Annotated in this window: 93 protein-coding genes and 5 pseudogenes (1 of these 98 running past the window's edge); 41 read left to right on the top strand and 57 right to left on the bottom strand. The window is 64.0% G+C overall.

What is annotated here, in order from left to right; all coding sequences use genetic code 11:
- The 3 genes from CO664_RS21550 to CO664_RS21540 all read right to left on the bottom strand — a co-directional run.
- Positions 1 to 969, bottom strand: partial view of a sugar ABC transporter ATP-binding protein gene (locus CO664_RS21550; protein WP_097539849.1) — the 5' portion only. Its footprint begins 528 nt before the window's first position; the window shows 969 of its 1497 coding nt (coding positions 1–969); the start codon lies at positions 967 to 969; its stop codon lies beyond the left edge, outside the window.
- 100 nt (positions 970 to 1069) lie between these two features.
- Positions 1070 to 1663 carry a BON domain-containing protein gene (locus CO664_RS21545; RefSeq protein WP_097539848.1) on the bottom strand — a complete coding sequence of 198 codons (594 nt, stop codon included), beginning with the start codon at positions 1661 to 1663 and terminating at the stop codon, positions 1070 to 1072.
- Between the two features lie 72 nt (positions 1664 to 1735).
- Positions 1736 to 2470 (bottom strand): DUF1236 domain-containing protein, encoded by a 735-nt coding sequence (locus tag CO664_RS21540; protein WP_097539847.1) that lies wholly within the window; start codon positions 2468 to 2470, stop codon positions 1736 to 1738.
- Positions 2471 to 2738: 268 nt separating this feature from the next.
- On the opposite strand from CO664_RS21540, the pseudogene CO664_RS21535 reads away from it, so the two are divergent.
- Positions 2739 to 3564: pseudogene (locus tag CO664_RS21535) on the top strand (SIR2 family protein).
- A 111-nt stretch (positions 3565 to 3675) separates the two neighbouring features.
- Here CO664_RS21535 and CO664_RS21530 read toward each other — a convergent pair.
- On the bottom strand, positions 3676 to 4074 hold the full coding sequence (locus CO664_RS21530) for a GFA family protein (protein WP_158254930.1): 399 nt from the start codon (positions 4072 to 4074) through the stop codon (positions 3676 to 3678).
- Positions 4075 to 4151: 77 nt separating this feature from the next.
- Positions 4152 to 4856, bottom strand: a complete 705-nt coding sequence (locus CO664_RS21525; protein ID WP_097526918.1) for an SDR family oxidoreductase — start codon at positions 4854 to 4856, stop codon at positions 4152 to 4154.
- A 395-nt stretch (positions 4857 to 5251) separates the two neighbouring features.
- Here CO664_RS21525 and CO664_RS21520 point away from each other — a divergent pair, with 395 nt between their 5' ends.
- From CO664_RS21520 to CO664_RS21505, 4 genes are all read left to right on the top strand, one after another.
- Positions 5252 to 7630 carry a bifunctional diguanylate cyclase/phosphodiesterase gene (locus CO664_RS21520; protein ID WP_097539923.1) on the top strand — a complete coding sequence of 793 codons (2379 nt, stop codon included), beginning with the start codon at positions 5252 to 5254 and terminating at the stop codon, positions 7628 to 7630.
- A 2-nt stretch (positions 7631 to 7632) separates the two neighbouring features.
- Entirely contained in the window at positions 7633 to 8355 is a 723-nt protein-coding gene (locus CO664_RS21515; protein ID WP_097539845.1) for a transporter substrate-binding domain-containing protein, read from the top strand.
- A 248-nt stretch (positions 8356 to 8603) separates the two neighbouring features.
- Positions 8604 to 8804: a DUF2905 domain-containing protein gene (locus CO664_RS21510; RefSeq protein WP_037421311.1), complete on the top strand. Its 201-nt coding sequence runs from the start codon at positions 8604 to 8606 to the stop codon at positions 8802 to 8804.
- Between the two features lie 100 nt (positions 8805 to 8904).
- Entirely contained in the window at positions 8905 to 9795 is an 891-nt protein-coding gene (locus tag CO664_RS21505; protein ID WP_037421234.1) for a hypothetical protein, read from the top strand.
- 329 nt (positions 9796 to 10124) lie between these two features.
- Here CO664_RS21505 and CO664_RS21500 read toward each other — a convergent pair whose 3' ends face one another.
- Positions 10125 to 12668 carry an NAD-dependent epimerase/dehydratase family protein gene (locus tag CO664_RS21500; RefSeq protein ID WP_097539844.1) on the bottom strand — a complete coding sequence of 848 codons (2544 nt, stop codon included), beginning with the start codon at positions 12666 to 12668 and terminating at the stop codon, positions 10125 to 10127.
- 313 nt (positions 12669 to 12981) lie between these two features.
- Between CO664_RS21500 and CO664_RS21495 the strand changes: the two genes are divergently transcribed.
- A complete protein-coding gene (locus CO664_RS21495) occupies positions 12982 to 14205 on the top strand; it encodes a glycosyltransferase family 4 protein (protein WP_037421240.1) in 1224 nt (407 codons plus the stop codon).
- Here CO664_RS21495 and CO664_RS21490 read toward each other — a convergent pair.
- From CO664_RS21490 to CO664_RS21475, 4 genes are all read right to left on the bottom strand, one after another.
- Positions 14199 to 15026: an aldolase/citrate lyase family protein gene (locus CO664_RS21490; protein ID WP_097539843.1), complete on the bottom strand. Its 828-nt coding sequence runs from the start codon at positions 15024 to 15026 to the stop codon at positions 14199 to 14201. The genes CO664_RS21495 and CO664_RS21490 overlap by 7 nt on opposite strands.
- Positions 15027 to 15099: 73 nt before the next feature.
- On the bottom strand, positions 15100 to 16113 hold the full coding sequence (locus CO664_RS21485; RefSeq protein WP_037421246.1) for a TRAP transporter substrate-binding protein: 1014 nt from the start codon (positions 16111 to 16113) through the stop codon (positions 15100 to 15102).
- Between the two features lie 37 nt (positions 16114 to 16150).
- Positions 16151 to 17431: a TRAP transporter large permease subunit gene (locus CO664_RS21480; RefSeq protein WP_037421249.1), complete on the bottom strand. Its 1281-nt coding sequence runs from the start codon at positions 17429 to 17431 to the stop codon at positions 16151 to 16153.
- A gap of 110 nt (positions 17432 to 17541) precedes the next feature.
- Entirely contained in the window at positions 17542 to 18093 is a 552-nt protein-coding gene (locus tag CO664_RS21475; protein WP_176536638.1) for a TRAP transporter small permease, read from the bottom strand.
- 188 nt (positions 18094 to 18281) lie between these two features.
- Between CO664_RS21475 and CO664_RS21470 the strand changes: the two genes are divergently transcribed.
- Both CO664_RS21470 and CO664_RS21465 read left to right on the top strand, forming a co-directional pair.
- The gene (locus tag CO664_RS21470; RefSeq protein WP_097539842.1) at positions 18282 to 19331 is read left to right on the top strand and encodes a substrate-binding domain-containing protein; all 1050 of its coding nucleotides are present in this window, start codon (positions 18282 to 18284) and stop codon (positions 19329 to 19331) included.
- 26 nt (positions 19332 to 19357) lie between these two features.
- Positions 19358 to 20116, top strand: a complete 759-nt coding sequence (locus tag CO664_RS21465) for a hydratase (RefSeq protein WP_097539841.1) — start codon at positions 19358 to 19360, stop codon at positions 20114 to 20116.
- 254 nt (positions 20117 to 20370) lie between these two features.
- On the opposite strand, the gene CO664_RS21460 is transcribed toward CO664_RS21465, so the two are convergent.
- Together CO664_RS21460 and crcB are read right to left on the bottom strand one after the other, a co-directional pair.
- A complete protein-coding gene (locus CO664_RS21460; protein ID WP_097539840.1) occupies positions 20371 to 22308 on the bottom strand; it encodes a methyl-accepting chemotaxis protein in 1938 nt (645 codons plus the stop codon).
- 307 nt (positions 22309 to 22615) lie between these two features.
- Complete coding sequence (crcB, locus tag CO664_RS21455; RefSeq protein ID WP_037421265.1) at positions 22616 to 23005, bottom strand: fluoride efflux transporter CrcB; 390 nt, start codon at positions 23003 to 23005, stop codon at positions 22616 to 22618.
- Between the two features lie 566 nt (positions 23006 to 23571).
- Here crcB and CO664_RS21450 point away from each other — a divergent pair.
- The 11 genes and pseudogenes from CO664_RS21450 to CO664_RS21400 all read left to right on the top strand — a co-directional run.
- Positions 23572 to 25214: pseudogene (locus tag CO664_RS21450) on the top strand (HAMP domain-containing methyl-accepting chemotaxis protein); the annotation flags it as partial.
- Positions 25215 to 25422: 208 nt separating this feature from the next.
- Positions 25423 to 27525 (top strand): EAL domain-containing protein, encoded by a 2103-nt coding sequence (locus tag CO664_RS21445; protein WP_097539839.1) that lies wholly within the window; start codon positions 25423 to 25425, stop codon positions 27523 to 27525.
- A gap of 22 nt (positions 27526 to 27547) precedes the next feature.
- Positions 27548 to 28794: pseudogene (locus CO664_RS21440) on the top strand (ABC transporter substrate-binding protein).
- A 79-nt stretch (positions 28795 to 28873) separates the two neighbouring features.
- Positions 28874 to 29767, top strand: coding sequence for a LysR family transcriptional regulator (locus CO664_RS21435; protein WP_097539838.1), 894 nt, complete (start codon positions 28874 to 28876; stop codon positions 29765 to 29767).
- 118 nt (positions 29768 to 29885) lie between these two features.
- Complete coding sequence (locus tag CO664_RS21430; protein WP_037421275.1) at positions 29886 to 31025, top strand: ABC transporter substrate-binding protein; 1140 nt, start codon at positions 29886 to 29888, stop codon at positions 31023 to 31025.
- Positions 31026 to 31083: 58 nt separating this feature from the next.
- Complete coding sequence (locus CO664_RS21425; RefSeq protein ID WP_097526930.1) at positions 31084 to 31962, top strand: branched-chain amino acid ABC transporter permease; 879 nt, start codon at positions 31084 to 31086, stop codon at positions 31960 to 31962.
- Entirely contained in the window at positions 31959 to 32930 is a 972-nt protein-coding gene (locus CO664_RS21420; RefSeq protein WP_097526931.1) for a branched-chain amino acid ABC transporter permease, read from the top strand. The genes CO664_RS21425 and CO664_RS21420 overlap by 4 nt, the downstream gene beginning before the upstream one ends.
- On the top strand, positions 32927 to 33670 hold the full coding sequence (locus CO664_RS21415; protein WP_095678101.1) for an ABC transporter ATP-binding protein: 744 nt from the start codon (positions 32927 to 32929) through the stop codon (positions 33668 to 33670). The genes CO664_RS21420 and CO664_RS21415 overlap by 4 nt, the downstream gene beginning before the upstream one ends.
- A gap of 3 nt (positions 33671 to 33673) precedes the next feature.
- Positions 33674 to 34393: an ABC transporter ATP-binding protein gene (locus CO664_RS21410; RefSeq protein WP_037421287.1), complete on the top strand. Its 720-nt coding sequence runs from the start codon at positions 33674 to 33676 to the stop codon at positions 34391 to 34393.
- Positions 34394 to 35227 (top strand): shikimate dehydrogenase, encoded by an 834-nt coding sequence (locus CO664_RS21405; protein WP_037421290.1) that lies wholly within the window; start codon positions 34394 to 34396, stop codon positions 35225 to 35227. It begins immediately after the preceding gene.
- Positions 35224 to 37113 carry a sugar phosphate isomerase/epimerase and 4-hydroxyphenylpyruvate domain-containing protein gene (locus CO664_RS21400; protein WP_097539837.1) on the top strand — a complete coding sequence of 630 codons (1890 nt, stop codon included), beginning with the start codon at positions 35224 to 35226 and terminating at the stop codon, positions 37111 to 37113. The genes CO664_RS21405 and CO664_RS21400 overlap by 4 nt, the downstream gene beginning before the upstream one ends.
- 37 nt (positions 37114 to 37150) lie before the next feature.
- Here the strand turns inward: CO664_RS21400 and CO664_RS21395 are convergent, their stop codons facing one another.
- The 4 genes from CO664_RS21395 to CO664_RS21380 all read right to left on the bottom strand — a co-directional run bounded on the left by CO664_RS21395 (position 37151) and on the right by CO664_RS21380 (position 43232).
- Positions 37151 to 37801: a response regulator transcription factor gene (locus CO664_RS21395; protein ID WP_097539836.1), complete on the bottom strand. Its 651-nt coding sequence runs from the start codon at positions 37799 to 37801 to the stop codon at positions 37151 to 37153.
- A gap of 43 nt (positions 37802 to 37844) precedes the next feature.
- Positions 37845 to 41375, bottom strand: a complete 3531-nt coding sequence (locus CO664_RS21390) for a PAS domain-containing hybrid sensor histidine kinase/response regulator (protein ID WP_097539835.1) — start codon at positions 41373 to 41375, stop codon at positions 37845 to 37847.
- A gap of 182 nt (positions 41376 to 41557) precedes the next feature.
- A complete protein-coding gene (locus CO664_RS21385; protein WP_097539834.1) occupies positions 41558 to 43066 on the bottom strand; it encodes a sodium:solute symporter family protein in 1509 nt (502 codons plus the stop codon).
- Positions 43056 to 43232, bottom strand: a complete 177-nt coding sequence (locus CO664_RS21380; RefSeq protein WP_037381825.1) for a DUF3311 domain-containing protein — start codon at positions 43230 to 43232, stop codon at positions 43056 to 43058. Before CO664_RS21380 ends, CO664_RS21385 begins: the two co-directional genes overlap by 11 nt.
- A 292-nt stretch (positions 43233 to 43524) precedes the next feature.
- On the opposite strand from CO664_RS21380, the gene CO664_RS21375 reads away from it, so the two are divergent.
- Positions 43525 to 43965: a DUF2000 domain-containing protein gene (locus tag CO664_RS21375; RefSeq protein WP_097526936.1), complete on the top strand. Its 441-nt coding sequence runs from the start codon at positions 43525 to 43527 to the stop codon at positions 43963 to 43965.
- A 120-nt stretch (positions 43966 to 44085) separates the two neighbouring features.
- Here the strand turns inward: CO664_RS21375 and CO664_RS21370 are convergent, their stop codons facing one another.
- On the bottom strand, positions 44086 to 44898 hold the full coding sequence (locus CO664_RS21370; protein WP_097526937.1) for an AraC family transcriptional regulator: 813 nt from the start codon (positions 44896 to 44898) through the stop codon (positions 44086 to 44088).
- A 340-nt stretch (positions 44899 to 45238) separates the two neighbouring features.
- On the opposite strand from CO664_RS21370, the gene CO664_RS21365 reads away from it, so the two are divergent.
- Positions 45239 to 45595 carry an SPW repeat protein gene (locus CO664_RS21365; protein ID WP_037381884.1) on the top strand — a complete coding sequence of 119 codons (357 nt, stop codon included), beginning with the start codon at positions 45239 to 45241 and terminating at the stop codon, positions 45593 to 45595.
- A 124-nt stretch (positions 45596 to 45719) separates the two neighbouring features.
- Here the strand turns inward: CO664_RS21365 and CO664_RS21360 are convergent, their stop codons facing one another.
- The 6 genes from CO664_RS21360 to CO664_RS21335 form a co-directional block, all read right to left on the bottom strand.
- Positions 45720 to 46808, bottom strand: coding sequence for a Gfo/Idh/MocA family oxidoreductase (locus tag CO664_RS21360; protein WP_176536637.1), 1089 nt, complete (start codon positions 46806 to 46808; stop codon positions 45720 to 45722).
- An 11-nt stretch (positions 46809 to 46819) separates the two neighbouring features.
- Complete coding sequence (locus tag CO664_RS21355) at positions 46820 to 47605, bottom strand: ThuA domain-containing protein (protein WP_097539832.1); 786 nt, start codon at positions 47603 to 47605, stop codon at positions 46820 to 46822.
- A 145-nt stretch (positions 47606 to 47750) separates the two neighbouring features.
- A complete protein-coding gene (locus CO664_RS21350) occupies positions 47751 to 48776 on the bottom strand; it encodes an ABC transporter ATP-binding protein (RefSeq protein WP_097539831.1) in 1026 nt (341 codons plus the stop codon).
- A 67-nt stretch (positions 48777 to 48843) separates the two neighbouring features.
- Positions 48844 to 49674, bottom strand: a complete 831-nt coding sequence (locus tag CO664_RS21345) for a carbohydrate ABC transporter permease (protein ID WP_097539830.1) — start codon at positions 49672 to 49674, stop codon at positions 48844 to 48846.
- Positions 49674 to 50660, bottom strand: a complete 987-nt coding sequence (locus CO664_RS21340) for a sugar ABC transporter permease (RefSeq protein ID WP_097539829.1) — start codon at positions 50658 to 50660, stop codon at positions 49674 to 49676. The genes CO664_RS21345 and CO664_RS21340 overlap by 1 nt, the downstream gene beginning before the upstream one ends.
- A gap of 239 nt (positions 50661 to 50899) precedes the next feature.
- Positions 50900 to 52162, bottom strand: a complete 1263-nt coding sequence (locus CO664_RS21335) for an ABC transporter substrate-binding protein (RefSeq protein ID WP_097539828.1) — start codon at positions 52160 to 52162, stop codon at positions 50900 to 50902.
- Between the two features lie 362 nt (positions 52163 to 52524).
- On the opposite strand from CO664_RS21335, the gene CO664_RS21330 reads away from it, so the two are divergent.
- The 3 genes from CO664_RS21330 to CO664_RS21315 all read left to right on the top strand — a co-directional run bounded on the left by CO664_RS21330 (position 52525) and on the right by CO664_RS21315 (position 56417).
- A complete protein-coding gene (locus CO664_RS21330; protein ID WP_037421333.1) occupies positions 52525 to 53556 on the top strand; it encodes a substrate-binding domain-containing protein in 1032 nt (343 codons plus the stop codon).
- A 26-nt stretch (positions 53557 to 53582) separates the two neighbouring features.
- Positions 53583 to 54794 carry a TIGR03862 family flavoprotein gene (locus tag CO664_RS21325; RefSeq protein ID WP_097539827.1) on the top strand — a complete coding sequence of 404 codons (1212 nt, stop codon included), beginning with the start codon at positions 53583 to 53585 and terminating at the stop codon, positions 54792 to 54794.
- 441 nt (positions 54795 to 55235) lie between these two features.
- Positions 55236 to 56417 (top strand): MFS transporter, encoded by a 1182-nt coding sequence (locus CO664_RS21315; protein ID WP_037421339.1) that lies wholly within the window; start codon positions 55236 to 55238, stop codon positions 56415 to 56417.
- Between the two features lie 73 nt (positions 56418 to 56490).
- On the opposite strand, the gene CO664_RS21310 is transcribed toward CO664_RS21315, so the two are convergent.
- Complete coding sequence (locus tag CO664_RS21310; RefSeq protein WP_037421425.1) at positions 56491 to 56700, bottom strand: dodecin; 210 nt, start codon at positions 56698 to 56700, stop codon at positions 56491 to 56493.
- A gap of 231 nt (positions 56701 to 56931) precedes the next feature.
- Between CO664_RS21310 and pepT the strand changes: the two genes are divergently transcribed.
- On the top strand, positions 56932 to 58164 hold the full coding sequence (gene pepT / locus CO664_RS21305; RefSeq protein WP_097539826.1) for a peptidase T: 1233 nt from the start codon (positions 56932 to 56934) through the stop codon (positions 58162 to 58164).
- A gap of 31 nt (positions 58165 to 58195) precedes the next feature.
- Here the strand turns inward: pepT and CO664_RS21300 are convergent, their stop codons facing one another.
- The 7 genes from CO664_RS21300 to hutC all read right to left on the bottom strand — a co-directional run bounded on the left by CO664_RS21300 (position 58196) and on the right by hutC (position 65383).
- On the bottom strand, positions 58196 to 58747 hold the full coding sequence (locus tag CO664_RS21300) for a hypothetical protein (RefSeq protein WP_097539825.1): 552 nt from the start codon (positions 58745 to 58747) through the stop codon (positions 58196 to 58198).
- Between the two features lie 129 nt (positions 58748 to 58876).
- Complete coding sequence (locus CO664_RS21295; RefSeq protein WP_097539824.1) at positions 58877 to 59524, bottom strand: glutathione S-transferase family protein; 648 nt, start codon at positions 59522 to 59524, stop codon at positions 58877 to 58879.
- Positions 59525 to 59790: 266 nt separating this feature from the next.
- Positions 59791 to 60411, bottom strand: coding sequence for a hypothetical protein (locus tag CO664_RS21290; RefSeq protein WP_097539921.1), 621 nt, complete (start codon positions 60409 to 60411; stop codon positions 59791 to 59793).
- Positions 60412 to 60578: 167 nt separating this feature from the next.
- Positions 60579 to 61655, bottom strand: coding sequence for an endonuclease/exonuclease/phosphatase family protein (locus tag CO664_RS21285; RefSeq protein WP_097539823.1), 1077 nt, complete (start codon positions 61653 to 61655; stop codon positions 60579 to 60581).
- Positions 61656 to 61932: 277 nt separating this feature from the next.
- Positions 61933 to 62169: an AbrB/MazE/SpoVT family DNA-binding domain-containing protein gene (locus CO664_RS21280; protein WP_097539822.1), complete on the bottom strand. Its 237-nt coding sequence runs from the start codon at positions 62167 to 62169 to the stop codon at positions 61933 to 61935.
- Between the two features lie 74 nt (positions 62170 to 62243).
- Positions 62244 to 64205 (bottom strand): elongation factor G, encoded by a 1962-nt coding sequence (locus tag CO664_RS21275; protein WP_097539821.1) that lies wholly within the window; start codon positions 64203 to 64205, stop codon positions 62244 to 62246.
- 470 nt (positions 64206 to 64675) lie between these two features.
- Entirely contained in the window at positions 64676 to 65383 is a 708-nt protein-coding gene (gene hutC / locus CO664_RS21270) for a histidine utilization repressor (protein ID WP_037421356.1), read from the bottom strand.
- Between the two features lie 340 nt (positions 65384 to 65723).
- On the opposite strand from hutC, the gene repA reads away from it, so the two are divergent.
- The 3 genes from repA to repC all read left to right on the top strand — a co-directional run bounded on the left by repA (position 65724) and on the right by repC (position 69392).
- On the top strand, positions 65724 to 66917 hold the full coding sequence (repA, locus tag CO664_RS21265; protein WP_037421435.1) for a plasmid partitioning protein RepA: 1194 nt from the start codon (positions 65724 to 65726) through the stop codon (positions 66915 to 66917).
- A 3-nt stretch (positions 66918 to 66920) separates the two neighbouring features.
- Positions 66921 to 67925, top strand: a complete 1005-nt coding sequence (gene repB, locus CO664_RS21260) for a plasmid partitioning protein RepB (protein ID WP_097539820.1) — start codon at positions 66921 to 66923, stop codon at positions 67923 to 67925.
- 156 nt (positions 67926 to 68081) lie between these two features.
- The gene (gene repC / locus CO664_RS21255; protein WP_097539819.1) at positions 68082 to 69392 is read left to right on the top strand and encodes a plasmid replication protein RepC; all 1311 of its coding nucleotides are present in this window, start codon (positions 68082 to 68084) and stop codon (positions 69390 to 69392) included.
- Positions 69393 to 69656: 264 nt separating this feature from the next.
- Here the strand turns inward: repC and CO664_RS21250 are convergent.
- Positions 69657 to 70065 (bottom strand): annotated as a pseudogene (locus CO664_RS21250) (VOC family protein).
- Between the two features lie 76 nt (positions 70066 to 70141).
- On the bottom strand, positions 70142 to 70978 hold the full coding sequence (locus CO664_RS21245) for a glycosyl transferase (RefSeq protein WP_097539818.1): 837 nt from the start codon (positions 70976 to 70978) through the stop codon (positions 70142 to 70144).
- 468 nt (positions 70979 to 71446) lie between these two features.
- On the opposite strand from CO664_RS21245, the gene CO664_RS21240 reads away from it, so the two are divergent.
- Positions 71447 to 72589, top strand: coding sequence for an RHE_PE00001 family protein (locus CO664_RS21240; RefSeq protein ID WP_097539817.1), 1143 nt, complete (start codon positions 71447 to 71449; stop codon positions 72587 to 72589).
- Positions 72590 to 72609: 20 nt separating this feature from the next.
- On the opposite strand, the gene CO664_RS21235 is transcribed toward CO664_RS21240, so the two are convergent.
- Together CO664_RS21235 and CO664_RS21230 are read right to left on the bottom strand one after the other, a co-directional pair.
- A complete protein-coding gene (locus CO664_RS21235) occupies positions 72610 to 73110 on the bottom strand; it encodes a hypothetical protein (protein WP_097526952.1) in 501 nt (166 codons plus the stop codon).
- Between the two features lie 164 nt (positions 73111 to 73274).
- Complete coding sequence (locus tag CO664_RS21230; RefSeq protein ID WP_097539816.1) at positions 73275 to 74138, bottom strand: DMT family transporter; 864 nt, start codon at positions 74136 to 74138, stop codon at positions 73275 to 73277.
- Positions 74139 to 74231: 93 nt separating this feature from the next.
- Between CO664_RS21230 and CO664_RS21225 the strand changes: the two genes are divergently transcribed.
- Entirely contained in the window at positions 74232 to 75653 is a 1422-nt protein-coding gene (locus tag CO664_RS21225) for a PLP-dependent aminotransferase family protein (protein WP_097539815.1), read from the top strand.
- On the opposite strand, the gene CO664_RS21220 is transcribed toward CO664_RS21225, so the two are convergent.
- Positions 75589 to 76926: a mechanosensitive ion channel domain-containing protein gene (locus CO664_RS21220; RefSeq protein WP_037421378.1), complete on the bottom strand. Its 1338-nt coding sequence runs from the start codon at positions 76924 to 76926 to the stop codon at positions 75589 to 75591. The genes CO664_RS21225 and CO664_RS21220 overlap by 65 nt on opposite strands.
- Positions 76927 to 77378: 452 nt before the next feature.
- On the opposite strand from CO664_RS21220, the gene CO664_RS21215 reads away from it, so the two are divergent.
- Positions 77379 to 78536, top strand: coding sequence for a ceramide glucosyltransferase (locus CO664_RS21215; RefSeq protein WP_037421381.1), 1158 nt, complete (start codon positions 77379 to 77381; stop codon positions 78534 to 78536).
- Positions 78537 to 78926: 390 nt separating this feature from the next.
- Entirely contained in the window at positions 78927 to 80696 is a 1770-nt protein-coding gene (locus CO664_RS21210) for an adenylate/guanylate cyclase domain-containing protein (RefSeq protein WP_097539814.1), read from the top strand.
- 125 nt (positions 80697 to 80821) lie between these two features.
- On the opposite strand, the gene CO664_RS21205 is transcribed toward CO664_RS21210, so the two are convergent.
- The 5 genes from CO664_RS21205 to CO664_RS21180 form a co-directional block, all read right to left on the bottom strand.
- Positions 80822 to 82711, bottom strand: a complete 1890-nt coding sequence (locus tag CO664_RS21205; protein ID WP_097539813.1) for a sugar phosphate isomerase/epimerase and 4-hydroxyphenylpyruvate domain-containing protein — start codon at positions 82709 to 82711, stop codon at positions 80822 to 80824.
- 278 nt (positions 82712 to 82989) lie between these two features.
- Complete coding sequence (locus tag CO664_RS21195; RefSeq protein ID WP_097526957.1) at positions 82990 to 83850, bottom strand: shikimate dehydrogenase; 861 nt, start codon at positions 83848 to 83850, stop codon at positions 82990 to 82992.
- A gap of 87 nt (positions 83851 to 83937) precedes the next feature.
- Entirely contained in the window at positions 83938 to 84954 is a 1017-nt protein-coding gene (locus CO664_RS21190) for a TRAP transporter substrate-binding protein (RefSeq protein WP_097539812.1), read from the bottom strand.
- Positions 84955 to 85016: 62 nt separating this feature from the next.
- On the bottom strand, positions 85017 to 86297 hold the full coding sequence (locus CO664_RS21185; protein WP_097539811.1) for a TRAP transporter large permease subunit: 1281 nt from the start codon (positions 86295 to 86297) through the stop codon (positions 85017 to 85019).
- A 10-nt stretch (positions 86298 to 86307) separates the two neighbouring features.
- Positions 86308 to 86871 carry a TRAP transporter small permease gene (locus tag CO664_RS21180; RefSeq protein WP_097539810.1) on the bottom strand — a complete coding sequence of 188 codons (564 nt, stop codon included), beginning with the start codon at positions 86869 to 86871 and terminating at the stop codon, positions 86308 to 86310.
- 293 nt (positions 86872 to 87164) lie between these two features.
- Here CO664_RS21180 and CO664_RS21175 point away from each other — a divergent pair, with 293 nt between their 5' ends.
- Positions 87165 to 87830 carry a TetR family transcriptional regulator gene (locus CO664_RS21175; RefSeq protein WP_097526961.1) on the top strand — a complete coding sequence of 222 codons (666 nt, stop codon included), beginning with the start codon at positions 87165 to 87167 and terminating at the stop codon, positions 87828 to 87830.
- A 75-nt stretch (positions 87831 to 87905) separates the two neighbouring features.
- On the opposite strand, the gene CO664_RS21170 is transcribed toward CO664_RS21175, so the two are convergent.
- The 6 genes from CO664_RS21170 to CO664_RS21145 form a co-directional block, all read right to left on the bottom strand.
- Positions 87906 to 88292, bottom strand: coding sequence for an SgcJ/EcaC family oxidoreductase (locus tag CO664_RS21170; RefSeq protein WP_097539809.1), 387 nt, complete (start codon positions 88290 to 88292; stop codon positions 87906 to 87908).
- A gap of 23 nt (positions 88293 to 88315) precedes the next feature.
- Positions 88316 to 91720 carry an adenylate/guanylate cyclase domain-containing protein gene (locus tag CO664_RS21165; RefSeq protein WP_097539808.1) on the bottom strand — a complete coding sequence of 1135 codons (3405 nt, stop codon included), beginning with the start codon at positions 91718 to 91720 and terminating at the stop codon, positions 88316 to 88318.
- Between the two features lie 394 nt (positions 91721 to 92114).
- Positions 92115 to 92933 carry an isocitrate lyase/phosphoenolpyruvate mutase family protein gene (locus CO664_RS21160; protein WP_097526964.1) on the bottom strand — a complete coding sequence of 273 codons (819 nt, stop codon included), beginning with the start codon at positions 92931 to 92933 and terminating at the stop codon, positions 92115 to 92117.
- A 183-nt stretch (positions 92934 to 93116) separates the two neighbouring features.
- On the bottom strand, positions 93117 to 94007 hold the full coding sequence (locus CO664_RS21155) for a dihydrodipicolinate synthase family protein (protein ID WP_097539807.1): 891 nt from the start codon (positions 94005 to 94007) through the stop codon (positions 93117 to 93119).
- 14 nt (positions 94008 to 94021) lie between these two features.
- On the bottom strand, positions 94022 to 94654 hold the full coding sequence (locus CO664_RS21150; RefSeq protein ID WP_097539806.1) for a LysE family translocator: 633 nt from the start codon (positions 94652 to 94654) through the stop codon (positions 94022 to 94024).
- A gap of 47 nt (positions 94655 to 94701) precedes the next feature.
- Positions 94702 to 95310, bottom strand: a complete 609-nt coding sequence (locus CO664_RS21145) for a LysE/ArgO family amino acid transporter (RefSeq protein ID WP_097539805.1) — start codon at positions 95308 to 95310, stop codon at positions 94702 to 94704.
- A gap of 101 nt (positions 95311 to 95411) precedes the next feature.
- Between CO664_RS21145 and CO664_RS21140 the strand changes: the two genes are divergently transcribed.
- Positions 95412 to 96311, top strand: a complete 900-nt coding sequence (locus CO664_RS21140; protein WP_097526968.1) for a LysR family transcriptional regulator ArgP — start codon at positions 95412 to 95414, stop codon at positions 96309 to 96311.
- Here CO664_RS21140 and CO664_RS21135 read toward each other — a convergent pair.
- Positions 96300 to 97484: an MFS transporter gene (locus tag CO664_RS21135; protein ID WP_097539804.1), complete on the bottom strand. Its 1185-nt coding sequence runs from the start codon at positions 97482 to 97484 to the stop codon at positions 96300 to 96302. The genes CO664_RS21140 and CO664_RS21135 overlap by 12 nt on opposite strands.
- A gap of 48 nt (positions 97485 to 97532) precedes the next feature.
- On the opposite strand from CO664_RS21135, the gene CO664_RS21130 reads away from it, so the two are divergent.
- Positions 97533 to 98057, top strand: coding sequence for an Lrp/AsnC family transcriptional regulator (locus CO664_RS21130; protein WP_037421450.1), 525 nt, complete (start codon positions 97533 to 97535; stop codon positions 98055 to 98057).
- A gap of 118 nt (positions 98058 to 98175) precedes the next feature.
- Here CO664_RS21130 and CO664_RS21125 read toward each other — a convergent pair whose 3' ends face one another.
- The 3 genes from CO664_RS21125 to CO664_RS21115 all read right to left on the bottom strand — a co-directional run bounded on the left by CO664_RS21125 (position 98176) and on the right by CO664_RS21115 (position 101798).
- Positions 98176 to 99129: a substrate-binding domain-containing protein gene (locus tag CO664_RS21125; protein ID WP_097539803.1), complete on the bottom strand. Its 954-nt coding sequence runs from the start codon at positions 99127 to 99129 to the stop codon at positions 98176 to 98178.
- A 62-nt stretch (positions 99130 to 99191) separates the two neighbouring features.
- Positions 99192 to 100202, bottom strand: a complete 1011-nt coding sequence (locus tag CO664_RS21120) for an ABC transporter permease (RefSeq protein ID WP_037421456.1) — start codon at positions 100200 to 100202, stop codon at positions 99192 to 99194.
- Between the two features lie 69 nt (positions 100203 to 100271).
- A complete protein-coding gene (locus CO664_RS21115; protein ID WP_097539802.1) occupies positions 100272 to 101798 on the bottom strand; it encodes a sugar ABC transporter ATP-binding protein in 1527 nt (508 codons plus the stop codon).
- A gap of 165 nt (positions 101799 to 101963) precedes the next feature.
- Between CO664_RS21115 and CO664_RS21110 the strand changes: the two genes are divergently transcribed.
- The 3 genes from CO664_RS21110 (at position 101964) to CO664_RS21100 (ending at position 104127) form a co-directional block, all read left to right on the top strand.
- Positions 101964 to 102986, top strand: a complete 1023-nt coding sequence (locus CO664_RS21110) for a LacI family DNA-binding transcriptional regulator (RefSeq protein ID WP_037421461.1) — start codon at positions 101964 to 101966, stop codon at positions 102984 to 102986.
- Positions 102987 to 103315: 329 nt separating this feature from the next.
- On the top strand, positions 103316 to 103531 hold the full coding sequence (locus CO664_RS21105) for a hypothetical protein (RefSeq protein WP_037421478.1): 216 nt from the start codon (positions 103316 to 103318) through the stop codon (positions 103529 to 103531).
- 122 nt (positions 103532 to 103653) lie between these two features.
- Entirely contained in the window at positions 103654 to 104127 is a 474-nt protein-coding gene (locus CO664_RS21100; protein ID WP_037421463.1) for a VOC family protein, read from the top strand.
- A gap of 118 nt (positions 104128 to 104245) precedes the next feature.
- On the opposite strand, the gene CO664_RS21095 is transcribed toward CO664_RS21100, so the two are convergent.
- The 4 genes from CO664_RS21095 to CO664_RS21080 form a co-directional block, all read right to left on the bottom strand.
- Positions 104246 to 105751 (bottom strand): tripartite tricarboxylate transporter permease, encoded by a 1506-nt coding sequence (locus CO664_RS21095; protein WP_037421464.1) that lies wholly within the window; start codon positions 105749 to 105751, stop codon positions 104246 to 104248.
- A 9-nt stretch (positions 105752 to 105760) separates the two neighbouring features.
- On the bottom strand, positions 105761 to 106222 hold the full coding sequence (locus CO664_RS21090; RefSeq protein WP_037381923.1) for a tripartite tricarboxylate transporter TctB family protein: 462 nt from the start codon (positions 106220 to 106222) through the stop codon (positions 105761 to 105763).
- A 235-nt stretch (positions 106223 to 106457) separates the two neighbouring features.
- On the bottom strand, positions 106458 to 107435 hold the full coding sequence (locus CO664_RS21085) for a tripartite tricarboxylate transporter substrate-binding protein (protein WP_097526970.1): 978 nt from the start codon (positions 107433 to 107435) through the stop codon (positions 106458 to 106460).
- A gap of 205 nt (positions 107436 to 107640) precedes the next feature.
- Positions 107641 to 108426, bottom strand: coding sequence for a pseudouridine synthase (locus CO664_RS21080; RefSeq protein WP_097539801.1), 786 nt, complete (start codon positions 108424 to 108426; stop codon positions 107641 to 107643).
- 206 nt (positions 108427 to 108632) lie between these two features.
- Here CO664_RS21080 and cax point away from each other — a divergent pair, with 206 nt between their 5' ends.
- A complete protein-coding gene (cax, locus tag CO664_RS21075) occupies positions 108633 to 109769 on the top strand; it encodes a calcium/proton exchanger (protein WP_097539800.1) in 1137 nt (378 codons plus the stop codon).
- 15 nt (positions 109770 to 109784) lie between these two features.
- Here the strand turns inward: cax and CO664_RS21070 are convergent, their stop codons facing one another.
- A complete protein-coding gene (locus CO664_RS21070; protein WP_097539920.1) occupies positions 109785 to 110234 on the bottom strand; it encodes a potassium channel family protein in 450 nt (149 codons plus the stop codon).
- 128 nt (positions 110235 to 110362) lie between these two features.
- On the bottom strand, positions 110363 to 110935 hold the full coding sequence (locus CO664_RS21065) for a winged helix DNA-binding protein (RefSeq protein ID WP_097539799.1): 573 nt from the start codon (positions 110933 to 110935) through the stop codon (positions 110363 to 110365).
- A 107-nt stretch (positions 110936 to 111042) separates the two neighbouring features.
- Here CO664_RS21065 and CO664_RS21060 point away from each other — a divergent pair, with 107 nt between their 5' ends.
- Together CO664_RS21060 and CO664_RS21055 are read left to right on the top strand one after the other, a co-directional pair.
- Positions 111043 to 114657: a hydantoinase B/oxoprolinase family protein gene (locus CO664_RS21060; RefSeq protein ID WP_097539798.1), complete on the top strand. Its 3615-nt coding sequence runs from the start codon at positions 111043 to 111045 to the stop codon at positions 114655 to 114657.
- A 358-nt stretch (positions 114658 to 115015) separates the two neighbouring features.
- Positions 115016 to 115343 (top strand): annotated as a pseudogene (locus tag CO664_RS21055) (polysaccharide biosynthesis protein); the annotation flags it as partial.

Raw genomic sequence — 115343 nt, 5'->3', positions numbered from 1 at the left:
CACCGGGCTCGTCAGATCGGGGGTCTCGCCGCCGATCGTCACCGTTCCCGAAAAGGGCTGGCAGCCGAACAGCGCGCGGCCGACCAGTTCCTGGCCCGCGCCGCGCAGGCCGACGAGGCCGATGAGTTCGCCCTTCAACACATCGAAGGAGACCGGCCCGACGCCCTGGCAGGCGAGCTGCCGGACGCTGACCACCGCTTCGCCCGGCCGGCTCTCCGCCTTGACGAAGAGCTGGTCGGCCTTGCGTCCGACGATCATCTCGATGAGCTCGTCCGGCGTCGTCTGGGCAACCGGCTTCTGGCCGACGAGGCGGCCGTCGCGCAGCACCGCGACCCGGTCGGCGATGCGGAAGATCTCGTCGAGCCGATGCGAGACGTAGATCATCGCGACGCCGCGCTCCTTCAGGGGCCGGATGGCATCGAAGAGCCGCTCCACTTCGTCGGCCGGAAGGCTCGCCGTCGGTTCGTCGAGCACCAGCACGTCCGCCTCCACAGCCAAGGCGCGGGCGATCGCCACCAGCGATTTTTCCGTGCGGGTCAGGGATTGGATGCGCGTCGAGGGATCGAAATCGCAGCCGACGAGACGCAGCGCCTCGCGTGCCCGCTCCTCCGTTCGGCGCCAGTCGATCAGCCGCGTCCGCATCGAGAAGCCCTGCGCCAGACCGACATTCTCGGCGACCGTCATCCATTCGATGAGGCCGAGGTCCTGATGGATGAAGGCTACTGGCTGGCGCTTGTTCGGCTTCGGCGGCTGGTTGACATAGGGCTCGCCGCGGAACCGGATTTCGCCGCCATCCGGCCGGTAGATGCCGGCGAGCGTCTTGATCAGCGTCGACTTGCCGGCGCCGTTCTCTCCGAGAAGCGCGAGGATTTCGCCAGCTTCGAGATCGAGCGAGACCTGGGTGAGCGCCTTGGTGCCGCCGAACTCCTTGGTGATGGAGCGGAACTCCAGCAGCTTTTGCCCATCCATGCGCTCCTCCCAAAGCCAATTGAGGCGGAGCTTATGTTATCGATAACATGATGGTCAAGAGGGATATTGAGGGAACGCGACATGCGGTGCGGGCCGGAGATCATGACACGCCGGCGCGTCTCACCCTTATGTTGTTCTGCACATAAGAAACGCCGGAAACGGCTTCGGCGCAGTCCTCCGCCTGCCATTTGTCTTTTCGGCTGGAAACGAACCCGCCGAGGGTCACCTCGCCGCTCGAAACCGAGACTTCGATGTCGGAAGGGTCGAGCCATGGATCTTCGGTCAGCCGGTCGTTGACGTCTTCCGCGATCCGCGCATCTGGTCGCTTGTAGCCGCGGGGGCCCTTTCCCCGGAAGCTCCCCACTTCATAGTGGGTCCTGCGGCCGCCGGGCCAGCCCTCCTGACCGGAACGGTCCCGGAAGGGCGGCACGTTCTCATAGGGGTCGAAGGAACCGAGTTCCTCGATGCGGTGCGCCAGATCTCGACCCGAGAGGCCATAGGGATCGCCTCCGCCGCGGTCCGAGCGTCGCAACGCGTCCGCGAACCATTCGCCGTTGTAGCGCCGGTCGCCGCGGCGACCCCGCCGCTCCTCGTCAGATCCCCTCTCGCGGAACGATCCGCCATGCCATGCATAGTCGCGCCGCGGCTCGGGGCGGGCCGGAATTCGTCTCTGGTCCTGCCAATTGTCTTTCATCCACCCTCCTCCATCCTTCCCTGGAAGGGATGCCCGCTGGTCGATCCGGCGAGCATCGATATGTGCCGATTGCTACGCCAGGATGATGACGATCTTCAGCGACGAGGGTTCGACGATGACGATCCGGCCGTCCGCCAGGACGAAGAACAGATAGCCCTCGTATCTCGGCACAATCTTGACGATGCGCGCCGGAACCGGCTTCAGCTTGACCTTGACGGTTTCCGGAACGGCGACGCCGACGGATACGTCGAAGTCGAGGTCGATGGGCTCGACCTTTTCTTCCTTGATGATCTGGGTGATCTCGGTCTTCTGCTCCACCGTCACGTTGACATCCGTGGACGAGCCGGAGGCCTGACCCTCCTGGGTTTTCTGCTGCTCACCTCCGCCGGACTGCTGCTGCTGCTCGGTCTCGCCCTCGGCCGGCTTCTGCTCGGTGCCGGACTGGGAGGCGCCGCCCTCGGTCTCTTGCTGCTGATCGGAGCTGTCCTGGCCTTGCTGCTGCTGTTGTTGCTGCTGCGTGTCGGTTTCCGTTTGCTGCTGCTGGTCGGTGCCGCCCTGCTCGGGCTGCGCCTGCTGCTCGCCCGACTGGCCCTGCTGGCCCTCGCCGGTCGCTTCGCCGCCCTGTTGGGTCGCTCCACCCTCAGCATCGGGTTGCTGGCCCTGTTCGGCGCCGCCCTGCGGACATTCCGTGCCCTCCGGGCACGTGGTCGTTTGCCCCTGCGCCGGCTGCTCTGTCTGCGCGAGCGCCGGCCCGTATGCGACGCCCAGGCTCAAGGCAAGAGCGCTCTTGATAAGAATGCCTTTCATCGACTGTTCTCCAGATTCACAGTCCCTTCCGCTGGCCAACCGCGAGGCGAAAAGTTTGTTCCCTGGAGGTTCTTGCCCGGCCGGCGTTTGCCCTAATCCATAAGGAGTAAGCCATGACACTTCGTTCCCGAACCGTTGCTCTGCTGTTCGTACTTACTTCAGCCATTGATTGTGGAGGCGACGGGCGGCGTAGAAGCGCGGCTTCGCCCGATGGAACAACTTGCCGCGGACCGGGTTGAAGGCTGCCGGACGGAAGGCGGGAGTGAAAATGAAGGAGCATCTGGAGGCCATTGCCTCGGCGTTGAACGGGCGGCATGCGGTGTTGTTCGTGGGCGCCGGCGTGTCGATGAGCGTCGGCTTGCCATCCTGGAGACGCTGATCGAACATATGCTGGATGACCTCCATCTCGACTGCTCCGTGATGAACGATCAGGACGTCACCTATCAAACGATTGCCGAGTGTTACCGGCTGGACCATGGGAATATAGATGCACTCTGCACATGGATGCGTGAGAATTGGCACGTCTCTCCAGAAAGCATCAGGAAATCCGACTTGCATCGGCTGATTGTCAGCCTCGATTTCCCGATCATCTACACCACCAACTACGACAGCAATCTCGAGGTGGCCTACGAGGTCCACGGCAAGCCCATCCTAAGGTCAGCCACGCGAGAGACATGGCCACCGCTCCTGCGGGGGTGACTCAGATCATCAAATATCACGGCGACTTCGACGATGTCGAAACGCTCGTCCTGACCGAGACCGACTATTTCGACCGGCTGTCCTTCGACTCGCCGCTCGATGTGCGCTTCCGCAGTGATGCCCTCGGGGCGACGGTGCTCTTCATCGGATACAGCATGTCGGATCTCAATATCAGGCTGCTCCTGCACCGAATCTGGAGCACCTGGCGGGGATCCGGCTATGAGAGAGATCGGCCGCGATCGTACGTCTTCATGTATAAGCCCAATCCGGTGCAGAAGGCGGTCCTGAGCCATTGGGGCGTAACGGTGCTCGACGGAGAAGGGTCAAACCCGCAGGAGGCGCTGCTTGCTTTCATTCGCGCCCTTTGCTCGGAGGCGGGCTGTCGTGAAGACTAGGCGCTCGACCTTGTGGATGGAGCCAATGTTTGGGCATGATTACGGGCGTGCCGACGCCGTTGGCAGACAAAGGCCAAAAACTCGGCGCGCGTTAGACTCGCGAGCGCACTGTCAGGTGGGACCCGGTAGCTCTGGCAAGGCGTCCGGCACCCGATCCCAAGGAGCATGGCTGTGCGGAAAGAATGACCAGGTCGGCTTGAACACCGAGGGATCGTCGAGCGTGCCCGCGTAGATGTTTACGAAGTCGGGAATTACCTCGGGCGTGCTGAAGAGAAGACTACCACAGGTGGGGCAAAAGTGGCGGACCGTCATCTTTCCGCTCCCTCCGGGAGCCGCGTAGCCTCTTGTCTCGCCGCTAATCGTTACCCTCTCGCGTGGCATGCTCATCGCCGGGACATGGCCCGAACCGGAAGCCCTTTGGCAATCCCGACAATAGCAGACCAATGAACAATCCGGATCACCCTCGCACTCGTAGCGCACGGCACCGCACAAACAGCCACCTGCTATCATCACCATCTCCTGGATCGCGCCGGACTCCCTCGAGAGCCGAAATCCCAATTCTGGCTCTTACGTCAGGATCACTCGATCTACACCGAGCGGGTAAGCCCGCCATCCACCCGGATATTCTGGCCTGTGATATAGCTGGCGCCCTCGGAAGCAAGGAAGGCGACGGTGGCGGCGATCTCTTCGCTCGTGCCGTAGCGCTTCATCGGCACGCTGTCGCGGCGGGCATCGGTCGCCGGCAGGCTGTCGATCCACCCCGGCAGAATGTTGTTCATGCGGATATTGTCCTTGGCATAGCTGTCCGCATAGATCTTCGTATAGGCGGCGAGCCCGGCGCGGAAGACCGCGGAGGTCGGAAACATCTCCGAGGGCTCAAAGGCCCAAGCCGTCGAGATGTTAATGATCGAGCCGCAGCCCTGGCCCTGCATGATCGGCGTCACCAGCCGCACGGCGCGGATGACGTTCATCAGGTACGTGTCGAGGCCCCTGTGCCAATCCTCGTCGCTGATTTCGATAATCGGCGCGCGCGGCCCGTGACCGGCGCTGTTGACGAGCACATCGATACGCCCCCAGGTCGAGAAGGCAAGATCAACGAGCGTCTTCAGGTCCTCGTTCGACTGGTTCGAGCCGGTTACCCCGACGCCGCCAAGTTCATTGGCGAGCGCCTCACCCTTGCCGGAGGAGGACAGAACTGCGACCTTATAGCCGTCCGCAGCCAGTCGCCGCGCCGCCGCCGCCCCCATGCCGCTGCCGCCTGCCGTTACAAGCGCCACTTTTTCCTGTGCCATGTGCTGTCCTTTCGCCTGTCGATTCGGCTGAGTTTGACATGGCGCGCGGTGCGCGCAAAGCCGAGCATGTCCAGTCGATGCTGGGCCGGACGCCGCACAAAGCCGCCCCGGCCGCCATCCGGCGTCGAGAATCCAGCACGATTTCGATAATACGCCCCCGACATCTGCGCAATTCGGATATTCCAGCGCGATTGGGCTAGCGGCGAGGCGCATTATTTACGGAAGTCTAATGTTTTCAATGGACCATGGGCCCGGTTCGTTCTCGGTTGCAGGGCTGACGGGTCGGCGACGGAGCGCTTCGGCGCCTGCCGCAGAGCGGAGATCGGACCGGGAATGGGCAAGGCCGCGGTGCACCTCGCGTCGGCCTTCGATGCGGTGTGGTCCTGGGCATTGAGATGAATACGCATTCGGTAGAGAGCCGCTTCATACTGATCGTTTCCAGCGCTCTCCTGCTGTTGATCGCCCCGCTATTCGCGCTTTTCTTCTATCTCTCGAACGAGCGCGCCTATCGCGACGTCATTGACCATGGCCAGGTCCTGCTCAAGGCCAACTCGCTGGCGCTCGGCAAGCCGCTCTGGGATTTCGACGAGGAAAGCGTCCGGCAGATCGCCGGCACGATCCTCGCGGACCGTTCCGTGGTCTCGGTCCGGGTCCACGAGGTCGCCGGCGGGCTCGACGTCAGGCTGCCGGAGCGCTCCCGCGACAGGGATCCGCCCGGTGAGATCCTGTCCACCGCCGTCCATTACCGCTCGGTCGATGGCACCAAGACGGTCGGCAGCCTGGAAATCGCGCTGCGCCAGCGCGACCTGCGCTCCGATTTCGAGTTCGACGATGCCGTCTATGTCGGCATCTTTCTATTTGCGATCGTGATCATCACCGCGGCGGCCATCCTGGGCAACCGTCTGATGGTGACGCGGCCGCTGCTCCGCCTGACGCACGCCATCGAGGCGACGCGCCGGCTCGGGTCCCGCCATATGGTCGACTGGGTATCGGCGGACGAAATGGGCATGCTGGCCGCCAACTTCAACGAGATGCAGGCGCGCCTCGCCCAGGAGGAAAACGATCTCAAACGCGCCCATCAGAAGACGACACGCCTCTACAACCTCACGCCGGCGAAGCTCTATTCCATCGACGACGACGATCGCCTGACGGCGGTCAGCGACTATTGGCTGCTCGCCACCGGCTACGATCGCGAAAGTGTCATCGGCCAAACCTTCGCCGATTTTCTCGACCCGGCGACGCGGCCCGCCTACGAAAACCGCAAACGCCAGGCGAGTGAAGACGTGCAAGGCGCCTCAGTCACCGTCAAGTTCAGATGCGCCGACGGACGGCTGATCGACGTGCTGATCAAGGAGGTGCAGGCCCTTGAGGCGGGCGACACGCTGTCGCTGGCCGTCATGACCGATGTCACGGAATTGAAAACCGCCGAACAGCGCAACCATGTGCAGGCGATCACCGATCATCTGACCGGCCTCCTCAACCGCCCCGGCTTCGAGACGGCGCTCGACGCGGCGATCCGCCAGGCGGCCGCGGACGGCGGAGAACTCGCCTGCCTGCTGATCGACCTCGACCGCTTCAAGCCGATCAACGACAATCTCGGCCATGCCGCCGGCGACGAGGTGCTGCGCCAGATCGCCTGCCGCATCCGCGCGCAACTGCGCGGCAAGGACAAGGTCGGGCGCCTCGGCGGCGACGAATTCGTCGTGCTGATCTCCGCACCGAAGGCTGAGAACGCCGCGCTGCAGATCTCCGAGCGCATCGCCGCCGCCTGCGCTGAGCCGGTCGTCGTCGACGGCAAGGCGCTATCGCTGAGTGCCAGCATCGGCATCGCGCTCTATCCGGCTCAGGCGAAGCGCGCCGCCGAGCTGCTGCAGAAGTCGGACATGGCTATGTATGCCCGCAAGCACAATGGCAAGAACGGCGCGAAACTCTTCGATCCGCTGATCGCGAGCCTTGCGCAGGAAAGACTGAAGATCGAGACCTATATCGAGGACGGGCTCAGGCAGGACTGGTTCGACGTCCATCTGCAGCCGATCGTCGACCTCAAACTCGGGAAGGTCGCCGGCTTCGAAGCGCTGATGCGCCTCAACCATCCGGAACACGGCGTCCTGCCGCCGGCGGACATCATTCGGGTCGCCGAAGAAACCGGCGCGATTCTGCGGATCGGCGAGCGCATATTCGAAAAGGCCGTGGCCCATCTCGCCCGCCTTTCCTCCATTCCGGGCCTGGAAACCAGCTATCTGGCGGTCAATTTCTCGCCGCTGCAATTCTCCCCGAGACTGCCGGCCGCCGCAGGTTCCATACTGATGAAATGGGGGATTCCGCCCACCCGCATCGTCGTCGAGATCACCGAAGCGGTGCTGATGCATCACAGCCCCGACATTCGCGACGTCCTCGGCGCGCTGAGCGGCGCCGGGATGAGAATCGCTCTCGACGATTTCGGTACCGGCTATTCCTCGCTCAGCTATCTCGTCCATTTCCCGGTCAGCATCATCAAGATCGACCAGGCCTTCACCCGCTCGCTGACCGATGACAGTGACACCGTCCGCCGGCGGGTGCGAAAGCTCATTGCCGGCATTCAAATGGTCGCCAAGGAACTGAATTGCCAGGTCGTCGCCGAAGGCATCGAGACCGACGAGCAGCTGAACACGCTCCTTTCCATGGACGTGAACTGCGGGCAAGGATATTTCCTCGGGCGTCCCCAGCCCGTCGCCGACATTCTTTCCGGACACCAAACAGGGCACCGGCTGCTGCTCGCCGTGCCAGGGAACTGACGATGAAACAGATCTTTTTCCTGATGACCCTTCTCTTTCCGCTCGCCGCCCAGTCGGCGGACGTGAAATTCGTCACCGAATCCTACCCACCCTTTAATTTCCGCGAAGGCGAGGTCTACAAGGGCGCTTCGGTCGAGCAGGTCCGTCTTCTCATGGACGATGCAGGCCTGAAATACACGATGGAGATGATGCCCTGGGCCCGGGCGCTCTTCCTGGCCGAGAGCCAGGAGATGCATTGCGTCTTCACCACCGTCCACAACAAGGAGCGCCACGGCCGCTTCAAATGGGTCGAGCCTCTCCTGAAAAGCCGCACGGTGCTGATCCGCAAGGCCGGCTCGCCCGTCGATCCGAAGACGCTCGACGAGGCGAAAGCCTTCAAGGTCGGCACCCAACGCGACGACTTCACCCAGACGATCCTCGAGGAAAACGGCTTCCCGCGCATCGATCTCGCCACCGACCTGGAACTAACGCTCAAGAAGCTGCTCACCGGACGCATCGACCTGATGCCGATCTCGGAGAAATATTTCGACAAGCTGAAGCGCGACGGAGCGCCCATCGAATCGACGGTCGTCCTTGCCGAGGACATCTACTCGATCGCCTGCAATCCTTCCGTACCGGACGAGCTGATCGGCCGCATGCAGAAGAGCCTCGACAAGGTCATCGCCGACGGCACCCAGTCGCGCCTGTTCGAGAAATACGGGCTGGCGAGCGAAGAGCAGAAGTAGACCGCTATTGCACGTCCACTGACACAGGCGCGTGGGTTGCAGTAAGGCAGGGCTCTCCTCTCCCATCATTCCTGTGCTCGTCACAGGAATCCCAGCCCATGCCTTTGGGCTGAAAGACTCTTCCGCGTCGCGGACGCGGCACTGCTGGATCCCTGTGACAAGCAGGGATGACGGCAAAAACGTGGTCCGCCGGCGGCTAGCCTTGTATGATCCGCGAAGGCTACACACTCGGAAAGAGGCAGGGACAGATGTCCCGTGTCCTGATCATCATCGGCCTCGTCATCGTGGCCGTCGGCATCCTCTGGCCCTGGCTGACGCGCATCGGCTTCGGCAGGTTGCCGGGCGACATTCTGATCGTGCGCGAAAATTTCTCGATCTATATCCCGATCACGAGCGGCCTCATCGTCAGCATCCTGCTCACCGCTATCCTCTGGCTGGCTAACCGCTAGACGCTTGCCGGCAATCGGCTGTGAACGGAAGGGAACGAATTGGGTTTCGACAGGTTAGTTGCTGGAGTGATAACACCCTGAAACACAAGGGAGCTTTTTCATGAGCGACCCACTCTACACGAGTCCCGCAACGGCGCCTGCCGAGTCCTTGGTTGCCATAGCGCCCAGCAAGCTCGATTGGGCGGCAATATTCGCCGGCGTCGCCCTGGCACTGGCAGTCCAGCTTCTCCTCAACCTGCTCGGCGTCGGCCTCGGCGCGGCGGCCTTCGATCCCGGCAGCGGCGACAATCCCGGTCCCGGCACCTTCTCGATCGCGAGCGGCATCTGGTTCGCTCTTTCCGGCATCATTTCGGCCTTTGCCGGCGGCTATCTGGCCAGCCGGCTGTCGGGGCGGTCCGGCACGACGACCGGGGCCTATCACGGGCTGACGACCTGGGCGGTGACCACCCTGATCGTCGTCTATCTGCTGACGACCTCGGTCGGCGCGCTGCTTGGGGGCGCACTGAGCGGCCTCTCCTCGGTGGTCGGCGGCGCCGGGCGCACCGTTGCGACGGTTGCCACGACGGCGGCACCAGCGCTTTCAGGGGCGGACGATCCCTTCGCCGACATCGAGGGGCAGATCCGCGAGACGATCGGCGGCGATGATCCGGCTGCCATGCGCGATGCGGCCGTTGCGTCGATCCGCGCCCTCGTCACCGGCGACGAGACACAGGCGGAGGAAGCCCGCAACCGTGCTGCCGATGCCCTTGCGCGGGCCCAGAACATCCCGCCGGATCAGGCCCGCGCCCGCGTCCAGGAATACGAGCAGACCTACCGTTCGGCCGTCGAGGATGCGCGGAGGAAGGCCTCCGATGCGGCGGACACGGCCGCGACCGTCGTCTCCAGCGGGGCATTTCTCGGCTTCTTCTCGCTGCTGCTCGGCGCCGCCGCCGCCTGGCTCGGTGGCTGGTACGGCACGCGTCGCCTGGACGGGCTGACGGACGTCTCATGATCGGGGTAAGCCGGTCCTCAGCTTGCCCCCCGCATCGATCCGAGGGGCGGGCTGAAGCAAGGCCCGATACGCTAACCAGCTGCGGCGGTCGCAGGCACCCCCTCTGCCCTGCCGGACATCTCCCCCACAGGTGGGGAGATCAGCAAGTGGGAACCTCCCGCCATCGATAGCCAATGCATGCGCTTGCAGGTGCCTTGAGTTCGGCATAGGCGCGCTGGCTTGGGGCAGAGCGGCGTTTCCAGCCAATCTCCCTCCTTGTGGGGGAGATGCCCCGTCACACCTTCCCCCCAGATCTCCCGTTCCCACCAGATTCCGCTTTAACAGGCCATTCAGACGATCGCTCGATCCCAGCCTCCGTAATGTTCCTCGCTGCGCGTTCCGCGCGGCAGGCTGAGGGCGATCAGGCCAAGGCCGAGCAAGAAATCCGCGACGCTTGCAACCATGCCGCCGCCCGAAAGCACGAACGGCGAGGCGGCCACCCAGGCGCCGAGCGCGACATTGAGGAAACGTACCGGACGCGCCACCTCGGCCATTGCCGTGACGGCGACCAGGATGACGAGGCAGCCGACCACATGATCGCTGTAATAGAGCGGCGGAGAGCTGCCGAAGATCAGCGGCGTTGTCATCAGCATCGCGCCGAGACCCACGCCTGCTACCAGCGTCCACGGGAAGTTCACCCCGCCGGTAATGAACTCCTTGATGAGCTCGGAGGCCGGTCGGTCGAGATCGGGCGCCGGCGACTGGTTTTCTGACAGGGCGGGGCCGCCCATCCAGAAGGTGCGCCAGAACGGCTCGCCAGACTTTGTCGCCCGCCAGAGATATTGAACGGCCGCCAGCACCTCGTCGATCGAATAAGGGATCAGCACCACGGTGACCGCCGCTTGGACGATGCAGAGCGTGCAGAGCGCGCCGATCAGCGGCGGCTGGATGATGATGAAAGAGACGCTGACCACGCCAAGCGGGATAATCAGCAGGCCGAAGAGCAGCACCATCCATGGCATCGTGCGCCAGCGGCGCCGGTCGCCGATCGCGCCGGCGAGGATGTCGAGCCCATAGGCAAAGGCGCCGAAGCCGGCGTCGGCGATCGGGAAGCCCTTCGAGACCCAGGACGTCACCACCGCTTCGCTGCCGTTGCGGACGGGAGCTCCGCCCGCGCCGAAAAACGGGTCCCAAAGGCCATCGATATGCCCCATCTGATAGGCGGCGAGGTAGCGTGAGACGAACAGGCCGACGAAGGCAAGCGCGACGATGGGAATGCGCTGCGTGAAGGCGGAAGGCGAATAGCTCCAGCCGAGCGGTCGGTCGTCATCCGCCGCCAGCGCCCGGCTGCTGATGCCGGGCGTTGGCGGGATCATCACGGCGAGGACCGGGATCAGCAGCCCGACCAGCGTGTCGATGCCATAGGCGGCAGCGCTGGTGGTCCAGAAGACGAGTGGCGCCAGCATGATCCAGACGCCGAGTGCGGCGGTGATCCATTGTGTCCAGGACCAGCGGCGATACATCCCGAGTAGCGCAAAGAAAACGACCAGCAGTCCTGACATTATCTCGCTGATGCCAAGCCGCGCATTGCGGATAGCTGCCGCCGCGATCTCGTGCCCGAGGGCGGGCGGTGACGGAACGGTGACGGGATCGAAAAGGCCGAGCGTCATCGGCGAGGCGACGAGCCACAGACCCAGCGCGACATTCGCCATCGGCGCCCAGAGGGTGAAAAGCCGCTGCCGCTCGACGGCGGCCTCGACCTCAGCGTGACTGCGCTCCAGCGGCCTATCGAGCCTTCGTTTCGCCTGCTCGATCTCTGGCTCCGACGCGGCGACGGTGGAGGGCTCGAGCTTGTTTTTCTTGTACCAGTCAGTCGGGTCACGCTTGAGCCGCCGGATCATCTCCGGCAGCGTGCGGGAGAGGCGGTGTTTCGGCTCCCAGCCGATGAGGTTGCGGGCGCGGGATATGTCGATCTCGAAATGGTCGTCGGAGTTCTCGATCATCCACGGCCTGATGTCGCTCTCCTGATCGAGCACCTCCGTCTGCACCCATGACCCGGTCTTGGCGAGCCCCTTGGGGAGCACGAAGGTGCGCCAGTCCTCGCCGTGGAGAAGCCGGCCGATGCTCTTCTGCAATTCCCCATAGGAAAGCGTTTCCTCCTCGCCGATCAGCATCACGCTTTCGGCGGGCAATTCGCAGCGCCGGTCGACGGTGCGCACGACGGCCTCGACCAAGTCGTCCTTGTGGAGATAGGGCTGCCCCGCCCGAAGATCGCCGGTGAACAGATAGGCGGTCGGCAGCCGCTCGAAGATGCGGGCGATCTGCTGGGCGATGAAGGTGGCCCTGCAATCCTCGTCATAAACGCCGGCAAGCCTGAGGATCACCGTCTTGATCTGCCCGCGCTCCCCAGCGATCACAGCTTCCGTCTCGGCCTTCGACTGTGGATAGGCCCAGGAAGGCTCGAGAGGCGCATCCTCGTTGATCCTTGCGCCCTTCGCCGGGCTCGGCGCGTGTACCAGCAGCGTGCTGGAAAAGACGAACTGCTCGGTCTCCAGTTCCTTCAGCGCCGCAAGCAGCCGGCGCGTCCCCTGGACGTTGACCGCGTCATATTTCGGGTCGGTCTTGCCGGTCGTATCGTAATAGGCGGCGAGGTGGATCACCGAGGCGACGCGGCCGCCGCTCCGCTTACCGATTTCCTGTACGGCCTTCCTGATGCTGACGTCGGAGGTGAGGTCTATCTCGATCGTCTCGAGACGGTCCGCCGCGCCTTTCGGGGCTGCCACGTCCAGGCCGATGACGCGGTAGCGATCCTTGAGGCCGTGAGCGATCGCCTGTCCGAGAAAGCCACTCGAGCCAGTGATGAGAACGGTCGGTCGATCTGTCTCGTTCGGCATTCTTGAAACCTTCGCGGGAGTTTCGTTGCAAACGTCCCTTCGATGGGGAAGGTTCCGATTGCGGCGGTCCGGGCCGCTCGACGTACCTCACATGCCTGAAGCCGATCGCCGATCGCCCGCGGGCGGCGCGCAGTCCTCTGGGCGCTCGGCACAACTCACCTGCGAGGCGAAGGCGGCGTCTGCAGCCGCAGGCAGCCGGCGGCTGCCCTTCGGGAACAAGAGCCGCTTTCGGCAATTGTTGCAGGAGATTGACCTTGCCCTTTTCGAGCGAACGCCCCCACCCCCGCCTTCGCTCCGTTACAGGAGTTCAGCAATGAGAATTGCCCAGATCGCCCCGCTTGCAGAACGTGTTCCGCCGAAGCTTTACGGCGGAACGGAGCGGATTGTTCATTGCCTTACCGAAGAACTCGTCAGGCTTGGCCACGACGTCACGCTCTTTGCGAGCGGCGACTCGCTCACCTCCGCCGAGTTGGTGCCCTGCTCGGAGGTCGCCCTCAGGCTCAACCCGGACGTGACCGATTTCCTTCCCCATCACGTCGTCATGCTCGAGGAGGTGCGCCGCCGCGCGCAGGAGTTCGACGTCCTGCACTTCCATATCGATTTGCTGCATTTTCCCCTTGTCAGGGATTTCGCCGACCGCACCGTGACGACGCTGCACACGCGCCTCGACTTATCCGATCTCCAGCCCTTCTATCGGCTGTTCACTGATATACCCCTCGTCTCCATATCCGACGACCAACGCCGGCCCATCCCGCCGGTGAACTGGAGGGGCACCGTCTATCATGGCCTCGACGCCGCGGTGCTGCCGTTCACCGAGAAGCCGGCCGGCAACTACCTGGCTTTTTTGGGCAGGATCTCACCCGAGAAGGGCCCGGAGAGGGCCATCGAGATCGCCACCCGGGCCGGCATGCCGCTGAAGATCGCGGCAAAGGTCGACAAGGCGGATCGCGCCTACTGGGAACGTGTGGTCGAGCCGATGGTGGCAAGCCATGCCAATGTCGAGTTCATCGGCGAGATCGACGAACGCCGGAAGCCGGAGTTCCTGGGCAATGCCGCGGCCCTTCTCTTCCCGATCAACTGGCCGGAGCCCTTCGGCTTGGTGATGATTGAGGCCATGGCCTGCGGCACGCCGGTGCTCGGCTTCCGCTACGGCTCCGCCCCGGAAGTCATCGAAGACGGCCTGTCGGGAATTCTCGTCGACTGGGTGGAGGACGCCGTCGCGAGGATGGACGAGGTCCTGAGCCTCGACCGGCGGAGGGTGCGGGGAGCGTTCGAGCGCCGCTTCACGGCGGAGCGGATGACGCGCGACTATCTGGAAATCTACCGCAATCTTCCCGGCGTCCGGAGCGACGCGCCGCGCGCGGCGGCGGGCGATCGGATCGGCCTCGAGGTCGCCCACCAACCCTGGCGAAGCGCGGTCGAAAGCGCTTTGCCGCTCGCCGAGGCCGGCACGAGCCGAGGGGCGATCCCGGTGGTCCTCGATGGCCCCAAGACCCTTGGAACGGAAGAGCCCCGCGGCGGGCGGCCCGGTCAGTAAGATTTCTTGAGGTGCGAGGATGCGGCCGCCTGTTGGCCGCCCTTCTCCGCCTGCCGCAACGCTTGGTACTCGGCAACCGCCGCCAGACCGGCATCGCGCAGCAGCGCCACGTCGTGGGGCCCGGCGATGATGCGATAGCCGCGGTCGATCAGTTCGCCGACGGAGGCACCGGCGTTCGGCACCGTGCCCATGATCTTGCCTGAGGCGAGGATCGCCCTCTCGGCTCGGGCAACCAGTTCGCGCACCTCCGGATGGCCGGTCTGCTCGAGGCGGCCGATCGAGCCAGCGAGATCGTTGACGCCGATGAAGATGATGTCGGCGCCCTCGGTCGCCGCGATCGCCTCGGCGTTGTCGACCGCCGTGAAGGACTCGATCTGCACGGCGATCAGCATGTTGTCGTTGGCCTTGTGGATATAGCCGGGCTCCAGCCCGAAGGTTGAGGCGCGCACCACACCGGCCGCATAGCCGCGGATCCCTTGCGGCGGATAGCGGCAAGCGCGGACCGCCGCAAGTGCGGCTTCCGCCGTGTCGACCGAGGGGATCATCACCGACTGCACGCCGGCGTCGAGCACCCGCTTCAAAAAGACATGATCGTTCCAGGGGACCCGCACCAGCGCCGGCGAGGGCGTCGTCTCGATGGCGCGGAGCGTGTCGATGATCTCGCTGGTCTCGCCGACGCCATGCTCATGATCGACGAGAAGGAAGTCGAAGCCGGCATGGCCGAGGATTTCAGCATTGGTCGGCGAGCCGCCGCCGACCCAGCATCCGAACGCGACGTGACCGGCGGAAAGGTGGGCCTTCAGGCGGTTTTGTGTGTACATGGACAGAGAGCCTCGAATTATTCGGAAGGGACAGCATGGGGCGCGCCTTCACGCCCCATGCGATGGCAGGAGTTCAATTGGCGGAGCGCACCCGCTCGATCGTCTCGTTGAGCGCCTTGACGAGGTCCGGATTGGCGGAGGCGGCGAATTTCTCCGCGACCGGCTTGGTCTTCTCGCGGAAGCGGGCGATTTCCTCGGGCGGCAGCTTGGTGACCGTCATGCCCGAGGCGGCAAGCGCGTCGACCGCCTTCTGGTCGGCATTGCGGGAGAGCTGGCGCTGGAAGGCGGCAGCCTCGGTGGCGGCGGCCTGCAACAAATCCTTCTCCTCCTGGTCGAGCTTTTCCCACAGCGGCTTCGAGAACAGCAGCACCATCGGATTATAGGTGTGGCGCGTCAGCGTGATGTACTTCTGCACCTCGTTGAGCTTGGCCGTCAGAATGCTCGGCGCCGGGTTTTCCTGGCCGTCCACCGTGCCGGTCTCGAGCGCCGTATAGACTTCCGGGAACGGCATCGGCACCGCATTGGCGCCGAGCGCCTGGAACATTTCCAGGTAGATCGGCGACTGCACGACGCGGATCTTCAGTCCCTCGATGTCGTCGACCTTCTCGACGGGGCGGCGGCTGTTGGTGAGGTTGCGGAAGCCGAGCTCCCAATAGGCGAGCACGACGAGGTTCTTGTCGTCGAGTTCCTTGGCGAAGGTCTTGCCGACCTCGCCGTCCATCACCGCGTCGGCTTCCTTGGTCGATTCGAACAGGAAGGGCAGGTCGAGGATGGCGAAGTCGGGCGCAAGGCTTGCCATCAGGCCGGCATTCATCACGGACATCTGCAGGAGCCCGCCTTGCAGCGCCGTCACCGACTGGAGGTCGCCGCCGAGCATGCCGGCCGGGAAGACCTTGACGTCGATCTTGCCGCCGCTTTTTTCCTTGACGATCTCGGCGAACTTGCGCTGGCCGATGACGAGCGGCGAGCCTTCGGCGCCGGCGCTGGCGAAGCGGATGGTCTGCTCGTTGATCTCGGCGCTTGCCGAGAGCGGCGCTACGGATGCCAGCATCAGGCCGGTCATCAAGGCCATCAAAGTCTTACGCATGTCGTTTCCTCCTTGATACAATGCGATTTTCTGGAATTCAGCGTCCCAGCCAGGCGGCGGGCCAAGTGACGAGTTCGGGGAAGGCGATCATCAGCCCCAGCACGACGAGCTGGGCGACCATGAAGGGCGTGACGCCGCGGATCACCGTTTCCATGTTGAGACGGGAGACGCCGGCGACGACGTTCAGCACCGTGCCGACCGGCGGGGTGACGAGGCCGATGGAATTGTTGATGATGAACAGCACGCCGAAATAGATCGGGTCGATGCCGGCTGCCTGCACCACCGGCACCAGCACCGGCGCGAGGATCAGGATGGTCGGAGCCATGTCCATCGCCGTGCCGACGATGACGACGAGGATCATGATCGCCAGCATCAGCAGCTTCGGGCTGTCCATCAGCGGCGACAGGAGCTCGATTACCTGCCCCGGCAGGTCGGCGATGGTGATGAGCCAGGCCGAGACGAGGGCGGCCGCTACGAGGAAGATGACAACGCTCGTGACCTTGGCGGAGGAGACGAAAACGGCATAGAGCTGGGAGAGGCTGAGCTCGCGGTAGATGCAGGTGGCGACCAGGATCGAATAGACGGCAGCGACGACGGCGGCCTCGGTCGGGGTGAAGAGGCCGAATTTCAGGCCGAAGATGATGATCACCGGCAAGCCCAGCGCCCAGAGGCTTTCGCGCAGCGCCTTCAGCCGCTCCGCACCGCTGGCGCGCGGCCGGAGTTCGATCTCCTCCTTGCGCACCATAAGCCACCAGGCGACCGCAAGCCCGACGCCGATCATCAGGCCCGGCGCGATGCCGGCCATGAAGAGCTTCGAGATCGACAGGTTGGCGGTGACGCCGAACAGGATGAAGGCGATCGACGGGGGGATGATCGGTCCGATGACTGAGGCCGAGGCGACAAGGCCGGCGGAGCGCGCCTTGTCGTGGCCGGCCTTGACCATCATCGGCACGAGCAGCGCGCCGAGCGCAGCCGCATCGGCGACCGCCGAGCCGGAGAGCGCCGAGAGCACGCAAGCGGCGATGATCGCCACATAGCCGAGCCCGCCGCGCACATGCCCGACCAGCGCCAGCGCCAGCGCCACGATTCGCTTCGACAGCCCGCCGGCATTCATCACCTCTCCCGCCAGCATGAAGAAGGGCACGGCGAGCAGCGTGAAGCTGTCCGTGCCGCCGACGAGGTTCTGCGCGAGGATCTGCGGATCGAACATGGCGAGCTGCACCATCAGCGCCACGCCGCAGATCAGTAGCGCATAGGCAATCGGCATCCCGATCGCCATGGCGGCGAGAAGGGCGGTGATGAAGACCAGAATTGTCATCGCGGACCAACCTTTACCGCCTATTGCTCGGGGATCACGTCCCTCCGATTCAGGCTGCAGACCTTCGGAAGCGCCAGCGCCGGCGCGTTGAAACGGCTACCGGCGAACCCTCAGCGCGGCGGCGCGCTGCCGGGCGGCAATTGCGCGATGTCGAAATCCTCTTCCGATTCCTTGACGCCGATCAGTTCCTCGTCGCTGATCCGGCCGGTGAGCGAACGCAGCAGCGAGAGGCAGAACCAGGCGGCCGCAAAACCCGTGAAGATCAGCACCGGCACGAAGAACCAGGCTTGCGAGATGCCCATGACGGGCGTCGTCATGCCGAGATTGATGCCGAACTGCTGCCAGGTGCCGGAGAAGACCAGCCAGGTCGTATAGAGCATCAGCAGGTTGGAGAGGACGAAGCAGACGAGCCGGCCCTTGCGGGAGAGCCGGCGGATGAGCGTATCGACGCCGAGATGCGCCTGCTCGAACAGCGTCACCGCGGCGCCGAGAAAGACCACCCAGACAAACAGCAGGCGCGACAGCTCTTCCGACACGGAAATGCCGGTGTTGAAGGCATAGCGCAGCACGACATTGCCGAAGACGAGAACCAGCATCGCCGCCAGGCAAAGGGCGAGCAGGAACTCCACGGGATTCAGCAGGAATTTGCGGATCGCGAACAAGATGGCCCCTCCTCCGATGAAGTCTCTCCCGGTTATGCGCCTCCGCACATCACCGCCTCCGAACAGCCGATCAGAATGTAAGCGCTTACATAGCAGTTTTAGACGACCTGTCAAATGGAAAGTAAATGGGTTGGAAAAGGGCATGTAACCGTATACATAGCTAATCGATTGAGGAGAGACCGATTCCCATGGGACGTGGAGGAAGAGAGCGGAACGGACAGACGGGCGCCCGGGCTCTCGACGTTGCGGCGCGGGCGGGCGTTTCTACCGCCACGGTGTCCCGCGCCTTCAATGCGCCGGAAAAGGTCGCGCCGGACATCCGCGAAAAGGTGCTGAAGGCCGCGGCCGAGCTTGGCTGGATGCCGCATCCGGCCGGCGCGGCGCTCGCCAGCCGCCGCACCTGGCTCGCCGGGGTGCTTATTCCGACCCTCGACAACGACGTCTTTGCTTCGCAGGTGGGCGCCCTGCAGACGCGCCTGTCCGCAGACGGCGTCACGGTGCTGATCGGCTGTTCGAACTACGACGCCGACCAGGCCGCCAACCAGGTCCGCACCATGCTGGCGCGCGGTGTGGAGGCGCTGGCCGTCGTCGGCGAGTCCCACCGCCCCGGCCTGTTCGAAACGATCGCGGCGCGCGGCATCCCCTATGTGGTCACCTATTCACATCGGCCCGGCTCCCCTCACCCGAGCGTCGGCTTCGACAACGCCGCCGCCTTCCGGCGGATCGCCCGCCACCTGCTCGAGCTCGGCCATCGCGATTTCGCGCTGATCCATCAGCCGTCGATCGACAACGACCGGGTCGTGGCGCGCGTCGAAGGCCTGCGCGCGGCGCTCGCCGAGGAAGGCGTGGCGCTCAGGCCGCAGCATGTGCGCGAGGGGCCGGCGAGCATCGCCTTCGGCCGCGAGAGCCTGCGCTCGATTATGGAAGCGGCGGGTCCACGGCCGACGGCGGTCGTCTGCGGCAACGACGCGCTGGCGATCGGCGCGCTCATAGAGGCGCGCGCGCTCGGCATGAGCGTGCCGGAAGAGCTCTCCATCACGGGGTTCGACGACGTGGCGATGGCAGAACAGACCGATCCGCCGCTCACGACGATGCGCGTCGACAATGCCGAAATCGGCCGGCGGGCTGCGGACTATCTGCTCGCCTGCCTTGCCGGCCGGCAGCCGCCGCCGCCGCCGCCGCTCGAAAGCCGCCTGATTCTCCGGGCATCGACCGGCGTCCCTGCCCGTTCCGCCTGACCATTCCCCCCAAAACGGATGCCCGCATGACCCACGCTACACTTTTCGATGCCGCCGATCTCGCCCACCGCTTTGCGACCGCAAAGGACCGCATCGCGGCCGCAGAGTTACCGGTGCCCGCGACCATTGCCGAGGCTATCGCCGTCCAGGCCGCGTTCGCCGCGCCCGAGGACGTCGCCGTCGCGGGATACAAGGTGGCCCGCTCGCCGGAAGACAAAGGCGTTGCCGGCCGCCTCTCGCCGATTGCGGTCGCCGTGCCCGAGGCTCAGCCGGGTACCTTTCGCTGGCGCAACGGCCTGCGCGTCGAGGCGGAGATCGCCTTCCGCCTTGCCGCGAGCCTGCCGCCCCGGGAAGGCGGCTATAGCCGGGACGCGGTGATCGCCGCCATCGGCTCCATCCATCTCGGCGTCGAGGTGCTCGACAGCCGCATCGAGGAGGGCGGCAAGGCGCCATTCCTGCTCTTCCTCGCCGACCGGCTCGGCAATGCGGGCTATGCGATCGGGCCCGAGCTGCCGCGCGAATTTCTCGACGGCGCGGAGGGGCGGCCGCTGGAAGTGAGCCTCGACGGAGCCCCGCTGTTCGCAGGCGAGGCCCACCACCCGGCAAGCGATGTGCTCGCCTGGCTGGTCGGCTGGGCAAATGAGACAGAAAGGGCGGAAGACACGCTTTCCGCCGGGGAGATCGTCACCACCGGCAGTCTCTGCGGCGCCCTCGATGTCGCAGCACCCGGCCGCATCGACGTGAGGCTCGACGGCAGATGGAGCCTGCCGGTTAGGGTCGCATAGCGAAAAGGGCTGGCTCGCGAACGCCGAAATAGCACCCCCTCTGCCCTGCCGGGCATCTCTCCCCACAAGGGGCCCACAAAGGGAGAGATCGGCGACTGGCAACGCCTCGCTCAAACCAATTCGGTGACTTCAGCGTTCACGAGCTTAGTGCCGGGCAGGGCCTCGCCTTTGTCCAATTCCCTCCTTGTGGGGGAGATGCCCGGCAGGGCAGAGGGGTGTACCGCTTGGGGCAGTTCGGCGCCGCTCCCTCCCTCTCAGAACTCCTGCCATTCCTCCGCCACGGCGGCGTTTCCGCGGAAGGACTGCGCCACCTTGGCGACCATCTGGCGCGCCGGTGAAGCAGCCGTGCCTCCGCTTGCAGCCGGCGCTGGGCGCTTTGATGCGGCGCCGGCGCCGATGTCGAACTGGCGCAAGAGCTGGAACAGCGCGTCCGCCTCCTTGGCAAGACCATGGGCGGCGGCTGTCGCTTCCTCGACCATCGCGGCGTTCTTCTGCGTCCCCTGGTCCATGGTGTTGACCGCCGTGCTGATCTCCTTCAAGCCTGTTGCCTGTTCCCTGGAGGCCTCGACGATCGCCCCGACATTGCCGTCGACCTGCTGGACCTGCTCGACGATTTCCTCGAGCGCCTTGCCGGTTTCGCCGACGAGGGCGACGCCGTTCTTGACGTGGTCATTCGAGGTGTTGATCAGTTCCTTGATCTCCTTGGCGGCCTTGGCGGAACGCTGCGCCAATTCGCGCACTTCCTGGGCGACGACGGCAAAGCCCTTGCCGGCCTCGCCGGCCCGCGCCGCCTCGACGCCGGCATTCAGCGCGAGAAGGTTGGTCTGGAAGGCGATCTCGTCGATGACGCCGATGATATTGCCGATCTCGACTGCCGAGGTTTCGATCTTGCCCATGGCGCCGACCGCGTCGCGCACGACGCGTCCGGAGCGCTCCGCATTGTCCTTCGTCTTGCGAACGAGCTGGCCCGCCACCTGGGCACGATTGCTGGAGTCGGCGACCGTTGTGGTGATCTCGTCGAGCGCCGCCGCCGTCTCCTCGACGGAAGCCGCCTGCTGTTCTGTCCGCTTGGCGAGATCGTCGGAGGCCGAGCGTATCTCCTGGGCGCCGGCTGCGATCGCGCTTGCATTCTCGGCAACCGCCTGCATCGCCTGGCGCAGCTTTTCGACCGCTCCGTTGAAGTCGAGCCTCAGCTTGTCGAGCGACGGAATGAACGGCGTGTCGATGCGCTGGGTGAGGTCGCCCGAGGCGAGATTCTGCAGTGCGGCGGCGAGCTGATGGACGGCCTGGCCGGTCTGCTCCGCCAAGGCATTGCGCTGCTTTGCATCCTCTTCAAGCCGCTGGCGCTCCGTCATCGTGCGCGTCGTCTCCGCATTCGCCTCGCGTTCCGCCTTTGCGGAGATCGCATCCCTGAGCGCCGCAACGGCACGCGCCAGCATGCCGATCTCGTCGCGGCGTGCTTCGAGGCGACGATCCCCCGTCAGGTCGCCCTCGGCCATCGCCTTCAACGACAGCTGCAGCCTGGACAGCGGTGCGATGATCGAGCGCGCCGACAGCGCCGCAGCGATGATCGAAAGCAGGGCAGCGATACCCAGCGCCGTGAATGCCAGTGATTCGAACCCGCTCACGGCATCGCGCACGTGGCTGCCGATCGATTTGTTCAGCGCCTCCTGATAGTCGATGAACTTGTTGATGGCGCCGAGCCAGGCGTCGAACAGGGGGCGGGCCTGCTCCAGCAGGATCCTGCGCGCGCCGTCGCCATTTCCCTTCTCCTGGAAGGCGATGATGTCGGCGACGAGCGGATTGGTCTTCGCTTGAATGTCGGCGATTTCGGCCAGAATGGTTTTTTCCTGATCGCTCGCGCCGGCAGCGATCATCTCGGCCATCCGCTTCTCGTTCTCGGCATAGGTGGCGGCGAGCTTTTCGATCAGCGCCACCGCTTTCCTGCGCTCCTCTTGGGAGGTCACCAGAGTGACGTCGCGGATGGCGATTGCCCGATCATGAACGCTACCGCGATAGTTGATCGCAAAGCGTTGCTTGGCACTGTTCACGTCGTTGATGGTAGCGAGATTGCCATTGATCTCTTCGACCTGAACGGCCGAATAGATGGTCAAGCCGACCATCATGAGAAGCAGGAAGCCGAAGCCGATGGCGAGGCGCGCGCCAATCCCGAAGCTCTTGAAATAGCTCATCGATGTTTCCTTGTCCCTTTGACGCATTGCCGCGCCTCGACCGCTCTCTGGCCGGACCGTCGCTTGCGTCCTTCAGAATCAACGTATCAAGGAGGCGCGAGCGGGCGCATGCCGCAGCCCGCGTCAAAACCGTCCCAATGCAGTGAAAACCAGTCCCAGCGGCGGCTTGCGCCGCGAAGGCCACCCGCCCTCATGGCGGTTGAGACGAGCGTACATCGCTTCGCTTTGCCTCAAGAAATGGCACCTGTTGGTTGCGAAATGGTGAATAATTAGCTTTGCTATAAAAGTAATTTCTAAAATTTGATAATCAGGCCGCCTGGCCGGCCGCGAGCAGGCGGACGAGCATCATCCCGGCGAGCAAGCCGAGAAGTGAAAAGATCACGGAAGAAGCGGCGTAGATTGCCGCGGCGGCCCACTCGCCGCGCTCATAAAGGCCGATCGTGTCGAGCGAGAAGCTTGAAAAGGTGGTGAATCCGCCGAGCACGCCGGTCGCCAGGAACAGCCGCACATCCTGAGGCAGATGGACGCGCAATGCGAAATACTCGGCGATGAGCCCCATCGCGAAAGAACCGGCGATGTTGACTGCCAGGGTACCAAAGGGAAAGGCAGCCCCCAAGAGCTGCGCGGCAAACTGATTGACGCCATGGCGCATGGCGCCGCCCAATCCGGCACCAAGGAATACCAACAGATAGGCCATTACCGTCCTTTTTTCCTCTCGCGGCCGAAGTTCGGGACAATAGGACGGAGAGCCGCCGCCGGCAATCGCCGAAGCGGCGATGTCCGCTGTGGCATCGGAGGCCGCCTCTAAGCGCAGCCCATCCGTTTCAGATCGGAGCACTGGACCTATCCACTTTCTGCATCGGCCTGTCCACTTTCCGCTGCCAACTGCCCGAGCCGCACCCTATTTAAGCGTTTGTTTACTCAGGAACGCTTGGGTGGTGATTGCGATAGTAATCGCCTCCACAACCGCCGGGCGGTGTCCGACAGGTTCCTGGGTGGCGATTCATAGGGGCGACCGGTGTATCCGTTCGCTCCAGCGGGATGAGCCCGCGGGATTTCCAAGACGCATGATTTTCGAGGAGAGGCTGGCCGCGCTCGGCACGGAGCGCGGAAGGAAAGTCGCGTGCTCGTTCCCCGCCGCCAACGTCACCGGACGATCCTCCCCATCGTCCGGCCGGCGAACCGGGAGCAAGCAGGCGATCGCGGCCAAATCTCGACCAACGGAGACCTCGGTCTCTCGAATACAGTTCCGAGGTAGTGATAGTGAAACGACCAAGCGTGAAATTGTCCCTGATCGGCTCGATTGCCGGCATGGTGCTGACAACCGCCGCCATCTCCTGGGTATCGATCAGTTGCCTCTCCGACATTGACGCCAAGAGCGACCAGATCGTCGACAACTGGCTGCCGAGCGTCGAGCGATCCAAGGAGATCGATACCGCTCTCTCCGACCTGAGGGTAGCCTTTAATCGCCATGTCCTGGCGACCACGGAGGATGAAGAACATGCGGCCGAAACCGCGATCGAGGCGGAAAAGACTCGATTTTTCAGGTCGATAGACGACTACGCGGCGCTCGTGACCGAGGCAGACGAACAGACCGAACTCGCGAAGATCAAGAATACGGCCAGCCAGCTGTTCGACGCGAGCCGCCGGATGATCGTTGCCTCGGCCGCAGCCAAGGACGATGAGGCCAAGCAGATCATTTCCAAGGAAAAGGCGCCGCGCTTCAGCGATGTTGCCAAGTCGATCGACGTGATCGTCGGCCTCAACAAGGAGGGTGCCGCCCGGTCCGGTGCGGAAATCCAGGGGCTCCTCGAAAATACGCTGAAGCTTATCTCCATCCTCTGCGCGATTGCGGTCGCTGCTGGCGCCGGCGTCATCGTCTTTGCCGTTGCCGGTATCGCCAACCCGATCACCCGCATTACCGGCGCGATGCGCAATCTCGCCTCCGGCGACGCAAAGTCGCCGATACCCTTTGCCGGCCGCGCCGACGAGATCAGCGCGATGGCCGAGGCCGTCGAAGTGTTCCGTCAGAATGCATTTGCCAATGCGCGTCTCGAAGAGGAGGCCGCCGACACCCGCAGCCGTCAGGAGGCCGAACGGGCCGAGGTGCAGCGCCGAACGACGCGCGAAGCGGAAGCGCTGCGCTTCGCCTCGGACAATCTCGCCGCCGGCCTGAAGCGGCTTGCGGCAGGCGACCTCGCCTTCCAGCTCAACGAAGCCTTCGCGGCGGACTTCGAGCCGCTCCGGCAGGATTTCAACCAGTCGGTCCGCCAGCTCGGCGCGGCGCTCGCGTCGATCTCCGAAAGCATCGGCACGATGGACAACGGCACCCGCGAGATCGCGTCGGGCGCCCAGGACCTCGCCAAGCGCACCGAACAGCAGGCGGCTTCGCTGGAAGAGACCGCCGCCGCCCTCGACGAGATCACTGCCAATGTCGGCTCCTCGACGAAGCTCACCGAGGAAGCCCGCACGGTCGCCACCCAGGCCAATCACAGCGCCGCCAAGTCCGCCGAGGTCGTGTCGCGTGCCGAAGAAGCGATGCGCCGCATCGAGGGGAGCTCGCAGCAGATCTCCAACATCATCGGCGTGATCGACGAGATCGCCTTCCAGACCAACCTGCTGGCGCGAGGCGGCGCGCGCCGGTGACGCCGGCAAGGGCTTCGCGGTCGTTGCCCAGGAGGTGCGCGAGCTCGCCCAGCGCTCGGCGCAAGCCGCCAAGGAGATCAAGGCACTGATCCAGAACTCGACGACCGAGGTCGAAAGCGGCGTCAGACTGGTGCGCGATACCGGCGAGGCGCTGAACGTGATCGGCGGCTTCATCGGCCGGATCAACAGCCACATGAAACGCGATCGCCGTCTCCGCCAAGGAGCAGTCCACCGGGCTTGCCGAGATCAACACCGCGGTCCTGTTTTCCCCCGCAGCAATCCCGAGGACCGCCTCCGCTGGAAAGCGCCAGGGACCGCCTGTTCGGGGTCGCCGCCCAGCTTGACCGCGTCCTGGCGGAATTGTCGCGCGAAGGCTTACGGCCTGCCGGCGAACAACTGCCAAATACCGGAACCTGATCGCGGTAAAGGCGGAGGAGGAACAAGGTGCGAGCGGAGCGGGCTGACGAGATGACTGGACGATCGAAACCGCTGAGCAGGCCTCGGCAATCGGTGGAGACATACATTCGGTCGATCGGCCGGCACTACGTGAATGCCGTCATTGTGATGACGCTGCTGATCGCCGCCACCTATCTGACCATGCTTGTCGCCCTTGACCGTCATTCGCTGCAGCAGAAGATCAGCTTCCTGACCAGCAACCAGTTCATCCGCTTCCAGCAGCTCGCCAACCAGACGCGGGCGCTGATGCGGGCTTCGGCCGACCCCAACCTGCCGGAATACATCATCAGTCCGATGCGCGACGACATCCATCGGGCGATAGGCGATATCCGGGCAATGAGCGGAGAATTGCACGCGCTGGACCAAAGCATCGGCGGCAATCTCCTTGAGCGCTTCAATCCGCGCGACGAGATTGCGGTGCAATTGCGTCGCGATCTCAATGGCCGGCTCGAGGACTTTCTCGAGCGGGCGGTGCGCATTGCCGATACCAGCAACGAGGACCGGCGGCAGCGCTACTCCTTCTGGGGCCCGATCGACTTCGCCGTAGCCTCCGACAGCATGCTGATGCACCAGTTTTCCGACCTGATCCGCCACGCCCATGACCGCAGCGGCGTCAGCATCGACAACGCCAAGCTGATCGGCACGGGGCTGCTGGCGCTGATCGCGGCCACCGTCATTCTGGCAAGCGTCCTTCTGTTCAGCCCGCTCCTCAAGAAGCTGCGCAACGAGCATCGCCTGACAATGGCTTTCGAGCAGCGGCTGACGCTTCTGGCCCACACCGACGCTCTCACCGGTCTCAACAACCGCTCGTCCTTCAATACCGCTCTCAGCAATCTCTTTGGCGAGCTGGAAAGGACAGGGGCCGGCTTCTCCATGCTGCTTCTCGATCTCGACCGGTTTAAAGCCATCAATGACGGCCTCGGCCATCCCGCGGGCGATGCGGTGCTGCGTCACGTCGCCCGCACCCTGCAGAAGACCTTGCGCGCAAGCGATGTGATCGCCCGGCTCGGCGGCGACGAATTCGCCGTGCTGCTGCCAGGGATCGGCGAGGCTGCCGCACTCGAAGCGGTCGCCGAACGGGCGATCGAGGCGATCGCCGCAGACTTTGCCTTCGAAGGACGCAACCTGCAGGTATCGGCCAGCATCGGCGGCGCCATCGTGCCCGATCACGCCTCGGACGAGGCCGGATTGATGCGCATCGTCGACCTCGCTCTCTATACGGCGAAGGCCGGGCGCAACACCACGGTCATATTCGACGAAGCGGCGCTGGCCCGGCGGCTAGAGCAGAACCAGCTCTCTCTCGCCCTTGTGCTTGCCGCCGACCGCAATGAATTCGTCGTGCACTACCAGCCGAAGGTCGACCTCATGACCGGTGCCCATCTGGGCTTCGAGGCGCTGGTGCGCTGGCAGCATCCGGAGCTGGGGCTTTTGCCGCCCGGCCGTTTCATGCCCCTGATGGAAGGAACGCAGCTCATCCGCGGCATGACCCGCGCAGTTGTCGCCGCCGTCGGCCGCGACCTCAAGGCCTGGAGGGCGTCCGGGCTCGCTCCCGGTCCCGTGTCGATCAACCTGCCCGAGGTCCTGCTCGTCGGCGAGGAAGGTTACGCGTTCTTCGCCGCCGCGGTTCGTGAGAACGGCCTGGAATGGCAGGATTTCGCGGTGGAGATCACCGAGGACGTCTTCCTCAATCGCTCGGCCGACCAGATTCTTGCAACGGTGGCGCGCTTCCGTCAGCACGGCCTGTCGATCTCGCTCGACGACTTCGGCACCGGTTTCGCCTCGCTCGTGCACTTACGCGATTTTCCCTTCGACGAGTTGAAGATCGACCGAAGCTTCGTCGACGGCATAGGCAAGGACGCCCGCAGCGAGCAGATCATCCGCGCCATGATCCAACTTGCCCGGAACCTCGGCAAGCGCTGCGTCGCCGAGGGGATCGAGACGGAAGCGCAACGACGCTTCCTGATCGAGGCCGGCTGCGACATCGGCCAGGGATACCATTTCGCCCGGCCCGAGCCAGCCGCCCTCGCCGGCGCGCGGCTGCCGCAACGGGCCGCCGACGACCGGCGCCCGGCGTCGAAGGCTTCGGCAGCGCTGCGGCGGATCGCCCGGCGGTGACTATCGTAAGTTGGAGGAGATGATGAGACGAAAAATCAAAAGGGCCTGCCTGGCCGCGGCGCTGCTGCTGGCAAGCTCCCAGCCACCTGCAGCCGCCGATCAGCGCGGCGCAGTCGATGTCGTGCATTTCTGGATTTCGCAGAGCGAGGCGGCGGCACTGGACGTGTTGCGCAAGGCATGGGCCGATGCCGGCCACCAATGGATCGACCTGCCGGCGGAAAACAAGGTGGCCGTCCAGAGGATCGTCAGCGATCGCATCGCCAACGGCTATGCGCCCGCCGTCATGGAATGGAATGCGAACGAGGGTTCACGCGAGCTGCCGGAAATGGGTATCGTGCTTGACATCGACGAGGTCGCCAGGGCGGAGGACTGGCGCCGCGTCCTGCCGGCAACCGTGCTCGAGCGCATCACCTACAAGGACAAGGTGTTCTTTGCGCCGACCAACGTCCACGCGGAAAACTGGCTCTGGACCAGCGAGCCCATCTTCCGCCAACTCGGCCTGAAGGCTCCCGAGACATGGGACGAAATCTTCGCCGCCGCCGAGAAGATCAAGGCGGCGGGCCACCTGCCCGTCGCGCTGGGCGACGGTCCCTGGGAAATCTCCCTCGTCTTCAACGGCATCATGTATTCCAAGCTCGGCGCCGAGGGCTATGCCCGGATCATCCGCGGCGACCCGGCGCTGGTTAGCGATCCGCGCATGACCGAGTCGCTCGACATGCTGCGGCGCCTCTCCCGCTATGCGGAACCGGCCGCAGCGCGCCGGCGCAAGACCTGGGCCGACGCCACCGCCGCAGTCGGTGGCGGCAAGGCGGGCATGCAGTTCATGGGCGACTGGGCGAAGGGCGAGCTGGTGGCCCGTGGCTACTCTGTCGACAAGGATTTCGGCTGCAGCCTGATGCCCGGCACGGAGATCGCCTATTTCATGGTCATCGACGCTTTCGCCTTTCCGCTGACCAACCGCGAAGACGCCGCCGACGCGCAGCGCGCCTTCGCGCGCATGGTGCTGGATCGCGACAACCAAGTGGCCTTCAGCCGTCTCAAGGGCTCCCTGCCGGTGCGCACCGACGTCGATCCCAGCGGGCTCGACGCTGCGGCCGGCTCGGCCTCGAGAAGATCGTCCAGAACAGCGGCGTCAGCGCCCAGTCGATGGCCATGCCGACGCAGATGTCGGAGGGCTGGATCGGCGTGCTGGCGGAATTCTTCAACGACGAAAGAATGTCGACCAAAACTGCCCAGCGCCGCCTCTACGACATCGTCAAGCGGCAGTGAGTAGCACCAAACTTAATCGCTTGTGTCCACGGCGCCTGAAAATTACCAATAGGTGCCGTTGGAGGCGTTGGGAGGCGTCATGCTGACTTTGCGACAGATCGAGGTGATCCGCGCGATCATGGTCACCGGCACGATCGCCGGCGCCGCGAAGCTCCTCGGCGTCGCGGCGCCCGGCGTCAGCCGGCTGATGAAGTATACGGAAGACAGCCTTCGGGTCCGTCTCTTCAACCGCAGCCATGGGCGCTATGTGCCGACACCGGAGGCCCGGCACATCTTCGGATTGCTCGACACCGTCTACCGGCAGGTCGAGGACCTGCAGTTTGCCGTGCAGCGGCTGGAAAAGGGTGACGGGCTGGAACTCAGCGTCGGCTCGGTTCCCAGCATCGCCAATGTGATGGTGCCGCGGGCGATCGCCAAGCTGCGCCAGCAGTATCCGTCGCTTTATATCGACATCAACATTCTGAAGATCGAGGAGGCGATCGACTATCTGCTCGTCGGTCGCGGCGAGGTGGTGGCGATCAGCTCCTATCTCGAACACTCGATCATCCATTTCGAGCCGCTCGCCACCGGGCGGCTGCTCTGCATCGTGCCGCAGGACAGCGAGCTCGCCGGCAAGGACGCCATCGCGCCGGACGAAATCGTCCGCCATACCTTGATCGGCATCGATCCGAACGATCCCTACGGGCGGGTGATGACCGAGATTTTCCGTCGTCAGAACCTCGCCTATGATATGAAAATCAAGGCGCGTTTCGGCACGACCGTCTGCGCCCTCGTCGCCGCCGAGCTCGGCATTGCCATCATCGACGAGTTCACCGTCGCCGCCGGCCGGGTGCCGGGAATCAAATGCCTGGAAATCGAAGCGGACACGACCTTCCCGACCTTCGTCGCCTATCGGCGCGACGTTCCGCTGTCGATCTTTTCGGAGCGCTTCATCGACACGCTGAGAATCGAAATGAACCGCGCCAAAAGATAACATCAAGTTATTGACTCTGCATATCTTGGTATTTGCCGTTACGTAGGAGATGGGACAGTATCACGCAGCTGGGCGGAGGAGGATCGCCGCCCATGGAAGAACGACATAGGAGGAGAACATGACGAAGAGAGCACTTGCGTCGATCGCAATTGCCGTGGCGCTATCGGCCGGCCTGCCGAACATATCCTGGGCGGACACGATAAAGATCGCCAACGTGATCGAGCTTTCGGGCGCCGGCGCCACCGTGGGAAGCAACTGGCGCGACGCGCTGAAGCTCGCCTTCGAGGAGATCAATGCTGCCGGCGGCATTCTCGGCGAACAGGTCGAGGTGACGGATTACGACACGCAGACCGACCCGACGACCTCGCGCGCCATGGTGCAGAAGGCGATCGACGACGGCGCCTATGTCATCATGGGGCCGATCTATTCCGGCTCGGTCAAGGTCAACATGATGGTCGCCCAGCAGAACGGCGTGCCGCAGCTGACCGGCGCCGAAGCGCCGTTCATCACCGACATGGGCAATCCCTACATCTTCCGCACCTCTTTCGGCGCACAACAGTCGATGCCGAAACTGGTCAAGTACCTCACCGAGGAAATGAAGGTGAAGTCGGTCGCCGTCGCCTGGGTCAATGACGACTTCGGTAAGGGTGGACGCGATTCCTTCGTGGCCGAGCTGGAGAAGAACGGCATCGCCGTCAACGCCGACGTGTCGAGCGAAGTGGGCCAGGCCGATTTCGCAGCCGACGTCATCAAGCTGAAGTCGAGCAATGCGGACGCGATCTTCGCCTATCTGCATGAAGAGGAAAGCGCGCGGCTGCTCAAGGAAATCCGCAAGCAGGGCGTCACCCAGCCGATCTTCGGCGAAACGACGCTGATGAACCAGAAGGTCGTCGACCTTGCCGGCGAAGCGGTCAACGGCGTGCGCGGGCATGTCGGCCTCAGCGCCAATGCGCCGATCCCCGGCATCGAGGAATTCGCCAAGAAGTTCGAGGCGAAGTACAGCTACAAGCCCGACCACAACGCCATCAAGGCCTATATGGGCGCCTATGTGGTGAAATACGTCACCACCAAGAACGGCAAGGTCGACCGCCAGGCCTTCGCGGATGCGCTGCATGGCCTGACCATCACGCCTGCCGACGAACCCGGCATCCTGATGGAGACCAGCTGGGACGACAAGGGCGAGGTCAACCGCGAAAGCTTCCTCGTCGAGGTCAAGGACGGCAAGCAGACCGTCGTGACCACGCTGCCGAAACTCTAAAAACGGTGAGGCTTCCGGCCCGCCGGGCCTGAAGCCCCCTTTCTTGGGGACATCTTCCATGAATACGTTTTTCCAGTTGTTCGTCTCCGGACTGGCAACGGGGTCGATCTATGCGCTCGCGGCGATCGGCTTCACCCTGCTCTGGCAGGCGTCGCAGACGATCAATTTCGCCCAGGGCGAGTTCATCATGCTGCCCGCCTTCTTCGTTCTGGCCGGAACACAGTTCCTCGGTCTGAGCTTTCCGGTGGCGATGGCGATCGCGGTGGTGCTCTCGCTGCTGCTGCTCGGCCTCGGTTTCAAGCGCATCATCATCGATCCGCTGCTGCCGCACGGCGTCCTACCGATCGTCATCGCCACGATCGCCCTCGGCATCCTGATGAAGGAAGGCGTCAAGCAGTTCTACACGGCCGAGGCGCTGCCGTTCCCGGCCCTGTTCTCCGACCGCACCCTCAACGTGCTGGGCGCCGCCATCTCGGTGCAGGACATAGCCGTTCTGCTGATCGCGCTCGGCGCCGTAGCGCTGCTGCAGCTCTTCCTGAACGGCACGAAGATCGGCCGCTGCATGCAGGCGACCGCGCAGAATCCGAACGTGGCCGAAATCCTCGGCGTGCCGGTGCGCCGTATGATCCTCTACACGTTCCTGATCAATGCCGGCCTCGCTTTTCTCGCCTCCATCCTGATCTCGCCGATCTACCTGGCGAAGTTCTCGAACGGCGAGACGCTCGGCCTGATCGCCTTCATCGCGGCGATCGTCGGCGGCTTCAACCAGATCCGCGGCGCGCTGGCCGGCGGTCTCCTGCTCGGCGTTATCGACAATCTCTCGGCAGCCTACGTTTCCGCGTCGTATCGCTCCGCGGTGCCGCTGATCCTGCTCATCATCATCATTCTCGTGCGGCCGCAGGGCCTGCTCGGAAAGGCGGAAGGACGCACCGTATGAGCAAGCACATTCTCGCTACACTGGTCGCGGGTCTCGCGATCCTGATCCTGCTCCCCTTCACGCAGTCGAATTACGGCGTGTTCGTGCTGTGCTCATGGCTGGTCTATTCGATCTCCGCCATGGGGCTCAACCTGACGCTCGGCTATGCCGGCCAGGTGTCGCTCGCCCAGGCCTCCTTCATGGGCATCGGCGCCTACACGACGGCGCTCATGACCATGGCGGGCGTGCCGTGGCCGGCGGCAATGATCGCCGCGATGGTTCTCTGCTTCGTCATCGGATTTCTGCTCGGCTACCCGGCGCTCCGCGTCCAGCATCACTTCCTGGCCTTCATCACGCTCGCCTTCAACGCGCTGGTGGTGCTGATGCTGCGCAACGAGGAATGGCTGACCGGCGGCACGTATGGCATTGTGGGCATCCCGCGGCCGGAACTCTTCGGCTTGCAGACGCAGAAGCCGCTCGCCTTCTATTTCTTCGTGCTGGCGCTGTTCGTGCTGATGGCTGTCGCCCTCTACGCCATCATCCGTTCGCCCTGGGGCCGCGCCTTCAAGGCGCTCCGGGAAAATCCGATCCGCGCCAACAGCCTCGGCGTCGACATCCGTAAGACGACGCTGCTCGCCTTCGCCATTGGCTCTTCCTATGGCGGGCTTGCCGGCAGCCTGCTGGCCCAGCTCACCCAGTTCATCGATCCGCATTCCTTCGGCCTGACCATCTCGCTCAAGGTCCTGCTGATGGTCATCGTCGGCGGCGCCGGCTTCTTCTTCGGCCCGATACTGGGCGCGCTGCTGATCGTTCTGGCGCCGGAATTCCTGCGCTTCACCGAGGGATATTACCTGATGATCTATGCCACGCTGGTCATCGTGCTGATGGTCTTCTGCCCGACCGGCCTGCTCGGCCTCGTCGAGCGTGGCCGCACGGCGCTGAAGCTCAGGCAGAACCCCAATGCCACGACCTGGGAGGCAGGACGATGACGCCGGTCCTTTCCGTACGCAATGTCAGCAAATCCTTCGGCGGACTCAGGGCGGTGGACAATGTCTCCTTCGATGTCCACCAGGGTGAGATCCTGGGCCTGATCGGCCCGAACGGCAGCGGCAAGTCGACGCTCTTCAACTGCGTCCTCGGGCAGCTGCCGGCCTCGACTGGCACCGTGCTGGTCGACGGCAAGGAGGTCGCGGGCAAGCGCCCCTGCGATCTCAACAAGCTCGGCGTCGGCCGCACCTTCCAGATGCTGCAGGTCTTCCCCGAGATGACCGTGCTCGACAACATCATTTTGGCCGGTCAGGAGCACAAAGGCACGATGCTGTCGCGTCTCTTCGGCAAACCGGATGCGGGCCTCACCGAAGAGGCCCTGCGGATGATCGACTTCTTCCGGCTCGGGCACCAGACCCACGAGAAGGCGGGATCGCTTTCCTACGGCCAGCAGAAGCTGCTCGACGCCGCGATGGCCTTCATGGCGGGACCGAAGCTGGTGATGCTCGACGAGCCGGCCGGCGGCGTCAACCTCACCATGCTCGCCGACCTCAAGGAGCGGCTGAAGGCCTTCAACCAGGAACGCGGCGCCACCTTCGTGGTCATCGAGCACAACATGGAATTCGTGATGTCGCTCTGCACGCGCATCATCGTTCTGGCGAACGGCAGGATCATTGCCGAAGGCGACCCGGAGACGGTGCGCAACGATCCCACCGTCATCGAAGCCTATCTCGGAGGTTGAGCCATGCTGGAACTCAAGCAGGTCTATGGCGGCTACGGCAAAATGACGATCCTGAACGGCACGTCCTTCAAGATCGACAAGGGCACGATCACCACGGTGATCGGCCCGAACGGGGCAGGCAAGTCGACGGTCTTCAAGGCGATCTTCGGGCTCCTGAAAATCCGTTCGGGAAACGTGATCCTCAACGGCGAGGACGTGACCTCGCTGGCGCCGGCGAAGATGCTCGGCAAGGGCGTCACCTATGTGCCGCAGGGCCGCAACCTCTTCCCGATGCTCTCGGTGCGCCACAATCTCGAGATCGGCGGCATCTCCTCCGGCGATCAGGCGAAGATCGCCAAGCGCATCGACGAGGTGATGGAGCAGTTCCCGATCCTCAAGGAGAAGGCGAAGGAACAGGCGATCACCCTTTCGGGCGGTCAGCAGAAGCAGCTCGAGATCGCGCGCGCCTTGCTGCTCGATCCGTCGCTGATCCTCATCGACGAACCGTCTATCGGCCTTTCGCCGCAGATGATCAACGAGACCTTCCGCACGCTGATCCGGCTGCGCGACCAGGGCGTCACCATTCTGATGGTCGAGCAGAACGCCAAGGCGGCGCTCGCCATGTCCGATTTCGGCCTGGTGCTCGAACAGGGCCGCAGCCGGATGTACGACAGGGCCGACAAGCTGCTTGCCGATCCGCGCGTCGGCCAGCTCTTCCTCGGTGCCCATCTCGAGGAGGCATGAATGCAGCCCGTCCCGGAGATCACCGGAAAGACCGTCTTCATTCCGCTCATCGGTCATCCGGTCGAGCAGGTGAAATCGCCGGGACCGGTGAACGCGTGGTTCTCCGACAATGATGTCGGGGCCGTCCTCATCCCGGTGGATATCTTCCCCGAGAAGGTGGCGGCGTTCCTCGATGCCATTCGAGGAACACCCAATTGCCCCGGCGTTTCGGTGACGATGCCGCACAAGCAGGCGGCATGTGCCGGGGTCGACGACCTGACGGATCGCGCTCGCCGGGCCGGTGCCGTCAACATCATCCGCCGAAGGCCGGACGGCACGCTCCTCGGTGACATGGTCGACGGCGACGCCATGGTGGCGGCGCTCGCCAAGAACGGCGTGACCGTCACGGGCAAGACCGCCTTGGTCGTCGGTGCCGGCGGCGCCGGAACGGCGATCATCTATGCGCTTGCCGAGGCGGGTGCGGCGACCATCGTCGTCATCGAACGTGACCGGGCGAAGGCGGACCGCCTGACCGGCCAGTTGCGCCGCGACTATCCTGAGCTTCACGCCCATGACGTTCTGCCGGACGGCATCGATGTCGACATCGCCGTCAATGCCTCGCCGGCCGGCATGAATCCTGCCGACCCCTATCCCTTTCCGCTGGAGCGGCTGACAAGGGCGGAAATCATCGCCGACGCGGTGACGAAGCCGCCGGTGACACCCTGGCTCGAGGAAGCCCGGCGCCGCGGCATCGCCATCCAGGCCGGCGCCGAGATGACGCTCGCGCAGCTGCCGACGCAGATCGCCTTCTGGGGCCTCGACAAGGGCGATCGCGACGAAGGTGAGCGGCGATGAAGACTTCGATCGCAACGGTTTCGATCAGCGGCGCGTTGCCGGACAAGCTCGCGGCGATCGCCGCCGCCGGCTTCGACGGCGTGGAAATCTTCGAGAACGACTTCCTCGCCTTCGACGGCAGCCCTGCGGATGTCGGGCGGATGGTGCGCGACCATGGTCTCGAAATCACGCTTTTCCAGCCGTTCCGCGACTTCGAGGGCATGCCGGAGCCGCACCGCAGCCGCACCTTCGACCGGGCCGAGCGCAAGTTCGACGTCATGCAGCAGCTCGGTACCGACCTCCTGCTGGTCTGCTCCAACGCCTCGCCGATCTCGCTCGGCGGCATCGATCGGGCGGCGGCCGATTTTCGCGAGCTCGGCGAGCGCGCCGCCAGGCGCGGATTGAAGGTGGGCTTCGAGGCCCTCGCCTGGGGCCGGCACATCAATGACCATCGCGATGCCTGGGAGATCGTCCGGCGCGCCGATCATCCTAATATCGGCCTCATCCTCGACAGCTTCCACACGCTGTCGCGCAGGATCGAGGTCAACTCGATCCGCTCGATCCCGAAGGAGAAGATCTTCATCGTCCAGCTGGCCGACGCACCGCTGATCGACATGGACCTGCTCTATTGGAGCCGGCACTTCCGCAACATGCCCGGCGAAGGCGACCTGCCGGTGGCCGAGTTCACCCGGGCGATCGCCGAAACCGGCTATGACGGCTACTTCTCGCTGGAAATCTTCAACGACCAGTTCCGCGGCGGCGCGGCCAAGCCGCTCGCCGCCGACGGACATCGCTCACTGATCTATCTCGGTGACCAGGTGCGGCGGCATCCGAACGGCGGCTCTCTCACCGTGGCGCCGATGCCGGAGCGTGCGCCGGTCCAGCGGGTCGGCTTCGTCGAGTTCACGGCCGCCCCCGAGGACGCCGCCGAGCTGACCGCCATCCTAAGGACGCTGGGCTTCCGCAAGGCAGCCGGCCACCGCTCGAAAAAAGTCGACCTCTACCAACAGGGCGACATCCGTGTTCTGGTCAATACCGACGAGAGCGGATTTGCGAGCTCCTCCTATGCCGTTCACGGCAGCTCCGCCTATGCCGTCGCACTTGTCGTCGACGACGCGACACAAGCCATGAAGCGGGCGCTGGCGCTCGATGCCGAGCCCTTCAGCCAGCCGGTCGCCGCCGGGGAAGTCGAGCTGCCCGCGATCCGCGGCGTCGGCGGCGGGCTCCTCTATCTGCTCGACGACAAGAGCGATCTCGGCCGCATCTGGGACATCGACTTCGAGCCGTCCGACGAGGGTGGCGAGGTGGAAGAGGCCGGGCTCCGCTGCGTCGACCATATCGCCCAGACGGTCGCCTACGAGGAAATGCCGAGCTGGCTGCTGTTCTATACGTCGATCTTTGCGGCCGGGAAGACGCCGATGGTCGATATCATCGACCCGGCCGGGGTGGTGCGCAGCCAGGTGGTCGAAAATGCCACCGGGTCGTTGCGCCTGACGCTCAACGGTGCGGAGAACCGCCGGACGCTCGCCGGCCACTTCATCGCCGAGACTTTCGGCTCCGGCATCCAGCATCTCGCCTTCCACACCGACGACATTTTCGCAACCGCGGCCGCACTCCGCCGCAACGGCTTCCGCCCGCTGCAGATTTCGCCCAACTACTACGACGACGTCGAGGCGCGCTTCGGCCTCGAGCCGGCTTTGACGGAGCGGCTGCGGGCTGCGAACATCCTCTACGACCGCGACGAGCACGGCGAATACTTCCAGCTCTACAGCCCCACCTACGGGGAAGGCTTCTTCTTCGAGATCGTCGAGCGGCGCGGCTATCGCGGCTATGGCGCCGCCAACGCCATCTTCCGCATCGCCGCGCTGAAGAAGCACCTCAGGCCGGAAGGATTGCCGAAACTGTAGAGGTTGGAGGATTTAGTCCAACACGGCTGAGAACGGCCTAACCCGCATCGCGGGGGCTCGCCGACAGCAACCGTTCGCACAGCACCGCCGCCTGGGTGCGGCTGACGACGCCGAGCTTCTTGAGGATCGCCGAAACGTGCACTTTGACGGTCTGCTCGGCAATGTCCATCTCGCCGGCGATCTGCTTGTTGAGCTTGCCTTCGATGACCTTCGTCAGGATGCGCAATTGCTGCGACGACAGCGAAGCGAGGCGGGCGCTCATTGCCGCATCCGGATCGGAGGCTTCGCTGTCGAAACGCGGCGGCGTCCAGATTTCGCCCTCGAGAATGGCGCGTATCGCACTCGCCATCTCCGGCAGGTCCAGCGACTTCGGAATATAGCCGGAAGCGCCGAAGGTGATCGCCTTGCGGATCGTCGCCGCATCCTGCCGGGCCGAGACGATCGCCACCGGCAGGGTCGGGTAATGCGCATGCAGCAGGAACAGGCCAGCAAACCCGTCCGTGCCGGGCATGCTCAGGTCGAGCAGCACGAGGTCCACCTCCTGCCGATCGCCCGCCAGCACCTCCAGGACCTCGTCGACCGAGCGGCAGGCGATCAGATCGAGATCCGGCAGCACCGCGACGAGAGCGCTGCGCAGAGCTGCCTGGACCATCGGATGGTCATCCGCGATGACGATGCGCGTGCTCATGGTCTTCCTCCCCCTTTAAAGTTCTACAGCGACCTTTGCGTTTCTAATGAGACGCGCCGCGCTGCAGCCCGGCGCCCTTTTCGAGGGCGACGGCATCCAGATATCGTCTCAAGGCCGCCGGCTTCACCGGCTTCGCCATGACTTCGCAGCCGAGCGCCTTCGCCTCGGCGCCGACCGCCTCGCCGCGGTCCGCGGTGATCACCAGGCCCCTGACCTCCCGGCCCCAGTGTTTGCGCAGCCGGCCGAGCACCTCGACGCCGGTCGTGCCGTCGAGATGATAATCGACGAGCGCCAGATCTGGCACTTGCCCGTTGCAATTGGCAAGCGCCGTCCTCTCGTCGCTGGCCACAATCGGCCTATGTCCCCAGCGCGATAGCAAGGCGGCGAGGCCATCCCGTATCGCCCCGTCATTGTCGACGCAGAGCACAGACAGCGCGCGCTGGCTCGCCGCCGAGGCCGCCGGAGTCTTTTCCGCAGCCGCGACCGCGGCACCTGCCGCCGCGCGGGGCACGGTGACGGCGAAGCAGGTTCCCTGGCCGGGCCGCGAGCGCATCTCCAGCGGAAGGTCGAGCAGCCGGCAGATGCGCTCGACGATCGCCAGGCCGAGGCCGCTCCCCTTCTCCCGCTCCTCGCCCGTATCGAGCCGGCGAAACTCCTCGAAAATCTCCTTCTGCCGCTCCGGCGCGATGCCGATGCCGGTGTCGCGGACCTCGATCCTCAGGCCATCCTTCCGCCGCCGGCATCCCAGCAGAACCTTTCCCTTGGGCGTGTAGCGGATGGCGTTCGAGAGCAGGTTCTGCAGCACGCGACGCAGGAGCTGCGGGTCGGTCCGGACCGAAAGCCTCGAGGCCACGACCTTCAGCGTCAATCCGCGCTGGCGCGCCATGGCGGAGAATTCCAGCTCGAGCTGTGCCAGGAGCGAGCCGATGGAAAAATCGACCGGCTGTGCCCGCACCGCACCGGAATCGTAGGACGAAATGTCGAGCAGCTCGTCGAGCAGACGCTCCGTCGAGGAAAGTGCCGCCGCCGCGTTCCTCGCAAGCGCCCGCTCCTCGGTCAGCAGGCCCTTTCCCGCTTCGTCGGGTTTCAGGCTTTCGTCGAGCGCCGCCAGATAGAGCCGCGCCGCGTTCAGCGGCTGCAGCAGATCGTGGCTTGCCGCGGCCAGAAAGCGCGTCTTGCCCATATTGGCCCGCTCGGCCTCGGCCTTGGCCTGCTCGAGCGCCTGGGTGCGCTCCTGGACGCGCCGCTCCAGCTCCTCGTTGGCGCGCCGCAGGCCGGCCGCGGCCCGGTGCCGCTCGGTCACGTCGGTATAGGTCGAGATATAGCCGCCCTCGGCCATCCGGTCATAAGCAATCTCCAGCACCATCCCGTCCGGCCGCTGGCGCTCGTAGACATAGGGCCAGGATTGCGTCGCGAGATCCCGGTTGACGAGCAGCGCCTTGAGGTCCTCGGCGTCGTATTCGCCGCGCTCGCGGTTGAAGTCGACGAGTTCGGCGAGCGGCAGGCCGACGCGGATCAGGTCCCTCGGCAGGTCGAGCAGGGTCAGGAAGCGGGCGTTCCACGCCTCGATGGCGAGGTTCGCGTCGAAAACACAGATCCCCTGCGGCACGCTTTCGAGCGCGCCTTGCAGGAGCTTCCGGTTGAAATGCAGCGCCTGCGACGCCTCGTCGAGCATCACCACGGCGGCCTTGCGTGACAGCGAGCGGCTTTCGAGCGCCGCGGCCATCACCACGCGAGCCGAGGCCGCACCGAGCGCCCCGGCGATCAGGTTCTCGGTGAAACGCATCGCCTCCATGTCGGCGAGCCCGTCCTGCCGCGAGCGGCGCTGTTCGACGAAGTCGTCGAAGGCGGATGCGCTGCGCTCGGCTCCGACGAAACGCGCCGCAAGCGTCTTCAGGTCGTCGAGCCGCGTGACGAGCGGCAGGGAGGCAAGCGGCGGCGACTGCGCCGGCACTCCCTCGGCAAAGGCCTCCGCCTGGAGCCGCTCGAGCGGCGAGCGATCCGCCAGCAGCGACACGGCTGCAAAGACGGCGAGATTGGCGCCGAGGCTCCAGAGCGTCGCATGCGAAATCGGATCCAGGCCGGCAACGCCGAAGAGCGCTTGCGGCTTCAGCCAGGCGAACCCGAACGGCCCGTTGGCGACGAGGGCGTCGACGGCGGGGACGAGCGGCGCGATCGAGGGAACGAGCAGCGTGTAGATCCAGAGGGCGAAGCCGACGACGATGCCGGCCACCGCTCCCGCTCCCTTGGCGCGCCGCCACAGCAGGCCGCCCAGGAGGGCCGGGCCGAACTGGGCGATCGCCACGAAGGAGAGCAGCCCGATGACAGTCAGCGGATAGGCCTGGTCCACCAGACGGTTCATCATGTAAGCGAGCAGCAGGATGCCTGCGACGGAGACCCGCCGCACCAGAAGCAACGCCGCAGGCGACGGCCAGATCGCGCCGCTGCGGCCGACGAGGCGCGAGCGCAGGAGAAGCGGGACGATGACGTCGTTGCAGAGCATCGTGCTCAGTGCCACCGAGGCGACGATCACCATGCCGGTCGCCGCCGAGAAGCCGCCGAGAAAGGCGACCAGCGCCATCACGGGCGCATCGGCGGCGAGCGGCAGCGAGATCACGAAGGTGTCGGGGTTCACCGTATCGGCGAAGGTCGCGAGCCCGGCAATGGCGATCGGCACCATCAGCACGCTGAAGACGAGGAGATAGGCGGGGTAGAGCCAGGCGGCGGCGCGCGCCTGCGACAGCGACTGGTTCTCGACCACCGCGACATGGAACATGTGCGGCAGGCAGAGGAAGGAGATCGCCGCGATGATGGTGTTCGAGATCCAGGTCGGATCGGAAAAGTCCGGCGCCAGCAGGGACGCCATGCGCGGATCAGCCTGCGTGCGGGCGGCGAGGTCGCCGAGACCGTCGAACATCCCGAAGACGATGAACAGCGCGACGACGACGAAGGCGGAAAGCTTGACCAGGCTCTCGAAGGCGATCGCCGCCATCAGCCCGCGGTGATGCTCGCTCGCATGGATGTGCCTGACGCCGAACATGATGGCGAAGAGCGCCATCGACGCGGCGACGGCAAAGGTGCTGTCGCCGCGGATCGGCCGGGCGCCGTCCGCAGCGACGGCCGGCGAGGTCAGGATGTCGAAGCTGGTGCCGACCGCCTTCAGCTGCAGCGCGATATAGGGCAGGACGGCAAGCAGCGCCGCCATGGTGACGAGCGCGGCAAGCATCTGGCTCTTGCCGTAGCGGGCGGCGATGAAGTCGGCGATCGAGGTGATGTTCTGGCTTTTGGCGACCGTGACGATCCTGGCGATAAGCCGCTGCCCAAAGACGAGCACCAGGGTCGGGCCGATATAGATCGCCAGGTAGTCGAAGCCGCTCAAGGCCCGGCCGACCGAGCCGTAGAAGCTCCAGGAAGTATTGTAGACGGCAAGCGTCAGTGCGTAGCCGAGCGCCGCCATCCACGCGGTGGGCACCGACAAACGGCGGCCTGCACCTTGCCGATCCGTCCACCAGGCGATCAGGAACAGGATGACGACATAGGCTGTGGAAACGGAGAGGACGACCCAACCGGGCATGGCACCTCGCTGCCCAACTGCAGCAATTTCAAAGTGCTATAGCGACCTTGCAAATCTCGTCGGACGCGGCGCCGTAGCAGCGGCATTTCCAGGAGGCCGCCATCGGTTCATTGCCATATCGGCCGGCGAATGGCAACGCGCGCGGCGCGGAGGGCCGGCCTGAGGCGGCCGGCCCTCTGAACTTAGCTGCGCGATTCCGCCTCGGCGACAGTCAGGTCATCGTCGGCGATCTCTTTGGCCGGCGCCACGAGGTTGACGACCACCGCCACGGTGACGTTGAGCGCCAGCGCCAGCAGGCCGGTATAGACCGAGACGGTGATGCCGTCGAAGGCGAGCGCGTGCAGCGGTTTCAGTCCGTCCGACCAGACGAGAGCCGAGCCGCCGATGAAGCCGGCCGCCCAGCCGGCGAGCAGCGCCGGTGCCCGGAACCAGCGGGTATAGAGACCGAAGACGAGGGCCGGCAGCGTCTGCAGGATCCACAGGCCGCCGAGCAGCTGCAGGTCGAGCGCGAACTGGGTCGGCAGCATGAGGATGGCGAGTAGCGCCCCCACCTTGACCAGCATCGAGGTGATCTTGGCGACCTGCGCCTCGCCGGCGGGGGTGACCTCAGGGTTGATCCAGACCTTCCAGAAGTTGCGGGTGAAGAGGTTCGCAGCGCCGATGCTCATGACCGCCGCCGGAACGAGCGCGCCGATGGCGATCGCCGAGAAGGCGAAGCCCGCGAACCAGCCCGGGAACAGCGTCTTGAACAGCGTCGGGACGACGTCGTTGTTGCTTTCGAGCTGCAGGCCGGCGGCGTGGCCCATGTAGCCGAGCAAAGCCAGAAGACCGAGCAGCAGCGTATAGGCGGGCAAAAGCACCGCATTCTTGCGGATCGTGTTGGCGCCGGACGAGGCGAAAATGCCGGTCAGCGTATGCGGATACATGAAGGCGGCGAGCGCCGAGCCGAGAGCGAGCGTCACATAGGGGACGAGCTGCGCCGGATCGAGCAGGATGCCGCCCTTGCCCTTCGCCTCGAAGGCAGCGTCGGCCGCCGAGAAGACGGCGCTGTAGCCGCCGAGCTTGGAGGGGACGACGATGATCGCCGCGAGCACCACGATATAGATCATGATGTCCTTTACGAAGGCGATCAGGGCCGGCGCGCGAAGGCCGGACGAATAGGTGTAGAGGGCCAGCACCAGGAAGGCGAGGATAATCGGCATTTCGCCGGTCAAGCCCAGTGCCTTGATCGCCACTTCCATGCCGATAAGTTGCAGGGCGATGTAAGGCATCGTCGCGATCACGCCGGTGGAGGCGACCGCAAGCTCCAAAGCACGCGAGCCGTAGGTGCCGCGCACCACGTCCCCGGCGGTCACATAGCCGCGCTCCTTTGCCGCCTTCCACAAGAGCGGCATGATGGCGAAGACCAGCGGATAGACGATGATCGTGTAAGGCAGCGCGAAGAAGCCGTAGGCGCCGATCGCATAGACCAGCGCCGGCACGGCGATGACCGTATAGGCCGTGTAGAAATCGCCGCCGACCAGAAACCAGGTGATCCAGGTACCGAACTTGCGGCCGCCGAGGCCCCATTCGTCCAGATGATCGAGCGATTCCGCCCGGCGCCAGCGCGATGCGAAAAAGCCCATCGCAGTGACGAGCACGAAGAAGAAGATGAAGACGGCGAGCGCCGACATGTCGATATTAGCCGTCATGACGCACGCTCCTGTAGACGAAATATGTGATGAGCGAGGTCAGCGGTACCCAGGCGAGCTGGTACCAGTAGAAGAAGGGGAAGCCGAAGAGCTTCGGCTCCTCGAAATTATAGAAGGGAACCCAGAGCAGCCCAATATAGGGCGCCAGCAGCAACAGGCGTATCACGTTTTCCTCCCGCGATGTCTGGACTTGAACGGGATGAGGAAAATATGCGCGGCTCTCCGCCCGCCTCCCGCTCTTGACTGATCGATGGCACGTGATCCTCGGCACGTGTGCTCATCGAATAGCCCCAAAAGCCGCGCCGCGGCCTCCCTACTTTCGCTCCGGCGTCCCCCTACTTTCGCTCATTCCCTGACCATTCCCTGACCGCAGAGCGGAGCCAGGGCAATTTCTTTCAATAACGCCGGCCGGCCGGTGCTTACCTTCCGGGCGTCTGAACCCACGCTTGAGGAAACCCGTGACACGCTGCGCATTCGTCATCGACCACGGCTTGCCGCGAGGCCTGATCGCCAACACCGCCGCCGTGCTAGCCATGACTCTCGGCAAGGAGCGCCCGGATCTGGTCGGCCATCCAGTTCACGACGCGGACGGCAATCGTCATCAAGGCATCACCACTATCGTCATGCCCATGCTGATGTCGGATGCCGCCGGGCTGATGGAACTGAAGCTGCGGGCTGCGGCGCGGGAAGCATCCGGGCTCAGCGTGATCGGCGTCACCGAGTCGGCGCAGCGCGCCAAGAGCTACGAGGCCTACGAGCTCGGTATCGGCGAGACGCGGCATGACGATCTGCGCTATCTCGGCCTTTGTCTCCATGGCCCCGCCAAGCTGGTCCGCTCGCTGACCGGCGACCTGCCGCTGATGAAAGAGGCACCCATGTCGCTGGCACTCTTTCGATGAGTTCCTTCACCTTTGCCGCATCGCACCTTGGAGGAACGGTCAACATCGACGGCCTCACCACCGGCCTGCGCCGCAGCTTCCGTGCCAGCATGAGTCACGCGGCCGCCGCAACGGTCGATTTCACGGGGCAGGCCTTGCATATTGGCGCGGCGTCGCCGCCACATGCCGCTTGAACACCCGCTGGAAATGGGCCTGATCGGCAAAACCGGCCGAGAGCGCCACATCAACGATCGGCCGGCCGCGACGCAGCTCGCTTTGCCCGAACTGGATGCGGCGGTTCAGCTGGTAGGCGTGCGGCGTCAAGCCGTAGCGCGCCCGGAAGGCCCGCACCAGATAGGAGGGCGACAACCCCGAGACGTCGGCGATCTCATGGAGCCGCAGGCGGCGCGTGCAATACTCGGTGATGAAATCCGCGGCCCGGTTGAGGCTGGGCGCGGCCGGCGCAGCCGGCGCCTCGATCCTTTCGAGGCGACGGTCGAGTTCGCCGAAGAAGGCGGCCGCCGCGCATTCCTTGGCAAGCGACTCGATTTTCGTGTCGAACAGCATGTCGAACAATCGCTCGAGGCGGCGATAGAGATTGGGATCTGCGCTCACCACGGCGGCATAGGGTCTGAAGTCGGCCGCGTCTTGCATCTCATGCAACCACGCCAGATCCACGTAGAGCATGCGGTAGCTCCAGGGGACGTTTTGAAGCGGATTGCAGGCATGCGCCTCTTCCGGGTTCATCAGCACGACTGAACCGGCCGACACGTCGTGCCGGTGGCGGCCGTTGCGGTAGCTGCTGCGGCCGCCGGTGACCGTGCCGATCGAAAAGGTCGGGTGGCTGTGAAGCCCGTAGCAGACGTCGCGCCCGTCGGCGACCTGGCGCCCCTCAAGAAAGGGGAGCGCCGGATCGCGCCAGAAGGAGTGGGCGTCGACGGGGCGGTGAGCCATGCGGGCCTCGCAAAAACTGTTTCGGTCGCCACTGTCATAGGACGGTTTGCCGACCGAAACAAATGCCGCTGGAACGATGAATCGCAGGCCAGGACCGGCAGTGCCGGGACCGAAAGCAACCTCGGCGCGGCCGCCTTACGGCGCTCCGCGCAGATCATGCGCAACGGGAATAATCTGCAAAAACCGCTAATTGCAGGATTTCTTGAATTCGGTACGATTTCAGGATAAAATTACGCCAGCAATTCAAGGCGTTACGGCAACCGTGCAAACGGCCTGCGCTGGGACGTGTGTTGCACGAGAGTGGTGACGCTTTGATCAAGCTTCATACGTGGAGGTTGTCATGCCCAACACTCTCATGGCAGGAAGAAGAAGCCAGGATTGGGCCAATCTGGTCCTGGCAGTCTGCCTGTTCCTCTCTCCCTGGGTCATCGGCTTCGCCTCGGATACGACGGCGACCTGGAACGCCTGGATCGCCGCGATCGTGCTCGGCGCCCTGGCGGTCGCGACCCTTTCGGCCTTCGCCGAGTGGGAGGAATGGGCCAATATGGTGATCGGCCTGTGGTTGATCGTTTCTCCCTGGTTGCTCGGCTTCATGGCGAATGTGAACGCGATGTGGACTCACGTCATCCTCGGCGTGCTCGTCGCGGCAATCGCCGCCTGGGCGGTCTGGGATTATCGTCACCATTCGCACGCCTGAAACGCGACGGCTTCGGTTCAAACCGAAGCCGTCATCGTTTCAATGGAGCGGCGTTCCTGTGAACGCCGATCGCGATGCCTGTCTCCCGCCTTTGGAATGACCTGAAGGCGGGAGCAGTTTTGTGTCACCCGCCGACGGCGAGCCGCCCGTCCTGGACCCATTCCATCTCGGCGACGCCGAGTTCCCGCCGTTCGCGCTCGGTTTCGATCGCCAGATCAAGCACCTTCTGCAGGTCGGCGGCATGGCGGAAGCCGGGCTCGGCCATCTGCCCCGTCCGAACCGCGGCGACGAAACGCTCATAATTGGTCGGCACCGTCCCCGCATCGACCTCGCGCCAGATGGCCTTTTCGACGTCGGCACCGAGGCACGCCCGCAGGCTCGAGCCGTCCGGCGTGTGGATCACCTCCAGCGCACCTCTGTCGCCATGCAGCCTCAGCCGCAGCTCGTTCAAGTGTCCGGTCGCCCAGCGGCTCGCATGGATGACGCCCATGGCGCCGCTGTCGAACTCCACCGTCATCGCGAAACTGTCATTGGCATCGAGGTCATATTCGCCGATGCGGTTGCCGGGTGCCTTGTCGAAGGCCTTCAGTCGGGCGAACACCCGCTCGACCGAAATCCCGGCGCCGTAGCCGGCGAAATCCAGAATGTGGATGCCGACGTCGCCGAGCACGCCGTTCGAGCCGTGCTTGGTCGAGAGCCGCCACAGCCATTTCGATTCGCTTGCCCAGTCGCCCCACGCCTTCGAGACCAGCCAACTCTGCAGGTAGGAGGCCTCCAGATGCCTGACTTCGCCGATCGCGCCGGAAAGCACCAGTTCGCGCGCCTTCTGCAGCGGCGCCACATTGCGGTAGGTGAGGTTGACCATGGCGACGAGACCGGAGCGTTCCGCCGCCGCGGCCATTTCCGCGGCCTTCTCGTAATTCTCCGCCAGCGGTTTCTCGCAAAGCACGTGCTTGCCGGCGGCAATCAGCGCCAGCGTTGTCGGATGGTGCGCCTTATCTGGCGTGACATTCGTCGCGGCGTCGAACTCACCCCAAGCGATCGCCTCCTCCAGCGATGTGAAGGTGTGCTCGATGCCGTGCTGCTCGGCAAAGGCCTTGGCGCGGTTCGGGTCGACATCGACGGCGCCGACCATCTCGACGCCGTCTATCTTGGCGAAGGCGTTTGCATGGCTGTTCGCCATGCCGCCGGTTCCAACGATCAAGAGACGCATAGGCCCCCTCCTCATCTGTAACCGGCTTCGCCGGCGCGGTGCAACTTCGGGCCGCGCTCGACGATTGGCTCCAGCGCCTTTTCCACCGGCACGTTCGGCGCCTCGTGGATCGCCTTGTAGGTGCCTTGCGGGTTGTAGGCCCATTTCACCGAATTGCGCAACACGTGCTGAACCGTCTCATCATGATAGGTCGGGTAGGTCTCGTGACCTGGGCGGAAATAGAAGATACTGCCGGCGCCGCGCCGCCAGGTCAGCCCCGAGCGGAACACCTCGCCGCCGGCGAACCAGGAGATGAACACCGTCTCCAGCGGCTCTGGCACGGAGAACTGCTCGCCATACATCTCCTCGTGCTCGATGACGAAATTGTCGCCGAGGCCTTCGGCAATCGGATGGCGCGGGTTGACCACCCAAACGCGCTCGCGCTCGCCCGCTTCGCGCCATTTCAGCGCGCAGGGCGTGCCCATCAGCCGCTTGAAGACCTTCGAGAAATGACCGGAATGCAGCACGATCAGCCCCATCCCCTCCCAGACCCGCTTGGCGACCCGATCGACGATCCTGTCGTCGACGGCGCCGTGATCCTTGTGGCCCCACCACAGAAGCACGTCGGCCGATGCCAGCCGCTCTTCGCTCAGCCCGTGCTCCGGCTCCTGCAGCGTCGCCGTCGTCGCCTTGATCGCCGGATCGCTGTTGAGCGCCTTAGCGATCGTGTTGTGCATGCCGTCCGGATAGATTTCCCTGACGACGGCATTCGTCTGCTCATGGATGTTCTCACCCCATACAATGGCGTTGATAGACAAGGTCGTTCTCCTGCTGGTTGGGGCATCCGCCGCGGGTGCCCGCTGTCCGTGAATTGAATCAGTCGACCGAGGTCGGGCTGGGATTTCGCCCTACCGGGTCTAACGTCTGGCTTTTGGAAATGATCCGAAATCGATGCGATCTAAATCAGGCGGCACCTCGCATGATCTGCCGGCCGATCGACCGCCCCGCCGCATCGAAGCGGTGGATCTGTCCGGCCTGCGGCGAGATCGGCAGCGTCTCCCCGGGCTGATGCCGGGACGTGCCGTTCTCGCGGACGATCACCGGTTCGCCGGTGCCGATGTCGAGATAGATATAGCTGTCCGATCCGAGCATTTCGGAGTGGACGACGGTTCCTGTCCATTGCCCGTCCTCGGCGATCTCAAGGTGCTCGGCCCGAATGCCGATCGTCGCAGCCTGGTAGAGCTCGGCAAAGGCGCCCGAGAGGAAGTTCATCTTCGGCGAGCCGATGAAGCCGGCGACAAACACCGAGTTCGGGTTTTCATAAAGCTCGAGCGGCGTGCCGATCTGCTCGACGCGCCCGTCGCGCATCACGCAGATGCGATCGGCGAGCGTCATCGCCTCGACCTGGTCGTGGGTGACATAGATCATCGTCGTCTTGTGCATGCTGCGATGTAGCTTGGCGATCTCGATGCGGGTCGCAACCCGCAGAGCCGCATCGAGGTTGGAAAGCGGCTCGTCGAACAGGAAGACCTTCGGATCGCGCACGATCGCCCGGCCAATGGCGACGCGCTGCCGCTGGCCGCCGGAGAGCTGGCGCGGCAGGCGCTGGAGGTAGGGGGCGAGCTGAAGCATCTCCGCCGCCGCCTCAACCCGCTTTCGGCACTGCTCCTTGTCCTTGCCGGCAAGCTGCATGCCGAAGGCCATGTTCTCGAAGACCGTCATGTGCGGATAGAGCGCATAGGACTGGAACACCATGGCGATGCCGCGTTTCGACGGGACGAGATGATTGACCACCTTCCCGTCGAAGGCGAGTGTGCCGGAGGTGATCTCCTCCAGACCGGCGATCAATCTTAGCAGAGTCGATTTCCCGCAGCCGGAAGGGCCGACGAAAACCATGAACTCCCCTGCCCTTATGTCCATGCTGACGCCCTTGATCACCTCATAGGCGCCGAAGGCCTTGCGAATGTTGCGCAATTGCAGCTCTGCCATCTCTCTTAACTCCCTAAATCACGCGGGATGCGGGCGGAAAACCGCGCACACTTTTCCTCATCCCGCGCTAGCCTTTGACGCCACCGGCCGTCAGGCCGGAAATGATCCGCCGCTGGAAGATCAGCACCAGCACCACGAGCGGTACCGTGACGATCACCGATGCGGCCATGATGTTGCCCCAGGGGATTTCGAAGTTGCTGCTGCCCGAAAGCAGCGCGATCGCTACCGGCACGGTGCGCTGCACGTCCGACGAAGTAAACGTCAGGGCGAACAGGAATTCGTTCCAGGCGGCGATGAAGGCGAGCAGGCCGGTGGTGACCAAGGCTGGCCACATTAGCGGCATGAACACCCGCGTGATGATCACCCAGGGCGAAGCGCCGTCGACGATCGCCGCCTCCTCGATCTCCACCGGCAGGTCGCGCATGAAGGTGGTCAGCACCCAGACGGTGAAGGGCAGGGTGAAGATCATGTAGGAAAAGATCAGCGCCAGCGGCGTGTTGAAGATGCCGATGCCACGGATGAGCTCGAAGAGACCGGCAAGAACGGCGATCTGCGGGAACATCGACACCGACAGAATGGTCAAGAGCAGCAGCCACCGGCCGCGGAAGCGCACCCGGCCGAGCGCGTAAGCGGCGGTGACCGCGAACAGCAGCGAGATGGCGACGACCAAGGTCGCGACGAGCAGCGAATTCCCGAGATTGCGGATGAAACTGCCGCTCGAGATGACGCTGGTGTAATTCGCCAGCGACAGTTCGCTCGGCCAGTAATCGACGCGGAACAGGGCGGTGCCGGATTTGAGGCTGGTCAGGATCGCGTAATAGAAGGGAAAGACTGCGATCAGGATGATCGTGGCGACGAGCAGGTAGAATGCGGTGCGCTTTGCGAGCGTGGCGGTCATCAGCGTTCCCCTCCATCGAAATTGACGCGCCCGAACCACATATAGAGGACGGTGATTGAGGCGATGATCAAAAACAGCATCGTCGAGGCGGCCGCCCCATAGGCGAACTTGTCGAAGTCGAAGAGGTTCTCGCGGGCGAGCACCGACATGGTCTTGGTCTGCGCATTGTTGGGCGTCAGGACATAGATCAGGTCGAAGATGCGCAGCGCGTCGAGCATGCGGAAGATCACCGCCACCATCAGCGCCGGCCGGATAAGCGGCAATGTTATCCGCCAGAAGACACGGAACGGATGCACCCCGTCGATCTTCGCCGCCTCATATATGTCGATCGGCACCATCTGCAGGCCGGCGAGGATCAGCAGTGCCATGAACGGCGTCGTCTTCCAGACGTCGACGATGAGCACCGCCACCATCGCGGTGTCGGGACTGGCGGTCCAGGCGATCTTCTGGCTGATCAGGCCGAGCCCGAGCAATATCTCGTTCAGGATGCCGAACTGGTCGTTGAGCATCCAGGCCCACATCTTGGCCGAGACGATCGTCGGGATCGCCCAGGGAATGAGGATCGCCGCGCGAACGAGGCCGCGGCCGGGGAAATGGGCGTTCAGCACCAGCGCCACGACGAGCCCCAGCGCCGTCTCGATGCTGACCGAGACGACGGTGAATTTCAGCGTGTTCCAGACCGCGTTCCACCAGGCCGGATCGGCGAGCAGGCCCTTGTAGATTGTGCGGCCGCTCTTCAGCGTGATCCAGGAAAGATAGTTCTGCAGGCCGACGAACTCGGCGCCGGAAAGGTTGGTCAGCGACGCATTGGTGAAGCTGAAATAGATGGTCCTGACGAGCGGCCAGCCGGCGACCAGCGCCAAGACCAGGAGCGTCGGCGCCAGGAACACCCAGGCGGAGCGGACCCGCTGGGCCTTCAGGTCCGACTTGATATGTCTCGCATGCGCAAGCGCGGCCGGCGGGTCCGCGACAGTGAGATCGGTCATGGATTGGCTCCCCTTTGCCGTTCGGCTTTCGCCAGAGCATTTTGCAGTCAGGTGAAGTCACCCGACCTCGCACAAATGCGGCAAAAACAGACAGATAGAGCGGCGGCGCGATTTTAGGTGAGCGCATCTCGCTCCAGGTTCTAAGGGGATGGCGGCCGGAGTGGCCGCCATCCCCGGCGACGGCTGCAAGGCGGGGAGAGAGGTACAGAGTTTTACAGTGCCTCCCCGCCCGGGGAGGTTTACCAGCTGTCGCCTTTGAGCTCGGTCAGCTCTACCTCCAAGAGTTCGAGATTTTCGGCGGCGGTTCCGTCGCCGGAGAGCGTGTTGTGGACGGCGCTCCAGAGCTTCGAGGACACCTCGTTATACTTGACCTTGGTCACTGCGGAGGGACGCGGCACGGCGCTCTGGAAGATCGGCTTCCAGTTCGGCATGAAGGGCTGGGTGGCGGCAATTTCCGGATCGTCGTAAAGGGCGGCGATCGTCGGCAGCTGTGACAGCTGGAGCGCCCGCGCCTTCTGCACTTCCTTGGACGAGAGGAACTTGACGAGCTCGATCGCGGCTTGCTGCTCGTCGGAATATTTCGACACCGCGAGGTTCCAGCCGCCAAGCGTCGAGGAGGGCTTTTCGCCATCGGTCGCGGTCGGCAGCGGCATGACGTCGAACTTGCCCTTGACGGCACTGTCATCGCCGTTGCCGAGCGCATAGGCATAGGGCCAGTTGCGCATGAAGACGGCATTGCCGGTCTGCCAGACGCCGCGCGACTCTTCTTCCTGATAGGCAAGCACGCCCTCAGGCGAGATCGTGCCGATCCATGCCTTGGCGCGCTCGATGGCCGCGGCCGCCTTCTCGTTGTTGACGGAAATCGTCCCGTCGGGCTCGACGATCTGGCCGCCGCCGGAGGACTTGATCCATTCGAGCGCATTGCAGGTCAGCCCCTCATAGGCGTTGCCCTGGAATACGAAGCCCCAGATGTCCGCCTTTCCGGCGGCACGCTCCTTCTCCTGGATCTCCTTGGCGGTCGACGCCAATTCGTCCCAGGTCTTCGGCGGCGCCTTGCCGTATTGCTCCAGCAGATCCTTGCGGTAGTAGAGCGCCGGCGCGTCGGTGAAAATCGGCAGCGCCACCAGCTTGCCGTTGACGGTCTGCGACTGGATGATCGACGGGAAATGTTCACCGGCGACGTCTTTCGCGGCCTTGGTCAGATCGACGAATTGATCGGCGAGCTGCGGCGCCCAGATGAAGTCCGTCTGATAGACGTCGACATCCTTGTTCCCGGCGGCCAGCCACAGCCGGTACTGGCTGAACTGCTCGCTGCTCGATGGCGGCATGGTGACGAGACTGACCTTGTGGCCGGTCTTCTTCTCGAAGGCGTCGAGCTGCTCGCGCATGAAATTCACGTTCTTGCCGGTGGTGTTGGCAGCGAGCGAGAGCTCGGCGGCGGCGGCAAGATCAGCGGCGCCGAGAGCGGCGCAGAAAGTCAAGGTCCTCAGAAGCAGTGTCATGGTCGATGGCTCCTCCAAATCCCCCACCGCTCGAAAGCTCCTCAGCAAATTCGAAAACGGTTTGGCTGGAAAAAACTGTCAGAAGGCCAGATTGTTGTCAATACGCCGCTGCACATACCGGCATTCGCCAGATGCGAAGGAACTTAACGCCGTTGTTTCAGCGCCTTACGCTGTTTACAACTCCTCTTTGAAAATCCTGCCCCGAAAATTTATCGGTCGTGCAACACGCACAATTTTAAAACGATTTGGCTAAATGTCACGCCATCGGGTGGGCAAGTACGAGGAGCGCCGATCGGTTGTCCCTGGTGTAAAAGGCGTATATTCCTCATCGAGGCAAAGGGGTTAAGGAATAGATCGGCCGCATGAAGCTCAAGGAGTTCGCCCGCCAACTGGGGCTTTCGCCGACGACGGTCAGCCGCGCGCTCAGCGGCTATCCGGAGGTCAGCGAGAAGACCCGTAAACGCGTCGCGGAAGAGGCCGTGCGGCTCGGCTATCGCCCGAATATCAACGCTGTGCGCCTGGTTACTGGACGCGCCGGGGCGATCGGCGTCGTCATGGGCCGCACAGGGGAATTTCAGTTTGCCGAATTCATGAGCGGTATGGCCGAGAGGCTCGACGGAGAGGACATCGACATTCTCGTCAGCCCGACGGCGGACCGGGGTTTGACCGACGAGATTCCGCTCTTCAGCCGGCTCGTCACCAGCGGCCGGGTTGATGCGGTGATCGTCCATTCGCCGGAGCCGAACGACGAGCGCATCGCCTTTCTTCGTGAGCTCGGCTTTCCTTTCCTGGTGCACGGCCGCTCCGAGACTGACGTGCCGCACGCGTGGCTCGACATCGACAACGAAGGTGCGATCCGGCGGGCGACATCGCATCTCATCGATCTCGGTCACCGGCGCATCGCGATGATCAATGGCCGTGCCGGCCGAACCTTTTCCCTGCACCGCGACAAGGGCTATCGCGACGCCCTCGAGGAGCGGGGCCTTCCCTTCGATCCGCGCCTCGTCGCCCACGGCCATTTCACCGACGAACTCGGCTTCCGCTTCGCCCGGTCCTTTCTCGAGCAATCGCCGCGGCCGACGGCATTCGTCGCCGGCTCGATGATGACGGCACTTGGGATCTACCGCGCCGTGCGTTCCCGCGGGCTGGTCGTCGGACGGGACATATCGGTGATCGCCCATGACGACGTCTTTCCCTATCTGACGGCCGACAACATGGTGCCGTCGCTGTCGGCGACCCGCTCCTCGATCCGCGCGGCTGGGGCACGAGCGGCGGACCTCGTGCTGCAACTCCTCGGCGGGCGGACGGCGGAAGAGATCCATGAGCTCTGGCCCGTCGAACTCATCCTGCGCGAGTCGACCGCTCCGCCGCCGCAGACCGAACCACGCTCCTGACTGCAGCTCGAATGGACGGAGTATTGATGGAAGGGAGAGAAATCGCGATCATCGGCGGCGGGCCGGCCGGCCTGATGGCCGCCGAGGTGCTATCCACGGCCGATTATGCGGTGACGATCTACGAGGCGATGCCGACCGCCGCCCGCAAGTTCCTGCTCGCCGGCAAGTCCGGCCTCAACATCACCCATGGCGAAGACTATCGCCGTTTCGCCACCCGCTTCGGCGCCGCCTCCGATCGCCTGCGCCCGGCCCTCGACGCCTTCACTCCGGACGACGTGCGGGCCTGGGCGGAAGGTCTCGGCACCGAGACCTTCGTCGGCTCCTCCGGCCGCGTCTTTCCGAAGGCGATGAAGGCCTCGCCGCTCTTGCGCGCCTGGCTGCGCCGGCTGGAGGGCCAGGGGGTCACGCTGCTGACCCGCCATCGCTGGCTGGGCTTTGCCGAAGACGGCTATCTCTTCGAGGCGCCGGAAGGGCGCAAGATCGTCCGCTGCGATGCCGCCCTGCTGGCGCTCGGCGGCGCAAGCTGGCCACGGCTCGGCTCGGATGCCGCCTGGGTGCCGTGGCTCAGCGAAAGAGGCGTGGACGTCCGCACCTTTCGCCCCGCCAATTGCGGCTTCGACGTCGCCTGGAGCGCGGCCTTCCGCGAGCGCTTTGCCGGCGAACCGCTGAAATCCGTCGTCGCCTCGTCCGAGGCCGGCGCCCTTCAGGGCGAATTCGTGGTCAGCCGCCACGGCATCGAAGGCAGCCTCGTCTATGCCCATGCCGCAAGCCTGCGCGACCGGCTCGAACGAGATGGTAAGAGTTTCCTTACGCTGGATCTGGCGCCGGGCCGGACCGCGGAGCGCCTGACGCGCGACCTCGCTCGGCAGGACGGCAAGGCAAGCTTTTCCAATCGCCTCAGAAAGGCCGCCGGACTCGAAGGTGTCAAGGCGGCGCTCCTGCGCGAACTCATGCCGGAGGCGCCCAAGGCCGACCCGACGTGGCTTGCGGCCGCGATCAAGGCTGTGCCCATCCCCCTCCTGCGGCCGCGGCCGATCGCCGAGGCAATTTCCTCGGCGGGCGGCATCGGCCTCGATCAGATCCACGACCACTACATGCTGAAGGCGCTTCCCGGCCTCTTCGCCGCCGGCGAGATGCTCGACTGGGAGGCCCCGACCGGCGGCTATCTGCTGACCGCCTGCCTTGCGACCGGACGCGCCGCAGCCCGCGGCATCGAGAGGTGGCTGGCAGGCGGTTAGTGCATCGGAGGCACCCCCCTCTGCCCTGCCGGGCATCTCCCCCACAAGGGGGGAGATTGGCTGGAAGCGCCGCTCTGCCCCACGCCAACCTGTCCATGCCGAAAGGCACATCCATGTATTGGATATTTGATGGGGCGGGACATTGCCACTCGCCGATCTCCACCCTTGTGGGGGAGATGCCCGGCAGGGCAGAGGGGGGTATCAAGCGCTCCCGACTGACACCGTTTCCCATCCGATCGAAATCCGCTCCAAGCCCGGCCGGCCCATGATCCGCAAGCCCATCTGACCTTCATTCGTGAATCTCATTCACAGGCATTTCGACCCGCCAGCGCCTTATCGAAGCGGCGCCCCGCCCGCATATTGCACTGCGAAAGACTCATCGCGTCAACGCCCCTCGAGCCTCCCTTCCCTTTCCGAACGGGAGGCGGAAACGGACTTGCCATGCCTTTAGCCATCTTCGCCCTGACGATCGCGGCCTACGCGATCGGCACCACAGAATTCGTCATTGTCGGCCTGCTGCCAACGGTCGCGGCCGACCTCGGCATCACCCTGCCGCTCGCCGGCCTGATCGTCAGCGTCTATGCGCTCGGCGTCACCTTCGGCGCACCGGTCCTCACGGCCCTCACCGGCCGGATCGGGCGCAAGCCGCTGCTTCTCGGCCTGATGGCGCTGTTCATCGCCGGCAACACGGCCGCGGCGCTATCGCCAAACTATGAAATGCTGCTTGCCGCGCGCGTGCTCTCGGCCTTCGCCCACGGCGTCTTCTTCTCCGTCGGCTCGACGATCGCCGCCGATCTCGTGCCGGAAAACCGCCGCGCCTCGGCGATCGCCATGATGTTCATGGGGCTCACCGTGGCGATCGTCACCGGCGTGCCGATCGGCACCCATATTGGCCAGATCTTCGGCTGGCGCACCACCTTCTGGGCGGTCGCGGCGCTCGGCGTTATCGCCTTTATCGGCATCGCGGCGCTGTTGCCGAAGAGGCTCTCCAAGGCCACCCCGGCAAGGCTTGCCGACCAGCTCCGCGTGCTTTCTTCCGGCCGCCTGCTGATCGTCTTCGCCATGACCGCACTCGGCTATGGCGGCACCTTCGTCGCTTTCACCTATCTGGCGCCGATCCTTGAACAGATCACCGGCTTTTCTGCCGAAAGCGTCAGCCTGATCCTAGTGCTCTACGGCATAGCCATTGCCGTCGGCAATCTCGCCGGCGGGCGGATCGCCAATGCCAATCCGGTGAAGGCGCTTGCTGGCCTGTTTCTCCTCCAGGCGCTGGTGCTCTTCACCTTCTCCTTCACGGCGGCTTCGCCAGTGCCGACGCTCGCCACGCTGGCTGCCCTCGGCTTCCTCTCCTTCGCCAATGTCCCGGGGCTGCAGCTCTATGTCGTCCAGCTCGCCAAGGAGCACCGCCCCCGCGCCGTCGACGTCGCCTCGGCACTCAACATCGCCGCCTTCAACCTCGGCATCGCCCTCGGCGCCTGGCTCGGCGGGCGGGTGGTCGATTCCGCCCTTGGGCTCGGCGCAACGCCCTGGGTCGGTGCCGTCCTCGTCTCCTTCGCCTTGCTGCTGACGCTCTGGAGCGGGGCACTGGATCGGCGTTCTACCGCCGCCCTGCAGGGCGCCTGAGCCTTAGCGTCAGAACACCGGTGGGCCGAACGAAACGGCCGGCCCACCGGCAAACTTCCCTCTCCCGCGCCGTTCAGTCGTCGATCCGGAAGCCTACCTTCATCACCACCTGATAATGGGCCACCTCGCCATTGACGATCTGCCCGCGGACCTGGTCCACCTCGAACCAGTCGAGGTTCCGCATGGTTTTCGAAGCCCGCGAAATCGCCGTTTCGATGGCTTCGTCGATCGAGTTCGGAGAACTTCCGATCAGTTCGACTTTCTTGTAGACGTGCCCGCTCACCGTATCCTCCTCAAGGGGTTTTCCGATCTGGCATCTTGGCATGGTCGTGCGGAGCGGCATGCGTCGCCGCTACCTTGACGATCATGCCCCCGTTATGTCCCGGCCGCCAGCAAAAGCTCGGAACTTCCGGTCGGCCGGCCGGCAAAGCGCACCGACAAGGCGAAAATCAATTCACCCCGGCAGCCGGAAAGGCTATAGCGGTTGCCATTCGATGCCTCCCTGGAGCTCGCCATGGCCGACACTGTCACCGACCGTTTCCTGCGCTACGTCGTCATCGATACCCAGTCGGACCCGAAGTCGCCGACGCAGCCCTCCACCGAAAAACAGAAGAACCTCGGCCGCCTGCTGGTCGAGGAGCTGCTGGCGATCGGGCTTGCCGACGCCCATCTCGACGAGCACGGCTACGTCTACGCGACCATCCCGTCCAATATGGACAAGCCGGTGCCGGTGATCTGCTTCTGCTCGCATATGGATACGGCGCCGGATTTCACCGGCACCAACGTCAAGCCGCAGATCGTCCGCAACTATGGCGGCGGCGATATCAGGCTTCCGGGCGATCCGCAGCAGGTGATCCGCGCCAGCGACAATCCCGCACTTGCCGACCAGATCGGCAACGACATCATCACCACCGACGGCACGACGCTGCTCGGCGCTGACGACAAGGCCGGCCTCGCCGAGATCGTCACGGCCGCCCAGCAGCTCATCGACAATCCGAACATCCGCCACGGAACGATCAAGCTCCTGTTCACGACCGACGAGGAGATCGGCCGCGGCGTCGACAAGGTCAACCTTGAAAAACTCGGTGCCGAGTTCGCCTATACTGTCGACGGCGAGACCGCCGGCCATATCGAGGACGAAACCTTTTCGGCCGACAGCGTCGACATCACCATCCACGGCGTCGCCATCCATCCGGGATTCGCCAAGGGCAAGATGGAAAACGCCATTAAGATCGCGTCGGCTATCGTCGCGGGGCTGCCGAAGGACGTGGCGCCGGAAACGACGGCCGGCCGCGAGGGCTTCGTCCATCCGACCGGGCTCACCGGTTCGATGGAAAGGGCAACCTTGAGCTTCATCGTCCGGGACTTCGAAGAGGCCGGCCTCGCCGCCAAGGAAGCGATGCTCGATCAGCTGGTCCGGTGCGTCCTCGAGGATTATCCCGGCTCCGGCTACAGATTCGAGGTCAAGGAGCAGTATCGCAACATGAAGGCGATCCTCGACCGCCACCCAGAGATCGTCGAGAATGCACTGGAAGCGATCCGCCGCGCCGGCATGACCCCGGTGCGCGGCAGCATCCGCGGCGGCACCGACGGGTCGCGCCTGTCCTTCATGGGCTTGCCTTCCGCCAACCTCTTCGCCGGCGGCCACGCCTTCCACTCGCCGCTGGAATGGGTGAGCCGCCAGGACATGGAACGGGCGGTGAAGACGATCGTCGAACTGGCGAAGGTCTGGGCAGAGCGGAGCTAGCGCATATTGACGTCAGGTGGAATTGGCGCGCTCAGTTCACAACAGGCGCGGCCGGCTTGCCCCAGCTGGAAATGGGCTGGCCGGCCTTGGTCCTCACCCGCAGGTCGTAGAGCGCGAGCGAGGCCTGCAGCTGCCGCATGTCGTTGCAGCGGTTGACGATGCCGCCGATATATTGGACGCAGTCGCTGGCGCTGCCCTGAACCGGACCTGTCGCCCAGTCCTTGACGATGCCGTCGGTGCCGACCAGGAAGTAGGAAAGCCGATTGTTCTGCGAAACCGCGGAGCTGCCAACCAGGCCGGCGAAATTCCTGCCCGTCTGGGTCTCGGCGCCGGGCGCCATATGCCGGTAGATCGTCATGCCGTCCGCAAGCCGCGTTTCACCGATCAGGGGCCCGAAGGTCGCATCCGAGCCGGAAAGCTGCGCCATCGGCGATTGGCCGAGATTGACGACTTCCGCATAAGGCTTGCCCAGTGCAAAGCTGGTGAACGACCGGTTGGCGGCGTTCTCCGCCTTTTCCGCCACCTGAGAGCACCCCGCCAAAGCGATGGCGAAACCAATCGAAAGAACTGCCGTGAAGCGCATGCAGACCCCTTGCCGGCAGCCGTACGCTTCGGAAGCCCAAGGCTTGCCGATAGCAGTGCGTCCCGCCGTCTGTCCCTCTAACCCGCCCTCTTCCTAGCAGATTCTCGGGCATTGCGAAGCGGGCCTTTGTCAGCCGGCCCATGCGGTGAAAACCGCCAACTGAGCGGCGAAAGCCCGCTTGTATGCGGGCCGCGCTTCGCCTCGGGCGACATAGGCGGAGAGGTCCGGATATTCCTCAAGTAATTCCGATCCCTTCAACCTGAGCAGCACCGACACCATCAAGAGGTCACCGGCGCTGAACGCGCCGTCGAGCCAGTCGGCATTGCTAAGGTGCCTGGAAAGGTCGCCGAGCCGCTTCCGGATGCTTCCCTCGAGGGCACGCAGGCGCTCTTCGTACCAGGGCTCATCGCGCTCGAGGATCTTGGCGAGGGCACGGTCGAAGATCGGCGGCTCCACCGTGTTGAGCGCGGCAAACATCCAGGTGATCGCGCGCGCCCGGGCGTTCGCATCGTCCGGCAGCAGGCCGGCATGGCCCTCGGCGATATGGAACACGATCGCCCCTGACTCGAACAGGACGAGATCGCCTTCCTCATAGGTCGGAATTTGTCCGAAAGGCTGAAGTGCCCGATGCGCGGGTTCCTTCATCGCCTTAAACGAAAGCAGACGAACCTCGTAAGGCTCACCCACTTCTTCAAGCGCCCAGCGAACGCGCATGTCGCGCGCCAGACCCTGGCCGCGATCGGGCGAGCGTTCAAAGGCGGTAATGGTGATAGCCATTGTTGTTCTCCATAGCTTGTCCGTATTGAAGACGACCGGCCAAACGAGAATCCGACATTGCATGCTCGACATAGTCCTAAATTAGGTCGGCATGCGCCGCTTGTGGGCGTGAGTTTGCGCTCATCAAGTCGGTTTACTCAAAGCGACGTGCCAACGCTCGACCAAAATACCTTTTTAAAGATGGGAACGCGCCAAGCGTGGAAGTTTGCGGCTGACCGGTGAATTTCGGCCTTCGGCCCAATGCGGACATCACGTGCAACGAGGCGCTATGTTGCTTTTGTCTCCAACGAAGAAACGAAGCGATCAAATACGTTGATGTCGTAGCGGAGTTCACTGGCCAAAGTAGCGTCGGCCGGCAGCCCATCGTCTGGCAACCTCCAAAGCACTCGGCCTCCCAAAGCCTTTTCCAGAAGTTCGTACCAGCGGATGAGGAATGGCTGTAAGCGAAAGTGCAGTTCGAAGCGATCCCGCACGCGAGAGGTGTCTCCCTGACATTGTTGTTTAGCTGTCAGGTAGTCGATGACCTTGACGAAATATGCATCGGCGAATCCCAGCCGTTCCTCCTGCAGCGCGGTTCTAGTTGTCTGAAGTTGAAGTTCCCACTGGCGTTTCGGGAGTGCGTCGATTTGGCAAAGGCACCAGGAATAGTGCAGCTTCAAAGGGTCAGTGTCGCATATAGCACGACCCTTCTCCCGTTCTATCTGGAGCGCATCGCCCCATCTTCTGGCATTCCAGTCGGTCCAGTATTGAGCGGTTGCTATGCCAGTAAGGGGTTGAGCTTTTCGATCAGCCGGGAACGTCTCGGGGATCAGGTATGATCGGCCGTGAGATCTGCACCAGGTAGTCTTACCAGCCGCACTGATGCCTTCCACAACAACAATCATCATGTACCTCCAGGGCGCCGCCCCAACCATATCGTCTTCAACCGCAACGCCGCGATGTCCGGTGTTGGGCGCAAACCAGGCCTCACCGAGGCCCCCCAAACTTCCGCTTTCCATTTCAGACGGTCGGCCGATGCCCTTCCAGACTCCTGCCACAGCCAGGTCGCAGCGGCCTACCCCCCGCCGCCTGTCGGCTGCCCCTCCACGATATCGCTGGCTTCGGCTCTGATGGGCTTGTACTTGAAGGCGGCAACGATCACGCCGTGGTCGTTGGTGCCGCTCTCCGCGTGGTCGTCGAAGTTGAGGTGGTCATTGTTGACGGTCATGCCGTCGAACATCCATAGGCGCCGTCGGCTGTTGTCATAGAATTCCTCGCTGACGAGAATGTGGTCGAGCGACTCCATGATGTCCTGGTGGATGTGGGTGTAGTAAACGTCCCGCGTGCTGCGGTATTCCTGTAGCGTCTGCGCCGTATAGAGGCTGATGTCGCCGCCGCCGGTCGAATCGCCGACGAGATAGCGCGGTTGCGCAGTCAGGATATTGGCGGTGTTGCTGTGCTGGCCGTCATTGATGTCGCCGAGGACAATGACCGGTGTGCGGTTGCCCTTCATCTGTTCGGTCAGCATGAAGCGCAATGCCGCCGCTTCGGCTGTGCGGCGCACGGTGGAGATCGCGGCGCCGAGGCTCGCCGCATGTTTGCCGTAGGTCTCTTCCTCGGCCCTGAACCAGCCCTCCCGAAAGACCTGGGTGGGCGCCTTCGACTTGAAGTGACAGACATAGACATGCACGGGCTCGTGGTCCTCGCGCGGCCGGACCCTGAAATGCAGCACTGGCCTCGAGAAGCTCGGGATGTCGACGCGGATGGCGGGCGTCTGAGGATCGTCGCCGGAACTGCGCAGCACGAACTTGTCGGGAAACTCGACGATCCATTCGGGGTCGCCGACCAGCAGGCCCTTGCGGACGATCGCCGCGCAGACGATGCCGGAGCCGTTGGCGTCCTGTGGAGCCAACAGGTCGTAGTCCTGGTCAAGTCCGGACGCGGCAAGCGCGCGCCACAGCGAATTCGCGTGCCAAAGCTCCTGGAAGCCGAAGATGTCGGGGTGGAGCAGCCGGATGGTGCGCTGGGTCCAGTCGATTTTGCGGCCGTATTCCTCTTCCGACCAGCCGTCGGCGTTCGTATAGATCGGCAGGCCGGGCTCATTCAGATTGTAGAGGTTGAAGGTGCCTATGGTTAGCCGCTTGAGCTTCATCGCTTCCCCCGGTCGCTATCGCAATCATGCCGAGTATAGCAGGAATCTTGCGACTCGAGGGTGACATGGCTCTCAGGGGCTATGACGCCCACGATGCCCGTCCTCGATCTTCCGATCGGCGACATTGCGCGTACATCTTGGCCGAGGGCGTCGGGGCGCGTTGCAGTCCGCTTCGCCCAAAAAGTCTCGGGTCATACGGTACCGCGAGCTTCCGCATCGACCAATCGGCCCCAGTTCGGATCGCCGGTAACAACGTCGAGGAGCGTGCGCACCAGCGTCATGGTTCGCCGCGGGTCAACGCCATGATGGCCTCCGTACTCAGTCCTTCGCCGGCATGTCCGCGCAGCCGGGCAAAGCGGCTCCGCTTCTTGTCGGCCCGGACGAGCAACACGCTGCCGTCGGCCGCGCGGTGGAATTCAACCTTGCTGCCGGGGCCTATTCCCATCAGTTCGCGGACCTGTTTGGGAATAGTGATCTGTCCCTTGGCAGTGACGGTCGTTGCCCTTCTTCTCATAGTCATTCCCCGCAAGGACGCATTTCAAGTGCGGAGGTTGCAGATCTGCCCACTATCCTCCTCCCCGCATCTCGTCAATGCTCGTTCGCATGCGTCCCATGCGCATGGACGATCGCCTGCGCCTCCTTGCCGTAGAGCTCCTCGAAGTGATCGAAGCTCTTCGAGAAATAGCCGATGCCCTGCGTCGCCGATCGGAGCGACCGGGCCAGTTCCTCGAAGGCGCTGCCGGGGATGAGCGCGCGGAAGATGTCCCATCCCTTCGCCGCCTCGTCGCGATCGAAGCCGAGCACCTGGCCCTTGAGGGTTGCGACGACCGGCACGAGGGCGCCGGAATAGATCGACGGCACATGGACCTCCACCCGGAAGATCGGCTGCAGCAGCACGGCCCCGGCCTGTGAAAGCGCCTGGCGGACGCCGAGCTTGCCGGCCGTGCGGAAGGCATATTCGGAGCTGTCGACGGAGTGGTGCTGGCCGTCGGTCAAAAGCACGCCGACGTCGATCGCCTTGAAGCCGAGCGGGCCCTTGTCCATCGCCTCGCGGGCGCCCGCCTCGACCGCCGGGATGAAATTCCTCGGCACCGCGCCGCCCTTGACGGTTTCGGCAAAGGAGAACCCCTCGCCGCGTCCGTTCGGATGAACGCTCAATTTCACGTCGGCGAACTGGCCGGCGCCACCGGTCTGCTTGCGGTGGCGGTAGTGAACCTCCGCCGATTTCGAGATTGTCTCCCGATAGACTGGGCTCGGCGGCCGCTCGCCGACGGCCACATGGAAGACGTCGGAAAGAGTCCGGCAGATATCGCGCAGGTGCACCGGCCCCTGGACGCTGACCAGCTGCGCGCCGGTCCCCTCCTCCTGCGTGACGTTCAGGCCGCGATCGGTTTCGGCGAGTTTCGCCAGCGTTTCGGAAAGCTTGTTCTCGTCGCGCTCGCTTTCCGGCACCAGGATCCGCTCGAGGATCGGGGTCGGCGGTGCCGTCCATTCCGGCGGCGCGACCGTCGTATGGGGGGTCAACAAGGCCGGAACGCTGAGGTGATCCGATTTCACCGCGGCAAAAATCTGACCGGCGACGGTGATGCCGCTCGCCATCGCCCGGCCGCCCGCCGGGTCCTGAATCGCGCCGAGCCCGGCGCCGCCGAGCACCGCTCCCTGCTTGACGCCGTTCTGCAGCGCCCGGGCGACGACCGTCTTGCCGACGCTCTGCCGGTGATAGGCGTGGAAGCTGACCGCCGTCAGCGCCGCCTCGTCGATGCCGGCGGCCGCGGCCAGGCGCTTGCGCAGCGCGTCGGCGCGCGGCGCCTCGTGGCGTAGCGCCTTCATCAGCCGCATGATGCCGTTGCTGTGGCTCGCCGCACCGAGCAGCACCGGAATGATCCTGTTCTCGGTCAAGACCCGTGTCGAGATCGCGTAGATCGTGTCGCTCGCCGGCTCGCGGTCCTCGATCAATTCCTCGAGCAGCCAGTCGTCGAACTCGGACAGATGCTCCAGCAGCTCGACGCGCGCCTCGTGTTCGCGCTCGATCGCGTTCTCCGGCAACTCGAAGAGCGAAGATGTCTGCCCCTCACGATAGCGCCAGGCGCGCTCCGAGATGAGATCGCAGCTGCCGATGATCTTGTCGCCGTCGCGGATCGGAATTTGCCGCAGCACGAGCGGGCGGCTGCAATAGTCCTGCAGCGCGGCGACCACATCCCGAATTCGCCCGCGCGGCTCGTCCATGCGGTTGACGAAGAGGATGCAGGGCGTGCCCGAGGCCTCGATCGCCCTCAGATACGGGGCGGCGAGCACCGCCTCGTCGACCACGGGCGAAACGCACAGAACGCAGGCGTCGCTCGTCAGCAGCGCATCCTGCGCATGGGCAAGCGCCTCGTTGTTTCCCGGCACGTCGAGAGCACACCAGGCGTCGCCGCCAAAATCGAATTCAGTGATGGATAGACCGTAAGGGGAAACTGACTTTTTCGGCTCGCCTTCCAGCGAGCCCAACCTTTCCACGAGCGTGGATTTTCCGATCTGCGAAGGACCGAGTACCGTAAAGCAGCGCATCCGCGTTCCTCCCTCTGCCAGGATGACACTTCTATGAAGATAGGATGCCCGTCTCGGAGGCAAAGTACCAGAGATTGCTGTTTTTTTGGCGGGTGGCGTCGGGGGGGATGCCTGTGCTCGAGCCGGAGCAGTTGTGAAGGCTGTGGACCGGGGCCGTGCTTGCCATTGGCGGTCGACAGAGCGCCAAGCCAGAGGCGACATTGAACGACGGTTGCGGAGCTCCTTACCGGATAGGCAACCGGAGGCGAAATTTGATGTAACGCTTATCTATTTGAAACAACGTTGTTTTTTAATTCTGCTGTTGACGAACTGATGACGCGGATGGGGCCGGTAACATGTCTCTGATAAGTGCGGCCGGGGGTGTCAGCCGGTGACTAAAGCGCGTCGCGTTCAAACTTATTCACGCGGCGCGCTTTAGGTCTTTGTTTTGTGCATTATCCCAAAACCGCTGCACACTTTGGGGACATGCATTAACCGTTCGCGCCGGGAGCGAATTCGGCGAAGAGCTCGTGCCGATCGCCGGGATAGGTGAGCCTGACACTGGTGACGGGGGCGCCGCCGCTCCAGGTGCGCCGCTCGATCACCAGGCAGGGCGCGCCGGGCGCGATGTCGAGCGCCTGGGCCGCCGGCCGGCCGGCCGCCACCGCTCGGATGCGATGCTCGGCGGTGCTCCAGGGTATCTGGCCGAGCAGCCACGAGCCCGGCGCGACCGCATCGAAGGGCTCGGCTTCCGCCTCCGGAACGGCCCCAAGATTGATCAGCCGCTCTTCGAGGCAGAAGGGCCGTCCGCCGGCGAAATGCCGGCAGGTGATGTCGATGAGGCGGCCCGAGCCGGGCAGGTCAATCCGTGCCGCATCGCCGGTCGTCACCTTGCGCAGCACGCGCTCGTCGAGACGGTAGGCATAGTCGAGGCCGAGCGATTCGACCTCGAGCCTGACGTCATGGATCTCCATGACGGCCGATTGGACATGCGGAAAGGTGACGTAGCTGCCGGATTTGCGCCGGCGCTCGATCAGGCCGCGCTTGACGAGGTCGCTCAGCGCCTTGTTCACCGTCATCCGCGAGCAGCCATATTGCTCCGTCAACTCGTGCTCGAACGGTATCCGGTGTCCCGGCGGCCAGAGGCCCGAGAGGATATTCCCCTCGACGTCGTTCAGGATCCTCTGGTGCAGCGACAACTGCTCGGAGCGGTCTCTGTCTTCTGAAGGATGATCGTTGGAAATGGCCGGAACCTCGCTGATGACCAGTCCCGCACCTTAGCCGTTTCCGCCGCCGGCGACAGCCTCGGCCTGGCGATTTTCCACCGGGCTTCGCGCATGCGGCGCGATGACCTAGTAAGAGTAAGGCAACGTTGTCCGCGGACAACTTGACCGACGAGATTGGTGAAAACAGCCGGCCGCACAGCAAAAAGCGGCCATTTGCTAAGCGTTTGTCATTCGGCAACGAATCGGCGCATAGTATATCTGCGCAGATTCGCTCCTATTGCCGAATTTTGCGCAGTTTTCGGAGATCATCATGTTGCAGCCGAGAGTCCAGAGTGTCGACGAGCAGGAGCACTTGCCCTCCTTGCTGGCGGCCGACGCTCAGGAACTCGCTCATCAGCTGCAGGAACATCAAAGGAAGATCTTCTCTCCGACGGCACAGAAGTCGATGCGGCTCTTCAGCCCGGCGGAGGCCGCCGCCTTCATCGGAATCGGTGAAGGCTACCTGCGCCAGATCGCCTCAGAAGGGCACGGCCCGCAGCCGCTGTCAAACGGCCGGCGCATGTATGCGGTCGAGGATATCGAGCGGATCCGCCGCGTCCTCGACGAGGGCAGCAAGACGGGCAAATACATTCCGCACCGGCGGCCGGGCGAAAAGCTCCAGGTCATCTCGGTGATGAATTTCAAGGGCGGCTCGGGCAAGACGACGACGTCGGCGCATCTGTCGCAATATCTGGCGCTGCGCGGCTATCGCGTGCTGGCGATCGATCTCGACCCGCAGGCATCGCTTTCCGCACTCTTCGGCCACCAGCCCGAACTCGACGTCGGCGAAGCCGAGACGCTTTATGGCGCCATCCGCTACGAGGCCCCTCGCCCGATCGCCGAGGTGGTGCGCTCGACCTATACGACCAATCTGCATCTGATCCCCGGCAATCTCGAATTGATGGAGTTCGAGCACGAAACCCCGAAGGCGATGATCGGCGGCTCCGCCGAGACGCTGTTTTTCGCGCGGATCGGCGAGGTGCTGACGGAAATCGAGAGCTTCTACGATGTCGTCGTCATCGATTGCCCGCCGCAGCTCGGCTTCCTGACGATGTCGGCGCTCTGCGCCGCAACCTCCGTCCTCATCACCGTGCACCCGCAAATGCTCGACGTCATGTCGATGTCCCAGTTCCTGTCGATGACCAGCGAACTCATGGCGGTCGTCGAGAAGGCGGGCGGCCGCACCAGCTATGATTGGATGCGCTATCTCGTCACCCGTTTCGAGCCTAATGACGGTCCGCAGAGCCAGATGACCGGCTTCATGCGGGCGATCTTCGGCAACCGTATGCTGCAGAATGCCATGGTGAAGTCGACCGCGATCTCCGACGCCGGCGTTACGAAGCAGACGCTTTACGAGGTCGAGCGGTCGCAATTCATTCGCGGTACCTATGATCGGGCGATGGATTCCCTTTCGCTCGTCAATGCGGAGATCGAAGAGATGATCCGCAGCGTCTGGGGAAGGAAGTAATCGATGGCCCGCAAGAACCTGATCGGCATCTCCGACAGCCCGGCCGCTCCGCTCGACGCGGAACGGCCGGCGGTCGAGCGACCGATCGCCGGGCTTGCGCCGGGGAAGAGAACCAATGCGCTGGTCGGCGGCATCACGAGGTCGCTCACCAACATCACCCAGAAGGTCGAGCGGGCCGAGGAGCTGGAGCGCCAGCTGGCGCAGGGTCACGCGATCGTCGAGCTCGATCCGGACCTGATCGACGCCTCCTTCGTCGTCGACCGGCTGGGCGTCACGCCGGAAGTGCAGGCCGCGCTGGTCGAGCAGATCCGCGACCATGGACAACAGGTGCCGATCCTGGTGCGGCCGCACCCGGAGGCGGAAAACCGCTATCAGGTCGCCTATGGCCACCGGCGCCTGGCGGCGCTGCGCGAAATCGGCGGCAAGGTGAAAGCCGTCGTTCGCGCGCTGAGCGACGAGCAGCTCGTCATTTCGCAAGGGCAGGAGAACAACGCCCGCACGGACCTCTCCTTCATCGAGCGGTCGCTGTTTGCGGCCAGGCTCGAGGACCGCGGCTTTTCGCGGGAGACCATCATGTCAGCGATCGGCGTCGACAAGGCGGCGCTGTCGAAGATGATCACCGTCGTGCGGCGCCTGCCGGTGGAGATCATCGAGGCGATCGGTGCCGCACCCTCCTTCGGGCGGCGGCGCTGGATGGAACTGGCCGATCGGCTTGAAAACAGCGGACGGCGCGCCAAGGCGCTCTCACACATTCGCCAAAGCGTGTTCACGGAAATGGACAGCGACCGGCGCTTCGAAAAGCTCTTCGCGTTGCTCGCCGAAACCAGGACGCGGGCTCGGTCCGAAGCCTGGCTGGCTCCCGACCGGACGCGTCCGGTGCGCATCCGCGATACCGATACGGAAACGACGCTTGCTTTCAGCAAGAAGGCGGCGCCGGGCTTCGCAGAATTCGTGAGGCAGAGGCTCGATGCTCTCTACCTCGAATACCAACAGGAAACAGGAGATTAAGCAGAGCAAAAGAAAAAGGCTTCCGAACGACTAGCGCTGCGGAAACCCTTCTCTCGTGTAGCAACTAGAGATTCCCATTTCCGCGAATCAGTGTCAAGCATTTTTGACGTCGTTTCGGCGAACGGTTTTCTTTTGCCTTGGAAAAGGTGAAGAAAAATGGAGCGTGGGAATGTGACGACGCCTTTCGGGCGCCGGGCGATGACGCTTGGCATGCTCGCAAGGCAGATCGCTGCTGGCGATATTCCGCCGAAGCAGTCGGTCGACAAATGGAAATTGTTTCGCACGGTTTGTGAGGCGAAGGCCGAGATCGGCATCTCGGATCGATCGCTTGCCGTGCTCAATGCTCTCTTGAGCTTCTCTCCCGGTGCCGAACTATCGAGCGAAAACGGCTTGGTCGTGTTTCCCTCGAATGCGCAGCTTTCGCTCCGCGCCCACGGCATGGCCGGTACGACGCTCCGCCGGCATCTCGCCTGCCTAGTCGAAGCCGGGCTGATCGTCCGGCGCGACAGCCCGAACGGCAAGCGCTACGCCCGCAAGAACCGCAATGGCGCGATCGGCGAAGCCTTCGGTTTCGACCTCGCACCGCTGCTTGCCCGGGCCGAAGAATTCAAGGCCGCCGCGGCCAAGCTTGCCGCCGAACAGCAGCATCTCCGGCTCGTTCGTGAGCGCCTGAGCCTCTGCCGGCGCGACATAACCAAGCTGCTCGAACTCAGCCGCGAGATCGGTCCTGACGCTGATCTGGACGCACTCGAGTCCGAGATTCAGCACCTGATCACCGGCCTGCCGCGCAAGGCTCCCGCCGGAGTCGTCGAAGCCATCCTCGAAAAACTCGCAAAACTCCGCGACGATCTGACCAATCGATTGGAAATATGGCTGAATTCGCAAAAAACGGCCGCCAATGATCACCAGAATGGATGGCACAAACAGAATTCAGATCCAGATTCCCAATTTGAATCTGAACCGGGCATGGGAAAAGGCCGGGAGATCAGCTTTACCGCCGACGCCCGCCGAACGGAAAGCGATGGGCGGACGAGAAAACCGGAACAGCGGCGGCGAGATGAGGCCTCTCCCCGACTGCCGGCCAGCCTCGTTCCACCCACCGCCCCTGTCGAACGGCTTTCCCGCCAAATCCCCCTGCCAGCGGTTCTTCAGGCCTGCCCGCAAATTGCCGACTATGCGCCATCCGGCCGCGTGGCGAACTGGAAAGACCTGATTACCGCGGCGATCGTGGTCCGCACCATGCTCGAGGTGAGCGCCGACGCCTATGAGGATGCCTGCTCGGTGCTCGGCTACGAGAATGCCGCGACCGTCATGGCCTGCATTCTCGAAAGAGCCGATCGGATCAACTCACCGGGCGGCTATCTCAGGGATCTCACCCGACGCGCAAGGCAGCAGACCTTTTCGTTGGCACCGATGATCGGCGCCCTGTCCCAGGCAAGCAGGGCGAGTGCGACGATGGCCAGCTAGCGCCGGATGAGAGGACAGGACAGGCAAGCTCGTTGTTTGGAAGACTTGGGAAGCCGCGCCACTTCGTGCGCGGTGCCCTGACGGCATTGTTTTGCCGTTGCAGGTGTCGGAGCCTCCGCGCAACCGGAATCGTCGTTGGTGATCCGACAACCTGTTCTTAACGAAATTGCGGTTATCGTAACGCATTGACAGAAAAGCTTCGCCACTCGCCACACGGAAGCTAACTCGCCAATCGTTTCCGCTACTTGGATTCACGTTGGTCACTCACCCCTCGGAGTCGGCCGCCTGTCGATACACGTGGACGTGTTTTCGATCCGTCTTGCGGAAGGCGCGACGTGAGACCGAGATCGAAGTTTTCGTCGGGGTCTTTGGCATTGGCGAATTGATAGCCGTCAGCTTGGTGTATGGGGCCGAACTCAAGTCCCAATGCCGCGGATCGCCGGCAGAAGGCCTCGACATTCTCCGCGTCGAAGACGAGCTTGATAGCCGATCGACCGCCGCGCTGCCCTTTTGCTGCCGGATGCAGCAGGAGATTTGCGCCGCCGTCCCGGGAGCACAGTTCTACGATTCGGTCGCCAGGCCGACGGCTTACCTCGAAGCCAAAGTGCTTCTCGTAAAAGCGGGCTGTTTCTTCGACATCTTTGGCATAGATAACCAGCCTATTGAGCGGCACATCGCTTTCCTTCTCGCTATGGTCAAGCAGCGCCGAACTTCAAACCCTGTTGACAGCTGTCAACTCCGCCCGGCAATCACTCGCGCCAGTGTTCGGCCACCCACTGGGTCGGTCGAATATAGTGGCGCAGATAGCGGAACGGGTTTCTTTCCCTTCGCTCGGGAGAAAACAGACCACAGACGTGGCCGAGCGGCGTGGAGGCGCGGCCCTTGTAGCCGAACTGGCCGTCGATCGCGTGCTGCGGCAACAGCCCGCGCGGGAAGAGGACGATCCGGGCGTCGGCGGGAAGGCGCGGGGAGAGATAATAGTTCAGCGGAAACGGCCAGCGGCAATCCTGGCGGAAATGCAGGACATGCCGGCGCGGGAAGAATTTTGCCCCGCCTGGGGCGTTGCGCGTCACGAAGCGCTGTTCGAACCGATATTCGTCCGCCACCCCTTGCGGATCGGCCCGGAATTTCTCCTGCAACGGCACGAGCTTGCCGACCGGGAAGCGGAACACCGACGTCTGGCCGAGCCGTTCGAAAGGCGTCGTCTGGTTGACTGCCAGGACGACGTCATCCGGTCCGCCGACCTCGAAGAAGCTGTCGAGCGAGCCGACGATCACCACGTCGAGGTCAAGGAACAGCACCGGCCCTTTGAGGCTGCCGAGCTTCGGTCCCCAGAGACGCGCCTTCGGCCAGATGCCTTTGGTGTTCTTCGGCATCTCGACATCGAGCGGCGGCAGGTCTTCGCAGAGAATTTCCGGCCGCAGGTTGTCGCGGCTGTCGGTGAAGCAGGTGAAGGTGAAGGGCGGGGTGATGTTGCGCGCCACCATGGCATAGAGCCGGTTGATGAAGGGAGGGCCGTATTTGGTGCCCCAACTGATGCAGATCACCTGCTTGACGCCGCCGCTTGCTGCCAGAACGCTTGTCATGAATGCCGCTTCTTTCGTGTCTGTGCCTGCGGAAAATGCGTACCGCTGGAACTTGCCCCGCGCGTCTTAAAGCAGGAATTGTCGACCACTGGCAAGATGCGGGCTTGAGGCCGACAGTTGGCGACGCAAGTCCGAACGAGGGACCGGGGCAGGGGCATGCCGCCGACACCGGTCGGGCACGGAGTTGACAGCTGTCAACTCTAGGGAGGAGGGCCGGGACCTGCGAAGAATGCCTTGGCGGTGCGCCGCGTCTCACGTCGGAACAGGTTTGCCTTGATCCGAGTCGGATGCTGTTGACAGCTGTCAACTCGATCGGCGGCCGGTGTTTGCCGCCGGTGGCCGGTGATTAGTCGTTTGGCTAGCTGGCGGTGCCGACCGGCAAAATTCCAGTGGGCAACGTTGCCTCACCCTGTGACGGAACAAAAACTCGTGTTAGCTTCCGTTTCAGCAAAAGGCTACGTCTTTTTAATGAGATATGAAACACCCGATCCGCTTCATCCAGCGCTGCTTCCGGGCCTGATCGCCGCGGAGGACGGGCTTGCCCGGCTCGATGAACGCGCCGCCCGCCATGCCATTGCCGAGGGGTTTCGCGAACGCGGACAGTTCTTCGACGCGGCGGCGGCTCTCTGGGTAGCAGGCGAACTCGTCCATGTCGAGGATCTCGTATTACACGATTCGCACATGGATGCGCGAGCGCCTTCTCACGAATTGACGATCGCCCATGGCGTGTTGCGGGCCCGGCGCCGCCTGGAACTGGCCGAGCCCGGCTGGGCGTTGACCTTGCCGGGGATGAATGCGCTGAGGGGAGACCAGGGCGCTGCCGCCGCGAATGAAGCAATCGCACGGGATGCCCGGCCGAGCCCCGACGGGGCATCGGAAGCGGCGGACGATGCCGACGACAACCCGCTCGCCGGCGAATTCGCCGAGCTCGACGCGGCCATTGCCCGGTCGCAGCGGCTCCTCGAATTTCACTCCGGCAGCCTAGCCGAAGGCGGTCCCGCATTGTCCCCGCAGCGGGCGGCTGAGCCTCGAGGCCAGCTCGGCCTGCTCTTCGATGAGGATTGGGACGAGACGGCGCGGCTCGATGCGTGGCGGAAGATCCTCGCCGCCGCCGACCCCTTGCCCGCCTGCCTCGGCGCCGCGGTGCTCTTCGACGCCTGGGAAAGGATCGAGCCGCTGCGCCGCCAGCATTGGCTCGGCGCGCTGCTCGTCGGCGCCTATCTTCGCTCGCGCGGCAAGGTCGCCTCGCACGTGCTTGCCTTCAACACCGGGCTGAAGACGATCCGCCACGAGCGGCGCCGCTCGAAGGACCGGCTGACGCGCCTCAATGCCTTTCTCGAGGCTATGGCGATGACGGCCGATCTCGGCCTCAAGGAGCTCGACCGGCTGTCGCTCGCCAGGACGCAGATGGAGATGCGGATCAAGGACAGGCGCTCCAACAGCAACCTCCCCCGGCTGATCGATCTCGTCCTTTCCCGGCCGGTCGTCTCGACGGCGATGATCGCCCGGCATCTCGGCGTCACCCCGCGCGGCGCGCTCAATCTGGTGCGCGAGCTCGGAGTGCGCGAGATCACCGGCAGGGGACGCTATCGCGGCTGGGGCGTGATCTGACGCCTCGCGTAAAGCGCCGGCTACTTTCGCTGCAGATTGATTTCGCTGGTGACCACCCGATTGCCGGATCGCGGATCGACGTCGACGGTCACGAGCTTCATGCCGTTCTCGCCCACCTTCTGCAGCGTCAGGTTGGCGCGGCGGTCGCCGTTCACCTCCCGCGCCCAATGGATAGTGAGGTTGATGGCGCTGCCGCGGCGCTTGCCGGTGAGCGTTGATTTGCGGCCGCTCGGCCCGACATAGGTGCCGCTGTAGTTGACACCTGTAAACTGAAGGTCGGCGCCGATCGAGCGCGAGACGACGATCAGGCCGCGACAGGTGCCCCGCATCGACAGCGCGGCCTCGCTCGCTTGCGAATCGAAGTTGCAGGAGACGTTGATCGGCGTCCTGTCGACGCGAACCCTGACCATACCGCCCCCGGTCCATTGCCCCTCCAGCGACCCGAGAAAGGCCGATTCATCGGCCTGAACCGTGCCCGCAAGAAGCGACAGCATGGCTGCGACGAGAAGATGCCTGTTCACCGGTGAGTGCCTCCCCCAATCGTCCGAGGCCGGACGCGTTTTGCCATCTGCCCCAACGCACCGCCCGCCTGGAAGTTCCCCTTGTGCCGATACTAACATCGACCACCCTCGGGCAGGGACACAGCTTTAGGGAGATGGTCGGGGCGGCGCGTCCGCAACCGCGGCTAACTCGCGAACTTCTTCGCGCCGGCAACACAGGCGACGATCGCCAGTGTGGCGGCAAGCATCGTCCAGCTCACCGTCTCGCCGAGCAGGGTCGCCGCCAAGGCGAGCCCGAAGAAGGGCTGCAGCAATTGCAACTGGCCGACGGCGACGATGCCGCCCTGGGCGAGGCCGCGATACCAGAAGATGAAGCCGACCAGCATTGAGAAGACGGAGACATAGCCGAGGCCGAGCCAGGAGGCGGCGCGCAAGTTCCCGAAGTCTGCCGGCATGGTGGCGAGCGCCAGCCCGACCATCACGGGCAACGACAGCACAAGCGCCCAGGAAATGACCTGCCAGCCGCCGAGCTTGCGTGACAGCTTCGCCCCTTCGGCATAGCCGAGGCCGCAGGCGAGAATGGCGGCAAGCATCAGCAGGTCGCCGAGCGGCGAGGCGGAAAACCCCTGGCGCAACGCAAAGCCGACGACGATGGCGCTGCCGAGCCCGGAAAACAGCCAGAAGGCCGGACGCGGCCGCTCGCCGCCGCGCAGCACGCCGAAGATCGCGGTGGCGAGCGGCAGCAGCCCGACGAACACGATCGAGCGGGCGGAGGTCACGTGCCGGAGCGCCAGCGCCGTCAGCAGCGGGAAGCCGACGACGACGCCGAGCGAGACGATGCCGAGCGGCAGCAGATCGCCGCGCTCGGGCCGCCTCTCGCGGAAGGCGACGAGCAGCCCGAAGGCGAGCAGCCCGGCGATCGTCGCGCGCGCCAGCGTCAGGAAAATCGGATCGAAATCCATCACCGCGATCCGCGTCGCCGGCAGCGAGCCCGAGAAAATCAATACGCCCGCCATGCCGTTCATCCAGCCGCTCGTGGTTCTGTCCATGCCATGCTCCTTTTGCCCCTGTCGGCGCCATCTCTATCGGCTGAGGCGGCTGGCGCTTCCAGAGACGGTGAAGTACAGTTTCGCCGAACTGTCATGCAAAAGGAACCGGTACAGATGAGGCCGCAGACTGTCGACGCCGATGGCGAGACGCTGATCGCAAGGGTGATGGCGACGGTAAGGAACCGGATTGCCGGGCGCAGCCTGACACCCGGCGCCCGGCTGCCGTCGATCCGTGCCTTCGCGACGAGCTTGAAAGTTTCCAAGTCGACCGTGGTGGAGGCCTATGAGCGGCTGGCGGCGGAGGGGCTGATCCGCTCGCGGCCGGGCTCCGGCTTCTTCGTCGCCGCGCCGCTGGCGCCCTTGTCGCTTGCTGAACTCGGCCCGCGGGTGGAGCGCGAGGTGGATCCCCTGTGGATCTCGCGGCAGGCGCTCGAGGCGGATGTCAATGTGCTGAAGCCGGGCTGCGGCTGGCTGCCGGCTGAATGGATGCCGGAAGAGGGGCTGCGCCGGGCTTTGCGGTCGGTCGCGCGGGCAAGTGCCTCGACGCTCGTCGACTACGGCCCGCCGTTCGGGCTCTTGCCGCTCCGCGCGCTCCTTGCCCGCCGTCTGGCGCAGCACGGCATCGAAGCCTCGCCGGAGCAGATCATGCTGACGGAGTCCGGCACCCAGGCGATCGACCTCCTCTGCCGCTTCCTCGTCGAGCCGGGCGAAACCGTGCTCGTCGACGATCCGTGCTACTTCAACTTTCATGCGCTGCTCCGGGCGCATCAGGCAAAAATCGTCGGCATTCCCTATACGCCGGCCGGGCCGGACATCGAGCGCTTTGCCGCGGCGCTCGAAGAACACCGGCCGCGCCTCTACATCACCAATTCCGCCCTCCACAATCCGACCGGCGCGACGCTCACGCCGCTTATCGCCCACCGCCTCTTGAAGCTCGCCGACCAGGCGGGACTGACGATCGTCGAGGACGACATTTTTGCCGATTTCGAAGAGGCGCCGGCGCCGCGGCTTGCCGCCTTCGACGGGCTCGAGCGGGTGGTGCATATCGGCAGCTTTTCGAAGTCGCTGTCGGCGGCGGTGCGGTGCGGCTTCATCGTCGCGCCCCGCCAATGGATCGAGCCGCTCGCCGACCTGAAGATCGCAACCAGTTTCGGCGGTCCCGGATTTGCCGCCGAGCTGGTGCTGACGCTGTTGAAGGACGGCAGCTATCGCAGGCACATGGAGACGGTGCGGCAGCGATTGTCGCGGGCAATGGCCGAGACGATCGGAAAGCTCCGGGCGATCGGCATTCAGCCCTGGATCGAGCCGCAGGCGGGCATGTTCGTCTGGTGCCGCCTGCCGGACGGCATCGACGCGGCGGAGCTCGCCCGAAGGGCGCTTGCCAGAAACATCGTGCTCGCCCCCGGCAATGTCTTCAGCCAGGCGCAGACGGCCGGCAATTTTCTGCGCTTCAACGTGGCACAGTCCGAGGACGAGCGGCTGTTTCGCGAGCTGTCGGCTCTTCTGCGCCGGTGATTTCGACCGGCGTCTTCATGATGATCTCGCGCGGGTCGGGCGTCGCAATGCCGGCTGCCTGGAAGGCGTCCCAGAGCGCCATGAACACCTGGCCGCGGATGTTCGTCAGGCCGTTGGCCGGATCGGAAATCCAGAATCTCAGCTTGAAGGTAAGCGACGAGCCGCCGAAACCGGTCAACCAGCAGACCGGCTCGGCATAGGCGCTGGCGACCCGCGGCACGGTCTTGGCGGTTTCGATCGCAAGCCGGGCGACCTCGTGCGGATCGCTCTTCGGCGACGTTTCGAAGGCCACGTCGATGCGGACATAGTCGCTGGAAAACGACCAGTTCACCACCTGCTCGGAGATGAAGTCCTCGTTCGGGATCAGATACTCCTTGCCGTCGCGGGTGATGACGGAGACGAAGCGGGAGCGCAGGTCGCGGATCGAGCCGAAGGTTTCCCCGAGCGTGATCGTGTCGCCCGGCTTGATCGACTTGTCGAGCAGGATGATGATCCCGGAGATGAAGTTGGAGACCACCTTCTGCAGGCCGAAGCCGATGCCGACGCCGACGGCGCCGGAAAAGACGGTGAGCGCCGTCAGATCAATGCCGGTCGCCGACAGCGCGATCGTGCCGGCAAGCACGATGAGCCCGATCTTGATCAGCTTGCTGATCAGCACCTTCAGCGACGGCGTCAGGTCGGCGGATTTCTGAATCCAGTTCGACGACATGTTGCCGGTGAGAACGGCGAGCCAGATCATTGCGGCGGAGAGCACGATCGCCTTCAGTACGAGCAGCAGCGAAAGACGAACGGCACCGAGATTGACGGCGGCATTGTCGAGCGCTGTCAGCACCGGGCGATCCAGCCCGAGCGCGTAAAGCGCGAAGTAGAGCCAGCCGAGGACGGCGACGACGCGCGCCAGCGTCTGGTTGCGGATAATCCGGGTCAGGACCGCGATGATGAACCAGGCGGCGACCAGCGTCAGCACCGTGCCCACCAGCCAGCGATAGGACGGCCAGCCGTAGCGCGACAGCACGACGTCGGCGATCCACAGCCAGACGATCAGGAACAGCCATTTGAGCCGCCGCATGAAGGCGATGATGACGCGCAGCAGGTCCGGATTTCCCCTGATCATCCGGGCGCGGGCTTCGAGCGCCGGCTCCAGGCGCTTAGCGGCGAGGCCGCAAGCGAAATAGCCGACGACGATCACGGCGCACTGATAGAGCGTCCATTCGTTGAGCACAAACCGCTCGAGCCACGCCGCGGTGGCATTGATGGTCTCGACGAAATCCATCGTCTCTGTCTTCGCAATTCTTGTGCTGCCTGTTCCGGTACGAGGACGGGGCATGGAACAAGCGGCGGCCGTCGGGCGCCCTGAAAAGGCGCACTGCGCAGACATATAATTAACCGGGCAGGGAATTTGTTCAATTCGTCCCACGCAGCAAGGGCTCGAATGCGGATGGCCACCCCCTCTAGCCTGCCGGCCATCTCCCCCCACAAGGGGGGAGATTGGATGTGGCACGCTTTGCACCTCGAGCGAAGCGTTCCGCTTACAGAAGCGGCAAGGTCGGAGCGAGGGGCCGGCCGCAAATGATCTCCCTCCTTTTGGGGGAGATGGCCGGCAGGCCAGAGGGGGGTGCTTCAGCCACGGCCCCGAGAGCGCCCAACTGTCATTCGCCTGTCATCTTGCGATGATGTTTATCCGGAACTCAACTTCGTCGGAATCGCGGTTCGTTGCCCGGGTAAATGATGCTCATCTTGTTCGTCGCCGGTGCCTTCCTAGCCATCAATCTGTTGAGCCTGATGATAGCGGGCTGGCGGATCTGGCCGCGTCTCGGCCCGCAGCCGCGGACGACCTATCGACCGCCGGTCTCCCTCGTCATCCCGCTCTGCGGAATCGAAGAATTTTCCCGGGAAACGCTTGAAAGCGCGTTTCGCCTGGATTGGCCGGAATACGAAGTCATCTTCTGCGTCGCCGATGCCAAGGATCCGTTGATTCCGCTGATCGAGGCCGCGCGCCGGCGCCACCCGGGCATTCCCGCGGCGATCCTCATCGGCGACGACCGGATCAGCGCCAATCCGAAGCTCAACAACTGCGTAAAGGGCTGGAATGCGGCCGCGCATGAATGGGTGGTTCTCGCCGATTCGAACGTGCTGATGCCAGCCGACTATCTCGTTCGGCTGATGGCGGCGTGGCGGCCCGAGTGCGGGCTCGTCTGCTCGACCCCGCTCGGCTCACGCCCGAACGGCTTTTGGGCCGAGGTCGAGTGCGCCTTCCTCAACGCCCACCAGGCGCGCTGGCAATATGCCGGCGAGGCCCTCGGCTTCGGCTTCGCCCAGGGCAAGAGCATGCTCTGGCGCAAGAGCCTGCTGGATGCCAATGGCGGCATCCAGGCGCTGGCGGCGGAGATCGCCGAGGATGCGGCCGCAACCAAGCTGGTGAGAAGCCTCGGCCTGAAGGTGCACCTCGTTTCCGCGCCGTTCGACCAGCCGCTCGGCACAAGGACGTTCCGCGAGGTCTGGGCCCGGCAGTGCCGCTGGGCGCGGTTGCGGCGCGTCACCTTTCCGCAGTTCTTCGCGCCGGAAATTCTGGCCGGCGTCGTGCCGCCGCTCCTGCTGTCGGCGATCGCCGCTGTCGCTGCGGGTCACAGCGTGCCCGCCGTCGCCGCTCTTGTCGCAACCGCCGCCTACCTGCCGGAATTTTTGCTCGTCCATCGCAAGAACTGGCATCTCTCCCGCTGGTCGCTCGTCGCCATGCTCACCCGCGACCTGCTGCTGCCGGTCATCTGGGTCCGCAGCTGGTTCGCCGGCAGCGCCGACTGGCGCGGCAACAGAATGTCGATCGGCTCGCAGGAGTCGCGGCTGGAAACGGGTGAGCTGCCGCTGGTGGTGAGTACGTCGTAGGGAGCTGGCGCTGGTCAGAAACGCCCGGGAAATATGCTCATTCGGGCGCAGAGCGCGTGCAATTCCCGGTCCGTTCTTTTTTCAATGTCGCGCATTGCGAGGCTGAACGGTTGCTGCGGAGCTTTGCCGGAAAGCAGCGGCAGCTTGCGGCCCTGAGCCGACTTTCGGCGTCACGGTGTCGAATGTCCGAAAGTTGCCAGGACAGTCATTGCCCAGGCAGGACGTCTGCGTCATTGGCACCGGGTTGCGAGTGCTCGACATTGTGAGCATTCACGATTGCCGGCGAACAAATGGCGAGCGATGATCTCACCCAAAGTCGCTCTGAACGGGACCCCGAAAATTTCCTCTTCCCTGTGTCTTCCTGTTATTGTGGAGACGAGGAGATGGCCTGTGAGCGAGAACCGCAAGCTAGCGGCGATCCTGGCTGCCGACGTGGTCGGGTACAGCCGGCTGGCCGGCGCAGACGAAGACCGTACTTTGGCCAGGTTGCGGGCGCTGCGCAGCGACCTGATCGATCCGACCATCGCCGTGCACAACGGACGCGTGATCAAGCGCACAGGCGATGGGGCGCTGGTCGAGTTCCGCAGTGTAGTAGACGCCGTGCGCTGCGCCATTGAGGTGCAGAACGGTATGGTCGAGCGCAATGCCGGCGTGCCGCAGGACCGCCGCATCGAGTTCCGGATCGGAATTCATCTCGGCGACGTGGTCGAGGAAAGCGACGGCGACCTGATGGGCGACGGCGTCAACATCGCCTCGCGTCTGGAGGGCGTCGCTGCGCCAGGGGCCATCTGCCTATCCGAGGATGCCTATCGCCAGGTCAAGGCGCGGCTTGACCTCTCAGTCAGCGATCTCGGCAACACGCAGCTCAAGAACATCGCCGAGCCGATCCGGGTGTATTCGCTGCGTGTCGGCACCACCGAGGCAAAGGCAACCGCGACCTCACAGCCGGTGACAAGCCGTCCGACGACGGAACTGCCGCCGAAACTGTCGATCGCCGTGCTGCCCTTCGCCAACATGAGCGGTGATGCCGAGCAGGAATATTTCGCCGACGGAATCTCCGAAGACATCATCACATCTCTCTCAAAGCTGCCGCAGCTCTTCGTCATCGCCCGCAATTCGTCGTTCACGTTCAAGGGCAAGAACGTTCACGTGCAGGAGGTCGGCAGAAACCTCGGCGTACGCTACGTGCTGGAAGGCAGCGTCCGCAAATCGGGAAACAGGGTGCGCATCACGGCGCAGCTTATCGACGCAGCCTCGAGCGGACATCTGTGGGCGGAGCGCTTCGATCGCGACCTCACCGACATATTCGCGGTGCAGGACGACGTCACGCAGCAGATCGTTGGCGCACTAGCGATCAACCTGACGGAGGGCGACCGGCAGCGGCTGGCGCCCGAGCACACCGGCAACATTGAGGCGTATGACTATTTCCTGCGTGGCCGAGAGCTGTGGCACCGGCTGACGAAGGAGACGAACGTCGCCGCCCGGGACCTTTTGCAACGTGCAATCAAACTGGACTCGAATTTCGCCTCGGCCCACGCGTTCCTGGCCCTCACCCACGTACTCGACTATTTGAATGGATGGAGCCCGTCACCGCCGAATTCGCGCGAGCAAGCGGAAGAGCTTGCGACGCGGGCGGTAGCGCTGGATGATCGCGATCCCAGGGCGCACTGGGCGCTGAGCATCGTCGAATTGTATTCGCGACGGCACGACGTGGCCATCAGCGAGGCCCAGCGTGCGATAGTCCTCAATCCGAACTTCGCTGAAGGGCACGTCAGCCTGGGCGAGGCACTGAATTACTCGGCCAGGGCCGACGAGGCACTCAAGCATTTCGATCGGGCGAAGGTCTTGAACCCATATTTTCCGGATGTGCTATTGCACTTCCAAGCCTTGGCGTCGTTTCACCTGGGAAGGTACGAACAGGCGGTTGGCTTGCTAAAAGAGCGGCTGACCCGCAATCCCGTTACCGATGTCTCGCGCGCGCTCCTGGCAGCGAGCTACGGCCATCTGGGCCGTTTCGACGATGCCCGCGCGGCTTGGCAGGAGGTGTTCCGGGTCAATCCCGACTACTCCCTCGAATACCGTCGCAAAGTGTTGCCCTACAAGAACCCCGACGATTTCGAGCTAGTCGTGGACGGGCTTCGCAAGGCCGGCCTGGTGTAATTTCAAGCCGGGCGAGTGTCCGGTCTTGCACCTTCTGCAGCCACTCGCTCAAGGAGGAGCAATGACCGGTGCTGGCGCAAAGGGGAGAGAGGCCGCAATGGCCAACCCAAAAATCCCCCATCCCCTCAATCCTTCGGCAACCCCTCAGGCCTCAAATACTTCTTCAGCGCCGCAATCCTGAAGATCGCATTTGCCGCACCGTAGCCGCGATAACCCCTCCGTTCGATGATTTCGAAGAAGAAGCCTTCGCCATAGGTGGGGCTGTAGAGCTGGAAGAACTCGCCGTGGTCGTCGCGGTCGTAGAGGATGTTTTCGGCCTTCAGCCGCTCGACCAACTCGGCATCGAGGCCGAAGCGGGCCTCGACGTCGTCATAGTAGTTGGGCGAGATCGGTAGGGACTTGAAGCCGTTGGCGCGCAGGGCCTGAGCAGTCGCGAAGATGTCGTCGGTGGCGAAGGCGAGGTGCTGGACGCCGGAGCCGAAGGTTTCGGCGATGAAGCGGCCGGCGAGCGTGTTGCGGTTCTCGGCGCCGTTCAGCGTCAGGCGCAGCGTGCCGGCGTTGTTTTCGACCACTTGGCTGCGGACGATCCCGGCCGGATCGATGATGTCGACCATCGGCGTCTTCTTGGTGTCGAGCAACGAGGTGTAGAACAGTAGCCAGGTCAGCAATTCCTCGTATTTGACGGTCTGGGCGACGTGGTCGATCACGGTGAGGCCGGCCGGCGCCGCCGGGGCGCCGTCGGTCACCGGCTCGAATTCGATCTCCCAGATTTTCGCGAGCTCGGATTTGTCGTCGAGGAAATAGATCAGGCCGCCGCCGACGCCGCGGATCGCCGGCACCTTGAGCTCGCCCGGCCCGACGGCCTGCTCGAAGGGCTCGGCGCCGAGGGCGCGGGCGCGTTCGGCGGTCGCCGCGGCATCGTCGACCGAAAGGCCGAAGGCATAGGCCGAGGTGCCGTGCACCAGATAGGAGGCGTTGGCAAAACCCTCGCGCTCGGTGTTGATCACCAGGTTGACGGCGCCCTGGCGGTAGACCAGCACCTGTTTCGTCCGGTGCCGCGCCGCCTTCCGGAAGCCGAATGTGCGGATCAGCGCTTCGAGCTCGCCCGCCTCCTCTTCGGAAGCGGTGAACTCGACGAAGGCGACGCCCTTCACGTCGACGCGCGGCGGCATGTCCGGGACCGGCAGCCGGATATCCGGCTCGGCGCGCTTCACCTGGTCGCCGAGATAGATCAGCGAGCGGTAGCCGTCGACGGCGATCGCATTGGCATTGCCGCCGCGAAACTGGTCGTTGAAGATTTCCAGCGACAGATAGCCGTCATAGCCGGTCGCCGCCACCGCGCGGGTAAACTCGGTCACCGGCAGGTCGCCTTCGCCGGGCATGTTGCGGAAGTGCCGGCTCCAGTAGAGAAGATCCATGTCGATCAGCGGCGCATCGGCAAGCTGGACGATGAAGATCTTTTCCTTGGGAATCGAGCGGATCGAATTAACCTCGATCTTGCGCGACAGCGTGTGGAAGCTGTCGAGGATCAGCCCGATATTCGGATGATCGGCCCGCCGGACGATCTCCCAGGCGTCGCGGTGATCATGGATGTGGCGGCCCCAGGCGAGCGCCTCGTAGCCGACGCGCAAACCGCGTCTGGCGGCGCGCTCGCCAAGCTCGCGGAAATCGGCCGCGGCTCGGTCGATGCCGCCGAGTGCGGCCGGCGAGACGTTGGAGCAGACGAGCACGAGGTCGGTGCCGAGCTCCTGCATCAGGTCGAACTTGCGCTCGGCGCGGTCGAAGGTGCGGGTTCTGAGCGGTTCCGGCATGCCCTCGAAGTCGCGGAAGGGCTGGAACAGGCTGATCTCCAGGCCGAAGTCGCGCACCATCCGGCCGACCTCGCGCGGGCTCTCGTCGAAGGCGAGGAAGTCGTTCTCGAAAATCTCGACGCCGTCGAAGCCGGCCTTGGCGATGGCGCGCAGCTTGTCGCTGAGGTCGCCGCTTAAGGAAACTGTCGCTATCGAGGTCTTCATCGTCCTGTCCTCGCGGTTAGAATCGAAATGCGAAAAATGGGAGGCGGGCGACACCCCCCTGTGCCCTGCCGGGCATCTCCCCCGCAAGGGGGAGATCGACTAGATGCAGGCGCCCCGCTCCTCTCATCGACGGCGCCAACCTCCTTGCCGCGTGGCCGTGGCCGACGACGGTGCCTCCTGCCCATCTCCACCCTTGCGGGGGAGATGCCCGGCAGGGCAGAGGGGGGTGTCGCCCGGCAGTTCAGTAGATGCTCCTCGCGCCACAGCCCCCGAAACCCTCACCCCGTCATCGCCCGGAAATGCTCGAGCATCCGCGCCGCATCCGGCTCAAGCCCGGTGAACAGCCGGAAGGCGCCGACGGCCTGGAACACGGCCATGCCGCCGCCGTCGAGCGTGCGGCAGCCGCGGCGCCTGGCTTCCTTCAGCAGCGCCGTTTCCAGCGGGAAATAGACGATCTCGGCGACCCAGTGGCCGGACTCAAGCAGCGCAGCATCGAGCGGCAGCCCCGGATATTTCGCCATGCCGGTCGGCGTCGCATGGATCAGCCCGGCCGCCTCGGCCATCGCCGCGGCGAGATCGGCGCCTGCCGCGATCTCCGCCTCGGGGAAGAGCGGCGAGAGCATGTCGGCGAGTGCTTCGGCCCGTTCCGGCTCGCGGTCGAAGACGGTAAGCTGCCGCAAGCCGAGCGACAGCGCCGCATAGGCCGTCGCGACGCCAGCGCCGCCGGCGCCGAGCTGGACGGCGGAGGAGAGGTCCGCGTCGGGGAGGCCGCGCCGGAATGCCTCGGCAAAGCCCCACCAGTCGGTGTTGTGGCCATAGCGCCGGCCGCCCTTGAGCACCACGGTGTTGACGGCGCCGAGCCGGCGGGCGTCGGGGGCGAGCTCGTCGAGATGGACGATCACCGCCTGCTTGCAGGGATGGGTGATGTTGAGGCCGGCAAGCCCGCGGGCTTCCGCTTCGGCGATGAGACGCGGCAGGTCGTCCTCCGTGGCGCCGAGCGCCTGCAGGTCGATCAGCTCGTAGTGATAGCTGAGCCCCTGGGCGGCACCCTCGGCCATGTGCATCGCCGGGGTCAGCGAGGCCTGGATGCCGGCGCCGATCAGGCCGGCCTTCAAGGGTCTTACAAGCGTCTCGGTCATGCTTTCCGCTCTCACTTTATCCGTCCCGTCGCGAGGGTCTTCCGGTCCGCCGCTTGGGATCGGGCGGACCGGACGATTGGCCGGCCGCTACTGGCCGCGTGCGGCGCCGATCTCCTTGAACAGCGCCTCGACCGTCTCACTGCCGATCTCGGCCTTGAACTTCTCGATCACCGGCTTAACGGCATCGCGCAGCTTCTGCGTTTCCTCGGGGCTGAGTTCGCTCACCTCCATGCCGGTCTTCTTGATCTCCTCGAGCGCCTCGGCATCCTTCTCGCGCGAAACCTTGCGCTGGAAGTCGCGCGCCTCGGTCGCGGCCGCCTGCAGCACGGCCTTTTCCTCGTCATTCAGCCCGTCCCAGAACTTCTTGCTGACGAGCACGATCTGCGGGTTGTACTGGTGACGGGTGAGCGTCATGTACTTCTGCACCTCGTAGAACTTGGCGTTGAGGATGTTTGCCGCCGGATTCTCCTGGCCGTCGACCGTTCCGGTCTCGAGCGCGGTATAGAGTTCGGTGTAGGGGAGCGGCACGGCATTGGCGCCGAGCGTGTTGAAGAGTTCGAGCGGGATCGGCGACTGGATGGTGCGGATCTTCAGCCCCTTGATGTCCTCGAGCTTGGTCACCGGATGGCGGTTGTTGGTGAGGTTGCGGAAGCCGAGCTCCCAATAGCCGAGCCCGACGAGGCCGGTATCGGGCAGCAGCTTCGTGAGGCTCTCGCCGAACGGGCCGTCCATCACCTTGTCGGCTTCCTCGCCGCTGTTGAAGAGGAAGGGCAGGTCGACGGCGCCGAACTGCTTGACGTTGTTGGCGAGGATGCCGGCGTTCAGCACCGTCATTTCGACCACGCCGCCCTGCAGCGCCGAGATCGTCTGCACATCGCCGCCGAGCGTGCCGCCCGGGAAGAGCTTGACCTCGATCTTGCCGCCGCTCTTTTCCTTCACCAGCTCGGCGAATTTCTCCATGCCGGTCACCTGCGGGTGACCCTTGTTGTTGGCCGAGGCGAATTTCAGCGTGTGTTCGCCGATCTCCGCGTTGGTCGGCCCGGCAGCCATCAAGGCGAGCGGCAGGGTGAGGCCCAGCGCCAGTTTGGTCAGTCCGTTTAACATGTTTTCCTCCCAGGGTTGGACCGGTACTCCCACCGGCCGTGTTGAATGCGTAAAAATCTGTGTCAGTGCCCGAACCAGGAGACCGGCACGGTTACCAGTTCGGGGAACAGAACGAGCAGGAACAGGACGATCAGCTCGGCGATCAGGAAGGGCATCACGCCCTTCATCAACTCTTCCATCGACAGCTTCGAGACGCCGCAGATGACGTTGAGCACGGTGCCGACCGGCGGCGTGATCAGGCCGATCGAGTTGTTGATGATGAACAGCACGCCGAAATAGACCGGGTCGATGCCCGCCTGCTTGATGATCGGCATCAGCACCGGCGTCATCACCAGGATGGTCGGCGTCATGTCCATGGCGGTGCCGACGACGACGATCAGCGCCATGATGGCGATGAGCAGCGCCGTCTGGTTGTCCATCAGCGGCTCGACCAGGGCGGCAAGCGCGCCGGGCACGTCGGCCACGGTGATCAGCCAGGCGGAGACCGCGGCGCAGGCGACCAGGAACATGACGACGGCGGTGATCTTGGCGGCCGAGACGAAGACGTGGAAGAGCTGGGCCGGCGGCAGCTCGCGATAGAGGACCATGGCGACGAAGAGCGAATAGACGGCGGCGACGACGCCCGCTTCCGTCGGCGTGAAGACGCCGAATTTCAGCCCGACGATGATGATCACCGGCAGCATGAGCGCCCAGATGCTGTCGGCCAACGCCTTGAGGCGCACCGCGCCCGTCTCCCGCGGCGGCAGCTCGAACTGTTCCTTGCGGGCGACGAGAAACCAGGTGATGCAGAGTGCGGCGGCGATCATCAGGCCGGGAAAGATGCCGGCGAGGAACAGCTTGGTGATCGAGACGCCGCCGACGACGCCGTAGAGGATAAAGCCGATCGACGGCGGAATGATCGGGCCGATGATCGAGGCCGACGCAAGCAGGCCGCCGGCGCGCGCCGCGTCATGGCCGCTCTTCAGCATCATCGGCAGCAGCAGCGCGCCGAGCGCCGCCGCATCGGCAACCGCCGAGCCCGAGAGGCTCGAAAGGATGCAGGCGGCGAAGATCGCCACGAAGCCGAGACCGCCGCGGATATGGCCGACCATCGCCATCGCCAGCGCGATGATGCGGCGCGAAAGGCCGCCGGTGTTCATCACCTCGCCGGCAAGCAGGAAGAAAGGCACCGCCATCAGCGGAAAGCTATCGGCGCCGTTCAGAACGTTCTGCGCGACGATCTGCGCGTCGAAGAGGCCGAGATAGAGCATCAGCGCTACGCCGCTGAGGACCAAGGCGAAGGCGATGGGCACGCCGAGCGCCATCGGACCGAGCAGAGCGCCGATAAAGATAGATACGGTCATGCTCGCCTCCTCAGTGCTTCGCGGAGACCGGCCCGAGCGCGGGCTCTGGCAGATCGTCGAGGATCACCTCGTCCTCGCTGTCGCGCACGAGTTCGACGGTCGCTATGTCGATACGGCCGGTGGCGATGGCGAAGGCGTCGGAAAGGAGGATCAGGAAGGCGGGAATGCCGAAGGCAAGACCGGCGCCATAGAAGAAGCCCATGGAAAGGCCGGTGGCCGGCGCGTCGACATGAAGATTGATCAGCGTCTGCGCCCAGCTGCCGCTGATCATCAGCCAGGTGGCATAGAGCATCAGCGCATGGCCGATGAGCACGGCGATCTTCGCGCCGAGCGTCGGCAGCCGCTTGATGAGTGTATCGACGCCGAGATGGCCATGCTCGCGCATGGCGACGACGGCGCCAAGGAAGGTCAGCCAGACGAAGAAGATGCGCGACAGCTCCTCTGAAACCGTGATTCCCTGGTTCAAGGCATAGCGCAGAACGACATTGCCGAAGACGAGCACGACCATGCCGGCGAGCAGCAGGGCGATCGTCACCTTCAGCGCGAAGAAATAGAAATCGATGATGCGGGTCATGCGCTCCTCCCAGGCGACAGGCGAGCCCTGGCGGACGCGCTTGCGCGAGCTTGTCTCCCAATGCCGGAGGGTTCCGGCCGCCAGAACCCCGCGCTCCTCCGCGGGTTCGGCCCTCTTCCGTTAAAATGTACTAACTAGTTCGGATGTCAAGTGGCTTGCTATTGAAACGAAGCGGCAAGGTAGAATATGTCTTGATGCATCGCTTGGGAGAGGGGCCTCCGGCTCGATCTGGAGAAGCGGGCAATAAGGTCAACGGAACAAGGGCTCGTGGAAGATGGGGGCGACGCGCGACGATGGCCGAACGGCAGATGAACGGCAGGAAGAACGATCCGGCGAGAACACAGGAAGACATTCTGGAGGTGGCGACAGAGGAGTTTTCCACCCACGGGCTGGCGGGCGCCCGGGTGGATCAGATCGCCGAACGCACCCGCACCTCGAAGCGGATGATCTATTATTATTTCGGCAGCAAGGAAGCGCTCTATCTCGCCGTGCTGGAGCGCTCCTATCGCAAGATCCGCACGCTCGAAGCCGATCTGGAGCTTGCCAACCTGCCGCCCGAACAGGCGCTCCGCACGCTGATCGCCACCACCTTCGACCACGACGAGGCCAATCCCGACTTCGTCCGCCTGGTCAGCATCGAGAACATCCACCACGCCGTCCACATGCTGCGCTCGGAGGCTATTCGCGAGCTGAACGTCTCGGTGATCCAGACGATCGACGCGATCGTCGAGCGCGGCCTCGCCGACGGCACCTTCCGCCGCAAGGCCGATCCGATCGACATCCACATGCTGATCAGCGCCTTCTGCTTCTTCCGCGTCTCGAACCGCTACACCTTCGGCACGATCTTCCGCCGCGACCTATCCGAACCTGCGACGATCGGCCGCCACCGCACGATGATCGCCGACGCAGTGGTGAGCTATCTGAAGGGCGGGGAGGGGGTCGGGGCGGCCCATCCATGACTGGACGCGCGTGCCGGCCGGCAGCGATTTCCACCCTAAATCAGGTCCGGCCTCATGCTCAGCCGCGGCGCAGGCTCAATTCCATGTGTGGAGACAAGCTTTCCAGGATCCGTCGCCTTGGCGTCGGAAGACCGTAACGACAGTCCCCTCGTAGCGCTGCGTTTCACCGTCTTCGCCGGGAGCATTGGCCGACCACTTCCCTATTGCATAGGCGATGTCGGCACCTGACTGGGCATCGATCATCTCGATTCGATGATCCTTCACTCCAGCCGAGATCAAGCCATTCCAAAAGTCTTCGATTGCGCTTGTTCCCCTGACAACTGCGTGTGTAGACGGCAAAACGACCGCATCCGGCGCATAGAGTGCGGCTACCGCGTCAGCTTTGCCGCTGTTGAAGGCTGCATTCCATTCATCGTTTGCCCGCTGAATTTCGCCGCGGATATTTTCAGACGCCTTTGTCATCGCATCCTCCCTGGCCGGATCAATCAGTTGGCCGCCCGAAGCCCTTCAGCTGTTGCCGTGAGCGCATGTGCGGCTTGCAGGTCAGGCAACGTCAGGCCCTCGGTAAACCCGGAAAAAATCAGTGCGAGCTGCTCGCGAGCGCCTGGTGCGGGAAGGCCGGCTCGAACGAGGACCAGCGCCGCACGCAGTTCCCAGAAGCGCGCGCGCTGAGCCCGTGCCGTCGCCATTGCCTCCACAAGAAGATCCCCGGAATTTCTGGCTCTGTCCTCTCCAAGTTGCAGCAGTACCTCCCCGTGGAGGCGAAGTATCTCGGCCGCAAACCAACGCTCCTTGGTACGTTCCATCTTTGCCTCGGCTGTTTCGAGCAAAACGAGTGCAGCACCCGGGTCGCCCGCTCTCAGTTCGATCTGCGCCTGAAGAGCGATGAAATAGGGAACCATGTAATCTGCGCCGGTATCGCGCCATTCAGCAAGACCTCGTTGGAGTTCGAGGCGTCCACGATCGAAATCGCCTGCGTCGGCGATTGTCCAAGCGTTCAGCATTGTGGCACCGGCAAGCCAGAAGCGGAATCCGGCTTCCGTGGCAATGCGGGTCAGTTCCGAGCACCGCTCCTGGACGCCTTGGTGGTCGCCGAGAATCTGGCGGATGACTCCGCCAAAGAACAGTGGCAGGGCGAGGCTGTTGCGATGACCCACACGATGCGCTTCAGCAAGCGCTTCGTCGTTTGCTGCCAATGCCTGATCGGGAAAGCCGAGTGGCAGCAATGTGCGGGCGAGATAATCCAGGCACACCACGCGCGGATCAAAGGCGTAGACAAATGCCGGCGATCGGTGCTCTCGAGGATTGTAAAGTGCAAGAGCCTCCTCCAGATGTGCCCGGGCGCTGACGAACTCACCGGCAGGCAATGAGCTGACGCCGGCGGCCCGGTGAGCAAAGAAGGAAAGTCCGCGATCATTGCTCGGTTCCGCCAATTCAAGCAGCCGGTTGGCCGCACTGCGTGCTTCCGCCAGTTCGGCAGCATAGAGGTGGTAGAGGCATAGTCCGTAAAGCACCGGGAAGAGCAGACGCGTCTCGCCCAGCTCTTCACAAAGCTGGCGCGCTCGACCATAGGCATCTGCTGTGGGAGGCGCGGCGAAGCCGTGCGCAGCAACATGCGTGCTGCCGAGCGCCAGTTGGATTGAAAGTTCTCGGCGCGAACGCTCTTCGGACGGAGGTATCGCCGAAAGCCCGCTAAGGGCGTTGTCGAAACGCGTACGCGCTTCCGTCAAAGCGGAGCGTGAAAGCGCCCGGCGACCAGCGAGTTCATTGTACTCGACAGCCCTGTCCAAAAGGCCCGCTTGACCAAAGTGGTGCGCAAGCAGTTCGGGCTCTGTCGTCACGATTTCGGGGAAGCGTTCCTCGAGTATCAAAGCGATCCGGGCGTGCAGCTGCTGACGACGGCTGTGCAGCAAACTGCTGTACGCGGCATCCTGGACCAGTGCATGCTTGAAGGCATAGGTTGCTTGACCGTCACTGCCGCGGCGGAAAACAAGGCCGGCTGCTACTAGCTGGCTCGTTGCGCGCTCAAGCTCCAATTCGGGCAGGCCCGTTGCTGCCGCCAGCAGCTCGTGCGTGAACTCGCGTCCGATCACCGCCCCGACTTGCGCCACGTCTCTTATGGAATCCAAGCGATCGAGGCGGGCCATCAGCGAGTCGTGCAACGTCGCGGGAACCGCGAGCGGCGGTAACGGGCCAGCCAGAACCAGCTCGCCATCTCGTACTTCAAGCAGGCCCGATTCCAGGACGACCTTGGTCAATTCTTCCACGAACAGCGGAACGCCTTCGGTCTTCGAGAGTATCTGGTCCAGCACTTCGGCCGGTAGCTGTTTGCCGCCGGTCATCGCTGCAATGATAGAGGCCGCTTGGGCACGGCTGAGCCGGTTCAGCGTCAAGAACGTCGCGTGCGGAAGACCGCTCCAGCGGGCCGCGCCTTCCGGTCGCGATGTTGCAATCAGCATTACAGGTAGTCGCTGAATCCGACCTGCGATCTGGTCAAATAGCTCGGCCGATGTCGGATCCAGGAAATGCGCGTCTTCAAGCAGCATCAGCACTGGTTGGCTGCGTGCAAGGGCCTCTAGTTGCTCGAACAGCACCTCGAACGTGCGCGTCTTTTGCTTCTGCGCCATAAGGTCGATCTTAGGGTAGCGCCCCTCGGTGGGGATGGACAGCAATGCCGCGATCAGCGGTATGGCGTCGTTTGGGTGCCTGGTCGAACCGGCGAGGAGTTGCTCAAGCAAGTCAAGCTGACGCTCGGGAGGGTCGGTCCGCCTTATGCCTCCAGCTCGGAGCAGCTGATCCGCGACAGGATAGAGGGCGCTTTCCACGTGATAGGGCGAGCAGTAGTATCGCAGTCGCGTATGTGGCTCGTCTTTCATGTGCTCCCGCAATTCCTGCAGAATACGGGACTTGCCAATACCGGCCTCGCCGAACAGTTCGACCACTTGTCCTTCACCGGACGCCGCCAGCCGCCACCGATCGAGCAGCAAGGCGATATCGTGGTCGCGCCCGGCAAGCGGCGCAGATTCGTTTGCATGAAGCGCGTCGAACCGACTCTCCGCGCCACCCTCTCCAATCACTTTGAATGCGCTGACGGGGGTGTCGAACCCTGCTAGCTTCTGTGGCCGAATGCTGGTTATCTCGAACATATTTCCGATAAGGCGGTAGGTAAGCTCGGAAATGACGACCGTTCCAGGCTCGGCAATTGCCTGGAGGCGCGCGGCAAGATTGGGAGTCTCTCCGACAACTGCGTTCTCCTGTGCTGACCCGATGCCGATGAGGTCACCAACAACCACCACCCCGGTGGCGATTCCGATCCGGACCGAGAGTTGCTGACCGTCCTTGACGGGCAGACCATTCACGGCACTGACGACCGCAAGCGCCGCACGAACGGCGCGTTCCGCTTCGTCTTCGTGTGCCTGCGGCCAACCGAAATAGGCCAACACGCCGTCGCCCATGAGTTTCGCGACGTATCCCGCGAAGCGAAGGACTTCGCCAGCCGTGGTATTCTGGAACTGCCTCAGGAGGTCGCGCATGTCCTCCGGGTCAAGCCGCGTGGCAAGCGCGGTAGAACCGACGAGATCCACAAACATGACCGTCAGTTGCCGCCGTTCTGCCTCGCGCGGGCGTCCAGGTTCGCCGCGCTGTTCTACCGACGGCGACATTGGAATTGGTGAGACCGAATCTGGCTTCCTCGACGCCGTCTCAGGCTGTCCTTGCAACTCGGCTATCGCCTCGAGGATGCGCTTGCGGTGGCCCAGCGCGCCTACGCCGATTTCTTTCAAGTCATCGGCCGTCAGGCGGGGTAGGATATCGGCATCAATTGCGTTGTCGTCGAAGGCCGGAACATACTGCTCCAGGCCCAAGCTCTTGAGCCAAGTTGCAATATTCATATGGCCTCTCCTCGACCACTCCTTCCGGGAGGAACGAGTTTATCACACCGGCCTTGGGTTATCACGATTCCCGGTGCGGCGACGGCGCTGCCGCTTGAGGCCTCCCGGGGTGGTTGAGCAGGACCGAAAGGTCGGGGAATTTATGGGCAGAATGCCTGCCCAATCGGAAATACCTCGGCCGACCCTGCCTGCCCAACTGCGCCGGCGGGTCGTGACGGCGCACGCGCGATGCACCGTTGCGGCAGGCAAGGCACAGTGCCGCATGACATCCGGTGCGCTTGCATGTTTCGCGCGCGAGCACCGTTCAGGTGCCGGCGGGGCGATCCGCCAGCAGACGGTGGCGCTGCTAGCTGGCGCGCAGGGCGAGCTTCCATCCGCGAGAGGCTGATCTCGTCTATGATGATGCGCGGAATAATCCCTCCAGTTCCGCAAAGCCCATGGCTTTCTCCGAGAACCGGAAGGTCCCCTGCGACCGCATCTCCCGCGCAGCGTCCACCATTGCACCGTAAGCAAGGCGCGCCAGGGCGGAACCGACACTGATGCGCTTCGCTCCGGCCTCGGCCAGATCCGCCAGGCTGAACGTCGCCCCCGGCATGCCCATCACGACGTTGACCGGCTTCGTGAGGGCATCGCACACAGCTCGGATCGAATTGAGGTCGGCCAGGCCGGGCGCGTAGAGCACATCGGCCCCGGCCCGCTCGAAAGCTTGCAGCCGCCTGATCGTGTCGTCGAGATCGGCGCGTCCCCAGAGGAAATTCTCGCACCGAGCCGTCAGAACGAAATCGTGAGGAAGGGACCGAGAGGCCTCGGCGGCCGCCTCGATCCGCTCGACCGCCAGAGCGAAGTCGAAGATCGGACGGCTCCGATCTCCCGTGTGGTCTTCGAGGGAACAGCCGGCCAAGCCGATGCCGGCCGCCGCCGCGACGGTCTCCGCAGCACTCTTGGGATCGTCTCCGAAGCCTTTTTCGAGATCGGCCGAAACCGGCAGTGGCGTCGCATCGACGATCGCCCCGCAGTGGGCAAGCGTCTGTTCGCGCGAGGCGGAACCCTCTGGCAAGCCGAGCGAGAACGCCATGCCGGCGCTGGTCGTGGCAAGAGCTGGGAAACCCATGGCCGCCAGGATTCTGGCGGTGCCGATGTCCCAGGGATTGGGAATGATGAAGGCTTCGGGGCCCTCATGCAACTTCCGAAACAATGCGCGCTTGTCGTCCATTTGCGACCTCGTCGGATATCCCGGAACGAGCATTGCACACCGGCTGGAACAAATAAAGAACAAAGATGCGCGTAGGGGATCGGATCGAGCATCACCTGCCTGATGAGCGGACTTTCGCCCTGCCGGAAGCCCTGCCGGCGGCCTGATGCGGCTGGCATCGCGGCTCTGGCGGGAGCCGGCCGGTCAGCCAAGCACGCGATCAAGGGCGTTCTTCACTCCTGCCATTTCGGATTGCGGCAATGGCAAAATCGGGCACGGCGGGTCGGCCCGGCAAAGGCCGAGCGCTTCCGCGATCGCGTACATGACGCGGAAGCTGCCGAACGCCTTGAACAGGCTCCACAAGGGTTGAAATGCCTGGTCGAGCCGCTCGACCTCGGCAACATCGCTGGCTTGCGCGGCCCGGGTAAGCGCCAAGGCTTCCGAGGGCAAGAGGCCGGCGATCACGCTGTACCAGGCGTCGCAGCCTGCCAGCAGCGCCGCCGCCGCTCCCCAATCGCCACTGTAGCCGATCGAGAAACCTCGCGGTGTTTCGCCGCGAAGGCGCGCCATTTCGCCCTCGAAGGCGTCGTCCTGCGGCAATGGCATCTTCACCGCCGCGATGTGCGCGACCTTCGCGAGCCGCGCAATCAACGCGTCGCTGAAGTTAAATCTTGTGGTGCCCGGATTGTTGTAGATGCAGAGCGGCAATTGCCCCGCATCGGCGACAGCGGCGAAGTGCTGGTAGACCTCTTCTTCGAAGAGCGGCGTATAGGACATGGGCGCCAGCAGCAAGCCGTCAGCGCCGGCGGACCTGGCATCCCGCGCCAATGCCTGCGCCTCGTCGGTTCGAAGCGCCCCGACGCCGACGATGACAGGCGTCTTTCCGCCGACGCAATCCATCGCCGCCTCGACGGCGCGTCGCCGCTCGCCACGTGAGAGAAAGGCGTAGCCGCCCGTGCTGCCAAGCAGCCCGATCGAGTCGACCCCGGCGAGATGAATACGCTCGAGCAAACGCGCAAGTGCGCCCGTGTCGACATTGCCGGCAGCATCGGTCGGGGTCATGGAAAAGGCCGAAAGGCCGGTGAAGAGCGTCACGATCGTTTTCCTCTTCAAGCGCGAGACAGCAACAGCCGCAGGCCGGCCACGCCGAAAAACACGGCCAACAGACCTTCGATCCAGCGCCGCGCGCGGCGATAGAGGCGCACCATCGGCGCGGTCGAAAATACAACGGCATAGCCGCAAAAGATGGTGACGCTCAGAGCCGCGCAGCCGCCGAGGATCGCGCCGAGCCTGTGCCACGACGTTTCCGGTCCGAGACCGAGCGTCACCAAGGCGATCCATGCGAGCACGGATTTCGGATTGGTGAGATGCATCAGCAATCCCCGCCGATAGAGAGCCGATCCGCAGAGGGCATCACCGCCCGACGGCTGTACCGCCTTGTCGCCGGAAGATAGAGCCGCCCTTGCAGCCTTGAAGGCGAGATAGAGGAGATAGAGGCCGCCGAAGATTTTGAGTACGATCAGGGCTTCGGCGTAGCGGGTCAGCAGGGCCGAGATGCCGGTGGCGGCCATCATGCCCCAGAAGATCGATCCGCTGACGACGCCGGCTGCCAGGAGGAGTGCTGCCCGTCTGCCGTTATTCATCGCAACGCCCATGATCTGCATGTTGCTGGGGCCCGGACTGGCGGCGGCGATCACATAGGCGGCGTAGACAAGCAGAAGCTGGTGGACGGAGGTGGACAAGCTTTTGGGACCTTATGAGCCGAGGAAATCTGCGAGGCGCGGCGGAATCACATTCCGGTCAAGAGTTTAGAGGCGATCATCCACATTGTAAAAGCAATGAGCGTTTCCAGGATTCGCCAGGACAGCGGGTTTGAGAAGATCGGTCGCAGCCATGTGGCGCCATAGCCGAGCGAAAAGAAGAACAGGAAGGAGGCGGTGACGGCGCCTGTCGTGAACGAAAGCTCGCCACTCGGAAATCGGGTCGAGATCGTGCCGAGCAACACGACCGTGTCGAGATAGACATGCGGATTGAGCCAGGTGAGCGCCAGGCATGTCAGAACGGTCTGCCGAAAGCTCGACGCTCTCTCCTCTCCGGCCGCCAAGGCTCCGGACGACCGCAGGGCGGAATAGAGGTTCTTGGCGCCGTACCAGATCAGGAACGCCGCCCCGCCATAGCGCATGGCCGTGTCGAGCCAAGGCAGAAGCGTGGCAATCTGCCGGAAGCTGGTCACCCCCAGGACGATCAGCAAGGTATCGGACAGGGCGCAGGCAAGGCAGACGGCGAACACGTGCTCGTTGCGCAGCCCCTGGCGCAGCACAAAGGCATTCTGCGCGCCGATCGCCACAATCAGGCTGAGCCCCATCATCAGGCCTGTGACATAAACCGAAAAATTCATACCTGCGAAGCGCTCCAGAAACGAGATGAGCGTTTCCGGTATCGCGACGGAAGAATTCAGGCTAGTTAATGTTGCTAACTTCAATTAAGTAAAACTAAGCCATGCTCGATTATTCCGCTCTCCGTGCCGTCACGGCCGTCGTCCAGACGGGCAGCTTCGAAAAGGCCGCCGGCGTCCTCAACGTGACGCCCTCGGCCGTCTCCCAGCGGGTGAAGCAGCTCGAGGAACGGCTCGGCGTCGTCCTGATCGCCAGGGGAAATCCCTGCACCGCGACGGAGAAGGGAGAATGGCTCTGCCGTCATATGGAGAATGTCGGCATGCTCGAAGGCGAGTTGCTCGCGCACCTGCCTGCCCTCGTCGGTCCGGGCGAACGGCGGCAAAGGGTGACACTGAACATTGCGACAAGCGCCGACAGCCTCGGAACCTGGTTCGTCGCGGCGGTCTCGAACTTCGCCAAGCGCTCGCCCTACCTGCTGAACATCGCCCTCGACGACGAGGACCATACCGCCGAATGGCTGCAAAAGGGGCGAGTGATTGCCGCCGTCACCAGTCTGGAAAAGCCGATCCAAGGGTGCCGGCGTGTGTCTCTCGGCACGCTCCGCTATCATGCGACGGCGAGCCCCGACTTCGTTGCCCGGCACTTTACTGAGGGCGTCACGCCGGAAGCGATAACCAGTGCGCCGGCCCTTACGTTCAATCAGAAGGACAGGCTGCAAAGCCGGTGGATCCGCCAGGCGCTCGGGGAAGAGCTGACCTATCCGACCCACTGGCTGCCGTCGACGCAAGGCTTCCTCGAGGCGAGTCTTGCGGGCATGGGCTGGGCGATGAATCCGATACAGCTTGCGCGCGACCATCTGGAGTCCGGCCGACTGGTCGAGCTGATCCCCGGCACGCCGTTGGACGTTCCCTTGTACTGGCAGATCAACCGCCTTGCCGCCGACCGGCTGACCGAGCTCACGCGCGAGGTCACTCTGGTCGCCAAGCACAGCCTACTGCATTGAGGAGTGGCGCGGCGCGCGGGCTGCCGAGACTGCGGCGGCCAGCATCAGCCCCGCCGCGGCCAGCGGCAGAACGTAAAAATCCGTCCCGGCATAGGCGGCGCCGAAGCCGAGCGTGCCGGCAAAGAGGGCGAGATAGGTGACGCCGCTGTTCAGCCCCAAGATCGCACCGCGTCGGGCGGGATCGAGCGCCGTCAGCCGCACGATGAGGACGTTCAGCCCGAAATGGTTGGCGAGCCCCCAGAGAAAGACGACGGCGAGCAGCGCCGGATAGGAGCCGCTTGCTGCCGACATCGCGACATAGACGCCGGCGACCGCGAGAAAAATTAGCGGCAGCAGCCTCGCCGCACCGAAGCGATCGATCAGACGGTCGAGGAAGGCCGCGCCACCGAAGCCTAAGCCGTAGGAGGCCGCAAGGAGGCCGTTGGAACTGACGGGCAGGCCGAGGGCGCCATGCAAATGGTCGCCGATATAGGCATAGACCCCATAGAAAGCCGCCATGAAGGCCGCGCAGGCGACAAGAAGCGAGGCCGCGCCGGGCACGCCGAGCGCCGCTAGCGGCGAGGTCGTCCTGCCGGCGGGTCCTTCCCGCACCGCCGCGCGCCGAACGCCGGCGCAGGCCGTCAGCGCTGCTCCGGCGACGACGAGATAGACCGCCCGCCAGCCGGCGAAATCGGCGATCGCCGCCGACAGCGGCACCCCGGCCACCATGCTCAGCGTCCAGCCGGTCAGCACCAGGCCGATCGTCTCGCTCTCGCGCCCGGCCGGGGCGATCACCGAGGCCAGCGTATAGATGGCGGGAAGCGCAATGCCCGCGGCAATCCCGACGACGAGCTGGGCTGCGACCAACAGCGGCAACGCCGGCGCGGCGGCGCTTGTGGCAAGTCCGCCGGCTAAAAGTAGCAGCGCTGCCGCGAGCATGCGGCGCGGGCCGTGCCGATCGATGAGGCGGCCGAGGAAGACGGCGCTCGCCGCGGTGCCGAGTCCGAAAGCGGCGGAAGCCGTCATCACCGCTGGCACGCCGGTGCCGAGGCTTAGCGACACCTCCGGCGCGATCGGTCCGAGCGCCAGCGAATTGGAGCCGATGACGCCGATCGAGGCGGTCAGCAGCAGGGCAAAGGGCGGAATGCGAGCCCGGTCGGCGGATGAGGAAGCGGATTGATCGATGTTCGTCATTGCCGCATAATCTCAGAACGAAGTTCGGCATCAAGGAGAAATAGCGGAATGGATCAAAATACAGACGACGTTCGGCGGAAGCGCCTGCCGGAGCGCGACCTCGATGCAATGGACCGAAAACTATTAGGCGTGCTGGTCGAGGACGCGACGACGAGCTACGCCGAGCTCGGCGACCGCGTCGGGCTTTCGCCGCCGGCCGCGCATGAGCGTGTGAAGCGCCTTCGGCGTTCCGGGGCGATCCGGCGCGTGGCGGCGCTGATCGATCCCGAGGCCGTCGGCAAGACGCTGCTCGCCTTCGTCCATGTGGATACGACCGGCTGGGGCAAGACTCAGGCGCTGCTGGCGATCGAGGAATATCCGGAGGTGGAGGAGATCCACTCGGTCGCAGGCGACACCTGCATGCTGCTCAAGGTGAGAACCGAAAGCACCCATGCGCTCGAAGGCCTGCTGGCGCGCCTTTACGACACACCCGGCGTCAAGGCGACGCGGAGCTATGTCGTGTTGTCGACCTATCTGGAGCGGCCGGTGCAGCCCGGCACGACGAGCGAATGGCCGGCCGTGGTGAAGAGCTGACGGCCGCCTCCGCGTCGCGCACGCTGAGGCCCGTGCCAGGTCAAAGCTCGGATCGGCCATGAGCCCGAGAAGACGGTGGCCCGCGCCAAACGCGGGCCGTCCTTGCCACAGCTCCGGATCAGAACGGCGAGTCCGGGAAGTAGAAGTCCTTCGCGTTGTCCTTGGTCACCAGCGTCGCGTCAATCGTGTAGACGCCGCGGACCGGAACCTGGCCGTAGAAATGGGCGACGGTCATTTCGAGGGCGGTGCCGATCATTGCAGGCGGATAGAGCACGTCGACGGGGACCATTTTGTCGCCGTCCATGACCTTCTTGATCATTTCCTTTGAGCCGGCGCCGGCGACGATGTACTGGATGTCGGTTCGCTTTGCCTGCTCGATGGCCTGCAGTACGCCGACGGCCATGTCGTCGTCCTGGCACCAGACGACGTCGATCTTCGGGTATTTGGTTAGGTAGTCCTGCATGACCTTGAAGGCATCGTCACGGTTCCAATTGCCGTACTGGCGGTCGAGAACCTTGACGTTTGAGCCTTCGATGCCCTTGTCGAAACCGTCCTGTCGCTGCTGGTCGATCGGGATCGGAAGGCCGCGGATGACGACGACTTCGGCCTCCGGCGTCGTTGTCTTGATGTATTCGCCGGCGACCTGGCCGAGGGCGGGGTTGTTGCCCGCGACATAGAGATCACGCACCGAATTGTCGTTGACGCTTGGCGCGCGGTCGACAAGCGCGACGAAAGTACCCTTGCCCTTCACCTCCTTGATGGCGTTGACCAGCGGATCTGGATCGGTGGGCAGGATAACAAGCGCATCGATGCCCTGTGTCTCTAGATCCTGCACGGCGTTGGCCTGGCTTGCCGGATCGGGCGATGTCTTGACGATCACGTTCAGGCCCGGATTGTGCTCCATCAGGAGCTTGGCGACGCGCTCGGCATGGAAGACCACGCCGGCCGTCCAGCCATGGTCGGCCGCCGGGATAGACACGCCCACCGTCACTTTCTTTTCCTCCTGAGCGTGCGTCACGCCAGCCAGCGCTGTCATGGCTGCGAGGGTAAGGCCGAATAGCTTCTTGCGCATTAACTTCCTCCCAAAAACAGGTCAGTCTATTGCAGGCCGGGAGACCTGTGGACCCGGCCGTCTCACGGTTTGCGTACCAGCGAGCGCTGTACGAGCATCGCAATAATGATGATCGCACCCTGAATGGCACCGATCAGGTATTCGCTGATGAAGTTGGACAGCAGCATGATGTTGCCGACCAGTTCGAGGATGAACGCTCCACAGATGGTGCCCCACACGCGGCCCGCGCCGCCCTTGAGCGCCGTGCCGCCGACGACGACGGCGGTGATCGCCTGCAGCTCCCAGAGAATGCCCGTCGTCGCCGAGGTCGAGCCAAGGCGCGGCACATAAAGCAGCACGGCTGCGGCCACGCATAGGCCTTGGATTACGAAAGCGACGGTGCGGACGCGGTTGACGGAGATGCCGGAATATCGCGCGACATCGCGATTGGAGCCGACGGCAACGACGTGCCGCCCGTAACGGGTGCGATAGAGGATGAAGGCGGCAACTGCGGTCACGGCGAGGATCACGACGATCGGAACCGGCACGCCGAGGATCGTGCCGAAATAGGCGGGACGGTACATCTCTTGGAGTTGCGGCTCCTTGAGGGTGATCGCTCCGCCCTGCGAAAGCCAGGTCGTCAATCCGCGATAGATACCCATGGTGCCGAGCGTGGCGATGAAGGGCTCGATCTTGCCCACCGTGGTAATCAGCCCGTTGGTGAGACCGCAGAGCGCGCCGGCAGCTATGGTGAACAGGATCGCTGCCAGCAACATGAGCACGGGGTCGGCGACGACACCGGAATTCATGAACAGGATCATCAGGCTGGCGATGAAGGCGACCATGGCCCCGACGGAGAGGTCCAGATCCCCCGACGAAATCACGAAGGTCGCGCCGACTGCGATGATGGCGATGAAGGCGCTTCGGGTGGCGACATTGGCGAGGTTGTTGATGCTGATGAAGTTGGGATTGACCAGCGCGCCCACCAGCAGCAGCAAGGCCAGGGCAACGAATGGCGCCACGGCTCTCAGATCTATGTCACGCCAGCTGCGTCGGCGGATCGCCTCCTGGCTGCGTTCCTGGTTCACGCTCATATCCAATCGAACCTCCATCCCACCTGTCGGGAATCTCTTTGTTGTCGGCGCCGGCGCAACCCACGCGACTCAAGCCGCCGTCTTCTTCTTCAGGCCGGCCGCATAGCGCATGATCTCCTGCTCAGAGATCTCGTCTCCCTCGAGAATGCCGGCGATATGGCCCTCGCGCATGACCGCCACGCGACTGCAGAGGCCGATGATCTCGGGCATCTCGGACGAGACGACGATGATCGAGCGACCGTCCCGGGCCAGCGCCGAGATGAAGTGATAGATCTGCTGCTTGGTGCCGACATCGATGCCGCGAGTCGGCTCGTCGATGATGATGATGCCCGGGTCGGTCTCCATGACCTTGGCGAGCAGCAATTTTTGCTGGTTGCCGCCGGACATGCGACCGACGACGACGCTGTCATCCCTGACACGGATATCGAAGCGGCGGCGCGCCTTGACGAGAGCCGCCTGCTCGCTTCCCGGGTCGAGATAACCCAGGCGAGCATGGCGGCCGAGCGACTGCAGCGTCAGGTTCGCCATCATGCCGGCGTTGAGCAACAGACCCTTGGCCTTCCGATCCTTGGTCATATAGGCTAGCCCGGCCTTGTTGGCCGCATGCACGTCGCCCGACGGCACTGGCTGGCCACGAACCAGGACCTCGCCCGCAGCGCGCGAGCGAAGCCCGACGACCGCCTCCATCAATTCGGTGCGACCAGAGCCGATCAGCCCGGAAAAGCCGAGAATCTCGCCGCGACGGACCTCAAAGCTGGCATCGCGGACATAGCCTGTTGATATCGAATCGACCCGAAGCACGACCTCCTCGTCGACGTCGGGTTCGGGCTTGGCCGGATAGAGGCTCGACAGTTCTCGGCCAACCATCAGTTGCGCAATCGCCTCGCCATCGAGAATGGAGGTCGGCGCCGTCTTGATCCACTGGCCGTCGCGCAACACCGTCACGCGGTCGGTGAGTTCCATGACTTCATTGAGCTTGTGCGATACGAAGACGAAACTCGTTCCCTTGTCGCGCAGTTTGCGCACCAGCCGGAACAGGAAGTTCGTCTCCTCACGCGACAGCACTGCGGTCGGCTCGTCCATGAAGACGACACGGGCGTCGCGGCTGATGGCCTTGGCGATCTCGACCATTTGCTTTTCTGCAATAGAAAGGGAGCCGATCATCGCGTTCTCGTCGACCTGCGAGCCGAGGAGTTCGAGCACACGGCGCGTCTCCGCGCGCATGAACCTGCGGTCGAGCACACCGAAACGCGTTACCTCGCGGCCGAGAAACAGGCTCTCGGTGACGGTTAGGTGTTCGGCGAGATTAAACTCCTGGTGGATGATAACGATGCCGAGCGCTTCGGCAGCGCCATTGGGAGGAAGCTTCACCGACCTGCCGTCCAGCAGGATCTCGCCCGAAGTCGGCTGTTCGAAGCCGGAGAGAATCTTGACGAGCGTGGACTTGCCGGCGCCATTCTCCCCCATGAGCGCATGGATCTCGCCCTGGCGCAGCTCAAAATCGACGCTGAACAGCACCTGCACGCCGCTGAACGACTTGCTGATGCGGCGCGCGGACAGCACGACGGGAGCACCGCCGTCAACCTCCGTGGTCATATTCCCCTCCCTGCGGCCTCCACCGCCCGTTGCGCAGATGTAAACCTTTACACTGACTGATGTAAAGGTTTACATCGAGCATGATCGACAATTTTCTTGCCCTGTGCGTTTGACCCTCGGGCAAGTCTGTGTAGTGTCTCGCAACAAAGTCCGAGGCCCAATCGAGTGTCCAATTCCCCGCCCGCAACCATTGAAGACGTCGCACGGATCGCCGAAGTGTCGATCGCGACGGTTTCAAGGGCCATTCACATGCCGGAAAAGGTTGCCAAATCAACGCGGCTCAAGGTCAATCAGGCGATCGCGATTACCGGCTACACGACCAACGCCATGGCGCGCAGCCTGAGGCTGGGGCGATCAAACATGATCCTTGTGGTCGCACCCGATATCGGCGACCCGAATTTCTCCAGCATTCTGGTTGGCCTCGAAAACGAAGCTCGCGCGCACGGCTACGGCGTGCTGATCGGCCATACTCAAAACGATGCGCAGCGTGGATTGGAGTATCTGAAGTTCTTCAATTCCTACCAAGCCGCAGGTCTGATCCTGTTTACCGGCATCCTTCCCTTCGGCCATCAGGCCGCGACCGATAGTCTACCGCCGAGCGTCGGCGTTTTCGAACCCGTCTTCAACGGAGGCATCCCCTATGTCGGAGTTGATGACGTCGAAGGGGCACGAAAGGCCGTTGATTTGCTCATTTCCGAAGGCCATCGCCGCATCGCGTTCATCGGCGACTCCAACACGCGTCTTGCCTATCGCCGGCGCCGGTCGGGATACGAGGCCGGACTTGCCGCGGCCGGCATCCCGCTGAACCGCCAACTGGTCCTCGACGGCGATGGCACAGTCGAAAGCGGTAGATTGGCGCTGGAACAGTTCTTCATGCGCGATGACCTGCCGACGGCCTTCATGTGCGTCAACGACCAGACGGCGCTCGGCGTTTCGATCGGCCTCAAGGCTCGCGGCTACGATATTCCGGACCACTTTTCGGTCACCGGCTTCGACGACGTCCCACAAGCAAGTTTCATGACGCCGTCGCTGACCACAATCCGCCAACCACGCACCGCGATCGGAAAACAGGCGATGGTATTGTTGCTCGACATGCTCTCGGACCGAGCTGCCTCCGAAACTGAAATCCTGCTGAGGCCAGACCTTGTAGTGCGCAATTCCGTCGGGCCACCCCCGGCCCGGCGATAGAGAGTGGAAGAATGAAGATGCCTGTGTCTGCGAAAGCTGCTGGGCGTGCGCGTGTCCGCGCACTCCGGAGCGGATTGAGGACTTTCCAGGCCAAATTCGAAGTCTTTGGGATTCGAGCGTTCCGCAGCTCGTGGCGATCGTCAACGGCTACCCGAAGGCCCAGCAGGCGACGCCCCGTACCACGGTGCAGAGCGCCTTTTGGGGTGGCGACATCGTGCCCGAAGGCAGGTGCGATGTATTCATATAACTTGCTGCCGTGACCAGGGGCGTGCATCATCGGACATCCCGAGCGCGGGGCATTGGAATTTGGCACGGACGAGGTCAAGCCTATGCACAAGTTCACAGTCGTCGTCATGAAGGAGTTCGAGGCCGACACCGCCGAGGAGGCCGCCTTGCTCATGTATCAGGAACTGGCCAGGGGGCCGGCACCTCTGCAATATTCAGTCACGGACGAGGCGAGGAATGCAAGGGATCTGACGCTCGACCGGGCAAGGGCCGATGAGTTCGCCGCTGTCGATCACACGGCCGATCCCGGCAACTGGTGAGGCTCGAAGGAATTACGAACCCGCGCTCCAGCGGACGAACATTCCGGGGTGGAGAAAAACGGTTGCCTCCTTATTTCGCAGGGGGAACGCGTCGAACGCTTTCAAAGCGAAAGGAACTGGCAATGGAGAAGAACACGATTTGCCTCTGGTACGACAAGGACGCCGAGGCTGCCGCTCGATTCTACGCGGAGGTCTTTCCCGACAGCAGCGTGGGGGCCGTGCAACGTGCACCCAGTGACTTCCCGTCCGGCAAGGAGGGCGACGTGTTGACGGTCGAATTCACGGTCGCGGGCATTCCTTGTCTCGGCCTCAACGGAGGCCCGACCTTCAAGCACAACGAAGCCTTCTCGTTCCAGATCGCCACCGACGATCAGGAGGAGACCGACCGCTACTGGAACGCCATTGTCGGCAATGGCGGCCAGGAGAGCGCCTGCGGCTGGTGCAAGGACAAGTGGGGGATCTCCTGGCAAATCACCCCGCGCGTATTGACCGACGCGCTGTCGGCCGGCGGCGGCGAGGCAAAGCGCGCCTTCGAGGCGATGATGACGATGGGGAAGATCGACGTCGCCGCGATCGAGGCGGCCCGGCGCGGCTGACGCTCACCGGGTGTATTGCCGGCACGGGTGCCGGTTCGCCGCTCGCCGATGGCTCTATGCAAAGCGGCCCCGCGCTTGGAGAGGCGCGGGGCCGCGGGGCCGCAAAGCTAAACCCTTCTCAATCCTCCTCGACGAAAACCTCCTCGCGCTTCGCCTTGACCGCGGGCAGGAAGACGACGACGAGCACGATTGCGGCCATCAGCAAGAGGCCGGCGCTGATCGGCCGAGTGACGAAGGTGGTCGGGTCGCCGCGCGAGAGAATCATCGCGCGCCTCAGGTTCTCCTCGAGCAGCGGCCCGAGCACGAAGCCAAGCAGCAGCGGCGCCGGCTCGCAGCGCAGCTTCAAGAGCAGGTAGCCGATGAGGCCGAAGAACGCGACGGCATAGAGGTCGAAGACGTTGGAGTTGACGCTGTAGACCCCGATCGAGCAGAAGGCCATGATGATCGGGAAGAGCACGAAATAGGGGATCTTCAGGAGCTTTACCCAGAGCCCGATCAACGGCAGGTTGAGCACGACGAGCATCAGGTTGCCGATCCACATCGAGGCGATGATGCCCCAAAAGAGCGCCGGCTGCTCCGTCGCCACGTTCGGGCCGGGCACGATGCCCTGGATGATCATCGCGCCGATCATCAGCGCCATCACCGGGTTCGCCGGAATGCCGAGGGTGAGCAGCGGGATGAACGAGGTCTGCGCACCGGCATTGTTGGCGCTTTCCGGCCCGGCGACGCCGGCAATCGCGCCGCGGCCGAATTCCTCCGGCCGGTCGGAGAGCCGCTTTTCCACCGTATAGGAGGCGAAGGCGGCGAGGATGGCGCCGCCGCCCGGCAGCACGCCGAGCGCCGACCCAATCGCCGTGCCGCGGATCACCGGCGCGAACATCCGCTTGAAATCCTCTTTCGTTGGCAACAGCTCGCTGACCCGTGCCATCAGCACTTCGCGGGTCTTCTCGCTTTCGAGGTTGCGCAGGATCTCGGCGATGCCGAAGACGCCGACCGCCAGCGCCACGAAGTTGAGGCCGTCGGCATATTCGCGGATGCCGAGGGTGAAGCGCGGCGTACCGGTATAGATGTCGGTGCCCACAAGACCCAAAAGCAGGCCGAGCGCTACCATGGCGAGTGCCTTGACGACGGAGCCGTGCGCCAGCGCAACGGAGGAGACGAGACCGACGATCATCAGCGAGAAATATTCGGCGGCGCCGAACTCGAGCGCGATCTCGGTCAAGGGCGGCGCGAAGAGGGCGACGAGGAAGGTCGATACGGTGCCGGCGAAGAAGGAGCCGAGCGCGGCGATCGCCAGCGCCGTTCCGGCGCGGCCGTTGCGGGCCATCTGGTAGCCGTCGATGGCGGTGACGGCGGAGGAGGATTCGCCCGGCATGTTGATGAGGATCGCCGTCGTCGAGCCGCCATATTGGGCGCCGTAATAGATGCCGGCGAGCATGATCAGCGACGAGACCGGCTCAAGCTGGAAGGTGATCGGCAGCAGCATGGCGATCGTCGCCGTGGCGCCGATCCCGGGCAGCACGCCGATCAGCGTGCCGAGCAGGACGCCTATCAGGCAGAAGAGAAGGTTTGCCGGCGAGGCGGCGGTGGCGAAGCCGAGGGCAAGGTTGCTGAAGAGATCCATCGTCGCCTCCTAGAACCGGACCCAGGGGCCGAAACGCTCGAACGGCAGGTTGAGGCCGTAGCTGAAGACGGCGACCGAGAAGATCGCGAGCCCCAGCGAGACCGCCACCGCCCAGAGCGGCTTCATCCGATGCGAGGCGAAACAGGCGATCAGCGCCGTCAGGAAGACTGCCGGCACGAAGCCCAGTCCGCGGACCGTCAGGCCGAAGAAGATCGGCGCCGGCAGGATGAAGAGCATGCCGCGGATGGCGATCGGTCCCATAGGCTCGTGGTTCACCCGGGCCGACTGCACCAGGATGATGACGCCGAGCAGCGTCAGGACGACGGAAAGCAGCAGCGGGAAATAGCCCGGGCCCATGCGGAAGGCGGTGCCGAGCTCGAGCCCGAAGGACTGCCAGGCGAAAAAAAGACCGACGGCCGTCAGGATACTCCCGCACAGCGCGTTGGTGGTATCGAAGGAGATGGCTTTCATCTTGTCCCCATGTTCTCGTTCGGACGCGGCCGCGGACGTCCTGATCTTGGCGATGTCCTCGCTTCTTGTCCGGCTGTGCTCAGCGTCCCCCGCAAGTTGACGGCTGTCAACTTTTCCGGAAGCCCGCCGATTTCTCCGGCCAGCCGTTGCCCCACAGCACGGCCGGCCGGAGGCGATGCCGTCGCCGTACCGCTCTAATCGGAGAACAGGATCGGCGGCGGCTCGCGGGAGCCGATTAGTCGGCGTACTGGCCGGCGGCCTCGATCACTGGCTTCCAGCGGGCGATCTCGCTTTCAAGCTTGGCCTTCAGCGCCGCCGGGGTGGCGTCCGCCTCGCTCGACGGTTCGGTGCCGAGTTCGCCGAAGCGGGCCGCGACGTTCTCGTCCTTGAGCGCCTTCTGCAGCGACTTCGACAGCCGGTCCGTCACCTCGGCAGGGGTTCCCTTCGGCGCATAGATGCCGTGCCAGATGCCGACCTGGAAGCCGGCAAGACCGGCTTCTTCAGCCGTCGGCAGCTCGGGGAAGATCTTCAGGCGCTTCGGCGAAGTGACGGCATAGGCCTTGATCGTGCCGCCCTGGATCTGCTTGGTGGTGTTGGTCGTCTGGTCGCACATTATGTCGACCTGGCCGCCGAGCAGATCGGTCATCGCCGGGCCGGTGCCCTTATAGGGGACGGTGGTCAGCTGGGTGTCGATCGCGTCCATGAACATCATGCCGCAGAGATGCGAGGCGGCGCCGATGCCGGCATTGGCGACCGTCACCGTGTCCTTGTTGGCCTTGGCGTATTCGATCAGCCCCTTGAGATCGGTCGGCTCGAAATCCTTGCGGGCGACGATGGTCATCGGTACTTCGGTGACGAGGCCGACATATTCGAAGGCGTTCAGCGTGTCATAGGCAAGCTTGCGATAGAGCGTCGCGCTGGTTGCCATGCCGATATGGTGAAGCAGGACCGTATAGCCGTCCGGATCGGCCTGGGCGACGCGGCCCGCACCGAGCGTGCCGCCGGCGCCGCCGACATTCTCGACGATGATCTGCTGACCGAGGTCCTTCGACATGGACTCGGCGACGAGACGGGCAACCGTATCGGTCGGGCCCCCGGCCGAGAAGGGCACCACCATGGTGATCGTGCGCTCCGGATAGGTTTGGGCGCTGGCCGAAGCGGCAAACAGGGAAACGGCGGCGACGGCGCCAAGAAGCGCGTTCAATATTTTCATCTTTTTCCTCCCGGATGACTTTGTCCACCAGCCGGCACGGTTCCTCCCGCCGGTCCTGGTTGCAGCCATTAACAAACGGGATTTTAGCACAGACAACCGCCTAGCGCGGCGGTTTCGCGCATTTGTCGTGCCAGTCGCCGGGTGATGGGTGGAATTGGAAACAAAGCCGTTCCGTGATGGGTGGATTCCCACCCATCGGCACAGTTCAACCGCCCGTGCGTCGTCTCAGATACTGGACCTCCGCGTCCGTCAGCAGCCGGCTTCGCCCCTTCGGCAGGTCGCCGAGATTGATCTCGCCGATTGCGACGCGGATGAGCCGCAGGCATTCGAAGCCAAGCGCGTCCAGCATGCGGCGGATCTGGCGGTTGCGGCCCTCCTGCAGTTCGACCTCGATCCAGGAGTTCCTGTCGCCGCTCCTCAAGCCCCGGACATGCGTTGCCGTCAAAAACTCGCCGCCCTCGCTCACGCCGCCGAGCATCGCCTGCATCGAGGCCTCATCGAAGAGGCCGCGGACCTGGACGTGGTAGATCTTGCCGAGATGGGTGGCGGGATCGAGAAGGCGCTGCGCCAGCACCGTGTCGTTGGTGAAGAGCAGCAGCCCCTCGCTCGCCTTGTCGAGTCGGCCGACCGGCGAGAGGAAGCGCGCATCGACCTCGCCGAGGCAATCGAACACCGTCGGCCGCCCGTCCGGATCGTCGCGCGTCGTCACCAGCCCGCGCGGCTTGTTCAGCATCAGGTAAATCTTTTCCTCGGCAGCGATCATGGTTCCGTCGACGGCGATCCGGTCTCTGTCGATGTCGACCCAGTGGGAAAGATCGGTGGTCCTGCGGCCGCCGACGCTGACGCGGCCCTCGGCAATCAGCTTCTCGGCCTGGGTGCGGGAGCAATAGCCGAGCTTGGAGAGCGCACGGGCGAGCGTAACGCGTCTTCCTGCGTGTAAGCCATGTTTCCCGCCATTGCCGTCCCTGTGCGGCGAGGGGCGCTGCTTCACCTGCGCAATCTCCTGCTGTTGAGGCTTTTCCGTCTGGCATAGGCGGCGCCGTCGGGACAGATACCACAAATCCGACCGCATTGGCCGCCGCTCAATTCGGTCCGTTGACCCGGATCAATGCTCTTCGATTGATCAAGGCGCAGACTATGCTGCGAACCGTTCGACGGCTGGCGCACTGCCAGATGGCGCCGTTGAAGGTTGAAGCAATGCGAACACTCGACGATAGAAACTCCGCTTCGCATGGTTCCGCTGTAGCGGCAACCTTCGCGGAATTGCGGCGAACGCCGCTCCTCGCGCTCGTCGTCTTCGTACCGATCGTCATTCTGCTGGAGCGGGTATCGCCGCAGGCACATACTTGGCTGTTCCTCCTGTCGGTCGCGGCGATTGTCCCGCTCGCGGCTCTTCTGAGCCGCGCGACGGAATCGGTGGCGGCGAAGACCGGGGATGCGGTCGGAGGCCTGCTCAACGCCACACTCGGAAACCTGACCGAGCTCGTGATCTCGCTCGCGGCGCTTCAGGCCGGGCAATATCTTCTGGTCAAGGCCTCGATCGCGGGCGCGATCGTCACCAATACACTTTTCATGCTGGGCGGCGCCTTTCTCCTTGGCGGACTGAAGCATCACCTGCAGGAATTCAACAGGGTGAACGCACGGTTTCAGGCGAGCCTCCTGTTTCTGGCGACGATCGCCATCCTGGTCCCGTCGCTCATCAGCGAGGTGGACCGCGCGCCGGCAGCCGCGTTTTCCCGACAGTTGAGCCTCGGCCTGGCGATCCTGCTCATCTCCGTCTACGGACTCGGCATGTTGTTTTCGCTGAAAACCCACAAGGAACTGTTTGCAAGCGTCGGCCACGCCGAAGAGGAAGAGAAACCGTGGCCGCTTCCGGTCGGAATTGTCGTGCTGGTTATTGTCACGCTCTTCGTCGCGATGGTCAGCGAGATCTTCGTCGGCTCGGTGCAAGTCGCGGCGCAACATCTCGGGATGACGCCGGCTTTCGTCGGCTTCATTGTCGTTGCTCTGGTCGGCGGAGCCGCAGAAATGACGACGGCGTTCTCCGCGGCGCGCGCAAATCGCCTCGACCTCAGCGTCGGCATCGCATTGGGCAGTGCCGCGCAGATAGCGCTCTTCGTTGCCCCCGTCCTCGTGCTCGTCAGCTATTTTGTCGGTCCCGAGCCGATGTCCCTGCAATTCTGGCCGGGGGCTGTGGCAATGATGCTGATCGCAACGATGGCCGCGACGCTTCTGTCCAATGGCGGGCACGCAGCATGGTATGCGGGTGTGATGGCACTGGCAGTTTACGCCGTCTTCGGGCTCACGCTGTTTTTGTTGCCGCCACCGGCGTGAATTACACAGGCCCTTTCATTCACCGTGAGCTCCTGGCCGTGCCTCATTGTCGGCGCGAAAATAGAGGCGCTGGATCACCGCCATCATCAGAGCCGTTGCCCAGCCGAAGATGATCCAGCCATTGACCGCCTCGAAGGTGGCGACCTGACGCCAGTCCTTGCCGAGAACGATGTCGCCATAACCGACAGTGGTAAAGGTGACGGTCGAGAAGTAGAGCGCATCCTCAAGGCTCGGGAGCGCCTGCGAAAAGTAGTAGAAAGCCGCCCACAGACCGACATCGACGATGATCGGGATGATCAGATAGATGACCCAGGCCACGGTGACGAATGTCGGGTAGCGGACCAACACGTCTTCACGCCGCTTTTCCGCCTGCCGGAAGGCGCTGAGGCCAGCGGACATGAAAAACGCCTGGATGGCGACTGTTGCCGCAATGAGGCCGCAGGCGAGAGCAAGCCGAACGATCACCGACACCTCCACCGGATTGCGGGCCGATCGGAAAGCGCTTCTGCCCTCCCGTCAGCTTGCGGTTGTCAGTGTAGCAAAGGCCTTGCTGTCGGGGAACATGGGTCAGCGGGCGGCTCAGGTCGGACGATCTATAGCGTAGTCGCGGCGCGGGCCGATTGTTCGTAGGCGCCGGAGAGGAAGCGCAGCACGGCGGCGATCTCCGAAAGGGTCTCCTCCGCGGGACGGGCCCTGGCGGTCGAGGCGACGAGCAGGCGCTCGCGGATCTGGGCGTAACGGGCACAGGCCCCCGCGCCCTTCTCGGTGATGTGGATCGTCTTCTCCTTGCCCTGCCGGCCGGTCGCCACAAGGCCCGCACCCTCGAGCTTGCGGATCGCATAGGTCGCCACATGAGTGTCCTCGATGTCGAGAACGAGGCAGATGTCGGCGAGCCTCTTGCCACGGTCGCGATGGCGGATCGTATGCAGGATCATGATTTCCATCCCCGAGAGGCCGGGAACGCCGGCGGCGGCCATGCAGCGCACCATCCAGCGCTGGAAGGCATGCGAGGCGAGGATCAGGCCGTACTCCATTTCGGAAAGCCCCGGCGAACCGCCTTCGGCAAGGTGAGCCGACGACACGATCGGGCCGATAGCGGAGACGGGTTCCGGATGGTCGGGCGGGGCCGCCCCGGCCCGCTTTTCGCGCTCCCGCTTCTTGGTCATCGGTACACTCCTTATCTGCTCGACGAGAACATTTTATCGACAAATTGTCAATAAAATGCTTTTGTTTGCCTTACGCGGATCGGGCATTCCAGCGAGGAGAAACGACGATGGCGATGGCTGCGAGGTGGGATTTCTGGGTGGATCGCGGCGGCACCTTTACCGACGTGATCGGCCGCGACCCGGAAGGCCGGCTGCATGCGCTGAAGGTGCTTTCGGAAAATCCCGGCGCCTATCGCGACGCCGCCGTCCACGGCATCCGCCTGCACCTCGGCCTTGCCGCCGGCGAGCCGGTGCCGGCCGGACTGATCGGCGAGGTGAGGATGGGCACCACCGTCGCCACCAATGCGCTGCTGGAGCGCAAGGGGGAGCGGCTGGCGCTGATCACCACGCGCGGCTTTCGCGATGCGCTGCGGATCGGCTACCAGGAGCGCAAGAAAATCTTCGCGACCGAAATCATCAAGCCGGAGGCGCTCTATTCGGAGGTCGTCGAGCTCGACGAACGCGTGCTCGCCGACGGGACGATTGAAAAGGGGCTCGACGAAACGGAAGCGCGGCGGGCGCTGGAAGCGCTGAAGGCGAGCGGCTACCGATCGGTCGCCATCGTCTTCATGCATGCCTACCGCTTTCCCGAGCATGAGGCGGCCGTTGCGCGGCTTGCCCGCGAGACCGGCTTTGCGCAGGTTTCTGCAAGCCACGAGGTCTCACCGCTCGTCAAATATGTCGGCCGCGGCGACACGACGGTCATCGACGCCTACCTCTCGCCGGTGCTCGGCCGCTATGTGGCACAGGTTTCGGAAGAACTGGACGTTGCCCGGGCGGGCGCCCGGCTGATGTTCATGATGTCGTCCGGCGGATTGACGGCGGCGGACCTGTTCCAGGGCAAGGACGCGATCCTTTCCGGGCCGGCGGGAGGCGTCGTAGGGCTTGCGAGGACCGGCGAGGCGGCGGGCTTCGACCGCGTCATCGGCTTCGATATGGGCGGCACCTCGACCGACGTCGCCCATTTCGACGGCGAATACGAACGCGCCTTCGAGACGGAAGTCGCGGGTGTGCGCGTCCGGGCGCCGATGATGTTGATCCATACGGTCGCGGCCGGCGGCGGCTCGATCCTCCATTTTGACGGCGAGCGCTTCCGCGTCGGGCCGGGTTCGGCCGGCGCCAATCCGGGCCCGGCCTGCTACCGCAACGGCGGGCCGCTCGCCGTCACCGACGCCAATGTCATGCTTGGCAAGCTGATGCCGGAATTTTTCCCGGCGATCTTCGGGCCGGAGCAGAACCTGCCGCTCGATGTCGAAACGGTTCGGGCCCGGTTCGCGGCGCTTGCGGCCGAGATCGGCGACGGCCGCACCCCGCAAGACGTCGCCGACGGCTTCATCCGCATTGCGGTTGCCAACATGGTCGAGGCGATCAAGAAGATTTCCGTGCAGCGCGGTTACGACGTGACCCGCTACGCGCTGAACTGCTTCGGCGGCGCGGGCGGCCAGCACGCCTGCCTCGTCGCAGATGCGCTCGGCATGACGAGCATCCTGCTGCATCCGATGTCGGGCCTGCTTTCCGCCTACGGCATGGGCCTCGCCGATATCCGCGCGACGCGGCAGAAGGCGCTTGGCGTCGCGCTCGACGATGTCGGGCCGCAGGCGCTCGCCGGGCTCGGTGCGGACCTGCAGGTCGAATGCCTGGCGGAACTCGACGCGCAAGGGATTGGCCGCGACCGCATTCGCACGCATCTTCGCGCCCATATCCGCTATGCCGGGACCGACACGGTGCTCGCCGTCGAGGCGCGCTTTCCCGAGATTGACGATGCGGCCCGTCTGCGCGCCGGATTCGAGACGCTGCATAGGCGCCGCTTCGGCTTCATCGCCGAGAACAAGCCGCTGGTGATCGATGCCGCCGAGGTCGAGACGGTCGGCGGCGGGGCGGTGCAGATGGAAACGGACGGTCTGGCGACAGCTTCAGGCGAGGCGGTCGTTAGCCGACAAACCCGTTTCTATTCGCAAGGCCAGTTCCACGACGCGCCGGTGGCGCTGCGCTCGGAAATCAAGCCCGGCGAGACGCTGACCGGCCCGGCGATCGTCATCGAGGCGAACCAGACGATCGTCGTCGAGGACGGCTGGCAGGCGAAACTGACCGCCAGGGACCATATCGTGCTCACGCGCATCAAGCCGCTGCCGGCGCGAACGGCGATCGGCACCAGGGCCGATCCGGTGATGCTGGAAATCTTCAACAACCTCTTCATGTCGATCGCCGAGCAGATGGGCGTAACGCTGCAGAACACCGCCTATTCGGTGAACATCAAGGAGCGTCTCGATTTCTCCTGCGCGGTCTTCGACAACAGAGGCAATCTCGTCGCCAATGCGCCGCACATGCCGGTGCATCTTGGCTCGATGGATGCGTCCGTCGCCACCGCGATCCGCGAAAACCCGGTCACCCATCCGGGCGACGTGTACCTGATCAACGCCCCCTATAACGGCGGCACGCATCTGCCGGACCTGACGGTCTGCACGCCGGTCTTCGACAATGAGGGCCGGGCGACCCGCTTCTGGGTGGCAAGCCGCGGCCACCACGCCGACATCGGCGGCATCTCGCCGGGCTCGATGTCGCCGCTCGCCGCCAATATCGAGGAGGAGGGCGTCTATATCGACAATTTCAAGCTGATCGACCGGGGCCGCTTCTCAGAAGCGGAACTGGAAAGGCTGCTCACCGGCGCGCGCTATCCGGTGCGCAACATCCTGCAGAACGTCAACGATCTGAAGGCGCAGGTCGCCGCCAACGAGAAGGGCGTGGCGGAACTCAAGAAGATGATCGCCCAGTTCGGCGAAGAGGTTGTCGAGGCCTATATGGGCCATGTACAGGACAATGCTGCCGAAAGCGTCCGCCGCGTCCTCGACCAGTTGAGCGAGGGCGAATTCTCCTACGAGATGGACCAGGGCTGCCGGATCGTCGCGAAGATCACCGTCGACCGCGAGAGGCGTGAGGCGACGGTCGACTTCACCGGCACTTCCGAGCAGCGCGCCGACAATTTCAACGCGCCGGAGCCGGTGACGCGTGCGGCGGTGCTTTACGTCTTCCGGGTGCTGGTCGAGGCGGATATCCCGATGAATGCCGGCTGCCTGAGGCCGATCCGCATCGTCATCCCGGAGGGCACGATGCTTTCGCCGCGCTATCCGGCGGCCGTCGTCGCCGGCAATGTCGAGGTCAGCCAGGCGGTCACCAATTGCCTGTTCGGCGCCGTCGAGGCGCAGGCGGCGGCGCAAGGGACGATGAACAATCTGACCTTCGGCAATGCCAGCTACCAGTATTACGAGACGATCTGCTCCGGCGCGCCGGCCGGTCCCGGATACAACGGTGCCGACGCCGTCCACACCCATATGACCAATTCGCGGCTTACCGATCCGGAGATCCTCGAGACGCGCTTTCCGGTGGTGCTCGAGGATTTCCATATCCGCAAGGGCTCCGGCGGCCGCGGCAAGTGGTCGGCCGGCGATGGCACGCAGCGAACGATCCGTGCCCGGGAGCGGCTGGATTTCGCCATCCTTTCCGGCCACCGGCGAATCCGTCCCTTCGGGCTGAAGGGCGGAGAACCCGGCGAACTCGGCCGCAACTATGTCCGCCGCAATGACGGCCGGATCGAGGAATTCGCCGGCTCGGCGCATACGGTGCTCGAGCCGGGCGAGGCCTTCACGGTGGTGACGCCGACGGGAGGCGGCTACGGGAAGGCGTGAAGTTGCGGGTTCGGACAGCACCACCGGCAACTTACCACTTTGCGTCAACAGCAGCCGCACGACCCGCTCCGTCAGTGGCCGCGGTCGCTCCCTCCGCGGGCATGGGCGAGTGCCACCGTAAATGGCTCAGTTGAGCCCTGATCAAAGTCGGGGATTCCTCGTCCGTCACGGCGACTTAATGAATTTGACACCACCCGATAGTGAAAAAGGCTGAATTGCAATCGACCCCAAAATGGCGCCTCATTGAGCGGCGGGAAGTCTAGCTTATGAGCTAAAAGTATGCGCCCGTGCCGGGCGCGCGTACCATTTGCGATGGTCCTGGGATATGCGCCTTATAGTCATAAATGACGTATCGGTCGTGCGCGGCGGCGCAACAAAGGTCGCAGTCCAGTGCCTGCAAGCATGCCGAAATGCCGGCATCGACTGCACGTTTTTTGTCGGGGATGACGGCGTCGGTGTGAAGGAACTGGACGTTGCCGTGCGCACGATCGCGTTGGGCGAAAGACCGTTGAGAGACGGACACAGCATCGCCGATATATTCGACAAGCATTTCAACAAACGTGCCTATGAAATGCTTTCAGCATTGTTGTCCGAAAGCCAGGAAGAGACTGTTGTCCACGTCCATGGATGGAACCAGATATTGTCGCCGTCCATCTTCCATGCTCTCGCAGCGAGCAAGGCGAGGG

The sequence above is a fragment of the Sinorhizobium sp. NG07B genome (assembly GCF_002532005.1).
Lineage (GTDB): Bacteria > Pseudomonadota > Alphaproteobacteria > Rhizobiales > Rhizobiaceae > Sinorhizobium > Sinorhizobium fredii_C.
Note: the sequence above shows the minus strand (reverse complement) of the source record. Positions and strands in the feature narration are given on the sequence as shown.

What these genes read in the sequence shown, in the direction of transcription:
- CO664_RS21545 (WP_097539848.1), bottom strand. Translation starts at nt 1,663, where the DNA reads ATGAAAGACAATTGGCAGGACCAGAGACGAATTCCGGCCCGCCCCGAG.
- CO664_RS21540 (WP_097539847.1), bottom strand. Translation starts at nt 2,470, where the DNA reads ATGAAAGGCATTCTTATCAAGAGCGCTCTTGCCTTGAGCCTGGGCGTC.
- CO664_RS21530 (WP_158254930.1), bottom strand. Translation starts at nt 4,074, where the DNA reads ATGATAGCAGGTGGCTGTTTGTGCGGTGCCGTGCGCTACGAGTGCGAG.
- CO664_RS21525 (WP_097526918.1), bottom strand. Translation starts at nt 4,856, where the DNA reads ATGGCACAGGAAAAAGTGGCGCTTGTAACGGCAGGCGGCAGCGGCATG.
- CO664_RS21520 (WP_097539923.1), top strand. Translation starts at nt 5,252, where the DNA reads ATGAATACGCATTCGGTAGAGAGCCGCTTCATACTGATCGTTTCCAGC.
- CO664_RS21515 (WP_097539845.1), top strand. Translation starts at nt 7,633, where the DNA reads ATGAAACAGATCTTTTTCCTGATGACCCTTCTCTTTCCGCTCGCCGCC.
- CO664_RS21510 (WP_037421311.1), top strand. Translation starts at nt 8,604, where the DNA reads ATGTCCCGTGTCCTGATCATCATCGGCCTCGTCATCGTGGCCGTCGGC.
- CO664_RS21505 (WP_037421234.1), top strand. Translation starts at nt 8,905, where the DNA reads ATGAGCGACCCACTCTACACGAGTCCCGCAACGGCGCCTGCCGAGTCC.
- CO664_RS21500 (WP_097539844.1), bottom strand. Translation starts at nt 12,668, where the DNA reads ATGCCGAACGAGACAGATCGACCGACCGTTCTCATCACTGGCTCGAGT.
- CO664_RS21495 (WP_037421240.1), top strand. Translation starts at nt 12,982, where the DNA reads ATGAGAATTGCCCAGATCGCCCCGCTTGCAGAACGTGTTCCGCCGAAG.
- CO664_RS21490 (WP_097539843.1), bottom strand. Translation starts at nt 15,026, where the DNA reads ATGTACACACAAAACCGCCTGAAGGCCCACCTTTCCGCCGGTCACGTC.
- CO664_RS21485 (WP_037421246.1), bottom strand. Translation starts at nt 16,113, where the DNA reads ATGCGTAAGACTTTGATGGCCTTGATGACCGGCCTGATGCTGGCATCC.
- CO664_RS21480 (WP_037421249.1), bottom strand. Translation starts at nt 17,431, where the DNA reads ATGACAATTCTGGTCTTCATCACCGCCCTTCTCGCCGCCATGGCGATC.
- CO664_RS21470 (WP_097539842.1), top strand. Translation starts at nt 18,282, where the DNA reads ATGGGACGTGGAGGAAGAGAGCGGAACGGACAGACGGGCGCCCGGGCT.
- CO664_RS21465 (WP_097539841.1), top strand. Translation starts at nt 19,358, where the DNA reads ATGACCCACGCTACACTTTTCGATGCCGCCGATCTCGCCCACCGCTTT.
- CO664_RS21460 (WP_097539840.1), bottom strand. Translation starts at nt 22,308, where the DNA reads ATGAGCTATTTCAAGAGCTTCGGGATTGGCGCGCGCCTCGCCATCGGC.
- crcB (WP_037421265.1), bottom strand. Translation starts at nt 23,005, where the DNA reads ATGGCCTATCTGTTGGTATTCCTTGGTGCCGGATTGGGCGGCGCCATG.
- CO664_RS21445 (WP_097539839.1), top strand. Translation starts at nt 25,423, where the DNA reads ATGACTGGACGATCGAAACCGCTGAGCAGGCCTCGGCAATCGGTGGAG.
- CO664_RS21435 (WP_097539838.1), top strand. Translation starts at nt 28,874, where the DNA reads ATGCTGACTTTGCGACAGATCGAGGTGATCCGCGCGATCATGGTCACC.
- CO664_RS21430 (WP_037421275.1), top strand. Translation starts at nt 29,886, where the DNA reads ATGACGAAGAGAGCACTTGCGTCGATCGCAATTGCCGTGGCGCTATCG.
- CO664_RS21425 (WP_097526930.1), top strand. Translation starts at nt 31,084, where the DNA reads ATGAATACGTTTTTCCAGTTGTTCGTCTCCGGACTGGCAACGGGGTCG.
- CO664_RS21420 (WP_097526931.1), top strand. Translation starts at nt 31,959, where the DNA reads ATGAGCAAGCACATTCTCGCTACACTGGTCGCGGGTCTCGCGATCCTG.
- CO664_RS21415 (WP_095678101.1), top strand. Translation starts at nt 32,927, where the DNA reads ATGACGCCGGTCCTTTCCGTACGCAATGTCAGCAAATCCTTCGGCGGA.
- CO664_RS21410 (WP_037421287.1), top strand. Translation starts at nt 33,674, where the DNA reads ATGCTGGAACTCAAGCAGGTCTATGGCGGCTACGGCAAAATGACGATC.
- CO664_RS21405 (WP_037421290.1), top strand. Translation starts at nt 34,394, where the DNA reads ATGCAGCCCGTCCCGGAGATCACCGGAAAGACCGTCTTCATTCCGCTC.
- CO664_RS21400 (WP_097539837.1), top strand. Translation starts at nt 35,224, where the DNA reads ATGAAGACTTCGATCGCAACGGTTTCGATCAGCGGCGCGTTGCCGGAC.
- CO664_RS21395 (WP_097539836.1), bottom strand. Translation starts at nt 37,801, where the DNA reads ATGAGCACGCGCATCGTCATCGCGGATGACCATCCGATGGTCCAGGCA.
- CO664_RS21390 (WP_097539835.1), bottom strand. Translation starts at nt 41,375, where the DNA reads ATGCCCGGTTGGGTCGTCCTCTCCGTTTCCACAGCCTATGTCGTCATC.
- CO664_RS21385 (WP_097539834.1), bottom strand. Translation starts at nt 43,066, where the DNA reads ATGACGGCTAATATCGACATGTCGGCGCTCGCCGTCTTCATCTTCTTC.
- CO664_RS21370 (WP_097526937.1), bottom strand. Translation starts at nt 44,898, where the DNA reads ATGGCTCACCGCCCCGTCGACGCCCACTCCTTCTGGCGCGATCCGGCG.
- CO664_RS21365 (WP_037381884.1), top strand. Translation starts at nt 45,239, where the DNA reads ATGCCCAACACTCTCATGGCAGGAAGAAGAAGCCAGGATTGGGCCAAT.
- CO664_RS21360 (WP_176536637.1), bottom strand. Translation starts at nt 46,808, where the DNA reads ATGCGTCTCTTGATCGTTGGAACCGGCGGCATGGCGAACAGCCATGCA.
- CO664_RS21350 (WP_097539831.1), bottom strand. Translation starts at nt 48,776, where the DNA reads ATGGCAGAGCTGCAATTGCGCAACATTCGCAAGGCCTTCGGCGCCTAT.
- CO664_RS21345 (WP_097539830.1), bottom strand. Translation starts at nt 49,674, where the DNA reads ATGACCGCCACGCTCGCAAAGCGCACCGCATTCTACCTGCTCGTCGCC.
- CO664_RS21340 (WP_097539829.1), bottom strand. Translation starts at nt 50,660, where the DNA reads ATGACCGATCTCACTGTCGCGGACCCGCCGGCCGCGCTTGCGCATGCG.
- CO664_RS21335 (WP_097539828.1), bottom strand. Translation starts at nt 52,162, where the DNA reads ATGACACTGCTTCTGAGGACCTTGACTTTCTGCGCCGCTCTCGGCGCC.
- CO664_RS21330 (WP_037421333.1), top strand. Translation starts at nt 52,525, where the DNA reads ATGAAGCTCAAGGAGTTCGCCCGCCAACTGGGGCTTTCGCCGACGACG.
- CO664_RS21325 (WP_097539827.1), top strand. Translation starts at nt 53,583, where the DNA reads ATGGAAGGGAGAGAAATCGCGATCATCGGCGGCGGGCCGGCCGGCCTG.
- CO664_RS21315 (WP_037421339.1), top strand. Translation starts at nt 55,236, where the DNA reads ATGCCTTTAGCCATCTTCGCCCTGACGATCGCGGCCTACGCGATCGGC.
- pepT (WP_097539826.1), top strand. Translation starts at nt 56,932, where the DNA reads ATGGCCGACACTGTCACCGACCGTTTCCTGCGCTACGTCGTCATCGAT.
- CO664_RS21300 (WP_097539825.1), bottom strand. Translation starts at nt 58,747, where the DNA reads ATGCGCTTCACGGCAGTTCTTTCGATTGGTTTCGCCATCGCTTTGGCG.
- CO664_RS21295 (WP_097539824.1), bottom strand. Translation starts at nt 59,524, where the DNA reads ATGGCTATCACCATTACCGCCTTTGAACGCTCGCCCGATCGCGGCCAG.
- CO664_RS21290 (WP_097539921.1), bottom strand. Translation starts at nt 60,411, where the DNA reads ATGATGATTGTTGTTGTGGAAGGCATCAGTGCGGCTGGTAAGACTACC.
- CO664_RS21285 (WP_097539823.1), bottom strand. Translation starts at nt 61,655, where the DNA reads ATGAAGCTCAAGCGGCTAACCATAGGCACCTTCAACCTCTACAATCTG.
- CO664_RS21280 (WP_097539822.1), bottom strand. Translation starts at nt 62,169, where the DNA reads ATGAGAAGAAGGGCAACGACCGTCACTGCCAAGGGACAGATCACTATT.
- CO664_RS21275 (WP_097539821.1), bottom strand. Translation starts at nt 64,205, where the DNA reads ATGCGCTGCTTTACGGTACTCGGTCCTTCGCAGATCGGAAAATCCACG.
- repB (WP_097539820.1), top strand. Translation starts at nt 66,921, where the DNA reads ATGGCCCGCAAGAACCTGATCGGCATCTCCGACAGCCCGGCCGCTCCG.
- repC (WP_097539819.1), top strand. Translation starts at nt 68,082, where the DNA reads ATGGAGCGTGGGAATGTGACGACGCCTTTCGGGCGCCGGGCGATGACG.
- CO664_RS21245 (WP_097539818.1), bottom strand. Translation starts at nt 70,978, where the DNA reads ATGACAAGCGTTCTGGCAGCAAGCGGCGGCGTCAAGCAGGTGATCTGC.
- CO664_RS21240 (WP_097539817.1), top strand. Translation starts at nt 71,447, where the DNA reads ATGAGATATGAAACACCCGATCCGCTTCATCCAGCGCTGCTTCCGGGC.
- CO664_RS21230 (WP_097539816.1), bottom strand. Translation starts at nt 74,138, where the DNA reads ATGGACAGAACCACGAGCGGCTGGATGAACGGCATGGCGGGCGTATTG.
- CO664_RS21225 (WP_097539815.1), top strand. Translation starts at nt 74,232, where the DNA reads ATGCAAAAGGAACCGGTACAGATGAGGCCGCAGACTGTCGACGCCGAT.
- CO664_RS21220 (WP_037421378.1), bottom strand. Translation starts at nt 76,926, where the DNA reads ATGGATTTCGTCGAGACCATCAATGCCACCGCGGCGTGGCTCGAGCGG.
- CO664_RS21215 (WP_037421381.1), top strand. Translation starts at nt 77,379, where the DNA reads ATGATGCTCATCTTGTTCGTCGCCGGTGCCTTCCTAGCCATCAATCTG.
- CO664_RS21205 (WP_097539813.1), bottom strand. Translation starts at nt 82,711, where the DNA reads ATGAAGACCTCGATAGCGACAGTTTCCTTAAGCGGCGACCTCAGCGAC.
- CO664_RS21195 (WP_097526957.1), bottom strand. Translation starts at nt 83,850, where the DNA reads ATGACCGAGACGCTTGTAAGACCCTTGAAGGCCGGCCTGATCGGCGCC.
- CO664_RS21190 (WP_097539812.1), bottom strand. Translation starts at nt 84,954, where the DNA reads ATGTTAAACGGACTGACCAAACTGGCGCTGGGCCTCACCCTGCCGCTC.
- CO664_RS21185 (WP_097539811.1), bottom strand. Translation starts at nt 86,297, where the DNA reads ATGACCGTATCTATCTTTATCGGCGCTCTGCTCGGTCCGATGGCGCTC.
- CO664_RS21180 (WP_097539810.1), bottom strand. Translation starts at nt 86,871, where the DNA reads ATGACCCGCATCATCGATTTCTATTTCTTCGCGCTGAAGGTGACGATC.
- CO664_RS21175 (WP_097526961.1), top strand. Translation starts at nt 87,165, where the DNA reads ATGGCCGAACGGCAGATGAACGGCAGGAAGAACGATCCGGCGAGAACA.
- CO664_RS21170 (WP_097539809.1), bottom strand. Translation starts at nt 88,292, where the DNA reads ATGACAAAGGCGTCTGAAAATATCCGCGGCGAAATTCAGCGGGCAAAC.
- CO664_RS21165 (WP_097539808.1), bottom strand. Translation starts at nt 91,720, where the DNA reads ATGAATATTGCAACTTGGCTCAAGAGCTTGGGCCTGGAGCAGTATGTT.
- CO664_RS21160 (WP_097526964.1), bottom strand. Translation starts at nt 92,933, where the DNA reads ATGGACGACAAGCGCGCATTGTTTCGGAAGTTGCATGAGGGCCCCGAA.
- CO664_RS21145 (WP_097539805.1), bottom strand. Translation starts at nt 95,310, where the DNA reads ATGAATTTTTCGGTTTATGTCACAGGCCTGATGATGGGGCTCAGCCTG.
- CO664_RS21140 (WP_097526968.1), top strand. Translation starts at nt 95,412, where the DNA reads ATGCTCGATTATTCCGCTCTCCGTGCCGTCACGGCCGTCGTCCAGACG.
- CO664_RS21135 (WP_097539804.1), bottom strand. Translation starts at nt 97,484, where the DNA reads ATGACGAACATCGATCAATCCGCTTCCTCATCCGCCGACCGGGCTCGC.
- CO664_RS21130 (WP_037421450.1), top strand. Translation starts at nt 97,533, where the DNA reads ATGGATCAAAATACAGACGACGTTCGGCGGAAGCGCCTGCCGGAGCGC.
- CO664_RS21125 (WP_097539803.1), bottom strand. Translation starts at nt 99,129, where the DNA reads ATGCGCAAGAAGCTATTCGGCCTTACCCTCGCAGCCATGACAGCGCTG.
- CO664_RS21120 (WP_037421456.1), bottom strand. Translation starts at nt 100,202, where the DNA reads ATGAGCGTGAACCAGGAACGCAGCCAGGAGGCGATCCGCCGACGCAGC.
- CO664_RS21115 (WP_097539802.1), bottom strand. Translation starts at nt 101,798, where the DNA reads ATGACCACGGAGGTTGACGGCGGTGCTCCCGTCGTGCTGTCCGCGCGC.
- CO664_RS21105 (WP_037421478.1), top strand. Translation starts at nt 103,316, where the DNA reads ATGCACAAGTTCACAGTCGTCGTCATGAAGGAGTTCGAGGCCGACACC.
- CO664_RS21100 (WP_037421463.1), top strand. Translation starts at nt 103,654, where the DNA reads ATGGAGAAGAACACGATTTGCCTCTGGTACGACAAGGACGCCGAGGCT.
- CO664_RS21095 (WP_037421464.1), bottom strand. Translation starts at nt 105,751, where the DNA reads ATGGATCTCTTCAGCAACCTTGCCCTCGGCTTCGCCACCGCCGCCTCG.
- CO664_RS21090 (WP_037381923.1), bottom strand. Translation starts at nt 106,222, where the DNA reads ATGAAAGCCATCTCCTTCGATACCACCAACGCGCTGTGCGGGAGTATC.
- CO664_RS21085 (WP_097526970.1), bottom strand. Translation starts at nt 107,435, where the DNA reads ATGAAAATATTGAACGCGCTTCTTGGCGCCGTCGCCGCCGTTTCCCTG.
- cax (WP_097539800.1), top strand. Translation starts at nt 108,633, where the DNA reads ATGCGAACACTCGACGATAGAAACTCCGCTTCGCATGGTTCCGCTGTA.
- CO664_RS21065 (WP_097539799.1), bottom strand. Translation starts at nt 110,935, where the DNA reads ATGACCAAGAAGCGGGAGCGCGAAAAGCGGGCCGGGGCGGCCCCGCCC.
- CO664_RS21060 (WP_097539798.1), top strand. Translation starts at nt 111,043, where the DNA reads ATGGCGATGGCTGCGAGGTGGGATTTCTGGGTGGATCGCGGCGGCACC.